We start from the raw sequence: 106,783 nt of genomic DNA, 5'->3' as shown, positions 1-106,783 counted from the left end.
ATGTCGAATGTAGGTTTGGTCATTTGAATATCCTTTTGGGTGTATATTACTCAAATGACACAGATTTATGAACACTACCATGACCACGGAAAAGATAGGACAGCCATATCTTTTTGATGTTTCGCCCAGCTNTTGGGTGTATATTACTCAAATGACACAGATTTATGAACACTACCATGACCACGGAAAAGATAGGACAGCCATATCTTTTTGATGTTTCGCCCAGCCTTGACTAGGCTTTGAAATACCCATCAAAGCTCAGTCGAGGTTGGTTATGACCACTGCCCGTCGCCAGTTGATAGATGCTGAAAGTACGCCCTTTTACCACGTGATTAACCGTTGCGTCAGAAGGGCATTTTTGTGTGGTGAAGATGCACTGTCGGGGCGCAGTTACGAGCATAGACGTGGCTGGATAGTGGATAAAATCAGGCAGTTGTCGTCAAAGAAAAAAGATAGGACAGCCATATCTTTTTGATGTTTCGCCCAGGCTTGACTAAAAACAACAAAAAACAACAAAGACACCCATTATTAGCTGTGTTAGCGCTGAGTAGCTTGGAATATCTGAAGAGTTTGCAGACACACACCTATTTTTCAGGCACAGGCGGAACTGTGACCTTCCGAGCCAGGGATGGCGAGGCAGAGCTTACAAGGACGTACTTGCAGCGAGTCACAGGATCGCCTGTGCGAAAGGTGCACCACAGGTGATGGGCTACACCGTGGCCGGAAGCTCGCCAATACTAACTTAGGAACTTTTAGCTGAAAGCTATGCTAGCCGCTGTGGCAGCGGCCGAAAGCCGCAACCCTTTGACCTTTCCCCCATGATTGAACATAAAGTGGATTCAGCGAACTTGGCCGGGGGACTGATAAACCGGGAAATAGCTCTTGCGGTGAGAGTGTTCACCAGTGCCACTTCCAAGGTCATTTCCGATGCTGAAAGTTAAGCCTTGAGCAATGCCAATGCAGGCTGTTGGTTATCAGGATAGAGTCGATAAGCCTTATGGTGCTTGATGCAACTGGCTTTCTTATCCCCCTGGCTGAATAGAAGCGCATGTTTGACAGCAAACTGGGCAATCAACTGCTCGTCGGCGCGGATGTAAAGGGTGATGGGTTTAATCAAGTTGCCATCGAGCAGATGCTGCTGATACTGCTCTGTGGAGATCACCAAGCTGTTTTGCCCCTGGCTGTCTAATTTGAGTTTACCGCTTACTTCACAGTCGAGGATGACGAGCCAGCCTTCGGCCTGGAGCTCGGTAATCAGGTTCTGGAGCGATTGCCCCACTGCGGCATTATTGATGGCTGGCAGATACTGCGCCTGGATACGTTGAAGCACCTCGGGTAACTTGGCACCGGCACCCAGGCTTCGGCCCTCTCTTATCCAGCGAGTGAGATCTTCTGCCACTAACTTTGAGAAACGTTTCTCTTTTAGTGACTGCACCATCCAGTTGCAGAGGAAATGACTTTCCGCTGCCGGGGTCTTGATGCTGCCGGCGGCATGGTTACGTTCCACCAAAGCAGCGAGGCCGGCTTGGGTTAATGCCAGCAAGGCCTGATTGTAGCTTTGTTCTGTCATTGTATTTCCGCGTATAAGAGATATGGATGGGGCGCTGAGTATACCCTATGTTGCAGTTATCAATATCAGGTAGACAAAGAAAAACCACCACAATGGTTATCAGTAAGACAGTTATCCGATCTGTCTTCGCCGCTATCTTACTGTAAATTTTTCAATCTCAAGGATATCTCTTGTCTGCCGGGCAACTGGGTTGTTTAATGAACAGGGTGAGGTAGTAGTCGGATGTTACCTCTGCCTCTATGGGCTTGGTTAAGATGAGTCTGATGGTGAGTCGATGGAATAACAGGAGAAGACAATGGCTAACGTATTGATCCTTGCCGGTGATTATGTGGAAGACTATGAAATCATGGTGCCGTTTCAGGCGCTGCAGATGGTGGGCCATAAGGTGACTGCCGTGTGCCCTGAAAAAGAGGCCGGTGATACTGTCAGGACGGCTATTCATGATTTTGAAGGCGATCAAACCTACAGTGAAAAAACTGGGCACAATTTCGTTCTCAATGGTGACTTTGAACAGATAAGTGCCGATGACTTTGATGCGCTGCTGATCCCCGGCGGCCGAGCACCCGAGTATCTGCGTCTCTATGATGAAGTGCTTGAGCTGGTTCGAGCCTTTGCCAAGGCGGATAAGCCGATTGCCGCCGTCTGTCATGGGGCGCAACTGCTGACCGCCGCTGGAGTGGTGCAGGGCAAGAAGGTGTCGGCTTATCCCGCCTGTGCCCCAGAAGTGCGCCAAGCCGGTGGTGAATATGCCGATATCGAGGTGACAGAAGCGATTACTGACGGCAAGTTGGTTACAGCGCCGGCTTGGCCTGCTCATCCTCAGTGGTTGGCGCAGTTCCACGCCTTGCTTTGAATTCGGTAAACAAAAGCGCTTATCCCTTAGGGGAGCAAGCTTTGCCGCCGAGAACGCGAGTGTTTCCAGCCGGTAGAAAGTCCAGCTAAAACCCAATTAGCCAAAAGCCGCGCAGTGCGCGGCTTTTTAATGGTTCAACATAGGAGCAAAAGCCCGTCAAGCGGGGCGGCTCACTTGAGCTTCTTTGGCTTGATGCCGCTGGAGCCGACTTTAACCTTAACTCTGCGGCCGGACATGCTCTTTTCCGCTGCGACCTGCTCCGAGGCGCTGCTGGCACCCGGTTTTTTCTTGGCGAAGCTGCGGCGCTTTTGCAGTTGCTTGAGCAGGAGATCGCGATTACTCACTTCATAGCCTGGCATCATGATGCGCTTGAGTTTTTGGCCGATCAGTTTTTCAATGTCGGCCAGGGTGCGCTCTTCTTCGCGGCTGACAAAAGAGATGGCGACACCCGTCTTGCCGGCGCGGCCGGTGCGACCGATACGGTGCACATAGTCCTCTGCCAGGAAGGGCAGATCGTAATTGACCACATACTCGAGATCCGGAATATCCAGGCCGCGGGCGGCCACTTCGGTGGATACCAATACCCGTACCTTGCCTTCCTTGAATTCTCTGAGCGCCCGGCGGCGGCTGCCCTGGGCTTTTTCACTGTGCACCACGGCACTGGCGATACCGTCGAGATTCAGCTCCTTGACCAGATGATCCGCATCTTCACGGGTGGCGGTAAACACCAGCACCTGCTGCCAGTTCTTGCGCCCGATAAGTTCAGACAGGAGTTCACGCTTGCGGCGCTGCTCTACCGGGTAGACTACCTGGCTGACGGTCACCGCTGTGGTGTTTTGGCGGTCGGCCGTGATGACCTTGGGCTTGTTCATTATCTCATCGGCCAGGCGCCTTACCGCGCCAGAGAAGGTGGCCGAGAACATCAGATTTTGCCGCTGCTTGGCGGCGCTCTGAAGTATTTTGTTGATATCGTTGATAAAGCCCATATCCAGCATACGGTCGGCTTCATCCAGCACCAGCACTTCCAGCGAGCCCAGGCTCAGGTTACCGGCCAGTAGTTGTTCCAGTAAACGCCCCGGAGTGGCTACCACTATGTCGGCGCCTTGCTTGAGCTTGTTGACCTGAGATGCTGACTTGACGCCGCCAAACAGGGTGGCCACCGACAACTGCAAGTATTTGCCGTATTGGCGGGCATTGTCGGCAACCTGGGACACCAGCTCACGGGTTGGTGCCAGGATCAGGGCCCGGATATTGCCGGGTTTGAGTTCGAGCGGGTTATCCTGCAGGCGCTGCAAAATAGGCAGCACAAAGGCGGCTGTCTTGCCTGTGCCCGTCTGGGCGCTGGCCAGTACGTCCTGACCGCGGCGAACCGCAGGGATGGCCTGTCTCTGAATCGGTGTCATGCTCTCATAACCGCACTCTTTGAGCGCGCGGAGTATTTCGGGGGCAAAACTATAAGATTCAAACTTCATCTCGATATTCCTGTATTCAACCGCTTGGCGTGTGTCTTAGCTATTTCGGGTGTCGGCGGCCCAAATGCCGGAAGCTCAGGCCTGAGTATACGCCAAGTGCCGGGATAACCCGGGCGGGCGCGGAGTATAGCAAAAAAATTCACCAAGGCCCGATCATTTCTGCTTTATTCTTGCGCTGCAAGGATAAATGACCTCAGGCACTGCTGATATCAATGTTTTGGGCAGATACAAGAATGCCGCCCGCAGGCGGCATTCTCTCACAATTTATTGGCTTAGCTGAACCAGCCGGCAAACATCTGCTTGAAGTAGTCCATCAGCTTGCTGAACCAGCTGCCTTCGTTGACTTCTTCCAATGTCACCAGTGGGAACTGGGCAATGTCTTTACCATCAAGCTGGAAGTATACCCGGCCGACGACTTCACCCTTGGCCAGCGGTGCGGTGAGCTCTTTGGTAAGTTCGAAGTTGGCTTGCAGGTTTTTAGCCTGGCCCCGGTTGATGGTCACAGGAGTGTCAGTGGTTACACCCAAGTCCACTGTGTCACGGTCGCCATACCAGATCTTCTGGGTGACAAAGCTGTCACCGGCCTTGTAAGGAGTGATGGTTTCAAAGAAACGGAAGCCATAGTTGAGCAGTTTCTTGCTCTCGGCCTTACGGGCGGCTTCACTCTTGGTGCCCATGACCACGGCAATCAGGCGCATGCCGTCTTTGGTGGCCGAGGATACCAGGTTATAGCCGGCACCCGAGGTGTGGCCTGTCTTGATACCGTCGACATCGAGGCTGTTATCCCACAAGAGGCCGTTACGGTTGTACTGCTTGATACCGTTGTAGGTAAAAGATTTTTCTTTGTAGATATCGTATTCGTCGGGAACATCACGAATGAGGGCCGCGCCCAGCAGCGCCATATCATAGGCGGTGGACTTGTGGTTGTCTGAATCCAGGCCGTGGGAGTTTTCAAAGTAGCTGTCACGCATGCCCAGCTGTTTGGCCCAGGAGTTCATCAGATCGACGAAGGCGCCTTCGGTTCCGGCAATGTGCTCGGCCATGGCGACACAGGCATCGTTACCGGATTGGATAATGATACCCCGATTCAGATCCGAAACTTTAACCGTCTTGCCGACTTCGATAAACATTTTGGATGAGTCGGGGAAGTTCTTCGACCAAGCGTTCTTGCTGATGGTCACGTCGTCATCGGCAGAGACGTTACCTGCCTTGATCTCCTGACCTATGACATAGCTGGTCATCATCTTGGTCAGGCTGGCTGGGTTAAGGCTTTCGTAGGCGTTATTTTCCGCCAGTAAGCGTCCTGAGTTGTAATCCATCAAGACATAAGCCTTGGCGGCAACGTCCGGTGCATCTGGGACGACTATCGGGGCATTGTTGGCCTGTGCGGCGGAAACCGAGGCACAGGCGAACAACAGAAAGGCTTTCGCGGGACTTTTTACAAAATTCATCATTACCTGAATACGTCTTCTGGTTGGAGTCGGAAAATATGCTGAAATTCGCAGCGAGTATAACATTAGTCGACCGGAAATTTCAGTTAAGGTTCCTTAATTAGTTAAAAATGTGGTGGAATTTTGAACGCTTATGTTTTTGGTTCAGTCACCATATAGCTGCTCGGAAAGCCGTCCTGCTTCAGCTTTTCCAGCAATTTGGCGGCAATACCTTCATGGCTGACCGGCCCGAGTTGCAGCCTGTATACCGACTTGGCATCTGTGATTCGGCTCTTGACTTGGTATTTGTTTTCAAGCTCTGAAGCCAACTCAAGCAGACGTTCGCGCGAGCCGGATGCCATCACCTGTACATAGTGCAGGTTGTTGCTGCGAAGTTCGGCCATGGTCTGGCTCTCTTCACTGTCTTCAAACAGGACTTCCAGTCTGACCTTGGCGGTGCCTGTTTTCAGCATGTCCAGCCGGTAAGCCGCGGCGTAGGACAGATCTATCACTCGGTCGGGATGGAAGGGACCACGGTCATTGACCCTGACCACTACGCTCTTGTTGTTGGCCAAATTGGTGACCCTGACATAGCTGGGCAGTGGCAATGTCTTGTGCGCCGCGGACATGGAGTACATGTCATAGGTTTCACCGTTGGAGGTCAGATGGCCGTGAAACTTGGCACCATACCAGGATGCCAGTCCCTCAACCTTGTACCCCTTGCCGGACGGCATCACTTGGTAGGATTTACCTCTGACCTGGTAATCCTTGTTGCCCTGTTTGCTGTAGGGCTCGAATCTGGGATGGGCATCTTCCACCTTGGAGACATCTGGTGCATCGGCCGGAGGCCTATCATCTTTCATGGTGTAACGGCCCGAGTTGCCGGCACAGGCGGCCAGCAGAATCGAGGCGGTCAGTGGCAGCAATAGTTTAAGTCTTGTCATGGTGGGCTTTGAGTTGTTCACTGAATTGATAAACTGCCATGGCGTACAGCGGGCTGCGATTGTAACGGGTGATTACATAGAAGTTGTTCAGCCCCAGCCAATAGTCTTTGGCATCGGCCTGTTCCAGCTCGATAAGCAGCGCTTTTTGGCTGGCATCCAGATCCCGGTTTTCCATCAGAGCCACCTCGGGGGAGAGGATATCGGCTACTTGGTAATTGAGCTTTTCTCCTTTCCAGACCTTGGCCTTGGGCGTGGCCGTTGTGCTTAGTTCCAGCGCCACCGGCTCACCGGCTTTCCAGCCGTGACGGTGAAAATAGTTGGCTACTGAACCTATGGCATCGTCGACACTGCCCAGCAGATCCCGCTTGCCGTCACCGTCAAAGTCGACGGCGTAGGCCAGATAGCTTGAAGGAATAAACTGGCCATAACCCATAGCGCCGGCGTAGGAGCCCAGGAGCGTTTCCTTATCGAGTTGCTCCTCTTTAAGCAGCGTCATCAGTTTGGCAAACTCGCCGCGAAAGAAAGTCGCCCGTGGCGGGTAGTAGAACCCCAAGGTATAGAGGGCATCGATCACCGGGTACTTGCCCATATAACCGCCGTAGAAGGTTTCAATACCGATAATGGCGACTATGATTTGCGGATCAACGTCATAGGTCTTGGCGGCGCGCGCTATGGTTTGCTCGTGTTGCTGCCAGAAATTCAGCCCGGCTTCGAGGCGCTTTTCGGTCAGAAAAATGGGGTAGTACTGATGCCAGGGTTTGGCCTCCCAAGGGCTGGAAATGGCGTCCAATACCGCCTGGTTTTTTTGGGCCGAGGCGAGGAAGCTTTCGACTTCTTCCTGGCTAAAGCCTTGGCTCTGTTGCTGTTTGATAAAATCCTGTTTGAGCTGCTCGGAAGCGGGCACCTCGGCGGTGGCACAGGCGCTGAGGTTGAGACTTAGCAGCAGGCCCAGAGGGGCGAGCAGCTTTTTGAATGTCGGCATCTAAGGCGTTCCTATCTGTCGATGAAGCGTCTATGGGTGTGAATACTCATTAGAATGCCAAAACCGGCCATCAATGTCAGCATAGAGGTGCCGCCATAACTTATCAGCGGCAGCGGGACTCCCACTACGGGCAAAATACCGGACACCATGCCGATATTCACAAACACATAAACGAAGAAGGTGAGGGTCAGCGAGCCGGCCAGCAAGCGGGCAAAGCTGGTTTGGGCTCTGGAGGCGATCACCAGGCCGCGGCCGATCACATAGAGATAAAGCGCCAACAGTAGCAGACTGCCGATGAGGCCAAACTCCTCGCCGATCACGGCGAAGATAAAGTCGGTGTGGCGCTCCGGCAAAAATTCCAGCTGCGACTGAGTACCATCGAGCCAGCCTTTGCCCCAGAGTCCGCCCGAGCCTATGGCAATTTTGGACTGAATGATGTGGTAGCCGGTACCGAGTGGATCGGCCTCGGGATCCAGCAAGGTCATCACTCGATTGCGCTGGTAGTCGTGCATCAAAAAGAACCATAGAATCGGCAGCAGCGCCAGCACGGCGGCAATAAAACCACCGACAATGGCCCAGCTCATACCGGAGAGAAACAGCACAAAGATCCCCGAGGCGGCCACCAGAATTGAGGTACCGAGATCCGGTTGTTTGGCGATAAGCAGAGTGGGGATCAGCAAAATCACCCCGGCACCGGCCAGATAACGCTTCTTCGGCGGCAAGGGAAACTTGGAGATAAACCAGGCCATGGTGATCGGGAACGCCAGTTTCATCAGCTCAGACGGCTGAAACTCCATAAAGCCCAGATTGAGCCAGCGTTGGGCGCCCTTGTTGATCTCACCGAAGAAATGCACCCCCAGCAGCAGCGCGACCCCGGCAAGATAGATGGGCAGAGCCCAGCGGCGAAATACCTCGGGGTTAATCTGGGCAAGGATCAACATTAGTCCAAGGGACAATCCCATACGGAATAGCTGCCGCTCCATCATGGCCAGGTCTTCGCCGCTGGCAGAATAGATGACGAACAGGCCAAAGCCCATCAGGCCCAGGATGCCTAGCAGCAGTGGCAGATCGATATGCATCTTCTGCCAGATATTGGGTTTACGGCTGTGGCTCATGTTTCAACTCCCAGGTATCCCGTAGCAGATATTCGTCCAGCATGGCCCGGGCAACCGGCCCGGCGTTGGCGCCACCCCAACCGGCGTTTTCCAGTACCACCGCCAGCACAATTTTTGGATCTTCGTAGGGGGCATAGGCGATGATCAGCGCGTTATCGCGCAGATGCTCGTCAATGGTGTCCGCATCATACTTCTCATCTTCGGCAACGCTGAAGACCTGGGCGGTACCTGTCTTCATCGCCGCAGTATAACTGGCATCGGTGAAGCGACTCTTCTGCGCGGTGCGGCGCATGGCTTCGTTGATGATCTCCCAGTTGTTTTTGTTTTTCAGCACTATCGGTGGCCTTTCATCCACCGGCGTCTCGATGCGGGCTGTGTTGTCCTTGATGGCCTTGAGCAGGTGCGGGGTAAAACGCTTGCCGCGGTTGGCCAAAATGGCTGTGGCATTGGCCAGCTGCAAAGGCGTGGTGGTCCAGTAACCCTGACCAATCCCGACCGAGATGGTGTCGCCTATGTACCAAGGTTGGTTGTACTTGAGGCGTTTCCAGTCCCTCGATGGCATTACCCCGGCAGACTCTTCGAAGATATCCACCCCGGTATTCTGACCGAAACCGAATTGATCCATAAAGCCGGAGATCTTGTCGATGCCCACCTTGTAGGCCATGTCGTAGTAGAAGGTATCGCAGGAGTGGACTATGGAGTCATAGACATCCACCCAGCCGTGGCCCCAGCGTTTCCAGTCGCGATATTTTCGGTCGACCCCTGGGATCTGCCAGAAGCCGGGATCCCAGATGCGGGTCTTCTCGCTAATGGTTTGATCTTCCAGCCCCAGGAGCGCCAGATGCGGCTTGACCGTGGAGGCCGGGGCATATTGCCCTTGGGTTGCGCGGTTAATCAGGGGACGCGAGCGGCTGTTGAGCAGCTCGCTGTAGGCTTTTGAACTGATCCCGTGCACAAATTGGTTCGGGTCATAGCTGGGGCTGGAGACCATGGCCAGAATACCGCCGTCTCTTGGGTCTATCGCCACGATTGAGCCGCGGCGGCCATCCAGCAGTTCGGTGGCCTTTTGCTGCAGCTGCAGATCCAGTGTCAGGTAGATATCCTGTCCGGGCTCGGGCTGGGTCACCTTGAGGGTGCGGACACTGCGCCCCAGGTTGTTGACCTCTTCCTCCAAATGCCCGGGCAGGCCGTGGAGCAGGCTCTCATAGAACTTTTCTATACCCTGTTTGCCTATGTCCTTGGTGGCTGCATAGTTTTTCCAACTGCCGGAGCGTTCCAGCGCGTCTCTGTCTCTGGAGTTGATTTTGCCGACATAGCCGAGCACATGGGTCAGCAGGCTGCTGTAGGGGTAGTGGCGTTTGAGACCGGCATCGACATAGAAACCATCGAACCTGTGTTGGTTAACACTGAACAGCGCCACCTCATCTTCCGTCAGCCTGGTCTTGAGCGGCAAGGGCTTGAAGCGGCGGTGATATTTCAGTGACTCGGTGAAGCTGTCGCGCTCATCCTGACTGAGGTCGATAACGGTTGAGAGTTCATCCAGCGTCTGCTGCATGTTCTTCACCTTCTCCGGGATCACTTCCAGGGTGTAGAAGGGCAGGTTCTCTGCCAGCAGCTTGCCGTTGCGGTCATAGATCAGGCCGCGGCTGGGTGCCAGCGGTACCACTCGGATACGGTTATCATTGGAGCGGGTTTCGTAGTCTTTGAAAGACACCACCTGCAGATAGTAAAGATTGCCGAGCAACAGGCTGAGCAAAGCGACCACGCAGACAAAGGTAAACAGCGCCCGGCGTTTGAACAGTGCCGCCTCGGCGGCGTGATCATGCATGGTTATTCGCTTTCTACGCGGCAATGGATTCTCTCCGGCTCAAACAGTTAATGCAAAGTCAGCTAAAGCAAGTGGCTCTTGGGTGCCTTATTCCCTGTGGTAGGGATGATTGTTGTTGATGCTCCAGGCCCGGTACAGACTCTCAGCCACCACGACTCTCACCAAAGGGTGGGGCAGGGTCAGGGCCGACAGACACCAGCTTTGGCTGGCGGCTTGTTTACAGGCAGGAGCCAGGCCTTCCGGGCCGCCTATCAGCAGGCTGACATCCCGGCCATCGAGCTGCCACTTTTCCATGGCAGAGGCGAGCTCCGGAGTCGTCCAGTTCCTGCCCGGCAGATCCAGAGTGACGATATGGTTGCCCTTGGGGATCGCGGCCAACATGGCTTCGCCCTCTTTTTGCAGAATACGGGCGATATCGGCATTCTTGCCCCGCTTGCCGGCGGGGATTTCAACCAGCTCCAGCGCCATGTCCCTGGGGAAGCGGCGCTGGTACTCGGCGAAACCCTTGCTGACCCAGTCCGGCATTTTGGTGCCTACGGCAACGAGTTGCAGTTTCATCAGGCGTTGGCGTCAGACCAGAGTTTTTCCAACTGGTAATGTTCGCGGGTTTGCTCCTGCATCACATGCAGAATCACATCACCCAGATCCACCAGAACCCAGTCGCTGCTGTCGCGGCCTTCTACGCCCTGAGGTTGCATACCGGCTTGTTTGGCTTCGGCAACTACATTTTCAGCAATGGCGCGAACATGGGTCTTGGATGTGCCTGAGCAGATAACCATAAAGTCGGTCACGTTGGACTTTTTGCTGACATCCAGCACGACTATGTCCCGGGCCTTGAGATCATCGACCTTGTCGACAACAAATTGTTTCAGTTCTGTGCCTTGCACGCTGAAGATCCTCTCATGTTTTTGATCAAGCGCAGTAGTATATCAGCGCTGGCGGGCAAGTCCCATAGGATTTATCGCCCATCCACCGCAGTTAACCGCCAAGATAGAGACGGTTTGTAACTATATATTCGAGCACGGCTTTGGGCATGGCGGCGCGGCAGGCATTAATGTTACCGGCGGCGATGGCGCGGCGAATGGCCGTGGAGGAGAAGGGCTGCGGCTTGACCGAGAGGCTGATGATTTTGCCGCTTTGATGTTGGCCCTTGTCTCTTGCTGCCAAGGCCTGGGTGACTGAGCAGCTTCTTTGGGCCAGTTCGGTTTGGATTTCGGCGTCCTTTGGCAGGTGCCAGTCCGGGCGCTGGCAAACCACCAGGTTACACAGGGAAAACAGCCGCTGCCATTGATGCCAGCTCGGCAGCGACAGCAAGGAATCTGTACCCATGATGAATTGAAATTCGGCGCCTGGGAAAGCCTGCTGCAGCGCTTCCAGCGTCGCGACACTGTAGGAGGGGGCATTGCGCTTGAGCTCGATATCGCAAATGTCCATATCGGGGAACTCGTCGCAGGCCAGTTTAAGCATGGCCAGGCGCTGCTCGCTGCTGGCGGTGGCCTTGGCCTTGTGCGGCGGAATATGGTTCGGCAGCAACCAGAGCTTATCCAGCTCTAGCCGGGCTTTGACTTCGGCCGCGGGTTTGAGGTGACCATAATGAACAGGGTCGAAAGTACCGCCCATCAGCCCGATACGCATCCTGTCTCCTCAGTCGAACTCAATATGGCCAAGATGGCGCGCCGCCTTGGGATCGAACAGCAAACACAGATGGGACAGGCCGGTCCAGTTTTCCTGGCCTTGCTGTTTCAGTGCCAGCTCCAGCTTGGAGGCGATAGCCAGCATGGACTCTATGGCTTCCAGGCTCAGCCGGGTGAGGGCGCCCTGATAGAGCGGCTTGCGCTTGTCCCAAATTCTATGCTTGCCGAACAGGCTATTGAGGCTCTCGCCCTGACTGCGGGCCGATTGCAGCGTCAGCAGCAAGGTCAGCTCTTTTTGCAGCGCCCAATGGATAATGGGCATGGCGGTTTCTTCGGCCTTGAGCTGGGCGAGGATATGCTGGGCCTTATCCTGTTGGTTGGCCAGCAGGGCATCGGTCAATTGAAACACGCTGAAGCGGGATTGATCTTCGAAGTAGCGGCTCAACTCTTCGCTGTCCACAGGACGGGCGCCGGCCAGCAGTTGCAGCAGTTGCATCGCCTGATCGGCCGCCAGCAGATTGCCTTCGTAGAGGGCATACAGCATGGCTCTGGCATCGTTTTTGAGATTGAGCCGATAGTATTGAATACGGCCGTCGAGCCAGCGCTGGAACTGAGCCCCTTCGGGGGTGGCGCAAGGAACATAAAGACCTTGACTGTCCAGGGCCTTGAACCATTTGCTGTTTTGCTGATCGCGGCCAAGCTTGGGGCCGTCGATGATAAGCAAGATATCCGGGTTTTGTTCAGCGATAAGGCTTTGCAGCATGGCGCCGCCATCGGCGCCCGGCTTGGCCTGTGGCAGGTTGAGCTCTATGATCCTGCGACTGGCAAACAGGCTCATGGCGTGCCATTCGTTGGCGAGATCCTGCCAGTTGAAGTTGGCTTCCTGAGTTAGTTGTAATCTTTCTTCAAAGCCTTGGCTACGGGCGGCAGCCAGGATTTGCCGCTTACTGCTGTCCAGCAGATAGGGATCGTCGCCCAGCAGCAGATAGCAGGATTTCAGCGGCGACAACTGCCGGTGTAACTGATCCGGATAGACCCGCATCAGTTCACCTCGATGGCGGCCAGAGTCTGGATGATGTTATCGGCGGCCTGAATGCGCATCTCTTTGACCAGCAACTCCATCTCGCGGCTCTTGGCCAAGGCGGTGCGGGGGTCGTCGAGATAATCGCGGCGGATTTCCACATCGAAAGGCTGTGCTTCCTTGCCCGGCAGAGACACGGCAAAACGCACATGGTAGATGAGTTCATATTCGGCGACGTTGCCTGTGGGGTAGAGCGACAAGGTTGAGCGCTCCAGAGTGTCGCTCAGCAGCACCAGCCGGGGAATGCCCTTGGCGGGTTCCTCTATGCCGACATTGTTGAGACGCAGACGTTCACGCACCAGGCGGCTCAGCTCGCTGTATTTGTCGCTGCTCTCCAGGCTCAGCTTGCTGAGCTCGGGCGGAATGGAATAACTTCCCTGGAGTTGAAAGCCGCAACCGGCACTGGTCATAACGACCAGTGCCAGCAGGGCGAACATCAACTGCTTCACGCTTAAAGATAGTTTCAGCATGGATGTCCTGTTTTTTCTCAGTTGGCGACTATGTTCAGCAGTTTGCCGGGAACATAGATCACCTTGCGGATGGTCTTGCCTTCGGTGTGCTTCATCACCTGTTCATCGGCCAGACCCAGGGCTTCGACCTCTTCCTTGGCAGCATCGGCCGCCACAGTGATCTTGGCTCTGAGCTTACCGTTGACCTGCACCACGATAAGCTTGCTGTCTTCGACCAGTGCGGATTCGTCGGTTTCAGGCCAGCTGGCTGACTCGATATCGCCTTCCATTCCCAGCTCCTGCCACAGGTTGAAGCTCAGGTGCGGGGTGATGGGGTACAAGAGACGCACAATGGCCGACAGGGCTTCGGCCATCAGGGCTCTGTCCTGCTCGGTTTCCTGTGGAGCCTTTTGCAGCGCATTCATCAGTTCCATCACAGCAGCAATGGCGGTGTTGAACATCTGACGGCGGCCGATATCGTCGGTCACCTTGGCGATGGTTTTGTGCAGTTCGCGACGCAGCGCTTTCTGCTCGCCGGTCAGTGCCGCGATATCCAGCGCTGGAGCTTCGCCCTTGGATATATGGTCGTGGGCCAGTTTCCACAGACGCTTGATAAAGCGGTGGGCACCTTCCACGCCTGACTCCTGCCATTCCAATGTCAGCTCCGGTGGTGCGGCAAACATCATGAACAGTCGCACAGTATCTGCGCCGTACTTCTCCACCATCACTTGCGGATCGATACCATTGTTTTTCGACTTGGACATCTTGCTCATGCCGGTGTAAGTCAGTTCATGGCCTTCGCTGTCCACCGCCTTGAGGATCCGACCCTTGTCGTCTTTCTCAACCACAGTCACTTCCAGTGGCGATACCCAAACGCGGGCGCCTTTCTCGTTGCTGTAGTAGAAAGCATCGGCCAGTACCATGCCTTGGGTCAACAGGCGCTTGGCAGGCTCATTGGAGTTAACCAAACCGGCATCGCGCAGCAGTTTGTGGAAGAAGCGGAAGTACAACAGGTGCATACAGGCGTGTTCGATACCGCCTATGTATTGATCTACCGGCAGCCAGTAGTCGGCCTTGGCTGGATCCAGCATCTGATCTGCCTTGGGCGAGCAGTAGCGGGCATAGTACCAGCTGGACTCCATAAAGGTGTCGAAGGTGTCGGTTTCGCGCAGGGCATTTTGGCCGTTGATTGTGGTTTTGGCCCACTCTTTGTCGGCCTTGATTGGGCTTTGGACCCCATCCATGACCACATCTTCCGGCAGAATGACCGGCAGTTGTTCTTCCGGCGTCGGCATCACAGTGCCGTCTTCAAGAGTCACCATAGGGATAGGTGCGCCCCAGTAACGCTGGCGGCTGACGCCCCAGTCGCGCAGACGGAAATTAACCTGGCGCTTGCCTTTGCCTTCGGCACTCAGCTTGTCGGCGATGGCGTTGAAGGCGGCTTCAAAGTCCAGACCATCGAACTCGGCCGAGTTGAACAGTATGCCTTTTTCAGTGTAAGCGGCTTCAGAGATATCCAGCTCGCCATCGGCAGGCTTAATCACGCCCTTGATCGCCAGGCCATACTTGGTGGCGAATTCATAGTCACGCTGGTCGTGGCCGGGAACCGACATTACGGCGCCGGTACCATAGTTCATCAGGACAAAGTTGGCGGCCCAAACCGGGACTTCTTCGCCTGTCAGCGGGTGGATCGCCTTGAGGCCGGTATCAACACCTTTTTTCTCCATAGTGGCCAGCTCGGCCTCGGAGGCGGTGCTCTGCTTGCACTCTTCAACAAAGGCTGCCAGCGCCGGGTTGTTGGCGGCGGCTTTCTCGGCCAGCGGGTGACCGGCGGCAATGGCCACATAGGTCACGCCCATCACGGTATCCGGACGTGTGGTGTAGATGTCGAAGCTATCGTCAGAACCAGCCACCTTGAAGGTCATCTCGACCCCTTCGGAGCGACCAATCCAGTTACGCTGCATGGTCTTGACCTGCTCAGGCCAACCTTCGAGGGTATCGATATCATTCAACAGCTCTTCGGCGTACTGAGTGATCTTGATGAACCACTGAGGGATCTCTTTCTGCTCCACTACAGTGTCGCAGCGCCAGCAGCAACCATCGATAACCTGCTCGTTGGCCAGCACTGTCTGGTCATTGGGGCACCAGTTGACCGAAGAGGTCTTCTTGTACACCAAGCCTTTTTCATACAGTTTGGTGAAGAACCACTGTTCCCAGCGATAGTATTCCGGGGTACAGGTGGCAATTTCACGGCTCCAGTCGTAGCCAAAACCCAGCATTTTCAGCTGGTTCTTCATGTAATCTATGTTTTCATAGGTCCAAGGCGCCGGCGCAGTGGCGTTCTTGATCGCGGCATTTTCTGCCGGTAGACCGAAGGCATCCCAGCCGATGGGCTGAAGCACATTTTTACCCTGCAGACGCTGGAAACGGGAAACTACGTCACCTATGGTGTAGTTACGCACGTGTCCCATATGCAGCCGACCTGAAGGATAGGGGAACATAGAGAGACAGTAGAACTTCTCTTTACTCGGATCTTCGGTGACTTCAAAAGTTTTCTTTTCTGCCCAGTGCGTTTGCACTTTGGCTTCGATTTCTGAGGGATTATATTGCTCTTGCATCAGGTTTTTCGGCAATGCCGCCCATTATTTTGACATGCGCGCTATACTGCGCCGTTTAGATCTGCATAGAATAAACCAGAAGTGAGTCATTAAGAAAGGTTCGTCTTAAAGGAGTATTGGCCATGAGTGAGAGAAGTACGGAGTTACTGGCGCTGTATCAGGCCTTGATTGACAGAGTCAAACAACAGTATGACCAAGATAACTCATTGACAGTGAAGAGCTTATTTAATTCTATCAAGGAAGGGAAAGAGTATTTGGCTATCAAGCAGCAGGCCGGTGAGGCCGAGCTGTCTCTGGTCGAGGAATTCCTCAAGCGGGATATCGCCAGCTATATTCAGAGCCAAACGGAAGATGACATCAGTTACAGCCCTACTATGCTGACGCTGGAAAATACCCTCTGGCACTGGTTGGGTGAAATCAGCGACCGCAGCCAGGTGGAGTGGCACGAACTGGCCCATGAATTCAAACACCATGGCTATTATCAGAGCGGCGATATCGTCAGTCAGGGTAAAATGGTCTGCAGTAACTGCGGCCATGAGATGGACTTTGAGTTTCCAGGCGTTATTCCCGACTGCCCCGAGTGTGACCACTCGGAATTTACCCGTGAAGCGCTGGCGCCCTGAGTTGCCAGCATCCAGATTCTGAATGGACGAGGCCCGGAGTTGCAAACTCGTAAATAAGGGAGCGTGTTGTGAGAGTTGGGTTTGAGTGAGAAAAGTGCCAATTAACAAGCCCGGCTTTGGCCGGGCTTGTTGTTGGGGATTGTCAGTTGATCTTGAGCAACTCCACATCAAAAATCAGTACCGAACCCGGCGGGATCGAGCCGGCAGAGCGATTGCCGTAGCCCAGACTGCTGGGAATAAAGAAGCGCATCTTGTCGCCTTCTGTCATCAACTGAACCCCTTCGGTCCAGCCCTTGATCACCTGATTGAGTGGAAAGGCGATGGGCTCACCGCGATCGACCGAGCTGTCAAACACAGTGCCGTCAATCAGGGTGCCATGGTAGTGCACTGTCACCTTATCCTTGGGACCCGGATGAACCTGGCCTTGCCCCTTGTGCAGTAACTGATACTGCAGCCCCGAGTCTGTGGTGACCACCCCCTCTTTATGCTTGTTGGCCTCAAGAAATACCTCGCCCTTGGCAACATTCTCTTTTGCCAGTTTCTGGCCATTCATAGTGGTGAAAAAGTAAAAAATAACTGCGGCGATAACCACCACAGCAAGCAACATTCTCATTTGGGGATCCTCTGTCCTGAAGGTGGCGCTATCTTAGCAGTTGGACTGCGGCATTTACAGCTTAGGGTTATAGTGTACTTTTGTCGGGCTTTATCCCACGGGCAGACTTGTGTAGGCTATTGATAAAAAAGTGAAAGCTAAGGAAGGTGCGAACAAGTCCCATGTGTGCTCTGCGTCGGCTTACGGGCTTGGATGCAAGGCGTGGTTCGCCGCAAATGGCCCTAGTCCTTTGCAAGAAGCACAACACAGCAGGCAGGCCTGTAAGCTACGCCCTTCGGGGCTTTCACAGCAACCGGCTCTCTGCGTTATCCGACTTCGACATGCCCCGGCATGCCTTCAGTCAGATGCCTTGAACGCCAATTGCTGTGCAAGCCAGAGTGCCACGAGGACTTATTCGCACCTTCCCTAAATCAGCTCTCCGCAGAATAATCATAATAAGACTCAAGGAAACCCCTATGCTCAATCGCGCCTCCCGGCCACTGGTCAAGCTGGTGGATAAGTATCTGCCCGATCCCTATATCTTTGTGCTCCTGCTTACTTTATTGGTGTTTGCTGCCGCCATGCTCGGCCAGCAAAAGACACCGGTAGAAGTGCTGGGTTATTGGGGCAGCGGTTTTTGGAACCTGCTCAGTTTCTCGATGCAGATGTTGCTGGTGTTGGTGGCCGGTTTTATGCTGGCCAGCTCGCCGCCGGTGAAGAAGTTGCTGGATGCCATAGCGTCTCTGGCCCGCAGCGCGCCGCAGGCTATCATACTGGTGACCTTGGTCTCCTTGGCGGCCAGTTGGCTTAACTGGGGGTTCGGTTTGGTGGTTGGTGCCCTGTTTGCCAAGGCGTTGGCGCGCCGGGTCAAGGTGGATTACCGTTTGCTGGTGGCTAGCGCCTATTCGGGCTTTGTGGTCTGGCATGGCGGCTTGGCGGGCTCAGTGCCCTTGACAGTGGCCACACCAGGACACTTTGCCGAGGCGCAGATAGGCATTATTCCTACCTCGGAAACTATTTTTGCCGGCTTTAATCTGCTGCTACTTGCCTTGCTGTTTATCATAATGCCGCTGGTCAATCGCTTTATGCTGCCGGATGACAAAGAGTCAGTGATAGTCGATCCTGCGCTGCTCGAGGATGCTGCGCCGACTCAGAGTGAGAACAAACGCCCGGCCGACTATCTGGAGAACAGCCGGATACTCGGGATCCTGGTGGGCCTGTGTGGTCTCGGGTATCTGGGGTATTGGTTCTTTGTTCAGGGGGGCAGTCTTAACCTCAACATAGTCAACTTCCTGTTTCTGTTCCTGGCGATAACCCTGCACCAGACGCCGCGCAGTCTGCTGGTCAGTCTCAATGAGGCGATTAAGGGCGGCGCCGGGATAGTGATCCAGTTTCCCTTCTACGCCGGCATCATGGCGGTGATGGTACAGTCCGGGTTGGCACAGAGTATCTCTTCGGGTTTTGTTGCCATTGCCAGCGCCGAGTCACTGCCATTCTGGAGCTTTATCAGCGCCGGGGTGGTGAATATCTTCGTGCCATCCGGTGGCGGCCAGTGGGCGGTACAGGCACCTATCATGTTGCCGGCCGCCGAGGCACTTGGCGCCGATGTCGCCAGGGTGGCCATGGCGGTGGCCTGGGGGGATGCCTGGACCAACTTGATCCAGCCTTTCTGGGCGCTGCCTGTGCTGGCCATTGCCGGGCTCAAGGCCCGGGATATCATGGGTTTTTGTCTGATGCAGCTGCTGATCACCGGCGTGGTGATAAGTGTTGCCCTCAGCTGGTTTTAGGCCAGCTATGCTTGCTGATCCCCTTGATATACAGGCCCTTGTGATAGGCCCAACCGAAAGCGAGGATCAGCAGCAACCCCGAAACCACAGGGGTTAGCAAAAACTGCCAGTCGGCCCCGGCCAGCATCACCAGCAAGGGGTTGGCGCCGGCCGGTGGATGTGTGGTGTTGGTCAGCATCATCAGGCCGACACCCAGGCCGGTTCCCAGCCCCAGTGTCAGCGGCGACACTCCCAAGGTGTGCAATAACAAGAGGCCCAGAGCGCAGGTGAGCAGATGGCCGAAGAAGATGTTTTTCGGCTGCGCCAGCGGGCTTTGGGGCAGGGCGTAGAGCAACACCATAGTGGCGCCGAATGATGCCATCAGCAGCAGACTCCAGCTCAGGTTCTGCGTCAGCATCTCCTGTAATCCCGCCAGTAATCCAATACAGCTTCCGGCGCCCAGTGTGGCCCAGGCGGCAGCCTGCCAACGGTTTGTCGCCGCTTGGGCTGTGTTTTTTGCAGCAGGTGTTGCGGTCAGGGGCGGTGTGTTGTCCATATCTGTTTTCCTTTGGTTGTCAGCATTTTTGCTTGGTAGAACAATCGGTCTACTTTTTATGGTAGACAGACCGTTCTACTTTTGTCAAACTCAGATTGAATCGTTAAGGAGCGTGAGATGGACAAGGTTTCCCAACTGCTTGCCGGTGCCTTTGAACTCTTTTATCGAGAGAGTGTGCATGGGGTGGGCATCAATCAAATTCTGGCCGAGGCCGGCATAGCCAAGAAGACCCTTTATCATCATTTCGAGGGTAAGGAGGCTCTGGTGCTGGCCGTGGTGCGTTATCGCGATCAGCTGTTTTTTGATTGGTTGAATCAAAGGCTGGAGGCGGCGCAAACGCCGACGGAGCTGGTTCATGAGCTGTTTAACGCCCTGGATGATTGGTTCAACAGCCGGGTTGAATCCCTGAGCCAGTTTCGCGGCTGTTTCTTTATCAATACCGCCGCCGAGTATCCCTCACCCGAGCATCCGGTAAATCGTCTCTGCCGTGAGCATAAGGCCAGGGTTCAAAATGAGCTTGAGCAGAAGTTGTCGCCTTGGCTTGGCAACGAGCGCGCTCGTGAGTTGGCCGGGCAGTTGTGTTTGATTAAAGAGGGGGCGATAGTCTCGGCCCAGCTCGTCAGTCGGCAGTATGCTGCCGAGCGCGGCCGCAAGCTGGCACTGAGCTTACTTGATTAAGCCTAGATGATTGAGCCTGCTTGATAGGTGAGCTTGCCCTTGAGTTTAGAGCCAACCGTTAAAAGGCTATCTCGGGCAGCAGTGCCAGCCATCCCAGCTTAAGAGCGGCGCCAAGCACCAACAGGTTGAGGCCGACACAGCACCAGAACAGGAGTCTGAAACTTGTTTTACTGGTCTTGTGGCGAAACTGATGGCGTGCCAGTAAAGCGCCGGGCCAACCACCGAGCAAGCCGGTCAGTTGCAGGGTCGACTCCTTGGTGCGCCAGCGGCCAGTTTCAGCGGCCTTTTTATCGCGGGTATAGAGCCAATAACAGAGAAGGCTCAGCAGCAGATACCAGACGGGCACCAAGAGCGGCAGCTTATCCAGTGCCACTAAAGCCAGTAGCAGCAGGGCAAACAGGGCGGTGAGCTTACCGATGAAAGACTTGTGACTGCTGCGCTTATTCTGCTGACGCTGTTTTTGTTTGAGTCTGCCCCTGTCCTCGGGAAAGAAGGCCTGTTTTGCCTGGCGCCGACCCTTGTCATCCTGGGTGATTTCAAAGGTCAGCACGTCGCCCACTTGTGGCCTGCGACCGCTCAGGCTCAGTGACTTAATGTGCAGAAACACCCGTTCACTGCCGTCATTGGGGCTGATAAACCCAAAGCCTTTATCGTCCTGCCAATGGCTGACTTTTCCTTTGTGCTTCATGTGTTTGACTCGTGAGTATTGATGGCATTATTGATTGGCTTCTTGCCAAAGGCCAGACGACGCCAGAGCCATTCCAGCGGCCCTTGGTTGAAGAACCTAAGATAGCAGCCGGCCAGTATCATCTGCACCAAGGCATAACCCAGGGCTATGGCCAGGTAGTCTATGCGCTCAAGTGTCAGCAGCAATTCGGGCGCCTGATGGCGAAACAGCCAGATCCCAAAACAGGACTGCAGAATATACAGGCTCAAGGGGATCCGGCCAACCGCCTGCAGGCGCATTTGCAGCCATGGCAGGCGGCGGCCGAACTTAACCAACAGATGCGCATAGATGATAGCCATGGGAATGGCGCTCAGCATGACCAGAATATCGGAAAGCATCACCAGTTTGGGGCGGGATTGCAGGCTGAGAATCGTGTCCGCCAGCGACAGCAGTAAGCTCAGTGTCAGCAATTTCCCCAATTTGCCTTGGGGTAAACCTTGGTCAAACAGCCCGCGACGATACAGGCTGATCCCCAGCAGCATCACACCGCTGATAAACCACAGCAGAGTAAATGGCAGGGAAATCAGCATCAGCAAGGTCATAAACAGGTGCATCAGCAACTGCTCGCCATAGCTGCCGGTCCAGGCGCTGTATTGTTCATTGAAGAGGGCGTTGCCGCGGATCCAGGCTTCATCACCCGGCAGAAAGATCATCAGGCCATAGGCCAGGATGCCGATGGCGATAAAGAGCAGTGCCCGCCTTTGCTGGGCTTCAATCTCCAGGTTACGATAATGCCAGGTGAGGAAGCCACAAATGCTATAGGTGAGCAGGATATCCCCCGGCCAGATAAACAGGCTGTGCAGCGCCCCAAAGAGCATCAGCCAGAGTAAGCGCGAGCGTATTAAGGGGAAGGGTTCCAATCCTCTGGCGAGGAAATTCTGTTGTTGAATATAGAGGCCGACACCGAAGAGCATGGAAAACAGGCTGAGGAAGCGTCCCTCCAGCAGAAAATTACTCAGGGTTTCGGTAATGGCATCGGTTAAATGAAACTCGGGAAAGGGCGCATAACCATATAAGGTGACGCCCATAAAACTCACATTGAGAAAGAATATCCCTAATACCGCCAGCCCTCTGACGGCATCGATATTGGGGTTGTGACTGATTTTGACCGGCTGTCCCTGCATCTTTTCCCTGCCTATTTTTGTATACCATCTATGGCTTTTATTAACAGAGCCAAGTTAGCAATCAAACCCGAATGAGGGAAGTGCTCGCTTGTTTCAAATTATGATCCCTTCTCGGCCGCGTTTTTGGCCGGCTTGGCCGAGAGCCAGAGCCTGATATTGCCCTTGACCACCAGGATATCATTGCTGTCATAGGCGAGCACCTCGACATCGAGATCCCCCGGCTGCCAGGCGTTGGCATCAACCTTGGCCACACAGCGGATATCGCTGCCGGCCTTGGCGGTGTAATCCAGCGTCATGCCCTTGGGGATCCAGCGCAGATGAGGTGGTATTGAAGCCTCGGCCATGACCCCCATCGCCATTTCCAGGCCGTTGCAGATGGCAATGACATGTACTGTACCTATGTGATTCTCCACTGCGCGGCGTTTACGCAACAGGCATTCACAGTAGTTGGGCTCCAACTGAGTAATTATCGGCTTGATACTGCCAAAGTAGGGCGCCATCCGGCTGACCAGCAAGGAGAATATCTTATTGCCAAAGGGCAGGCGCCGGCATTTGTGATACAAGTTCAGGGTCGAATTGGCGGTTTTACTCATAGTGATTCCTTGTGGGTATTCCTTTTTGATGTTTTTTGTTGGTATAGGGTAATGTTTTTGTTATTACTCTGGTCGGATGAGTGTGTATGCTGACGAGCGCTTTGGCAAGAGCCAAGAGGCAAGAGCTAAAAGGAAAGAGGCACGAGCTAAAAGGAAAGAACCAAGAGCATTGGCTGAGATGATCGAGGGGCTCGCCAATCTGAGCTGAGGCTGAACAGATAGAATAAAAACGCGTGGCAGCAACTGGTGCCTGTGCTTAAATGGCGGTTTCTTCGGGAAGGTGCGAATGGGTGAACCTTTTGCAAGTGCAAGAATCACTTCCTTGGACAATCCAACTTCAATCAGGATTGGTATAATCCGCGAGAATTATCAAAACAGTAGTAAGGAAACCTAGTGAAATTTCTGTTGACCTACCTCAAGGGGCTGGCCATGGGGGCCGCCGATGTGGTGCCCGGCGTTTCCGGGGGAACCATAGCCTTTATTACCGGCATCTATGACACCCTGCTGGAAAGTATTCGCCGTATCAATCCCAGTCTTTGGGGCATTATACGCCGTGACGGCATCAAGGCGGCGTTTGCGCATATCAATGGCGCCTTTTTGTTGAGTCTGTTGGCGGGGATCCTCAGCAGTATTCTGAGCCTGGCCAAGCTTATTTCTTACCTGCTGGCACATCATCCTATTCCTGTATGGTCATTCTTTTTCGGGCTGATCCTTATCTCTGTGGTGCATATGCTGCGCCAGGTCAAGGGCGGTTTTTCACTGCCGCGACTATTGATATTCGCGTTGGGAGTGGCCTTTGCCTGGGGCATTACCGTGCTGAGCCCGGTCGAGTTGGAGGCCAGCTACTTTAATATTTTTGTTGGCGGTGCCATTGCCATTTGCGCCATGATACTGCCAGGGATATCCGGCAGCTTTATCCTCTTGTTGTTGGGGCTTTATCCAGCCGTGCTGGCGGCGGCCAAGAATATCCAGTTGGACATTCTCGGCTGTTTTGCTGTCGGCGCCGTGATAGGTATCCTGAGTTTCAGCCATCTGCTGTCGGCGTTGCTGCGGCGCTTTCACGATGCCACCCTTATCTTCCTTACCGGGCTTATGCTGGGAACGCTGGGCAAGATCTGGCCCTGGAAACAGACGCTGAGCTGGCGCACCAATTCCCATGGTGAGCAGGTACCCCTGGTGCAGCAAAACCTGTCACCCTTTGGCTTTGAGCAACTGACACAGCAGCCGCATCAGTTGGGGTTGGCGCTCTTGTGTGCCGCCGCTGGAATTGGCCTGGTACTCCTGGTTGAGCGTCTGGGGGCCGGCAAGCAATAATTTCAGGCGTTAGTGCCCTGCAGTGAAAGATATCAATGACAGAAAACGGGAGCTCAAGGCTCCCGTTTTTTATCTCCCTTCGAATCTCTCTTAAATGCCTTTGCGTTACAGGTTTCATCCAAGATGGGTGCTACTTCGCCAGCAGACAGCTCAGGTTTTCTGAGCTCGACTCCTTTTAAGGTCTTGTATGACTTGCCCGGCAAGTCGATCCTTCTTTACTAAAAAAATATTGTACAAAAACTTGATCCTTGTACAGGTGTATGCCTTAATCTACTACAAGGTTATACAAGGATTCTCAATATGTACAAGTTTGAGCCGCAGCGAATTCAACTGGGTATCAGTGCCTGCCTGTTGGGGCAGCAGGTGCGTTTTGACGGTGGTCATAAGAATTCTGTCTATTGCCAGCAGGAACTTAGGCAACATTTCGACTTTGTGCACGTCTGTCCTGAGATGGCGATAGGTATGGGCGCGCCGCGCAAGAGCATACGTCAGGTGCGCCGCGGTGATGAGATTAGGATCCAGAGCCGTGATGCCAGCCTGGATGTAACCGAGAGCCTGCAAAGTTTCAGTGAGCAAAAAGTCGCTGAGTTGGGGTTTTTAAGCGGTTATCTGCTTTGTGCCAAATCACCTACCTGCGGCATGGAACGGGTCACTGTCTACAAGGAAGGCGGCGATCAGGGGAATCGCAGTGGCATAGGTGTGTTCGCCAAGGCCCTGATGCAACGCTGGCCACAACTGCCGGTTGAAGAAGAGGGGCGCTTGAACGATTTGGTGATCAGGGAAAACTTTTTCACCCGGGTGTACGCCTTCCACGACTGGCAGTGTCTGCTGCACTCCGGCTTGAGCCTGCATAAATTGACCCAATTTCATGCCAGATACAAATACCTCTTGTTGGCGCACAGTCCGGCTCATTATCGCCAACTTGGCCCCTTGCTGGCTGAAGGTGGTGAAGACTTGCAGGAAACTGCCCGGCGTTACTTCGAAGGCTTTATGGAGGCGCTGAAAAATAAGGCAAGTCGCCGCAATCACACCAGTGCGCTGCAACACATTCAGGGCTATTTCAAACAAAAACTGACCAAGGCACAGAAGGCTGAGCTTAGTCAGGTGATAGATGAATATCGTCAGGGGTTGCAACCTCTGTTGGTGCCGCTGACATTGATTAAACACTACTTGAGGGAGCATCCGCAGCCGTATATTGCGGCCCAGGTTTATCTCAACCCTCATCCACAGGAGTTAAAACTGCGTTATGCCTACTGATAACATTGCCAACCTTTCCATCGGCGAAGTCGCCAGACTGACCGGGGTGAATCCTGTCACCTTGCGCGCCTGGCAGCGACGGTTTGGACTGGTTATCCCGCAGCGCACCCCCAAGGGCCATAGACTCTACACTCAGGAGCAGGTGCAACAGATCCGTGAAATCCTCTCCTGGCTTGAGCAGGGCGTGGCCATCAGCAAGGTCAAGCCACTGCTCAGTGGCCAGACAGAAAAACAGCTGCAGCAAGAAAATGAAGACGACGACTGGCTGAAGTTCAGCAGCAGTCTCACCGAGGCGGCACTTTCTCTCAGCAGTGCCCGCTTTGGCCGCTTGCTGGATGAATTCAGTGCCCTCTATCCCATCGCCTTGTGTTGTCGGCGCTTGCGCCATTGGTTGCAAGTATTGGACACCCAACTCGATGAACGCCTCGACGGCGCATTTGTCCGCAGTTGGCTCGAAAGCCGTCTGGCTCACTATGTCGGCGCCCGCAGCGAGCAGTTGCTGCGCCAGAAACCCCGCTGGCAACTTCTTTATCTGCCGCTTGGCAAGCAGCCGGCCTGGAGTGAGATCTTGTTGCAACTGGAGCTTATCACCCGGGGTGTCAGCCTTTTGCCGCTCAATATAGAGGAGCCTTTGGAAGGTCAGGGGTTGCAACTCTTGGCACACAGGCTGCCGCTGCAGGGACTCTTGTTGCTGCCGCCTTCCCAGTTGCCGGGCAGCAGTGTCAAAGCCCTGTTCCAGTTGGCGAGCGCTTTGGAATATCCATTGATCTTGAGCGGGGATTATGTGGCGGCTCACGCCAATGCCTTTGAGCACTATGCCAAGGAACTGGCTGTGACTGAAAAAGGCGCCAACAAGAACCGGGAGCCCGTCAAGAATCCTGTGCTTTGCAGCAGCAATGCCGCCATATTGGCACTGCTGGGTCAGGCCGAGTCCGCCTCAAAACAACCGGAGGACAAGTAACATGTCCCAGTCCTTGCCCAATCATGTGCCTTCCAGTGAAAAGGCCTGTGTTGCCATCTGGTTTCGCAGCGATCTGCGCACTTCAGATAACCAGGCCCTGTGGCTGGCGTGCGAAGCGGCAAGGGCCCAAGGTCTGCCGCTGCGGGGTTTTTATATGGCGACTCCGGCCCAGTGGCAGCAGCACTCTGTTGGTCCCATGCAGCTGGATTTCATCGAGCGCAGCGTCAATCAACTGCAACGGGCGTTGGCATCTTTGGGGATAGCTTTTGATTTGCTGCACTGTGACGATTTCTCTTTGGTGAATGTCACTGTCGAGGAGTATTGCCAACGCCAGGGCGTTAAGCAGATTTTTGCCGGGCGCGAGGTGGAGATTAACGAGCAGCGCCGGGATCAGGCGCTGGCACAGCTCACCAGGACTATAGGGGTGGGCCTGCAGTTTACCGATGAGCACTGTCTGCTGCCGCCCGGCAGCGTCCGTACCCAAGGTGGCGAAATGTATCGGGTATTTACCCCTTTCTTTCGCCGCTGGCGTGAGCTGCTGGGAAGTGAGGCGATAATGCCGCTGCCGGTACCTGCGCCTCTGGCCCCGGCTTTACCCGAACCCGCAGAGCTGAGTTTTAAGGTCAGCAATCAAGGCAGTAAACAAGACAGCCACCACTGGCCAGTGGGTGAAGGGGCGGCCAGGCAGCGCCTCGATAGCTTTATTGCCAACCAGCTTGCCGATTACGGCCAGGAGCGGGATTTCCCGGCGCTCGATGGCACCAGTTGCCTGTCGCCCTATCTGGCGTTTGGAATTCTCAGCCCGCGGCAATGTGTGGCGGCGCTGCTCAATCGCTTCCCCGAGGCTATGGCTGAGGACAATAGTCCGGGTCGCAGCTGGCTGGCTGAGCTGGCCTGGCGCGAGTTTTACCGCCATCTGCTGCACGCCTGGCCCCAGCTGTGTATGGGGCGCAACTTCAACGTGCTCGGTGATGACATAGTCTGGCGTAACGACCCGCAAGAGTTTGCCGCCTGGTGCGAGGGCCGTACCGGTTATCCGCTGGTGGATGCCGCCATGCGTCAGCTAAACCAGACCGGCTGGATGCACAATCGGCTGAGAATGGTGACCGCCAGCTTTCTCACCAAACACCTGTTGGTGGACTGGCGCTGGGGCGAGCAGTATTTTCGGCGCGCCCTGATAGATGGTGACCTGGCAGCCAATAACGGCGGCTGGCAGTGGTCTGCCGGCACCGGCTGTGATGCCCAGCCCTATTTCAGGATCTTCAACCCCATGAGCCAGAGTGAAAAGTTCGACCCTGACGCCAGTTTTATCCGCCGTTATTTGCCTGAATTGGCGCACTGGCCGCTTAAACAGATACACCATCCGGGCACAGCCGCATCGTCTCGCTTCACCGAGCCGAGTCTGTTTGCCACTGCGGCTTATCCGCCACCTATAGTCGAGCACAGCGCGGCGCGACAAAGGGCGTTGACCGCCCTGGCCGTGCTGAAAAAGTCTGCCTGAACTCAGTTCATTAGCCGAGGGATTATCATGACCAGCCACTCAGTCGCCGCGGACATAGCGCCCGCTTCACAGCCGGCATCGCCGCAGTCTCAAGAGATTATTCAGGCATTTATTGCCTTGTATCAATCCCTGGGCCCTGAGCAATTGCCCACATTGCGCCAAAGGCTGCAGGCCGTCTACGCGCCTGAGATCTGTTTTTGCGATCCCATGCACCGACTGGAGGGGCTTGAGCAACTGGAACAGTATTTTGCCGGTTTGTATCGCAACCTGACCGAAATCGCCTTTGAGATCACTGACGTCTTGCCCGCCGGGGATCAGGCCGCCATCAGTTGGCAGATGAAGTACCGCCACCCCAAATTGAACCGGGGGCAGAGCATCAGCGTCGATGGTATCAGTCTCATCAAGTTTGGCGACAAAATCCATTATCACAGGGATTATCTGGATCTGGGGCAGATGCTCTATGAACAGTTGCCGCTGCTGGGCTCAGTGGTGCGCATGGTCAAGGGCAGGGCAAGCCGATGAAGACGGTATTGATCACGGGTGCCAGCTCAGGCATAGGTGCCGAGCTTGCCAGACAATATGCCGCCGCCGGTTGGCGGGTCTTGGCCTGTGGCCGCAATGAACAAGCTCTGGCCGCCCTCGAAGGCTGCGAGCCTTTGAGGTTCGATGTCACGGACAGAGACTCGGTGCTGAAGCTGGGCAGCAAGCTCAAATTGGAGTTGGGCCAAGCCGACTGTGTGGATCTGCTGCTGCTCAATGCCGGTACCTGTGAGTACATAGACGAGGCTATGGCCTTTGACAGCGCCCTGTTTGAGCGGGTTATCCGCACCAATCTGTTGGCTGTGGGCTATTGCCTGGAAGCCTTTATGCCTTTGCTTGAGCGTGGCAGCCAACTGGCGCTGATGAGTTCAAGTGTTGTGATGCTGCCTTTCCCGAGGGCGGAGGCCTATGGCGCCTCCAAGGCCGGGATCAGTTACCTGGCGCAGAGCTTGCGGCTCGATCTGGCCCACAAGGGAATAGATGTCAGCGAAATTCGCCCGGGCTTTGTTAAAACGCCGCTCACCGACAAAAATGACTTCGCCATGCCGATGCGGATTTCCGCCGATAAAGCCGCCAACACCATCATCCAAGCCCTGGCCGCCAGACGGCGCCTGATTGCCTTTCCCGGGCGTTTTATCTGGCTGCTGACTCTGCTGAGCTGGCTGCCCCGCAGTTGGCTGGCCGCCGCCCTTGGTAAACCCTCTGCAAAAAACGGGAGCCCAGTATGACAGTTTCAACCGGCAATAAGCCGCGCATCGCCATAGTCGGTTCGGGGATCTCCTCGCTCACTTGTGGTTATCTGTTGTCACAGCAGTATGAGGTGACGTTGTTTGAAGCCGCCGATTATCTGGGTGGGCATACGGCCACTGTGGATGTTGAGCTTGACGGCAAACCCTACGCCATAGACACAGGGTTTATTGTGTTCAACGATCGCACCTATCCCAGGTTTCAGGCCTTGATGGCCCGGGTCGGTATCAAGGCGCTGGCGACCGAGATGAGCTTCTCGGTGCAAAACCTTGTCAGCGGTCTTGAATACAACGGCCATAGCCTGGCGACCCTGTTTGCGCAAAAGCGCAACCTGCTGAGTCCGACTTTCTGGGGGTTTCTGAGGGAGATTTTGGCCTTCAACAGCCGCTGCAAAGCCTTGTATCAAAGCGGTCGTTACCCGGCGGTGACACTGGGAGAATTTCTCGAACAGCAGGGGTTCTCTGACTTCTTCTGCCAGCACTATATCCTGCCGATGGGCGCCGCTATCTGGTCGTCCAGTATTCAGGATATGCGCGCCTTCTCGCTGCCTTTCTTTATCCGTTTCTTTGAACATCATGGACTGTTGGCCGTCAGCAATCGGCCGCAGTGGTATGTGCTCGAAGGCGGCTCCCGTAGTTACATTCCGGCGCTCAGCGCGCCCTTTGCCGAGCGGGTGCATCTCAACTCGCCGGTAGCACAAATCCGCCGCCAAGCGGGGGGCGTGCAGCTCAGAGTCAAGGATAGTTGGCATGAGTTCGATCAGGTGATCCTCGGCTGCCACAGCGATCAGGCGCTGGCTATGCTCGGTGACGCCAGTGAGCAGGAGCGGGAGATACTCTCCAGGCTTAAATACCAGGATAACCAGGTGACCTTGCACACAGACACCTCGTTGCTGCCGAAGCATCGCGCCGCCTGGGCCAGTTGGAATTATCGTCTCGATGGCGATGCCAGCCGTCCCGCCTGCGTAACCTACAACATGAATATTTTGCAGCGCCTGCCAAAGTCTGCGCCGGATTTTTTGGTGACCCTGAATCAGGATGAGGCGATAGCCAAGGACAAGGTGCTCAAACGCTTTGTCTATGCTCACCCGGTATTCAATGAACAGAGCCAGGCGGCGCAGCAACGCCGCAGCGAGATCTGCGGCCAAGACCGTATCCATTTTGTCGGCGCCTACTGGTACAACGGCTTTCATGAAGACGGGGTACGCAGCGCCCTGGATGTTTGTGAAAGGTTCGGGGTAAGCCTATGAAACCTGAAACGGGTATCTACCTCGGCAGCGTCAGCCACTTTAGGCTAACGCCGGTAAGGCATAGTTTTCGCTATCCCTTTGCCCTGATGCTGCTGGACTTGGATGACTTGCCAAGGCTTTCGTCCCTGAGCGGCTTGTTTGGTGAATCCCCTTGGTCTGCGCTGCGTTTTCGGCAGCAGGATTACCTCAAGGCGACTGCAACAGCAAATGGATCCGGGCAGGCAGCTGCCTCATCGCTTAAACAGCGGGTGCTGAATAAGGTGATTGCGCTCGGCGGCGAGGCCGGCTGCGACAGTGTGCTGTTCGCCGGGCAACTGCGCCACTTTGGACTCTATTTCAGCCCGGTCAACTTTTTCTACTGCTTTCAAGGTGATGAGTATAAATACCTGTTGGCTGAGGTGAGCAATACCCCCTGGAATGAGCGTCACTGTTATCTGGTGTCGGCCGAGGCGCCGGCACTTGGCGACAAGTGCTTCCATGTATCGCCTTTTATGTCGCTGGATTATCGCTATCGCTGGCATATTCCGGCGCCGGCAGAGCGGCTCGATTTGCGGATCAGCAATCTGCCCGGCAAGGGGGGCGTGGCAGGGCCGGCCCCCGAGTCGCAAAAGGCCAGCTTCGATGCAGTATTAAGCCTCAAACGCCGCCCCTTCAATGGCCGTGAGCTCAGGCGTTATCTGTGGGGCTTTCCCTTGATGAGCCTGAAAATTCTTTGGCTCATCTATTGGCAAGCGCTGCGTTTGTGGCTTAAGCGGGTGCCCTTTGTGCCATACGAGCGCAAGCCTCAGGGCGGCACGGACTGATGTTAAGGAAGGTGCGAACAAGTCCCATGTGTACTCTGCGTCGGCTTATAGGCCTGGATGCAAGGTGTGGTTCGCAGCAAATGGCCTTAGTCCTTTGCAAGAATTCCCTAAAGGTTTGGAAATTTCCCCGAGTGTGACAGCAAACATTGGAGAATGAGATGGAAAACACAGTAGCCAAAAACAGACAGCAGTTGGCCGCCAGCGGCAAGAGTCTATGGGCCAGAGTCATGCAACAGGCCTTGAATGCCTTGGAGGGCGGTTGTCTTAAACTGCAACTGGGGAGTGAGCAGTGGACCTTCGGCCCGCTCGATGCAGACCTGGTTGCCATAATTCGTATTCACGATGAGCGCTTTTTTCGCCAGGTGATTCTGGGCGGCTCTATCGGCGCCGGTGAAGCCTATATTCAGGGGCACTGGTCCAGTCCGGATGTTACCGCAGTGGTGCGGCTGTTTGCCCGTAATCTGCCGCTGCTGGATAAGATAGAGCAGCGGTTTTCCTGGTTTTCCAACACAGTTAGCCGGGTGAAACATCTGCTGCGCCGAAACTCAAAGGCCGGTTCAAAGCGCAATATTCTGGCGCACTATGATCTGGGCAACCCCTTGTATCAGGCATTTCTCGACCCTGAGCTGCTCTATTCAAGCGCCGTCTATCCCCATGAACAGGCGCAGTTGGATGAGGCGCAGCAGTATAAGCTGCAACTGATTTGCGAGCGGCTGGATCTGCAGCCCGGGATGAGTCTTTTGGAAATAGGTACCGGTTGGGGCGCCCTGGCTATCTATGCCGCCAAACACTATGACGTCAAGGTAACCACTACCACGATTTCCGATGCCCAGTACCAATATGCCAGTGAACGGGTTGCCGCCGAAGGACTGAGTGAGCGCATTACCCTGTTGCGGCAGGATTATCGCCAGCTCAGCGGCCAGTATGACCGTTTGGTCTCGATAGAGATGATAGAGGCAGTGGGCCACGATTATCTGCCGGGATTTTTTGCCGGCCTGGATGCCCTGCTCAAGCCGAGCGGCAAGCTGTTACTGCAGGCGATCACCATTAAAGATCAGCGCTATGACAGCTACCGCAAAGGGGTGGATTTTATTCAGCGCTATATTTTCCCCGGCGGCTGCCTGCCATCTGTCACTGAGATGACGCGCCACTTGCAGCGGCAAACCTCCATGACCCTCTGGTCGTTGGATGATATTGGTCTCGACTATGCCCGCACCCTGAATGACTGGCATGCCAACTTCGATGACGCCAGGGAGCGGGTGCGTGAACTCGGTTATGGTGAAGATTTTGTGCGTATGTGGAAGTTTTACCTGAGTTACTGCGAAGGTGGTTTTCTTGAGCGCACCATAAGCACAGTGCAACTGACTGCGGTCAAGGACGGCTATCGTCCGCTGAGCTCAAGGCAAATCGCAGGTTAGGCCATGAAACTGTCATCGCCTTGGTTTTTTCTGCTGCTCAACGCCATCGTTTTCCAGTTGGGCTGGTGGTCTTTGATCCTGTTTGCCAATCAGGCGCTGGTGTTTGCTCTCTTGCTGCTTTGTGCCCAGTTGCTGCTTGTCAATCCGGGCTACCGCTCCGCCCTCATGGCCGAGAATGCCCAGGATGAGAAAAGCCAACGGGTAGAGCACAGCCAACTGGCAGCGCAAAGCGTAAAGCGTACCGGATCCAGCATGAAAGCATTCAACGCCGTACTGATACCTGCTGTCATTGGCATAGTTTTGGACGCCATGCTGCACCTTGGCGGAGTATTTGAGTTTGACAGCCCCTCGCGACTTTTACCCTTGTGGCTCTGCTGTCTTTGGGGGCATTTTGCCGCGACCTTGGGGGTGAGTCTGGCCTGGCTCAGGGACTTGCCTAAATGGCAGCAGGCACTCTTTGGTGCAGTGGGGGGCGCAGGCAGTTACCTGGCGGCATTCAGGTTGGAGGCCGTGGCTTGGCCCCTGGGGCAATCGGCTACTTTTAGCTTGTTGATAATCATCTGGTCGCTGCTGCTGCCACTGTTAAGTTATTGCAACCTTAAGCTTGAATGGGGTAAAAATCCCCCAACTACAGGATTTCTCTGACGGAGGCCGGCAATGAAACGATTCATCAAGGGTGTAAACAAGGGAGCAAAGCAAGTCGGTAAGCTGCATAAAGTAGGCTTTGCCGGGCTGATGATACTGCTTGGCCTGCCCTCTCAGGCCTGGGCCGACAATTTACAGATTCAAGCACAGGCTCAAGCGCTGAGCCAAGCGCTGAGTCAAGAGCAGACTCCTGAGCCCAAAGCTGCCCAGGTCGAGCCATCCAAGGCGGAGCTTGCCAGCTTTCGGGAAGTGGGCCGCGGTGAAATGGACTGGTGGTTTATAACCCTTTATCGGGCCAGGTTGCTGACGCCGGATGGTAGTTACCAGCCCAATAGCTTCCCGCAACAGCTGGAAATTCAGTATTACCGGGATATACCCGCTTCGCGACTCCTTGAGGCCACCAAACACCAGTGGTTGCACCTGGGATACGACAGAGAGCAGATATCTGCCTGGTTGGCGCTGCTTGAAGAGATCTGGCCGGATGTGGAGCAAGGGGATAGATTGAGCTTTGTGGCAAGCGGGCCGCAGCGAGGGCATTTTCTGTTCAACGACAAGCCGTTAGCCGCGATTGTTATAGATGAGAACGCTTCGAGCGAGCATAAGCGTTTTGCTGATGCCTTTTTGGCGATTTGGTTGTCAGAGCGCAGCAGTCGGCCGCAACTGAGAGCCCAGTTGATAGGAGAGCAGGCATGCAAATGTTAATCAGCAGGTTTATCAGTTTCACTAAGGTTTGGATGTTACTTCTGATGCTTGGACTGAGCGGTTGCGGCAGTGTCGATATTCATGACTATAGCGCCAGCGAACCTAAGTTGGATCTGCAGCAGTTCTTTAACGGGGAGTTGCAGGCTTCCGGTATGGTGCAAGATTACAGCGGCCAGGTGGTGCGCCGTTTCAATGTGCGGATGACGGGCAGTTGGCAGGGGAATCAAGGTGTGTTGCAGGAATGGTTTGAGTATGACGATGGTGAGCTTGCCGAGCGAACCTGGCAGATTACCAAGCTTGCCGATGGCCGCTACCAGGGCAGAGCCGCGGATATTCTGGGGGTGGCAGAAGGGCAAGCAGAGGGTTTTGCCCTGCGCTGGCGCTACGACATGCTGCTAAAGCTCGATAGCAACGAGTATCAGGTACATTTTGACGACTGGATGTATCAAACGGCGCCGGACACCATAATCAACCGCAGCGAGATCCGCAAATGGGGCCTGACAGTGGGGGAGGTGACTCTGGTGATCCGTAGGTTGGAAGACAAGTAACAGAGCTGGTCATTAATGGTACGCCATGACTAACGCTGAGTCTCAGCCTAAGTTAAGCTTAGCTCTGTTTTAATAACAACCGTCTCTCAACACAGGTTTCAATATTGATGAACAACAAGTCTTTGCTACTGCCTTGGGTTTCGATGGGCTTACTGGCACTGGTATCGCTCGGCGGCTGCTCGAATGGTATCGATTTCAGTTTTGAAGCGCCCGAGGAGGAGCGGGTGAATCCCAATCTCCCCGCCGAAGATCCCATGGCACAGGATAACCAGAGGATCATAGATGATGCGCGCCGGGAAGGGAAAATCGACCCTCAAGTGTTCCCCGGGCAGCGCTGATCAGCCCAGTTGTTTACTGTTGTCGCTCTGCTTACGGTCATAGTATTCGAAGGGAAACAGGTTGCGCAGACGCTGAATATTGGCATCTCCGGCGTTGGCGCTGATATGCAGCCGCACTTCACCGCTGCGCTCGGCGCGCACTGTGCAGGTGAGTTTCTCTTTCTTGACCAGGGCGCGGCATTCACGTTCAAACTTCTCCGGGATTTTGCCCTTGTGCGAGGTCATACGACCGTCCTTGAAATGCATTTCAAATATTGTCATTCCTTTCTTGTTACTGAAAACCAGTTTGTAGATAAGCACTAACGCCAGGGCGATAAAGAGTATTTTTAACATAGTGGCCATAGTGAGACTCCTTGTTTCAGCAAGAGTAAATATTGCTATCCAGATGTGATCTTATATCTTCAGTTATACCTGCAAGCAGCGGCGTTTGACAGTGCACCCAGGGTGGATTTTTGTGATAAGGCTAGAAGGACTGGCAAATTGGTAAACCTTGGTTATTATTTGTTCAGTAACACCTGTTTTACCACAAACCAAGATCAAGGATGAAGCCATGTACCTTTCCAATGCCGAGCGCTGGGCGCAAATCTGTGACAGACAAATGGAACTGATGGCAAAGCTCAGCGAGCAGTTTCCCGAGCGGCGAGAGCAACTGCAACACCTCACCCATAGCTGGCAAGACGTCAAACAGCAGGTGCGCCGGGGCGATACCCCCCACGTACCGCCACTGCGTTGAGAACTGAATCAATTTATAAAAAAGAGCCGCTCAGGGAGCGGCTCTGTTACTTTTGGTTGGTGGGAGGAAGATGGGGGGCTTGCCCGTGCAGGTCTGTCCTATGGCTTGCCTGGGCACAGCAATTTTGCTGCTTAGAAAGCGTAGCTGACACTCGCCAGCACAGTGCCGTCATTCTGAAAGGTGCCACTGCTTATCTCGGCATCCGAATCTATATCTGTGTCCAACCAGGCCAGAGACAGACCAACACCGGCAATCTCAGTCGAGACACCTATGGAGTAATCCAGATATTTACCCATATCGTCATCGGGCGCATCGCCGAAGTTGTAACCCAGGTGCAGATCCAGGCTCCAGTTTTCGGCAAACTCATAACTATAGTTCAGCTCGGCATAGTGGTAGTCCAGATCTGAGCCCGAATAGTCATTGGTGTACCAGTAGGCAGCCCTAAAATCGCTGAACTCGAGACCGAAAGAGATTTCGTTGTAGTCCTGGGAGACATTGTCGCCCGGGTACATATAGCGCAGCAGGGTAATGTCATAGGCCAGGTTGTCGTTGATTTCACCGGCGTAACCCAGGTAGACATCCAGTTCGAAATCGGCACCCACCTGATCCTCTTTGGGAGTACCATCTTCATCGAATTCCACATTACTGGCCCAGGCCCCGACGAAGAAACCCGAGTCGTGACTCCAGTCCAGACTAGCTTGCACGGCAAAGTCACCGGCAGTTTGTGACACGCCTCTAAAGCGGTAGTCATTGGTCACGGCTATCTCGCCGCTGATTTCGGCCATGGCAGAGGTTGAGGTTATGGCGCCGCCAAGCAGCAGTGCCCATAGCAGAGGGTTGGTTCTTCTTATCACTGGGTTCACAAGCATTTCTCCCTTCTTTGGTTTGCCGGCCCCGTCCGGAAATATTCCGGCGCGGCCTGGTTTATGCCAAACAACAGCAGCTATGCTGAGACCTCATGGCGGTTTTGTTTTTATCTGTTGGATTCAAACACCACATAGAGCTTGCGGCAGGGAACCGTTACCTGCCAACTGCCGCGAAACCCGGCCGGGATAACAAACCTGTCGCCGGGGCCAACTTCGAGATGATTTCCCTGTTCATCGCTGATGACACTGTTACCCTCGAGGATTTCGCAATACTCGTGCTCAGTGTAGTTAACTTTCCAAGTGCCTGTTTCGCTTTGCCAAATTCCGGTATGAAACTGCTCACAGGGGCTGGAGTAATGGTTCTCCAGTCGTTGGCGCGGCGCGCCCTGCAGACGCTTTTCCTCAGCGATGGAGTATTCACTTATCTCGGGAGTATTGCGCGCCAGTACTCTGATATTGTTGATGTGCATCAGGCTCTCCCTCTCTCCCTATTTCATAGTCGGCATGATGAAATCGGCACTCAGCTGTTTGGGCCAGCGGGCGGTAACGGCTTTGCGCCGGGTGTAGAAGCGAACTCCATCCGGGCCGTGCATATGCAGTGGGCCAAACAGCGAGCGTTTCCAACCGCCGAAACTGTGAAATGCCATAGGCACAGGGATAGGCACATTGACCCCCACCATGCCGACTTGCACCGAGTGGCAAAAGTCGCGCGCCAGCTCGCCGCTCTGGGTAAAGATGGCGGTGCCGTTGCCGAACTCATGTTGATTGATAAGAGCCAGCGCCGAGTCATAGTCGGCCACCCTGACTATGCAAAGCACAGGGCCGAAGATCTCTTCCCGGTAAATCTGCATCTCAGGGGTGACGCCATCGAACAGGGTCGCACCGAGAAAGAAACCTTCGCTGTCTGCCAAGGTATTGCGGCCATCGACCAGACAAACTGCGCCCTGCTGTATACCGCTGTCTATATAGCTGCAGACCTTGTCCAGATGCGCGCGGGAGATGAGCGGCCCCATTTCCATACCCGGCTCCAGGCCGTTACCTACCTTGAGCGCGGCTATCTTGGGTTGCAGTTTTTCTATCAGGGCATCGGCCACATCAGCAACCGCCAGTACCACGGAAATAGCCATACAGCGCTCGCCGGCAGAACCATAGGCCGCCCCCATCAGGGCGTTACTGGCCAGTTCCAGATCGGCATCCGGCATCAGCAGCATGTGGTTCTTGGCGCCGCCGAGTGCCTGTACCCGCTTGCCGTGAACCGATGCCTTACTGTAGATATACTCGGCCACAGGCGTTGAACCGACAAAGGAGATGGCCTGAACATCCTGATGGCAGAGCAGGGTATCTACCGCCAGCTTGTCGCCGTTGATAACATTGAAAACCCCATCCGGCAGCCCGGCCTGGGTCAACAGCTCGGCAATTCTGAGTACCGGCGCCGGATTCTTTTCCGATGGCTTCATCACAAAGGTATTGCCGCAGGCGATGGCAATCGGGAACATCCACATGGGAACCATCACAGGGAAATTGAACGGCGAAATGCCGGCAACCACCCCGAGCGGTTGATTGATGCTCCAGGCATCGACGCCAGTGCCAACCTGTTCAGTGTGTTCCCCCTTGAGAAGATGGGGAATGCCGCAGGCAAACTCCACCACTTCCAGTCCTCGAACCAACTCGCCCCTGGCATCCTCAAGCACTTTGCCGTGTTGCAGGCAGATAAGCTCGGCCAGCTCATCCATGTGGGCTTCTACCAGGGCTTTGAAGCGAAACAGCACCCGCGCCCGGTTAAGGGGCGATACCTTTGACCAAGCGTCAAAAGCCTGTTTGGCCGAGTCTATTGCCCGCTCTGTATCTGCCTTGGAGGCGAGGGCGACTCTGGCTTGCTCTTTGCCGTTGGCCGGGTTGAAAATCGGCAGTGAAGCCTGTGCCCGGCTGCCATCTGTTTCATGTCCATCTATATAGTGGCTGTAAATATGCATAACTATCCTGTGTGCTTCAGTCGACGGTTTGGATGGCGTCGGCCAGGGTGGAAATCAGTTGATCTATTTGGAACTCTTCCACTATCAGCGGCGGAGAGAGGGCTATGATGTCGGCGGTGGCCCGTACCAGCGCACCTTGCCAGAAACAGCGCTCGAAAATCTGATAGCCGCGTTTGCCGACACCTTGCGGGCTGGGGGCCAGTTGAATGCCACCCACCAGGCCGGTATTGCGAATATCGATGACATTGGGCAGCCCCTTGAGACTGTGCAGCGCCTGCTCAAAATAGGGCGCCAGCGCTGTAGTGCGCTCAAACAGCTTTTCGTCACGGTAGATATCCAGGGTGGCCAGTGCCGCCGCTGCCGCAACCGGATGCCCCGAATAGGTATAGCCGTGAAAGAACTCGATCATCGCCTCGGGGCCCTGCATACAGGCATCGTGAATCGCTTGCTGCACAAACACCGCGCCCATGGGGATGGCGCCATTGTTGAGCGCCTTGGCCGTGGTCATTATGTCCGGAGTCACATCCCAGTGGTTGCTGGCAAAAGCGCCGCCCACCCGGCCAAAACCTGTGATCACCTCATCGAATATCAGCAAGATGCCGTATTTTTGAGTGATCTCCCGAAGGCGCTTGAGATAGCCCTTGGGGGGCAATATTACCCCGGCCGAACCTGACATGGGCTCGACGATAACGGCGGCGATATTCTCGGCGCCATGCAGGGCAATCAGCCCCTCGAGCGCCTCGGCCTTGTCGGCGCCATGCTCGGGCAAGCCGCGGCTGAAGGCGTTGGCTTTCATATCCAGAGTGTGGGGCAGGTGATCGACGCCGCCGAGGAGCTGCGGGCTGAAACCTTTGCGGTTATTACCAATTCCGCCCACCGAAATACCGCCAAACCCCACACCGTGATAGCCCAGCTCACGGCCGATAAAACGGCTGCGGCTCGGCTCGCCATTGGCTCTGTGGTAACACAGCGCCAGCTTGAGTGCGGTGTCGACTGACTCTGAGCCCGAGTTGGTAAAGAAGATACGGTTCATGCCGGGCGGGGCGATTTCACTGAGGCGCTCGGCCAACTCGAATGCCAACGGATGGCCCATCTGAAAGCTGGGGGCATAGTCCATTTCGCGGATCTGACGGCTGACCGCCTCGCTGATCTCCGCCCGGCCATGGCCGGCATTACAGCACCAAAGACCTGCGGTGCCGTCCAGCACCTGACGGCCATCGACATCCCGGTAATACATGCCTTCGGCCGAAGCCAGTAGCCTGGGAGTCTGCTTGAATTGACGGTTGGCACTGAAAGGCATCCAGTAATGCTCGAGATTGCCCTGTGTTTTCGCCTGTTGTTTTAGCTCTGCCATAAGCATTAACCTTAGTGTTGCGGGCTTGTTAATGGTGATTGATATTTCGCTATGCTATGTCAGAAATAATGAACATGGAAGGCCTGTGTGCAATTATTTATGCCAAAAAATCTATTTTTGTAAAATATATTGAATTTATGCCGTGCTCGAGGCTAATCTGGAGCGACCCGAATAACTGGCGATGGCTGCACGAGTTGGCCGCGATAGGCCTACTGAGGTAGTGGAATGCCCGCTTGCAAGCAGATGAGAGGATTTATGAGTACACCGCAAACCCGTCAGCAATGGCAGCAGTTGGCCGCGCAATTGCAGATCTGTGGCCAGGCCTTTATCCATGGAGAGTATTGTGCAGCCGTATCCGGCGAGACCTTCGATTGCATCAGCCCTGTGGATGGCAACAAGCTTGCCGCCGTAGCCAGTTGCGATCTGGCCGATGCCGAGGCGGCGGTGGCCAGTGCCAGAGCCAGTTTTGAATCCGGAGTCTGGTCGCGAATGGCGCCGGTAGAGCGCAAAAAGGTGATGATACGCTTTGCCGATTTGCTGGAGGTGCATAGTGATGAACTGGCCTTGCTGGAAACCCTGGATATGGGCAAGCCAATCCGTTTTTCCAAGTCGGTGGATGTGACCAATGCCGCCAGGGCCTTGCGTTGGTCCGGCGAAGCGGTAGACAAGATTTACGACGAGATAGCGCCCACCGCTGACAATGAAATCGGCATGATCACCCGTGAGCCTGTCGGGGTGGTGGCCGCGATTGTGCCGTGGAACTTCCCCCTGTTGATGGCCTGCTGGAAACTGGGGCCGGCGCTGGCCAGCGGTAACTCTGTTATCCTCAAACCCTCGGAAAAATCCCCTTTGACGGCGATTCGTATGGCTGCCATTGCCTTGGAAGCCGGGATCCCGCCCGGAGTGCTCAATGTATTGCCCGGTTTTGGTCATACCGTTGGCAAGGCGCTGGCGCTGCATATGGATGTCGATACCCTGGTGTTTACCGGCTCCACCAAGATAGCCAAGCAACTGATGGTCTACGCCGGTCAGTCCAATATGAAACGTGTGTGGTTGGAGGCCGGTGGCAAGAGCCCGCACATAGTCTTTAACGATTGCCCGGATCTCAAGGCGGCGGCGCAGGCGGCAGCTTCGGCCATCGCCTTCAACCAGGGCGAAGTTTGCACCGCAGGTTCGCGCCTGCTGGTGGAATCCGGGGTCAAGGAGCAACTGATAGCGCTCATTATCGACGAGCTCAAATCCTGGCAGCCGGGGCATCCGCTGGATCCGGATACCGTCAGTGGCGCGGTGGTGGATCAGCAGCAGCTGCAGACTATTCTCGGTTATATCGAGGCGGGTAAGCAGCAAGGTGCTGTGCTGGCCTGTGGCGGCGAGCAACTCATGGCTGAAATCGGTGGCGTTTATGTGGCGCCGACTCTGTTTCGTGAAGTGAATAACCAGATGAGTATCGCCCGCGAGGAGATCTTCGGTCCTGTACTGAGTGTGATTGAATTTGAGGGAATGGAGCAGGCGATAGCCATAGGCAACGATAGCATCTATGGCCTGGCGGCCGGTGTGTGGACTTCTGATCTCAGCAAGGCCCACAGAACCGCCAAGGCGCTGAGAAGCGGTATGGTGTGGATCAATCATTATGACGGCGGCGATATGACGGCGCCCTTCGGTGGTTATAAGCAGTCGGGTAACGGCCGCGATAAGTCACTACATGCTTTTGATAAATACACAGAGATTAAGGCGACCTGGATAGCCATTTAATCGGTTTGCTGTAATAGACAATCCCCCTGCATTACGGGGGGAAAGAGGCTAAGTTCAGGGCTTGAGATGTTCACGCACAGGTTCAAACAGCGCATCAAGTAGCACTTGAGTGCGGTTATCTTCGACTCGCAGCTCCAGCCAACCGTCACTGCCGAGAATTTCAAGCTGCCTGCACACGAGTTTCGGCGGTGAGGCTTGCAGTTCCCCCTTGAGGCGAAAAATCCCCAGCGGCGTATGAATGCGGCTGATATCGAAGCGAGTATTCACGACTGCCACAACGCCTTTGCTGCACTTGTTTTCAAAATGGCTCCCTATTCAACATACACTTGTCTTCAAAACAGGCCTTTTCAAAACAGGCCTTGTTCAGAATAGATCCTTGAATCTATGGTACAGCATGCCTGCCGCCAGAATGGGCGAGCGCAGCGCCGGGCCACCCGGGAAGGTCATATGCTCTATTGAGGCAAAGATATCGAAGCGCTCAGCCTGCTGACTGATAGCTTCTGCCAGCAGACGCCCCGCCATATGGGTGGCGTTGACGCCGTGCCCGGCATAGGCCTGGGCGAAATAGATGTTGGGGCTATCCGGCAACCTGCCTATCTGCGGCATACGATTGGCGCCTATCCCTATCATGCCGCCCCACTGATAATCTATTTTCACGCCCTTGAGTGCCGGGAAGACTCTTTCCATATTGGGCCTGAGCGCGGCGCAAATGTCCTTGGGATCTCTGCCCGAGTAGTTGCACAGCCCGCCAAATAACAGGCGGTTGTCGGCCGACAGATGAAAATAGTCCAGTGCTATGCTCATATCGGCGAAGGCCATATTCTGCGGAATAATGTCAGCGCAGAGTGCTTGCGACAGGGGCTCGGTCGCCAGCAGATAACTGCCGGCCGGTAGCACCTTGCCGCCGATATGAGGTTCGAGTTTGGCACCTATATAGGCATTGCCGGCCAAAATCAGATAGCGGCAACGGACTTCACCTCTCTCAGTCCTGACCCGTATCTGCTCGCCCTTGATGATTTCGGTGGCGGCGCTGTCTTCATAGATGTTAACCCCCAGGCTTCGGGCTGCACGGGCCTCGCCGAGGGCCAGATTCAAAGGGTGCAGATGGCCGCTGCCCATGTCGCTGAGCGCGCCGAGATAACGCTCAGAGCCTATGACTTCCGGCAACTGTTCCTTGGACAACAGCTTGAGCTTATGTGGGTAGCCAAGTTGCTCAAGCTCGGTAAGCTCCTGCTCAAGCTCCTGCATATGTCTTGGTTTCAGCGCCAGATCGCAGTAGCCCCAGCGCAGATCGCAATCGATTTGATATTGCGCGATCCGTTGCCGAACGATGTCGACGGCTTCAAAACCCATCTGCTTGATAGCCAGCACACCTTCTTTACCTATACTGGGCTCAAACTGTTCAATATTATGACCAATACCGCGGATCAACTCCCCGCCATTACGCCCTGAGGCGCCCCAGCCCACTTTTTTGGCTTCCAGTATGGTGACCCCAAAGCCTCGTTCAGCCAGTTCGATGGCACTGTTGAGGCCGCTGAAACCGGCGCCTATTACGCAGACATCTGTCTCCAAGGACTCTTCCAGCCTGGGATGCTGAAACAATTCTTTGGCGGTCGCATGGTAAAAAGAGGCGGGATAGTTGTCACTGTGAATGGGGGACTGGATTGGCATCATGGCTCCGTTCTTGTTATAAGTTTGGACTCGGCTGGTTACACCTGACGGTCGTCGCACTCTTGCCTTCAAAGTGTTCGTTTTATTTAACATGCTTTTGTCATATAATACAAAACAATTTCACCGGGACCCTGGTTGCCCTTGTGCAGAAGCCGCTGCCGACCGTGTCCTGTAACCGCCTGATAAGAGATTTTTGGGGGATTTGCGATTTGGATATAGGTGCCAGCCTCAAGGCTGTTAGAAAGATGAAAGGCCTGTCCCAGCGTGAGCTGGCTAAACGCGCCGGGGTGACCAACAGCACCATCTCTATGATAGAGAAAAACAGTGTCAGCCCTTCAGTCAGTTCACTCAAGAAAGTGCTTTCGGGGATCCCCATGTCGCTGGTGGAGTTTTTCTCCATAGGTGAAAACGGCTCTACCGAGCAAAAAGTGGTGTATCGCTCCAATGAGCTTTTGGATATAGGCACTGGGCCGCTGGAGTTCAAGCTTATTGGTCGGGATTACCCCAACCGTGCCATGTCTGTGATGTCAGAGACTTATCCCCCGGGCGCCGATACGGGTGAAGAGATGCTGCGCCACGAAGGGGAAGAAGCGGCGCTGGTGATCACCGGTCGCTTTGAACTGACGGTCGGTGAAGAGGTGTTTATTCTGGAGGCCGGTGACAGTTACTATTTCAATAGCGAACAACCACACAGGTTTCGCAACCCTTTTGATGAACCCTGTCATCTGGTCAGTGCCACCACTCCTGCCAACTTTTGATCTTCCATTTCCTCAGCTGATTGCGATTTGCTGCCCGTAAATTCACTTCGGGCAGCATATTTGCCTGAAAGTGTAAATAATATCGACCGTATAACCCCGTGTGCACCGAATTGGTGCCCGCTGAACCAGTGTGATGCAAAGCCAACTTTTTGCTTTGTTCAAGCTTATTTACACCTATCTCAAACACAAGGTGTTTTTAAATATTCATTTAAAAATAGAGGCTTAAATGATTTCAGCTTGGCGCTGCGTTTAACAGGATATTAACCTCTTGCCTGTGCGAAAAAATCCGTGTAGTGTGTGAAAAAATGAACATTTGCTTTAGTGAATGTTCAAAACTGAGACCTGGATTTGAGTGTTTTGGGGTGAGATATGGCACAGGCAGCAATGGCGTTGGTGGGTGTAACCGCATGCAATGAGCAGTTGGGGCTGCATCCTTTCAATATTGTTGGCGAGAAATACCTCCTGGGCGTGGTCGAAGGTGCCGGAGCCTGGCCCCTGGTGATCCCGGCATTGGGGGCCGATACCCCGATAGCACAACTGCTCGAACGCCTGGACGGCATATTGTTTACCGGCTCCCCCTCCAATGTTGAACCTCATCATTACCAAGGCCCGGCCAGCGAGCCGGGCACCCACCATGATCCCAAGCGGGATGACACTACCTTGCCTTTAATTCGCGCCGCCATAGAGGCCGGAGTGCCGGTGCTCGGGATCTGCCGTGGCTTTCAGGAAATGAATGTGGTTTACGGCGGCAGTTTGCACCAGAAGCTCTATGAAGTGGGTGGTTTTATTGAACACAGAGAAGACAAGAGCGCGCCACTGGAAGTGCAGTATGGCTTGTCCCACGAGGTCAGCATAGAACCTGGAGGGATGCTTTTCGACGCCTGGGGCCGTAGCCATGCGATGGTTAATTCCGTCCATACTCAGGGCGTGGAGCGCCTGGGTCAGGGGTTGCGGCCTGAAGCGCATGCTCCAGATGGTCTGATTGAAGCCTTCTCTGTCACCGACGCCAAGGCATTCGCCTTGGGAGTGCAGTGGCATCCGGAATGGCAGGTCAGAAATAACCCCTTCTACAGCGCAATTTTTAAGGCCTTTGGGGAGGCTTGCAGTCTTAGGGCGCAACAGCGGAATAAATAATATGAATAAGCTTGAAGCCTTCTTAAAAGAACAAAAAATAACTGAAGTTGAATGTGTTATCTGCGATATGACAGGTATCGCCCGCGGCAAAATTGCCCCGGTAGACAAGTTTATCGATGAAAAGGGCATGCGGCTGCCCGAGAGTGTGCTGCTGCAAACCGTAACCGGCGATTATGTCGATGATGAGGCCTACTATGGTCTGCTCAACAGCGCCGATATCGACTTTGTCTGCGTGCCAGATGAAAACGCGGTCTTTATGTTGCCCTGGACCCTGGAAGCCACGGCTCAGGTGATCCACGATACCTATGACAAGATGGGCAATCCGCTGGAGCTGTCGCCGCGCAACGTATTGAAAAAAGTGCTCAAGCTCTATGAAGATAAGGGCTGGGAGCCGGTGATTGCCCCTGAGATGGAGTTTTATCTCACCAGTCGCAGTGACGATCCTGATCTGCCACTCAAGCCCCCGGTTGGTCGTTCCGGCCGCGCCGAATCCGGACGTCAGTCCTTCTCCATCGATGCCGCCAATGAGTATGACCCCCTGTTTGAGGATATGTACGACTGGTGTGAGGCGCAGGAGCTGGATATCGATACCCTGATCCACGAGGAAGGCACGGCGCAGATGGAGATCAACTTCAGCCACGGTAATCCACTGGCGCTGGCGGATCAGGTGTTTGTGTTCAAACGCACCCTGAGAGAGGCCGCCCTCAAGCACGGCGTCTGCGCCACCTTTATGGCCAAGCCTGTGACCAATGAGCCAGGCAGCGCCATGCACCTGCATCAGAGCGTTATCGACAAGGAAACCGGCAAGAATATCTTCACCCGCGAAGATGGCACCATGAGCCAGAACTTCCTCAGTTATATCGGCGGGCTGCAGCGCTTTATGCCGGAATTTCTGCCGTTGATGGCGCCCAACGTCAATTCATTCCGCCGCTTCCTGCCGGGCACCTCGGCGCCGGTCAATCTGGAGTGGGGCGAGGAGAATCGCACCTGTGGCCTGAGGATCCCCGAGTCTTCACCGCAAAATCGCCGCATTGAAAACCGTATCCCGGGGGCCGATGCCAACGCCTATCTGGCCATTGCCGCCAGCTTGTTGTGCGGCTATTTGGGAATCGTTGAAGATGTGAAACCTTCGACGCCGGTGCAGGGCCGGGCCAATGAAGACCGCTCGGGGATCTCTTTGCCGCAGACGCTGGAAGAGGCGATGGCCATGATGGAAGAGAGCCAATATTGCCGTAAATATCTGGGGGAAGACTTCACCACAGGTTTTGTTGCGGTCAAGCGCGCCGAGCTTGAGAATTTTCGCCGGGTGGTGAGTTCCTGGGAGCGGGAATTCCTGCTGCTGACTGTCTAAGGAGGGAGAGATGAAATCACAACAGACCCAAGGCTGGCAGGCCAAGGACCATGCCCACCACTTGCATCCCTTTACCGATCCCAAGGCGTTGAAACAGGCCGGCGGGCGGGTGATTACCCGCGCCGATGGCGTCTATATCTGGGATTCACAGGGCAATCAAATTCTCGATGGCATGGCCGGACTCTGGTGCGTCAACATGGGCTATGGCCTGCGTTCCGTCGCCGATGTGGCGGCGCATCAGTTGCTGGAACTGCCTTACTACAATAGCTTCTTTCAGTGCAGCCACCCGCCGGCGATTGAACTGGCCGCCGAGATAGCCGCGCTGGCACCACCTCATATGAACAAGGTGTTTTTTACCGGCTCTGGTTCAGAGGCCAATGACACCAACTTGCGCCTGGTGCGTCATTACTGGGACATCCAGGGCAAGCCGGAGAAGAAAACCATTATCTCGCGCCACAATGCCTATCACGGTTCCACAGTTGCCGGTGCCAGTCTTGGTGGCATGAGCGGTATGCATGCCCAGGGCGATCTGCCCATTCCAGGCATAGTCCACATCGCCCAACCTTACTGGTATGGCGAAGGCCAGGGACTGTCTGCCGAAGAGTTTGGCATTCGCTGTGCCCGCGAGCTTGAAAGCAAGATCCTCGAGCTGGGTGAAGACAAGGTGGCGGCCTTTATTGCCGAGCCTATTCAGGGCGCAGGCGGCGTGATAGTCCCGCCGGACAGCTATTGGCCGGAGATCAAAAAGATCCTCGCCAAGTACGACATATTGTTCATCCTCGATGAAGTGATCACCGGCTTTGGCCGCACCGGCTGTTACTTTGCCGCCGAGTATTACGATCTTGAACCGGATCTGATCACCATAGCCAAGGGGATGACTTCGGGCTACGCCCCCATGGGCGGGGTGATAGTGTCGGATAAAGTCGCCGATGCGCTGGATAAGGGCGGTGAATTTGCCCACGGCTACACTTATTCGGGCCATCCACTCAGTGCCGCGGTGGCACTGGAAAACTTACGCCTGATGAAGCAGCAAAACATAGTCGCCAAAGTGGCCGAGGAAACCGCGCCTTATCTGCAGCAGCGGCTGCGGCAAGTCTTGGCCCAGCATCCGCTGGTGGGCGAGGTGCGCGGCGTTGGCATGGTGGCCGCGCTGGAACTGGTCGCCGATAAGGCAAGTCATCAGCGCTTTGCTGCCGAGCTTGGGGTAGGTACTCAGTGCCGGGAGCATTCCATCGCCAGTGGCTTGGTGATGCGGGCGGTGGGAGACACTATGATCATCGCGCCACCCCTGGTGATAACCCAGGCTCAAATCGATGAGTTGGTAACAAAGGCGAAACAAGCGCTCGATATGACCTACGCGGATGTACAAAAGTCGAACGACTAAGATTGCCTGCCATTGGCGGTAAGGGCATGATATACCTTGCTGCCAAGGCGCCGATGCGGGTTTTAGGGAGTAGCATTGGTGACACTAATAACAATGACAATAAGTTAACAATTGAAGGCGGGTTACAACCGCTGCTACCCGTAAAAGGAGAGAGCATGAAGCTATTGACCAAAGTAACGTCTGTGGCACTGTTGGGAGGCCTTGCGGCCGCTGCCACGGCCCAGGCCGAAGAAGTCGTCCGGGTGTATAACTGGAGTGACTATATCGCCGAAGATACCCTGGCAAACTTCCAGAAGGAAACCGGGATCCGGGTGATCTATGACGTATTTGACAGCAACGAAGTGGTTGAAGCCAAACTGCTTTCCGGCCGCTCCGGTTATGACATTGTCGTGCCTTCGAACAACTTTCTTGCCAAGCAGATCAAGGCCGGGGCCTTTAAGCCTCTGGATAAAAGCAAGCTGAGCAACTATCAGAATCTGGATCCCCAGTTGATGAAACAGCTGGAGAAGGCCGATCCGGGCAATCAGTATGCCGTGCCTTACCTCTGGGGCACCAACGGCATAGGCTATAACGTCGCCAAGGTAAAAGAGCTGCTGGGAGAGGATGCACCCACAGATTCGCTCGAACTGATGTTCAACCCCAAGTATGCCCAGAAGCTGTCATCCTGCGGCATGTCCATGCTGGACTCGGCCGATGATATGGTGCCGCAGGCGCTGATCTATCTGGGATTTGATCCCAACAGTACCAAGGCGGCCGACTTTGAAAAGGCCGGTGAAGTGCTGGCCAAGATACGGCCTTATATCACCTATTTCCACTCATCGCGCTATATCTCGGATCTGGCCAATGGTGATATCTGTGTCGCCTTCGGTTTCTCCGGCGATATCCTCCAGGCGGCTACCCGCGCCGATGAGGCCGGTAACGGCAACAAGATTGCCTATACCATTCCCAAGGAAGGCGCCAACCTCTGGTTCGATATGTTGGCTATTCCTGCCGACGCCGGCAATGTCGACAATGCGCTGACCTTTATCAACTATCTGCTAAGGCCGGAAGTGATAGCCCCCATCTCCAACTATGTTTCCTACGCCAACCCCAATGTACCGGCGCAGAAACTGGTGGATGAGTCTATCCGCAACGATCCCGGCATCTATCCACCACAGGCAACTCTGGACAACCTGTATGTGGGGGAAATTCGTCCACTCAAGGCCCAGCGGGCCCTGACCCGGGTTTGGACCAAGGTTAAATCCGGCCAATAACAATAACTCAGGGGCCAGCTGCCCCTTCATTGCCTGATTGCGTAGTACAGGCAAACTTTACTCGTTCCACCAGCGGCGGCCGCTGAGCCGCCCATTTGGTATTTTGCGGAGAAGTATTATGGCAATCACCTCGGGCATTCCTGTCAAACCCAATAATAAACCCCAGGATGAAGTGCTGCTCAAAATCGAGCGGGTCAGCAAGCTCTTTGACGATGTTCGCGCCGTGGATGATGTGTCGCTGACCATCAATAAGGGCGAGATCTTTGCCTTGCTCGGCGGCTCAGGCTCAGGCAAGTCGACTCTTTTGAGAATGTTGGCCGGTTTTGAAAAGCCTACCGAAGGACGCATTTTTCTCGATGGTCAGGACATTACCCACCTGCCGCCCTATGAACGCCCCATCAATATGATGTTCCAATCCTACGCCCTGTTTCCCCATATGACGGTGGCGCAGAATATCGCCTTCGGTCTCAAGCAGGACAAGTTACCCAAGGCTGAAATCGAGCAGCGGGTGCAGGAGATGCTCAAGCTGGTGCATATGGAAAAATATGCCCGCCGCAAGCCGCATCAACTCTCCGGCGGTCAGCGCCAGCGGGTGGCGTTGGCCCGTTCTTTGGCCAAGCGGCCGAAACTCCTGTTGCTTGACGAGCCCATGGGAGCGCTGGATAAAAAACTGCGGACCCAGATGCAGCTGGAGGTGGTGGAAATTCTCGAGCGGGTAGGGGTGACCTGCGTCATGGTTACCCATGATCAGGAAGAAGCCATGACCATGGCCGAGCGGATTGCCATCATGAGCGATGGCTGGATAGCCCAGACCGGCTCGCCTATGGATATCTATGAAAGCCCCAACAGCCGGATGATTGCCGAGTTTATCGGCACAGTGAATCTGTTTGAGGGGGAGATCACCGCCGATGAGGTGGACCATGTGATCATTCAATCAGAGAGCCTGAACCAGGCGTTTTACGTGGGTTATGGGGTGTCTACCAGTGTCGAGGATAAGCATGTCTGGTTGGCGGTCAGGCCGGAAAAAACCCTGATAAGCCGCGAGCAGCCCGAAGAGCAATATAACTGGGCCAAGGGCATAGTTCACGATATCGCCTATCTCGGTGGTTTCTCCGTGTATTACATTCGCCTTGGCAATGGTCAGATAGTCCAGTGCAGCATGACCAACCGTGAACGCCGCGCCGATCACCCCACCTGGGATGATGAAGTCTATATCAGCTGGGAGGACACCAGTGGCGTGGTGTTAAGATCATGAAGAAGCTCAAGTTAGGATTCAAAGGCCGCCACCTGACCATAGGCTTTCCCTATCTGTGGTTGCTGCTGTTTTTCGCGCTGCCGTTCGCCATAGTACTGAAGATAAGCTTTTCCACCGCGGCGATTGCCATTCCGCCCTATGAACCAAGCTTTCAGTATGCCGACGAAGTGCTGCAGGTATTTATCAACCTGAGTAACTATCTGTTGCTGCTCAGCGACTCCATGTACTACTCGGCCTATCTCAACTCGCTCAAGATGGCGCTGGTTTCCACCCTAGGCTGTCTGCTGCTGGGGTATCCCATGGCCTATGCCATTGCCCGGGCGCCGGCCAGGTTGCAGACAGTGCTGCTATTGTTGGTGATGTTACCCTCCTGGACCTCATTTCTTATTCGGGTCTACGCCTGGATGGGGATTTTGAGTAACACTGGGCTTATCAATAACCTGCTGCTGGGGCTCGGGATTGTTGATGAGCCGCTGCAGATGCTCAATACCAATCTGGCGGTGTATATCGGCATCATCTATGCGTATCTGCCCTTTATGATACTGCCGCTGTACGCCACCTTGGTGAAGCTGGATGTCAGCCTGTTGGAAGCCGCGGCCGATCTCGGCTCCCGCAGTCTCAATACCTTCTGGAAAGTGACGCTGCCCCTGTCCACGAGCGGCGTCATTGCCGGTTCCATGCTGGTGTTTATTCCGGCCGTGGGGGAGTTTGTGATCCCCGAGCTGCTTGGCGGGCCGGACTCGCTGATGATAGGTAAGGTGCTGTGGCAGGAGTTCTTCAACAACCGTGACTGGCCGGTGGCTTCATCGCTGGCGATAGTGATGCTGGTGCTGCTGATTGTGCCCATCACCCTGTTCCATCGCTATCAGAGCCGCAGTCTGGAGAAAGAGATATGAAGAAGCTGAGTTTCTCGACCCTGATGTTATGGATTGGGCTGGTGTTTCTGTATGCCCCCATGTTTATTCTGATTTTCTACTCTTTCAACGCCTCCAAACTGGTAACTGTCTGGGGCGGCTTTTCCGCCAAGTGGTACGCCGAGCTGTTTGCCGATCAGCAGATACTGGATGCGGTCTGGACCAGTCTGCAAATCGCCTTTTACAGCTCTACCATGGCGGTGATCATAGGCACTATGGCGGCCTTTGTGATGACACGTTTTCGTCGCTCCTGGGCCAAGCTGACGCTGTCGAACATGATTACGGCGCCCTTGGTTATGCCCGAGGTGATCACGGGTCTGTCGCTGATGCTGCTGTTTGTGCATATGTCGGATCTGCTCGGTTGGCCGGCTGAGCGGGGCAGGATGACAGTCTGGATTGCCCATTCAACCTTCTGCGCCGCCTATGTGGCCGTGGTGGTGTCATCGCGCCTCAGAGAGTTGGATCTCTCTATTGAAGAGGCGGCGATGGATCTGGGGGCGACACCGCTGAAGACCTTCTTCCTGATAACTGTGCCCATGATAGCCCCGGCGCTGATGGCGGGCTGGCTGTTGTCGTTCAGCCTGTCGCTGGACGATCTGGTGATTGCCAGCTTCGCCTCGGGACCTGGCGCCACCACACTGCCTATGGTGGTGTTCTCCTCGGTGCGGCTCGGGGTGTCCCCCAAGATCAACGCCCTGGCGACACTGATCATTCTGGTGGTATCCCTGATCGCTTTCCTGTCCTGGTATCTGGCGCGCCGCGCCGAACGCCGCAGCAGACAAACAGAGGAATAACAATTAGGCGGTTGGCTGTGACAGCCACCGCCGCTATTTTTCTTATGTGTTTTAAATTTTGAACAAAGTGTGTTTTATAATGCGTTTTCTACTGGTTTTAGTCGATTTAACTGTGTAGGATGATGCAAGTGTTAAAAATAACAAACATAAAAGGCTGGATTAACCATGACTGCCACTGCCCACACCTCCTCTTATTATGCCGATTCGGCCAATGACACCCGTGAACGCAACAGCTTAAGCGAGGTGCTGGAAACCGATGTCTGTGTGATAGGGGCCGGTTATACCGGACTCAGCTCGGCGCTGCACCTGTTGGAGGCCGGTTTCAAGGTGGTGGTATTGGAAGCGGCCAGAGTGGGTTGGGGCGCCTCTGGCCGCAACGGTGGCCAGATAGTCAACAGCTACAGCCGCGATCTCGATGTGATAGAGAGCACTGTCGGTAAGGCGCAGGCCAAGCTCTTTGGCGAAATGGCCTTCGAGGGCGGCCGCATCATCCGCGAACGCATCGAAAAATACCAGATAGATTGTGACCTCAAAAACGGCGGAGTATTTGCCGCCATCAACCGCAAACAGATGGGGCATCTGCAGCAGCAAAAAGCCCTCTGGGAGCGATATGGCCACACAGAACAGCTGCAGCTGTTGGATGATGCCGGCATTCGCCAGGTGGTCAATACAGACCGTTATATCGGCGGCTTGCTGGACAAGAGTGGTGGCCATATCCATCCGCTGAACCTGGCGCTGGGTGAGGCGAGGGCGGTGGAATCTCTCGGTGGAAAAATTTTTGAGGATTCGGCCGTAGTACGTATCGACGAAGGGGAGTACCCTATAGTACATACCGCCAATGGCCAGGTTAAGGCCAGGTTTGTGGTGGTGGCAGGAAATGCCTATCTTGGCAAACTGCTGCCCCAACTTGCTGCCAAATCCATGCCTTGCGGTACCCAGGTAATCACGACAGAACCCTTGGGTGAAGAGTTGGCCCACAGTCTGTTGCCGCAGGACTACTGCGTCGAGGACTGTAACTATCTGCTGGATTATTTCCGCCTGTCGGCCGACAAACGCCTGATCTATGGTGGCGGTGTAGTGTACGGCGCCCGAGATCCGGAGAATATCAAAGCGATTATCCTGCCCAAGCTGATCAAGACCTTCCCCCAATTGAAAGGGGTCCGTATCGACTATACCTGGACAGGCAACTTTCTGCTGACACTCTCCCGTTTGCCTCAGGTCGGCAGGATTGGCAGCAACATCTATTACTCCCAGGGCTGCAGTGGTCATGGGGTGACTTATACCCACCTGGCGGGCAAGTTGATTGCCGAGGTGCTGACCGGACAGGCGGAGCGTTTCGATGCTTTTGCCAGCCTGCCCCATTATCCATTTCCCGGCGGACATGCCCTGCGAGTCCCCTTTTCTGCGCTCGGCGCCTGGTATTACAGCCTGAGGGACAAACTGGGTATTTGATGCCTATCCGTACAAGGGCGCTTGGCGCCCATTTAAAGGAGTCGCAATGAAACTTAATCAGAGTGAGCTGCTGCGTGAACAAGCCTATATCGATGGCCAGTGGCTGGACGCAGACTCAGGCAAGAAGGTCAATATTTTCAACCCGGCCACCGGCGAGCGTATCGGCAGTGTGCCCGAGATGGGCGCATTTGAAACCCACAGAGCCATAGATGCCGCCGAGCGGGCTCTTCCGGCCTGGCGGGCGTTGACCGCCAAAGAGCGCAGCAGCATTCTCAAACGCTGGTTCGAGCTTATCAACCAACACGCCGATGACCTGGCGCTGCTGATGACCACAGAGCAGGGTAAGCCTCTGGCAGAAGCCCGCGGTGAGGTCACCTATGCTGCTTCCTTTATCGAGTGGTTTGCCGAAGAGGGCAAGCGGGTTTACGGCGATACGATCCCAGGCCATCAACAGGACAAGCGCCTGTTGGTGATCAAGCAGCCCGTGGGCGTGACCGCGGCCATTACGCCCTGGAACTTCCCGGCGGCGATGATCACCCGTAAGGCGGGTCCTGCACTGGCGGCCGGTTGCACCATGATAGTCAAACCGGCGCCGCAGACCCCTTTTACCGCTCTGGCGCTGGCCTACCTGGCGATTGAAGCGGGCATTCCTCCCGGCGTCTTCAGCGTGATTACCGGTGATGCCAAGGCGATAGGCAATACCCTTTGCGACAGCGCCGTGGTGCGTAAGCTGTCTTTCACCGGCTCGACCGGCGTGGGCATTCATCTAATGCAGCAATGCGCCGCCACCCTGAAGAAACTGTCACTGGAGCTCGGCGGCAACGCGCCCTTTATCGTGTTTGATGATGCTGATCTGGATGCTGCGGTCGAAGGGGCGATGATCTCCAAATACCGCAATGCCGGCCAGACCTGCGTCTGCGCCAACCGCATCTATGTGCAGTCGTCCGTTTATGATGCTTTTAGCGAAAAGCTGGCCGCCAAAGTGGCCGAGCTCAAGGTGGGTGTTGGCACAGAGTCCGGCATTACCACAGGGCCGCTTATCGACAAGAATGCGGTGAAAAAGGTGCAGGCTCATCTCGAGGATGCCGTCTCCAAAGGCGCCAGAGTCAAGACAGGCGGCCGGGCGCTGGGCGGTAACTTCTTCGAGCCCACTATTTTGACCGAGGTAAATGGCAGCATGCGGGTCGCCAAAGAGGAAACCTTTGGCCCGCTGGCGCCGCTGTTCCGCTTCGACAGTGTCGATGAAGTGATCGCCATGGCCAACGATACCGAGTTTGGCTTGGCGGCCTATTTCTACGCCAGGGATATCTCCAGAGTCTGGAAAGTCGCCGAGGCGCTGGAATACGGCATGGTGGGGATCAATACCGGGCTTATCTCCAACGAAGTGGCGCCTTTTGGTGGCATCAAGGCCTCGGGGCTGGGACGGGAAGGCTCTAAATACGGCATAGAGGAATATCTGGAGATCAAGTATCTCTGCCTCTCGGTCTGATTAACCCATGTCCCGGCGATGCCGGGACAACAACAGAGGATAGCAGGATGATAAGCAATGACTCTCTGATGGTGCGGCGCCAGGCCGCAGTGGCACCGGGTGTGGGACAGATACACCCTGTGTTTGTGGAACGGGCGGAAAATGCCCGGGTATGGGACGTCGAGGGCCGCGAATATCTGGACTTTGCCGGTGGCATAGCCGTGCTCAATACCGGGCACCTGCATCCCAGAGTCAAGCAGGCGGTTGCCCGCCAGTTGGAAGATTTCTCCCATACCTGTTTTATGGTGCTGGGCTATGAGAGTTATGTGGCCGTCTGCGAGAAGCTCAACGCCCTGGTCCCCGGGGATTTCGCCAAGAAGTCGGCGCTGTTTACCAGTGGCTCGGAGGCGGTGGAAAATGCTCTTAAGGTCGCCAGGGCCTATACCAAACGCAGCGGCGTCATCGCCTTTACCTCAGGCTATCATGGCCGCACCATGGCAACGCTGGCACTCACCGGCAAAGTGGCGCCCTACAGTAAGGGCATGGGGCTGATGCAGGCCAACGTGTTTCGCGCCCAGTATCCCTGCGCGCTGCATGGGGTGAGTGACGACGATGCGATGAAGTCCATCGAGCAGATTTTCAAGAATGATGCCGAACCGGCGGATATTGCCGCCATTATTCTTGAGCCGGTGCAGGGCGAGGGCGGCTTCTATGCCGCATCCCCCGAGTTTATGGCGCGGCTGCGCAAGCTGTGTGACAAGGAAGGGATAGTGCTGATTGCCGATGAGGTGCAGACGGGCGCCGGCCGTACCGGCACCTTCTTTGCCATGGAGCAGATGGGTGTTGCCGCCGATATCACGACTTTTGCCAAGTCCATTGCCGGTGGTTTCCCGCTCTCCGGCATTACCGGCCGGGCCGAGATGATGGATGCCATAGGCCCCGGCGGTTTGGGAGGCACCTATGGCGGCAATCCGCTTGCCTGCGCTGCCGCCCTGGCGGTGATAGAAACCTTCGAGAAGGAACAGCTGCTGGCGCGGGCTAACCAGGTGGGTACTGTCATTAAAGAAGCGCTTGGCAAGCTGCAGCAGGAGTACGACTTTATTGCCGATGTTCGCGGCCTGGGCGCCATGGTGGCCATGGAGCTGGTTGAAGACGGTGTGCCCAAGCCCGAGTATTGTGCACGAGTCCTCACCTTGGCGCGGGAGCGCGGTCTTATCCTGCTTTCCTGTGGCACTTATGGCAATGTGCTGCGCCTCTTGGTGCCTTTGACCGTCAGTGACAGGGATCTACAGCAGGGGCTGGAGATTATTGCCGAGTGTTTCCGGCAACTGCGTAGTTGAGCCAGAAGGATGATAGGGAAGCCCAGCGCTTCCCTTTTTTTATGTCTGTAGTAAAAAGAGGCTTATTCATTTGAGTTGCTTGAGGCTTGGCCTGTCCAAGCTGCAATTTTGTCGCTGTTAACTTTTTTGTCTGCACGCGCATTGTGCCCGACGCTGGCGCAGTTGCGACATAGTCAAAACGATCAGATGGATAAACTCAAGATCTGACGAAAGCCCCCGGCCTTGGCTGGGGGGCTTTTTAGCGGGGCGGGAGAAGCCTTCGGATCAATGTCCCTGATGTTCATCGGACAGGGACGCAACAGTATCAACCACATTGCGGGCACCATCGAGAATTGCGCTCATTAGGTCCGCGACATCCTGCAGTTGGATTTTACCTTGGTTGGCCGCCTCGGCCACCGCCGCCATTTCCCGGGTGGCCTTGTCTGTAAGCTGACCATTTTGACTGACGACAGAGCCTATCTCCTTGGTGGACTCACTGGTGCGGGCCGCCAGTTGCCTGACTTCATCGGCGACAACGGCAAAGCCCCGACCCTGCTCACCGGCGCGGGCCGCTTCAATTGCGGCATTGAGCGCCAACAGATTGGTCTGCTCGGCAATGGCGCTGATGGTCGAGACAATTGCCTGAATATGGCGCGACTGCTCATTGAGTTGAGTTATCGCCTCTGCGGCCTGCTGCACCTGATAGGTTATGCTGTTGGAGGTAACAGTTACCCTGTCGAGACTATCTATGGCTTGCTCGACTGTGGCACCGGTATTCAGCGCCGTGCTGTGGGCTATTTCGGTCGCTTCTTTAATCGCCTGGGACTTTTCTATCCTGGCGGTGATATCACTGGCAAACTTAATCACCTTGATTACCTTACCGGCGGCATTGCGTATTGGGTTATAGCTGGCCTCTAGCCAGACGGTTTGTCCCAGCTTATTGAAGCGTTTAAACAGCCCAGACTTGAATTGGCCCTTGTTGAGCTCTTCCCAAAAATGGGGGTGTTCCCGGTAGAAGGTTTCGTCACAAAACAGCTTGTGGTGTTGTCCCTTCAGTTCGGTCCGGGTATAGCCCATGACATTGAGAAAATTGGCATTGGCTTCAATGATATTGCCCTTGGGGTCAAACTCGATAATCGCCTGGGAGTTATCCAGGGCGTTGGCCACTGCTTTTTGAGTGTCGGTTTCCATTTGGCTGTTGGTGACATCGGCGGCAATTTTCATGACGCGGGTGACTTTACCCTGCTCAAACACAGGGAAGTAGGTGGCCTGCAAATAGATGCTGCTGCCATCTGCATGGCGACGTTCAAACACCCCTGCAGCGGCTTTCCCCTGCCTGAGCTGCTCCCAAAACCTGCGGTACTGGGTTGAGGCGGCATAATCGGTTTGACACAAGCTTTTGTGAGGCATGCCTTTGAGCTTTTCCTGTTCCAGGCCAAACAACTCGGCAAACAGGCGATTGGCTTCTATCACAGTGCCTTCGGGTGTGAACACCACACAGGCAAGCGACTGCTCTATGGCTTGTACTGTTGCCAGTTGCCTGGATAGCTGCAATTGACATTGTTCCAGCGCATGTCTGGACGATTTATTGAAGAACATAAAACAGATCCCCACTTGTTAGGTTTAGTCGGCAGCTTGCTGTCGGCTCGTATTCTGAGGCGAGGATCCATTTCGCAGTCGTTATTCCTGATAGGCTGCATATTTTTACTTATTATAGCGTCGCTGAAAGGTAGCATAAGTGTGGCAGAGTGAAAGCGGTAAATGATATTAAGCTTCAACTGTCACACCTTGGAGCCTGTGCTGTGTGGCATGAAAGGTTCCGGCGCACAGACTAGCAAGTTTTTGTTAACTTAAGATTTCGACACCTTTGCCAATCACGGGAATACCCTTAATATTTGGCCTTCAGCTTTTGTCGCAAACTCTCATCTCTGGCGGCTTTGGTGACTTCAAGGGCGATATTGCGCCTGAGGCGAATTAACCAGCTGTCGATTTTGGCCTGGTCCATTTTGCAATCGCAGCGGCTGGAGATCAGGCTAAGCTGCAGTTCCTGTGCCTGTCGTGCGACTTCTACTTCGACCGTGTATCCCTTGTAGTTATTGAGCCGGGCGAGCCAGGTGCCATCAGCGGCAGTTTCCAGTTCCCAGTTATCCCGGGTAACGGCCCGCTGCAACATGGCGGGGATATCCTGCACATAACCACCTGTGGGTACTGGGTTTTGCCAGCGTTGCAATTGATATTCAGTCTCGGCGGAAGCCGGGTTCAGCCATACCAGATTCAGCAGCAGCGGCAGTAGTATTCGTTTCATGATTTTTTCAGCTCCTGGGCGATGGAGAGACGCAGATTCTTGATGTAGTTGTAATAGCCACGGCCATTCTTGTAGCAGATATCATCAATCAGCTTCTTGCAGACAAAATCCCCCAGGGCGGCGTGGTATTTAAGCTGAATATAGTTGGCGTCGTATTCAATGCGCATCACATTAGTGTCGCCACGATAGTCGAAACGGGCCAGGATATAGCCCTCACCTTCGCCCTCGTATACCCAGGCAAAGCCCTTGGTGCTGAGCATACCTTCGAGAATGGCATAACGAACCTGGGCCTCACTGGCTCCCGCTACCGGGATCTCTTGATGAACGGCTTCGATATAGCGGTTTGAGGATTTGGGCTTGGCATTTTTGTTGATGACCAGCTCGCCGGGGGCGGCTTGCAACGACAGGGAGAAACCGAGGGCGAATAACGCCCCCAGAATGGATTGGACTTGCATATCAGAATCCTTCTGAAAAAGGCTGCGAAAGTCCGAGTCTAGCGAAAAGCCAAGGCACTTGAAAGAGCACTTGAAACAGCTCTTGAAACAGCTCTTGAAAGAGAAATTAGAGCAAACCTTCCAAACGCAGACGTTGCATCTCTTTGGCAACTTGTTGCATCTGCATTGGTGTGCCCAAGGTCAAGCGATTCCAGCCTTCAAGCCCTGGGAAGGTGCGGCCTACCAGAATGCCGGCCTGCTGCATCCGCTTGCGATAGTCTTCATTATTGCCCTTGATGCGGTGGAAAATAAAACTGGCGTTGAGTGGCAGATAGTCGAGCCCCAACTGTTTGAGTGTGGCAATGATAATGGCACCGGCCTCTAAGTTGTTGCTGCGGGTCTGCGCCAGCCAGGCGCTGTCATCCAACACTGCTGCCGCCCCATAGAGGGCAAACAGGTTGGCGTTGTCAAAACTCGCCTGGGCCTGCATGGCGGCTATCATTTCCGGAGTGGCAATGGCATAACCGGCCCTCAGTCCCGCCATTCCCCATGCTTTGGAGAATGTCTTGGTCAGCACCGTGTGTTTCTGGCCATTTTGGATGAACGGCAGCGCGGATTGGAAATCGCTACCGGCATACTCGCCGTAGGCCTCATCAATAATAAACTGCAGCGCGGGACTGGCCTTGGCCAGCCACTGTGCAACCGGCGCCTTGGGCAGCAAGAGGCCGGTTGGGTTGTTGGGGTTACACAGATAGACAATGGAAGGGCCAGAGTGCGCGGCCACGGCGGCTTGCATAGCGGCGATATCGGTTTGCAGCTCGGCGGTCAGCGGCACTTCAGTTACCTTGAGCCCCCGGGCCTTGGCATAGTCGGCCACTATGTCAAAGGTAGGTTTGGGCATTACCAACTGGCAGTGAGCGCTGGCCATGGCATCTATGGCGAACTTGAGTACTTCGGAAGAGCCATTGCCGTAGATGAGCTGCTCTTGGCTGATACCGTGATAGCTTGCCAGGCGCTTGAGCAAGGCCTGACGGGCACTGTCGGGATACAGGTGCGCCTCGCCCATATGTTGCATAATGGCTTCTCTGGCGCTGCTTGGCATCCCCAGTGGGTTTTCATTGAAGTTCAGCGCCAGGGGCCCCTTGGAGACAGTAGCTTGGGCCTGCTCCTGGGAAGATAGAGAGAAATTACTGCAGCCACTGAGCCCCAGTGCGGTACCGGCTAAACCGGCCTGAATAAAATGCCTACGACTTAATTGCATGTTTATTATGATGTTCTGGATAAGAGGGCGCTCAGTCTACCCAGAGGAGGAGAGAAAATAAATGAATTTTTATTCATTATTTGAAGCTTGTTATTCTTTTGGCTTTTGATTGTCAGAGATCTTTTCTGAGCCGATCGCGAACTTCCATGAGTGCAAACCCTAACAGATTTAAGCCTTTCCATCTCCTGGGAATTTCAGATTCAGGATGATCTTGAGCGAGCCCTATCCCCCATACTTTATCTACAGGACTAGCCTCGACTAAGATACGGTTTCCAGTATTAAGCAGAAACGATTTTAGTTCAGTATGCTGAGCAAACTTAGCTAAGTTTGCATTAAGTACTATTTCAAAGCGTCTCTCATCCCAGACTTCTTGGTTGAACCCGACTACTTCCCGACCAATAGCTTTGGCTGCGCCAGGGGTGGTGGCAAGGAGGATTCTTTCACATGCAATGTCATCACCAAATAGCTTTGCCTTGTGATACATCATGTAATGCTCCGCAGTAATGAAGACGTTGCCTTCTTCTTCAAACTTTGCGTCATACCATTGACTAAAACAACTCTTGGAAATTTGTTCTCCTTTCTCCTGGTGTCCCCAGAAGAATATGTACTTGACCTTATTCCCTTGGTCTACGAAATCGACCAACTGTTCTCTTGTCCTAATTTTCAAAGTGATTCCTATGCTTGGTTGCTTTTTTACCTGCAAAAAGACTTTCTTACCCTAGTCAGTTCAGGCCTTGGCACTGAACTCAGAGATTGCTATGAATTCTATAAGTTGTGTATGAGGTCATGCTACACCAGCTTACAATTTAGCGAAATTTCTTGAATGTTCACGGTCGGTGAAGAGTTGGCTTAAAGCCATGATAGCCGCTGTGCCAGCGGCTTAAAGTCGTGGTGTAAATGCCTCCATGCACAAGGGCCAGTTCGCCATCCCTGGCTCTCGCTCGAAAGCACGTTGCTATGCAACTCTCACCAAACCACACCGGGCAAGGGGCTTTGCTTGTCCAAAGCCCCTTGCATCCCCAAGGACACCCCCGACGTAGCCGAAATCCCCGCTGGCTTATGAAGCAAATTGGCTACACTCAGGACTCGCCAAATGCATCCATGCATAACGGCCAGCTCACCATCCCTGGCTCGCGCTCGAAAGCATGTTGCTACGCAACTCTCGCCGTGTCACAGGATCGCCTGTGCGAAAAGCGCACCGCAGGTGATGGACTACATCATGGCCGGAAGCACGGCCAATACTAACTTAGGAACTTTTAGCTGAAAGCTATGATAGCCGCTGTGCCAGCGGCCTAAAGTCGTGGAGCTTCGCCCCCCACCCGACCAAGAAGGGATCAACAGCAATCCCCTCTTGGATCTCCCTTGCCGCCCCACACGGTGTCGAAAGCCCCTCGGCCTAATGGCGCAAATAACTACCGCTTCAGACGCTCAGAATCACATCCATGTGACTCTGGCCCGGCTCAACATCCTGTTTCGCGCTCGTGAGCTCGTCGCTAAGCGACACTCGCCCCTGATTCGACTGGCGCTGCTTCGGCATCCATGCCTCAGCCACGTTATTTGCGCCAACGGCTGTCGGCGACACCGAGGGGGAATTGGTGCAATTCTGTGACAATGGAGTAGCTTGAAATATTTGAGAGTTCTGCAGACATACACCTATTTTCCAGGCACAGGTGGAACTGTGACCGTCGAAAACAGGGACGTTTTCGTCGAGGCTACATGGACGTATTCACGCCGGGTCACAGGATCGCCTGTGCGAAAAGCGCACCGCAGGTGATGGGTTACACCGTGGCCGGAAGCTCGGCCAGTACTAACTTAGGCACTTTTAGCTGGGAGCTATGATAGCCGCTGTGCCAGCGGCCTAAAGTCGTGGAGCTTTGGGTTTCCAACCCAGTCAATTCTGTTGTAAAAACAAACTAAATCAGTGTTTTGTTGCCTTTGTCAAAACTTGACCTTTGGCTAATTGTTTTCACATTCAATGCTGGCTATTGTATAACTAATTCAACCGCTTAGTTTTAGAACTTCCTTAAGCTTAAGGCGAAAGCTGCAACACTTTTTCGTTTCTAGCGGAATGCAGGGACGAACAGAGTTTGGACCCGTGCGGTAGCCATGGCTTTACTCAACGTTTTTTGTAAGGCCTGGGTTGTAGGAGCATTGGTTGTGCGGCTTGAAGCGCTTATGACAAGCGCCTCAGAACTGATTTTCTATACAGTATTATTGGCGTTCTGGACAAAATGCCGGAAATTTGCAGCTAAGTTTGCGCGTTATTTCTGTAACATTTTAGAAAATAACATTAAATTCATAACGTTAAAAAATACAGCTGGTAGATAATAGGTTTGGAAACCGCGCATGCGCGTTTAGCTGTAAGGGATATTAGGACTAAATTGCATTATATCCAGCTAATACAAACAGATAGCGATGCGCGTTGACACTCCTCCGAGGACTAAAACGCGCATGCGCACTATACAGCTGTTAGCTCTCGGACGAATGGGACGGAAAGTATAGAATGATCGAGGAATTCAAGGCAGATCTTAAAAGCTTAAACAGCCTCCAAATCTACAGAAAGTACGTTCTCGGTGGAGATTGTCACCTCCTTGATAATCACCAGATGTTTGAAATTCGTGAAACTATCTGTGATAAGTTTGAAATAGATTTTACCGATGTGATTATGGTTGGGTCCGGCAAGTTAGGGTTTAGTATAAAGCCTTCAAGAAGGTTTGAAGTATTTAATGATGACTCTGATATAGATATTGCGATTGTATCAACAAAACTCTTTGAGCGCATTTGGCAAGAAGCTTATCTGTTTAAGAAGAGCGGAGCTGACTGGCCTTCATCAAACAATTTCTTCAAATATATTTCTGAAGGGTGGATACGTCCCGATAAACTTCCATCAAGTAGCTATTTTGAGTTTACAGATGAATGGTGGAAATTTTTCAATAGTTTAACCAGTAGCAACCGGTTCGGTCCTTTTAAGGTTCGCGGCGGTTTATACCATTCTCATTTCTTCTTACAAGAATACCAAACAATATGCATTGAACAGTGCATTCAGGAGGCATCTTAATGGATACTTCAGCTTCGAATCGGCGCCTTCGAGTGCTTCTGACTGGAATCGGCAACAAAACCCTTATTCCTCAGCCAGACTTCCAAAGACGGTTGGTCTGGACTAACAGGGATAAAATTGAATTTATCAAAACGGTCTTGGAGGGCTATCCTTTTCCCGAGATATATATCGCTGCTGGGAAAGTCGACCCTAAAACGGGTGAGGGCTCAGAAGTGCTTGTTGACGGCCAGCAGCGCATAACGACGTTATACCAGTATTTCAAAGGCTCACCAGATATCAAATTAGGTAGCAATTTACCCGCATATTCTGATCTTGATGAGGACAAACAGATTGCCTTTCTTGAATATAAGGTTGTTGTCAGAGATATGGGGAATATGGCCATCGAGCATATTAAAGAGGTATTCAAACGTATCAACTCGACAAGCTACGGACTGAATGCGATGGAACTGCACAATTCGCGTTTCGGTGGCGAATTCAAGCAGTTTGCTGAAGAGGTATCTAAGGCTGAAATTTTCGAACGCAAAAGGCTATTTACATCTACCGATATTAAACGGATGAATGATGTAAAATATTGTCTAGGCTTGATAATCACAATCATGACTACCTATTTCAATCGAGACAAGGAACTTGAAATTTATTTAGAAAAGTTCAACGAAGAGTTTCCAGAAAGAGACCGCTTAAATAGCGAGATCTCTACAGTTCTCGAATTCATAGATCGTCTGAACTTTGAAAGCAACTCCAGGGCGTTTAAAAAAGCCGACTTCTACACCTTGTTCGTCGAACTTCACAGAGCTATCGTAAAAAATGGTCTTTCTATAGACGTCAGCGTTTTGAGAGAACGGTTAGATAATTTCTACGAGCGGGTAGATCGCGTGGCATCTGGGGATCTTGGTGACGATAAAGAAGCACAGGAATACTACAATTCTGCGCTTCAAGCCAGTAACGACAGAAGTAGCCGTATCACTCGGAGCAAATCAATTTATCAGCTAATTCAAGGTTCATAAGCTAACAATGCAAAGCTGTGATAACAAAGACACCCATTATTAGCTGAGTGAAGACTCTAGTTGCCTGGATTACAGAAACACTGATGTTTTCACTGGGAGAAAATCATCTTTCAAACCTTTGAGTGGCGCTCGGTTATTGAAATGAACGCAAAAGTCGAATTTAAGACACGATGTCGGTCGAACAAAGTTCGATTGGAGATAAATATCTTGGAGCCTCGGGGATTCAGCTAAACAACTTCTGACAATTAGCGGCCCCTTGTCTTCGTCGTCGTTGTAGGTGAGTACAGTAGTCGGTAAGTGACTCCAGTGTACCAACCGGCCCTTTGAATAGACGGCTAAAATCAGTCGTTAACTTGAGCCAGTTGTCGATAGGGATGTTTAAACGATTCAAAATGGTTGTTGTGCTGGCAGTAATCTGGCCGCGCTTGTCGTGGCGGATAATGCGCCCGGTATCATCGACCAGTTGCAGATAATCCTTGGCTTCAAAGTACAATCCTTGTGGCATGTTCAGCCGTTCATTGCCGACAAAGGGTAACAGCTCAGGTGTGTTTTTGCCTTGCATCGCGGCCTGTATCCGCCGTTGAATACTGGTATAGTCTGAGTCTTCTGGGGTTTTGGCTATTCCCGCGCGGATAGGGTTCAAGTCAACATAAGCCATGCAGGCCAATACGGCTGCGTCATCCAATAGCGCCTGGGATTTGAAGCGGCCTTCCCAGAAGCGACCGCTGCATCCGTCTTCCCAATTGGCTTGTCTGGCAATAGGTTCATTGAGCGCCCGCATAAACCAACTGATATCCATCAAACGTTGGCGATAGACTTCAGTGGTTTGTTGCAGGGTGAGATATTCAATATCAGAAAGTGTTTCACCGCGCAGAAAACGCAGGGATAACAGGGTTCCACTGTAAAGCAGGTGCCAACGCTGTAAAACCTGCTCCAATGTCCATTCAGTGGCGGTTTTCAAGTCAACTCTGAGCACCAAGTGCAGATGATTGGACATGACTGCATAGGCACACAAGTCAATGGAAAAGACGGCCACCAGTTCCAATAGACGCGACTCAACCCAATCACGACGATGTTCATAACTCTTGCCGGAATAATCATCAACGCCACACAGAAAGGCGCGACGTACACAGCGGGAGATGCAGTGATAGAAGGGGGTGTCCTCAAGACTGACTTGAGCATATCTTGGCCTCGGCATGGCATCCTTTCCTTTTCAAAGGCTCCATTCAAGCCTAGACAAGGAGTCAACAATCTGCCAAGAATTATGGGTGTCTCCATTTTGTAATTTTGTAAGAATAGCGTTGCTTGAAATTGTTTATATTCCTACAGACATACGCCTATATTCCAGGCACAGGCGGAACTGTGACCGTCGAAAACAGGGACGTTTTCGTCGAGCGCCCAGGGATAGGTTTACAGCGTGTCACAGGATCGCCTGTGCGAAAGGCGCACCGCAGGTGATGGGTTACAACTTAGCTAGCCGCTAGGACCAAGCTCATTGGTGAGTTTGGCTTAAAGCCATGCTAGCCGCTGTGCCAGCGGCGTAAAGTCGTGGTGTTCCACACCACACCGGGCAGGGGCTTTGCTTGTCCAAAGCCCCTTGCATCCCCAAAGACACCCCGACGTAGCCGAAATCCCCACTGGCTTATGAAGCAAATTGGCTACACTCAGGACTCGCCTCCTTGCTCGACCTTCGAGCCTCGACATCCCTGTCTCGGCTACGCCAATTTGTAACAACGCCAGCGGCGGCTCCGAAGGGGGAATAGTGCAATTCTGTTAGCCCTGAGTAGCTTGAAATATTTGATAGATCTGCAGATATACGCCTAATTCCAGGCACAGGCGGAACTGTGACCGTCGAAAACAGGGACGTTTTCGTCGAGCGCCCAGGGATGGGTTTACAGCGTGTCACAGGATCGCCTGTGCGAAAGGCGCACCGCAGGTGATGGGCTACACCTGTGGTCAAAAGCCCGGCAAGTATTGACGAGGGATTTAAGGCTTAAAGCAATGCTAGCCACTGTGCCAGTGGCCTAAAGTCGTGGTGTTGCTATGCAACTCTCGCCGTGTCACAGTTCCGCTTGTGCGAAAGGGCCGTTCTCGAACATCCTGCTCTTCACGGCATTCAGGCTTCCTGCCTATCCACACCGCAGCTGATGGGCCATATCATATTATGGCAACCCAGATATCAAGCATAAAAAAACGCACCCAAAGGTGCGTTTCTTGTTAACTCTGCATGTCAGCTTAGTGCTGGAACATGGCAGAGATAGATTCTTCATTGCTGACGCGGCGGATAGCCTCGGCCAGTACCGCTGACATGGTCAGTTGGCTCACTTTGCCTGTCTTGAGCATTTCTGGGCTCAAAGGCACAGTGTCAGTGACTATGACTTCGTCAATCACTGAATTTACTATGTTGCTGGCCGCGTTGCCGGAGAATACCGGGTGGGTTGCATAAGCAAAGACGCGGTTGGCGCCGTGTTCTTTCAGGGCTTCAGCAGCCTTACACAGAGTGCCACCTGTGTCGATCATGTCATCAACTATGATGCAGTCACGGCCTTGAACGTCACCTATGATGTGCATTACCTGAGCCACGTTGGCCTGTGGGCGACGCTTGTCGATGATCGCCAGATCTGAGTCGTCGAGCAGTTTGGCTACGGCGCGGGCGCGAACAACACCACCGATATCGGGGGAAACAACAACTGGGTTGTCCAGTTTCTTGGCCAGCATATCTTCCAGCAGCACAGGGCTACCGAAGACGTTGTCTACCGGTACATCGAAGAAGCCCTGGATCTGCTCGGCGTGCAGGTCACAGGTCAGTACTCTGTCGACACCCACGCTGGAGAGGAAATCGGCAACCACTTTGGCGGTAATGGGTACACGGGCGCTGCGGACACGACGGTCCTGACGGGCATAACCAAAGTAAGGGATAACGGCTGTGATACGGCCGGCTGAAGCGCGGCGCAGGGCATCAACCATTACGATCAACTCCATCAGGTTGTCGTTGGTTGGTGCGCAGGTGGACTGAATGATAAACACATCAGCACCACGTACATTTTCGTTTATCTGGACACTGATTTCACCATCGCTGAAACGGCCTACCTCTGCGTCTCCGAGTTTACAAAAAAGACGGTCGGCTATCTTTTTGGCGAGACTGGGGGTAGCGTTCCCAGCAAAGAGCTTGATGTCGGGCACTGTAAGAACCTCAGGCGTTTGCTTTATTTTAGTGGCTGGGACAAAAAACGGCGGACCGCTTCATCCCGGAAGAAACTGTTCAGAGGCGAGCCAGTCGACTCTGAAGCGGCGATCTATTTATCCCTTTCGCAACAAAGCCTTTGAAAGATGGTGGCAGCTGTGCCAGACAATCGAGAGCTTGTTGCTGTTTTTCGAACTCCCCGAACACGCAGGCACCGGTTCCGGTCATTCTGGACGGCGCATATTCTAGCAGCCAGCCCAAGGCCTTGGCAACTTGAGGGTAATGGCGACATACCAGTGCCTGACAGTCGTTTTGCCAAGGGGCACTCAGCAGTTGCTCCAGAGAGAGCTTGGGAGTATCTCTTGGCAAATCAGGATCATGGAACACTTTTTCAGTGGAGACATGGGCCTCGGGAACCAGCACCAGATACCAAGGTTCGGCCGGTTCCACCGGCTGAAGTTTTTCGCCGACCCCTTCGGCAAAGGCCGCCAAACCCTTAATGAAAACAGGAACATCAGCGCCGAGTTTTAAACCAATTTGTTCAAGTTCAGTTTCACTCAGGCCGGTTTGCCACAGGGCGTTGAGGGCCACCAGAGTGGTGGCCGCGTCCGACGAGCCGCCCCCCAGACCGCCACCCATGGGCAGTTTCTTGTCGAGCCAGATCTCGGCCCCCAGTTCACATCCGCTGGCTTGCTGCAATGATTTTGCGGCCTTGAGAATTAAGTTATCGCTATCCGGGACAGCAGCGCCGAGATTGGAGTGTAGTTTGAGCTCGCCCTTGGCGGTGACTTTAAAGTCCAACAGGTCACCATGGTCGAGAAACTGAAACAGTGTCTGCAGTTCATGGTAGCCATCTTCCCGGCGACCATTGATATGCAAAAACAGATTAAGCTTGGCCGGGGCCGGCCAGCCAAGCGAAAGACTATTGGGTTTGGATGTTTGGTCTAGAGGACTCATGGCTGCTGGCTTTCCTTGGTGGTGAGTGTGCTCTGGGCTTCGAGTGCCTGCCACTCGGTTAACTGGATCTTGAGTTCGAGCGCGCCGCGATTGAGTTTTAGAAGGCGCGGAATATCGACACCGCTTTGTTGCTGCCAGCTGAGATACTTCACCTGCCACGGAGGGCTGACGCTGCCATCTTCCAAGCTCTGGGGGTTGCCGTCATTGTTTGTGAGCACGAGTTCAGTGTCGGCGGCGCTGAGGCCAAGCACCCAGCGGGGCAGGGCGTTAAGGGGGATGCTCCAACTGCTGAGGCCATCGAGTAAACGCTGCGGGTCTCGGTCGCGGTAGACTTCACCATCCAACTCCAGTAAGGCGCCGTCCGGGCCACTTTTCAGCAGCATCACACTGGTGCCCAACATGGTGGTGAGTCTCAGCTCTTCTGTCGTTGGGGTGTGCAGCCAATAGAGATTGGTGCTGAATTTTTCCTCGGGAGTTTTTACCGCCAGCTTGCCTTTCAGCTCCCAGGCCTTGGCTTGCTCTGCGTGCTTGACTTGAGTCGCCTGCCAGCGGGCATCGGGCAGGTTGCTACAGGCGCTGAGCAGGCCAAGGAGTAGCAGGGGCAACAGCAGACGCAGGGCCGACAGAGGTGTAAAACAGGTTTTTGTGAAGTACTTCAAAATAATCATCTGTTGTTCACTGTGTTGGCCGCCTATGATACGAGGGCTTTGGCAGAATACCAATAAGCGCCGACCCCTGTGGTGTCGCCCTTGTGGCTTTTGCCAGCGCCTGTTCAGCTTAATTGATAAATTGGTTGAGAAGTTAGACCTTTATTCGGTTTTGTTAAGCGTATTCTGTTTTTAAGGTGGCCAATTCAGTAGAATGGCCGCATCCTACAGCGACGCCAAGAGTCCAGAACGAGTTCAGATGAGCCTTGTAGCAATTGGTATAAACCATAAAACCGCCACTGTTGACCTGCGTGAGAAAGTTGCCTTTGCCCCGGACAAGATCCATGAAGCCATGCGCAGCCTGGCCAAGGAGACTCAGAGCGGGGAAGCCGTCATCGTTTCCACCTGTAACCGCACCGAGCTTTACTGCAACACAGAAAATGCCGAGCAGGTTGTGCGTTGGTTGGAAGACTATCATGGCCTGAGCCATGAAGAGGTGGCCCCTTGCCTGTACCAACACTGTGGTCAACCCGCGGTGCAACACCTGATGCGGGTTGCATCCGGGCTCGACTCTCTGGTGCTGGGCGAACCGCAGATCCTCGGTCAGGTCAAACAGGCGTTTGCCAAGGCCAAGGAATCCGGCACAGTGGCACTGACACTGGATCGTCTGTTTCAAAATACTTTTGCCGTGGCCAAGAAGGTGCGCACCGAAACGGAAATCGGCACAGCGGCGGTTTCCGTTGCCTTTGCCGCCGTCAGCATGGCCAAACACATCTTCTCTTCTCTGGCTGCGACCAAGGTGCTGCTCATTGGTGCCGGTGAAACCATAGAACTGGTTGCCCGCCACCTGAAGGAAAACGGCGTCACCAGCATGGTGGTGGCCAACCGCACCATTTCCCGCGCCGAAGCCATGTGCGAAGAGTTCAATGCCCAGGCGATTACCCTGGAGCAGATACCAGATTTTCTCCCCAAGGCCGATATCGTGATATCCTCTACCGCCAGTCCGCTGCCCATCCTGGGCAAGGGCATGGTAGAAAAAGCGCTTAAGCAGCGCCGCCATCAACCTATGTTATTGGTTGATATAGCGGTTCCCCGTGATATTGAGGCAGAAGTCGGTGATTTGGACGATGCCTTCCTCTACACGGTCGATGATCTGCAAAGCATAATCGAACAGAATATGGCCTCCCGTAGAGAGGCCGCCGAGCAAGCGGAAGTCATTGCCGAAGAGCATTCACACCAGTTTATGGAGTGGGTTCGTTCACTGGAATCGGTCGACAGCATTCGCGAATATCGTACCCAGAGCATGGCGATTAAAGATGAGCTGGTTGAACGGGCTATGAACAAGTTGGCGCAGGGAGCAGACACAGAGCAGGTGCTGCTGGAACTGGCTAACCGCCTGACCAACAGACTGATCCATGCTCCGACCCAGGCCCTGACTGCTGCCAGTCGTCAGGGGGATCTCAATGCTTTGGGTCAATTGAGAACCGCGCTCGGCTTGGATAAACACTAAGGTTAGCGAGCTAAATGAAGGAATCCGTTATCCGCAAGCTGGAAGGCTTGCTTGAGCGTAATGAAGAAGTATTGGCCCTGCTCAGTGATGCAGGTGTCATAGCGGATCAGGACAGGTTCAGAGCCCTGTCACGGGAATATGCTCAGCTTGAAGATGTGGTCAAAGGCTTTAAGGCCTACCAGCAGGCGCAGGCGGATCTGCAAACCGCACAGGAGATGCTGGCCGAGGAAGATCCTGAGCTGAAAGAGATGGCTCAGGAAGAGATCAAGGCGGCCCGCGCTCAGTTGGAGCAACTGGAAGGCGAGTTGCAAATTCTGCTGTTGCCCAAAGACCCCAATGATGCCAGCAACGCCTTTCTGGAAATCCGTGCCGGTGCCGGCGGTGATGAAGCGGCTATCTTTGCCGGCGATCTATTCCGTATGTACAGTCGTTATGCCGAGAGCCAGCGCTGGCAGGTCGAAGTTATGAGCGCCAGCGAAGGCGAGCATGGCGGTTTCAAAGAGGTGATAGCCAAAGTCAGCGGTGACGGTGTTTACGGCAAACTCAAGTTTGAGTCCGGTGGTCACAGGGTACAAAGGGTGCCGGAAACCGAATCCCAGGGGCGGGTGCATACCTCGGCCTGTACCGTGGCCGTTATGCACGAAGTGCCTGAGGCCCAGGCGGTGGAAATCAACCCGGCCGAGCTGCGTATCGACACCTTCCGCTCTTCCGGTGCCGGTGGTCAGCACGTTAACAAAACCGACTCGGCAATTCGTATCACCCACTTGCCCACAGGTTTGGTGGTGGAATGCCAGGATCAGCGCTCACAGCACAAGAACAAGGCTCAGGCCTTGAGCGTACTGGCGGCCCGTTTGCAGGCGGCCGAAGATGAAAAACGCCGCAGCGCCGAAGAATCTACCCGTCGCTCTCTGGTGGGTAGCGGTGACCGCTCAGAGCGGATCCGTACCTATAATTTCCCTCAGGGAAGGGTGAGCGACCACAGGATCAACCTGACACTGTATCGTCTCAACGAGGTGATGGAAGGAGACCTGGAGCAGCTACTTGAGCCTTTGATGCAAGAGCATCAGGCTGACATGCTGGCGGCTCTGTCCGACGAATAAAAGGACTGTCTGTGACTAAACTCAATATTGCCGAGGCCCTGCAATGGGCCTCTTCTATGCTGGCCGCATCGTCCGAGTCTGCCCATGCAGATGCCGAAGCCCTGTTGCTGCATTGCTTGGGCAAGAGCCGCAGTTTTCTCTATACCTGGCCCGAAAGAAACTTATCGGCCGAACAACACAAGCAGTTCACCCAGATGGTGCAGCGTCGCAGCCAAGGTGTGCCTGTGGCTCATATTGTCGGTGAGCGCGAGTTCTGGTCACTGCCTTTTATCGTCAACGAATCCACCCTTATCCCGCGCCCGGATACTGAAATCCTGGTGGAAACCGCGCTCAATCTGCCGCTTTCAGATGATATCGCCGTGCTGGATCTCGGCACAGGTACCGGTGCTATTGCACTGGCGCTGGCCCATGAACGGCAAGGCTGGAGAGTGACTGCCGTCGATAAGGTCGAGGCCGCGGTGGCGCTGGCCTGTGCCAACCGGGATAACCTGAAGTTGCCGCAGGTGGAGATCCTTCAGAGCGACTGGTTTTCGGCAGTTAAGGGACGCAAATTCCAACTGATTGTTTCCAACCCTCCCTATATCGAGGAGGATGATGAGCATCTTGAGATGGGCGATGTGCGCTTTGAACCTCGCAGCGCCTTGACCGCCGCCGATCAGGGCTTTGCCGACCTATTCCATATCGCAGCCCATGCCAGGGAGCACTTGCTGCCGGGCGGTTATCTGCTGCTGGAGCATGGTTATGCCCAAGCGGTGAAGCTCAGGGAAAAACTTGCCGAGCTCGGTTATCAACAGGTGGCCACAGTGCGTGATTTTGGCTCCAATGAAAGATGTACTCTGGGTTTGTGGCCCGGTTGAGTGTCTGTGCCCTGGAGTCACTCCCGGGCTTGAAAACCGTGAATATCGTCCCCACTTCCTGCCTTAATTCTGCCCTTTCGACAGCGGCTTGGCCTTGGTGCTGAGCACTGCGATAGGGTACACTGTCGCCTTTGTTCACCTACAGATAGCTATCCGATGGAAACTTTTTACAGCCTGTATCCGGCAGTTAAACACCTGCACATGACTCTAATCGCCGTCAGCGTATTGCTGTTCATTGTGCGTTTCGTGCTTAAGCTGCGTCAGTCAACCATTATGGACAAGAAACTGCTGAAGGTAGGTCCCCATGTGATCGATACTTTCCTGCTGCTGTCCGGATTGATTCTGTGCTTTATGATCAAGCAGTATCCCTTCGTCGATCCCTGGATGACAGAGAAGATAGGCGCAGTGGTCGCTTACATACTGCTGGGCGTGATGGCGCTCAAGTCTAATCGGAATCTGATCTTCCGAGTCTTCGCCTTCCTCGGTGCTCTGGGCTGGGTGGTTTATGCGGCAAAACTGGCACACTTCAAACAAGCGGTAATTCTGGGGTAATGCAACAATATTCTCTTAAGCAAGACGAACTCTCTCTGCCCGAGTCGGCATTTGAGCTTTGCCAACATCTGGGCTTTGGCCTGGCCAAACAGGCCAACTGGGCCTGGCTGGAACTGTCCGGCTCGGTGCTCAGCCATTATCTGGTGGATCAGCAGCGGCGCTTTCAGGCGCTGCTGAATTGGTTTTACAAGGATCTGGGGTTTGCCCCCAGGGAAGACTATTTTTCCCGGCAGGCGGCCGATCTGGGCCAGTGTATTCTCAGCCGCCAAGGGAACAGCACCACATTGGCAACTGTGCTTATGTTGCTGGGCAGACAGCTGGACTTGAAATTCGATCCTGTACTGCTGCCGGGCACCACAGTGCTGGCCTGCCATGTGGCCGGTGAACTCATCTATCTCGACCCGCTTCGGGGGGAGCGCCTCAGCAAAGAGCGCTTGCATGCCCTGGTTCGCGGTGAGCTTGGGAACAGTGCGCCGCTAAAAGCGTCTTACCTCAAGCCGGTTGGCACCCAGAGGCTGATGACCCGCATGCTGCATGAACTCAAGGCCGGCGCCATAGTTGCCCATGAGTTTGAAGTCGCGATGGAGTGCTGTAATTTGCTACTTGAATGGCATGCCGACGATCTCAGCCTGCATCGGGAGCGCGCCTTTATTGCCCAGCAACTGGGGGCGATTCATGTCGCCAGCGCCGACCTGCAGTATTTTGTCGACAACAGCCCGCACGACCCTGTGGTCGAGTTGGTAAAGATGCAACTTAGAGAACTGGGAGACGACCCTCAGACCTTTCATTGAACCTGCCCGCGAGGGCAGTGATAAAAATATAAATATTAAAATAAAACAATAAATTGCAATCGCAAGGGAGATAGGACCTATGAGCAGTACCTCACAGGCGGCCACTGAGATGACCGCGCTGGTGACCAATGACGCCACCGCGCTCGGCATTCTGGCCGCCATTCTCGGCTTCGTTTTTTATACCAACAGCAGCAGCCATCCTTTCTGGCAGAAGTTTTACCGCTTCATTCCGGCTTTGCTGTTGTGTTACTTCCTGCCATCCTTGCTCAATACCTTTGGGATTGTCGATGGCAGCAGCTCCAAACTTTACTATGTGGCGTCCCGTTATCTGTTGCCGGCCTGTTTGGTATTGCTGATCCTCAGCGTCGATATCAAAGCTATTCTGGGATTGGGGCCCAAGGCGGTAGTGATGTTTTTGACCGGCACTATGGGCATTGTCATCGGGGGCCCGATTGCCCTGCTTATCATGTCGGCAATCGACCCGACATTGACCGCTGGTCACGGCCCGGACGCGGTCTGGCGCGGCATGACCACACTCGCCGGCAGCTGGATTGGCGGCGGTGCCAACCAGGCGGCGATGAAAGAGATTTATGAAGTGGGCGGCAATATCTTCTCCGTGATGGTCACTGTCGATGTGATAGTCGCCAACATCTGGATGGCCGTGTTGCTGTTTATGGCGTCCAGGGCCAAGGAGATAGATGCCAAGACAGGTGCAGATACCAGCGCCATTGAAAGCCTCAAGGCCAAGGTGGAACAGTATCATGCCGAAAACGCCCGCATTCCCAGCCTGCGCGACATCATGCTGATAGTGGCTGTGGGCTTTGGTATTACCGGCCTGGCCCATGTCGGCGCCGATCTGCTGGCTCCCTGGTTTGCGACTAACTATCCCTGGACCGAGCAATACAGTCTGACCTCCGGATTCTTCTGGCTGGTGGTGATAGTGACCACCATAGGTTTGCTGCTGTCATTCAGCCCGGCCCGTCATTTGGAAGCGGCCGGCGCCTCCAAGATAGCCTCGGCTTACCTCTATATACTGGTGGCTACAATCGGTTTGCATATGGATGTATCCCAAATTATGGATACGCCGATTTACTTCCTGGTGGGTATTATCTGGATGTTGGTGCATTCGGGATTGATGCTGCTGGTGGCCAAGCTTATCCGTGCGCCGCTGTTTTATATGGCGGTGGGCAGCCAGGCCAACGTTGGCGGCGCGGCGTCTGCGCCCGTAGTGGCTGCGGCCTTCCACCCGGCACTGGCACCCGTAGGTGTACTGCTGGCGGTATTCGGCTATGCTTTAGGCACTTATATGGCCTGGCTCTGTGGCCAGTTGCTGCAGGCCGTGGCCGGCTGATTTAAGTTAACGCCGCATGAGCGGCATTCAAGAGAGAAGTTGCGATGAGTAATAAAACCATACATCTGGGGGCTATCGAGATAGCCAATGACAAGCCCTTTGTGCTGTTCGGTGGCATGAATGTACTCGAGTCGCGGGACTTGGCGATGACCATTGCCGAAACCTACGCGGAAGTCACTCAGAAACTGGGGATCCCTTATGTGTTCAAGGCCTCCTTCGACAAGGCCAACCGCTCATCCGTCAACTCCTATCGTGGCCCCGGCATGGAAGAAGGTTTGAAAATCTTCCAGGAGATCAAGGACACCTTCAAGCTGCCATTGATTACCGATGTGCATGAGCCTTACCAGTGTGCGCCTGTGGCCGAAGTGGTGGACATCATCCAGTTGCCGGCCTTTCTGGCGCGTCAGACAGATCTGGTGGTGGCCATGGCCAAGACAGGGGCTATCATCAATGTGAAAAAGCCTCAGTTCCTGGCGCCCCATGAGATGCGACACATCATCAAGAAATTCAACGAAGCGGGCAATGATGAGATCATTCTCTGCGAGCGTGGCAGCTGCTTTGGTTATAACAACCTGGTAGTGGACATGTTGGGCATGGATGAGATGAAGCAATCAGGCTACCCGGTGATCTTCGATGCCACCCATGCGCTGCAGCGCCCTGGCGGCCGTGAAGATTCTGCCGGTGGTCGTCGTGCCCAGGCAACCGAACTGGCCCGCAGCGGCATGGCGCTGGGACTGGCCGGGCTGTTTATTGAGGCACACCCGGACCCGGACAACGCCAAATGTGATGGCCCTTGTGCCTTGCCATTGCAGCAACTGGAAGGGTACCTGAGCCAGATGAAGGCCGTTGATGAGCTGGTGAAGTCTTTCCCGGCGCTGGATACCAGTCGCTGAGCCAAGCGCTTGGTTAACCTTACCTAAGCTGCTGAAAGCTGCACCTTTGGTTGAATAGCGAATCACTTAACTAGCATGTTAGCCTTAAACGCCCGCGATTGCGGGCGTTTTTCATTGCAGTCATGGCTTGCGGTTCATCGGCAAGCATTCTCGGGCGCAAAGGTTTGTCCTTCAAGAAGCTGTTGCTGCTCGCCTGGCTTCTTATCAAAGATAAAGAGACCCTTAAAAAACTCTGGCACAGGCCCGGGTTGACCCTGGCCATCAGTATCAGTAGCTGTCTGGGCTCAATAGGTTGGTTCAGCGCCATGTCGCTCACGGCCGTGCCTTATGTGAAAACGCTCGGGCAGGTGGAAGTCTTCTTTATGATGCTGATCTCCAGCCTTTGGCTCAAGCAGCGGGTCAAGGTCAAGGATATGGGCGGCCTGGTATTGATTGCCCTGGCCGCGGTATTGGTGCTTTGGGGATGATTTAGCCGTGTGGCTCCAATGCCTTTATCTGGGCTACCAGTTCGCTGTTGATTGGCAGTGTGAGCCCATATTGCTCGGCGCGCTGCTGCAGGTAACCGTTGATATAGTCAATTTCCGTCTTGCGGCCGTGCTTGAGATCCTGATACATGGAGGAGTAGTTGGCGGCGGTTAGCCGTATCACTTCCTTGACTCTGGCGTGCAGCGCATCGAACGTCAGCGCTATGCCTTCCTGCTTGGCTACCTGTAACAGCTCATCGAGAATGGCGCAGATTGTTCCCTCAAACTCGGGGGCGGCCAGGGCGCCGTTGTTGACTCTGTGAATGGCGGTCAGCGGATTGATAACGGCATTGACCGCCAGCTTTTGCCACAGGGCTTCGAGAATGGCATCACTCCACTGACTGCCGGGAATAGCATTGAGCAGAGCGGTTTTCATCACCTCTGGCATGGGGGCGCCGATTAAGTCACCTATCTGGGTCAGGCCACTGCCGGTTTGGCGAATATGATTGCTGCTTAGTCTCAGCGCCGCCTGACTTGTCGTGCCCAGGCTCAGTGGCCGCTCATTCAGCTTGGCGGCCAGACTTTGATGAGGACCAAGTCCATTGTGCAGCAGCAGGATGCGACAATTCGGGTGAAGTCTTGGCAGCACAGGCTCCAGCGCCGCTTCAACCTGATAGGCTTTGACTGTGACCAGCAAGAGATCGAGCTGCTTGAGCTTGCTCGAGTCCTGCGCCAGGCACAGAAACGATGTTTGCAGACTCTGGTCGCCAAGCTCCAGGGTATAGACGTGTTCTTCGCCCTGCTGCGCCAATGGCAGGGTGTTGGCTGTTGGCAACACTCTGGGTAATAACCAAGGTTCAAGACCGGCTGCAGCCAGTTGCTGCGCCAGCAGTTGCCCTATGGCCCCAACGCCGAGGATCCCTATCTGCATCCCGTTACTCCTTCAGCATGGCGGCGCCAAAATACTTGCGATAGCCCCAGAGAGATACGTAGAAGAGTACGACTCCGGTCATATCGGCGACAAAGTCGGCCATATCGGCACTGCGGTAAGGCAGGCGGGATTGCACCATCTCTATCAGAATGCCGTAGCCGGCCAGGGTGGCAAACATTAAGTACCAGCGGGGGCGAAATGCCAGATAGGTCAGCCAGGCGAGGGCAAAGAAACTGCCGATATGGCCCACTTTATCCAGGTTAGGAATGCTCTGAGGGTAGTTAGGCTTGGAAAAAACCAGGTAGCTGATCACCGCCAGGGCAATCAACAAAGCAATTTTAAACAGCAGCTGTCGGTTAATCACAAATCACGCAGGGTTGGAAAGCTTGGCGAACATCATAGTCAAAATAAAGCCTGGCTGTCATCAGCAGACTTGGATTTATTCAGCTCGGCTTCAACTTAGGGTAGACTGGCGCTATTGGTTTGACTGATAAGTAAAAGGCGATGAAATGCCCTCATTCGATATAGTGTCAGAAGTAGATGCCGTTGAGCTGCGTAACGCAGTGGATAACAGCAAACGTGAATTGGATACCCGCTTCGATTTCCGTGGGGTGGAATTTGCGGTGGAGTATAAAGACTTTGTAGTGACCCTGTCGGCAGAGTCGGACTTTCAGTGCAATCAGATGGTGGATATTTTAAGAACCCAACTGAGCCGTCGTAATGTGGATCCCAAGGCGATGGAAGTGGATGAAAAGGCGATTCATAGCGGCAAGATGTTCTCTTTGAAGGTTAAGTTCAAACAAGGCATAGAGGCTGATGTGGCCAAGAAGCTGGTAAAACAGATCAAAGACAGCAAGATAAAGGTGCAGGCGCAAATCCAGGGCGACTCGGTACGGGTCACAGGCAAGAAGCGTGATGACTTGCAGGCTGTGATGGCGCTGGCCCGTAATGCCGAGCTGGGCCAGCCTTTCCAGTTCAATAATTTCCGCGACTAGTCGTTAATCTGCGACTTGAGCGTATCCTGAGCAGTATCAGCCCGCCTCGGCGGGCTGTTTTTTTGCACCAGCCAAATCAGCAGCAGCACGGGCAAGCCTATGATGCTGGCGCTGACAAAGAAATTTACATAGCCAAAGGCGTTGACCCAGGCGCCGGAGAAGCCGGCAATAAACTTGGGAAACAGTAACATCACCGAAGACAGCAGCGCATACTGAGTGGCACTGTAGCCACTGCTGGTGAGGCTGGAAAGGTAGGCGATAAAAGCCGCTGTGGCGATACCGCCGCTGAAGTTGTCCACCGAAATTGCCAGGGTCAGCAGTGGCACGTTGTAGCCCACCATGGCCTGCAGGGCGAACAACAGATTGGTGGTGGCCACCAGGAAGGCGCCGACATAGAGGATTTTTATGGTGCCGAAGCGTGCCAACAACACCCCGCCGAATGCCGAGCCCACCAGGGTCATGATCAGACCATAGACCTTGCTCAAGGTGGCTATCTCCTCCTTGCTGAAGCCCATATCCACATAGAAAACATTGGCCATGATCCCCATGACAATATCCGAGATCCGGTAGCAGGAGATCAGCATAAGGATCAGAATCGCGCTCTTGCCGTAGCGGCGAAAGAAATCGATAAAGGGCAGGGCCACGGCACTGTATAGCCAGGAGATAAAGGCGGCCATCCTATCTGTGCCGGCTTGGGTCAGCTGCTTGGCTTCCCGCTCTTGAATCGCCCTGTCTTTACTTTTGACGCCGAAAATCAGCAACCAGAGCAGCAGAATGAGCCCCATAGTGACCAGAGTGACTGTATCTGTATTCAAGGCCTGACTAGGAAAGTAGGATTGCAGTACCTGGGTGAAAGGCTCTGCCAGGCTAAAACAGAAATAAAGCCCAAGCAGCAGGAGCAGTAACTTGCCATGACGCAGGATAAATAGGTTGGCCGGCGCGGCCCAGACAGAGAGTCTGGGTGCCAGATTGGCTCTGAGTCTGTCTCTGAGAATGGCTTCCTCTTCCCCTATCGAACTGATATCCACCGCCGGCTCTTTGGCAAAAAGTGTTGCCAGTATGCCTATGCCCATCAAACCTGCCATCACCAGATAGGCGGTTTGCCAGCTTTGGAGATCATAGCTTTCCGGCTCGGGAGAAACCCAGGCGGCGATAGTCAGTGAGCCTGCCGTGGCTATGATCATCGCGCTGCGATAGCCTACCTGATAGGCGGCGGCCAGTGCCGCCTGCATTTTTTCCGGCGCCGACTCGATACGAAAGGCATCGACCACTATGTCCTGGGTGGCGGAGGAAAAGGCCACCATCAGCGCAAACAGTGCCAGATGGGTGAGATCTTCCATGGGGTCGCTGCCGGCCATCCCCAAAATGGCGGCTATCAGTAATAACTGGGAGAACAACATCCAGCCGCGGCGACGGCCAAAGAGTTGGCTGAACAAAGGCAGGGGCATGCGATCGACCAGGGGGGACCAGGCCCACTTGAAGGCATAGATCAAGGCTACCCAACTGAAATAGCCGATGGCGGCCCTGTCTACCCCGGCTTCCCTGAGCCAGAAAGACAGGGTGGAGAATACCAGCATCAGCGGCAGGCCGGCGGAAAAACCGAGCAGCAATAAGATGAGTACCCGCTTATGGAAGTAGATACTCAGGGCGTCTCGGGTGCTGGCAAAAAAAGATTGAGGCATGGCACGGCTTGGTGAGAGTCAAAGGCCTTAGAGTAAAAGCCTGCGCCTGCGACTTCAAGGCGTGCTTGGGTGTTTGCCCAATAAAAAATCCCCGGCTTTGCCGGGGATTGGTTGCCCATGTCATTAAAGTGTCACTCGGGCGGGGTAGATTAACGTCTGTCTCAGGGTCTGACGCCGATACAGCCTTCGGGTATGGGGCCACCACAGAACAGGTATTCACAGCAGTCGTCCAGTTGCTGGCGCAAAAACTGGTTACCGTGCAATACCCAATCGGGCCATTTATCGAAGGCGTACAACAAGTGCCAAAATACGCGTTCGACATCCGTTTGCGCTTCCCCCTGCAAGTTCAGCTGATGCCATTCTTCCAGGGTATCCCACAGATACAATCTGACTTCATTAAATTCCAGCTTGTCGCTCAAGAATGCTTTGCCGTAATGAGCCAGTTGGGGCGCTTTCACATCGATGAACTCTTCCGGGGTCATCAGATCGCCTCCTTATGTTTGCCAGGTTCAGTATAGACAGCTTTTTGATACTGAGCCGTGCCTGGGGTTAATTTCTGGGCAGAAGTGTGGCTTTCTTCAACAAAACTTGGGTGACCGGCACGTCGGGCCAACCCAAGGTGCTGTTGGTGCCTGTCTCTACCAGCGCCATATTCTGCAGAACTTCAAGCCCTTGGCTGACTTCACCGAATACGGCATAGCCCCAGCGCCTGGAGGATGGGTCGAGCTTTTTGTTGTCGGCCACATTGAAGTAAAACTGGCGGGTGGCCGAATGGGGGGCATTCTCTCTGGCCATAGCTATAGTGCCTAGGCTGTTGGACAGGCCGTTGCCCGACTCATTGACTATCGGCTTGTCTGACGGCAGTTCTTCATACTTGGGACTGAGGCCGCCGCCCTGAACCACGAAATCGGCAATAATGCGGTGAAACAATGTGTTGTTGTAGTCGCCGCGCACCACATAGGTGAGAAAGTTGTCCACAGTAATGGGCGCCCGGGTGCGGTCGAGCTCGACCACGATTTTGCCCATGCTGGTATCAAATTCCACTTGAGGGTAGAGATTGTCTTTTTGTATATCCAATGCCAGCGCCAGCTGACTGGTCAGCATCAATACGGCTGCGAGTATCCATCGGCTCATGACCAGATTCCTTATCATAGTGTTGCAGACGGGCAGGCCTGTGAGTCACCGACCGGCCCAATAAATTACTGCTGCAAAAAGCTGTGCAGCTCGGGGTCGTTGAGTATTTCGCCGGTCAACTGGGTGATCAGTTTGTTCATGTCCAGTTCCAGTGAGGCGAAGTCGGCACCGAAAGGCCCCTTGAGCAGCCCCTTGGCCTTATAGCGCTTGGTCAGGGTATGGCTGCTGTTTTTCGCCAGCAGATTGATGCTGACATTGGTTTTGGCTTCGAAGCCGAAGCTGGATTCATCCACATCAGTGAGCAGTTCAATCAGCTGCAGCTGCACTTCTTTCCCACTGGCGGGATCAATTCGGTATCCGGCCTTGGCAAAACCTTGACGAAACAGTTGATCCAGTTGGGCCCTGGGTGGCTCGGCCGGGCTGACCAGACGTGCGGCTTTGCCGTCTTCATTGAATCGCACAATAAAATTGGCGGTGCGGGTATCCAGGGTTTGCAGCGCCAGAGCAGGCTCCAGCGAGGTCTGTGGCGTGACCGCAGGCAGTTCAGGGCTCAGGGCAATAAAGTTGGGGGTATGACTGGCGCAGCCAAAGAGCAGCGCCGACCCCAGCATCAAGGTAGCAAGCCGTTTCATAAAAATCCGAAGCTGTAAAAAAGGTGGCATCAGGATAACCAGATTTGAGTTTGGCTTCCAGCATCTGCTTATGGCAGATAACCGACTTTGGTTCAGCCAGAGGGAGATTTTTGCGGGTTCTTTGCGCGTAGGCCGCCAAGGGGCAAACTCAAGTATCAATCCCGTGAAACAGCTAGTATAGATTATCAAGGGGTGTCTTTGTCAGTTAGCGTTTCTGAATGACATCGTAAACCAGATCGTATTCTGCAAGTGGTTTTTCATTTTTGTAACATTCAAGGGTTCAATCTCCGACGGCGACAGGGTAGAGTCAAGTTATTGCTCTAAAAACAGCTGTTGGGAATATGTTGGAATTGAAATCCGGGCCTTTGCCGACGACTCAATCAGGGGTTGCTACCCAGGCGGCGCCTGACTCTTTGATAGATGTTCACGGCCGGCCTCTGTTTGGGCATTTCGACGGCCCGCCGAAAAGCCTGGGATTGGCAGACTTTCAGCTGTTCAATGAGATGGACCGCAGGGTTTCACGCCTGAAACAGCGCTGCAGTTATAAGCAGTTTGAGTTTATTGGCCTTAATAGCCCCAGATGGATGCTGGGCGTTGCCTTGGCGGATATCGCCTATCTTGGCAGTGGTTTCTGTTATCTGTTTGATTTGCAAAGTCGTCGCATGTATCAGCAGAATCTGCTGCGGCCGCCCGCTGGTTTTAACCTGAGCCGTTCGCCATGGCAGGGGGAGAGCCGTATGGGCGGCATTCACTTTCGGCGTGAGCAGGGACAATGGCAACTGAGCCTGGATCTTAAACTACAGGGAATGCCACTTGAGGGGGAACTGACCTTGGTTCCCGAACCGCTCAGCTTGCCGATGGCGCTTTGCAGTCCAACCGGTTACAGCGGTTGGACCTATACCCAAAAACACAATGCCCTCAAGGTCTACGGCCAGTTGTCCTTCAATCATGAACCCCAGCCGCTGCTGCATGCCAGAGCAGGTTATGACTTTTCCGCAGGCTTTATGCGCCGGGAAACCAGTTGGCGCTGGGCCTCTATCAATGCAGATATTGATGGCAAGGGGTTGGGGCTAAACCTGGCGGCCGGAGTCAACGAGACCGGCTCTTGTGAAAACGTGCTCTGGGTTGATGGTGCCAGGCATTTGCTGTCGCCGGTGCATTTTGAGTTTGACCGCAGGGCAGCATCCGGCGGCCAATGGCGAGTTTGGTCTGAGCGCGGCGAGCTGGAGTTGGCATTTTCGCCCTTGGGGTGCCGCAGCGAAAGGCTCAATCTGGGGCTGCTTAAAAGCAATTTTCGCCAGTATACCGGGCTGTTTTCCGGTTGGGTCAAAGACTCCCTGGGCCAGCGCCATGAGCTGGTGCAGCAGAGCGGCCTGACAGAAGATCACTTTGCCAAATGGTGAGTTGGAATAAAAGGAATAAAAATGGATTTCAATTTACTTATTTCACATCCTGAATGGCTGCTGCTGGTATTGGCGCCGCTGTTCTTCATCTGTATGGCATTGGAATGGTTTTTCGGTGACCGCCTCAGACGTTTACCCGAGAATGCCCGCTATCGACCGGCGGAGGTTTTCTGTAACTTTGTGCTGGCAGGCATGCACCAGGGCGCCGATATTCTCACAGGGTTACTGCTGGCCAAACTGTATTTGTGGTTATTCGGCTGGCGTTTGTTCGACATTGAGATGAATGGCTGGACCTTTCTACTGCTGATGCTGGGACAGGACTTTTGCTATTACTGGTTCCACCGGGCCAGCCACAGGTGCCGCTGGATGTGGGCCGCCCATGTAGTGCACCACAGCTCGGAAAACATGAATTTTTCCACCGCCTTTCGTCAGAGCCTGATGTACCCATTGGCGGGCATGTGGCTGTTTTGGTTGCCCTTGGTGATCATAGGCTTCGACCCCAACTGGGTGGTATTTGTGGTGCTGCTTAATCTGGGACTGCAATTTTTTGTCCATACCCAGGCCATCAAACGTCTTGGGCCCTTGGAGTGGATATTCAACACTCCGTCCCACCACAGGGTGCACCACGGCCGTAATCCTCAGTACATAGATAAGAACTACGCCGGGGTGTTGATCATTTGGGATAGATTATTCGGCAGCTTCGAGCCGGAGCGGGAAACCGTGCGCTATGGTATTACCAAGCCGGTGAACAGCTTTAATCCTGTGACAGTCACTTTTGCCGAATGGCGCGATATGTTGGCGGAAGTGAGCCGCCCCGGGCTTAGTTTCAGGCAACGTTGGCGTTTGCTGTTTGCACCGCCGGCCAGTCAGGAGTTGCCCAGCTCTGGCCTCGGAGGATATGCTGATGGCCCTGACAGTTCCAAGGAAGCTAAGGAGTACTGATGAAGCTTTTTGTGTTTGACCATTGTCCCTATTGCGTCAAGGCTATGATGCTGGTGGGGCTTAAGGCGTTGCCGGTGGAGCGGGTCTATCTGCAAAACCATGATGTGGAGTCCAGAATAGCTATGGTCGGCGCCAATATGGTACCCATTTTACAAAAAGCCGATGGCAGCTTCATGGCCGAGAGCCTGGATATCGTCAGTTATCTGGATAATCTGGATGGTAAGCCGGTCATTACCCTTGCCAGCCAGGCCGATGCTGTCAGCCAATGGCAGGAGGCATCCGGTTATTTCAGCAATCGCTTGCTCTATCCCCGCAATGTGTTGCTCGGCCTGCCTGAATTTGGCTGCCAAGAGGCGATTGCCTGGTTTACCCAAAACAAGAGCGCCATGATAGAGATGTCTTTCGAAAAAGCGCTTGCGCAAACGGCCGATTTTCTTGAGGGCCTGGCTAAGTGTTGGCCACGGCTCGACTGGCTGCTATTGCCGTCGGAGAGGGGCAATAAGTTGAGTATTGATGATATCAACCTGTTCCCCGGCCTGAGAAACCTGACCATGGTCAAGGGGCTGGTATTCCCGGCCAGAGTGCGTGCCTATATCGAAGAGGTGGCAGCGCTGACTCAAATCGACTTGTACGACGACAGAGCCGTCTGAGCGGCTTTATCTGAGTCATACAACTACACCCAAAAAGACAGGCCAGTACTGGACCTGTCTTTTTCATTCGTTTTCACTTTAGGGCAAGTGCTACTTTTAACCCGGCTTTTTCAACGCTCTCTTTGTTGATGCACTGCACGTTGTCTGTGCTCCTGAGCACGGTTGGGCTGGCGTCGCTCAGCCTGATGGCGCTGTGGCTGAGCTCGCTGCGGATGCTGCACCTTCGATTGGCTCTGAGGCTGATAGCGTCTCTGTGGCTGCTGTTGTTTATCTGCCTGTTGCCGGCGCTTTTCAGCTTGTCTATAAGTAGTGTTAGTGTGCTGGTTTGATGCCTGTTGCAACTGTCTGTCTCTGGCCTGATGTTTAGCCCGCATCGTTTTGTCGGCGGCGTTGGCACTGCTATTGGCACTCCTATATGACGGCTGCTGTGACAGCTGGCGAACTTTTTGTGGCTCGCCCCTATGCATCTTCTCCCTCTTGTCAGCGGCGCGCCATTCACGGCTATTGTGTTCCCTGCGCTGCTTTAGCTCATGCTGCAACTGCTTTTGTTGCTTGTTTCTGTCCTGATGCAGCCTCTGGCTATGGTTGAAGCTGCGGGCCTGGGATTCATAACGCTTGTGCGGCTTGTTGTATACCGCCTTGTTGTAGCGTTGTTGCAGCCCAGGGTGGCGATAATGGGCGCCACGTCTGTGGTGCGGGTTATGGCTCCAGCGCTGGGCTCCCTGACTATAGGCCAGTCTTGGCCGGTAGTGATTATAGTGTTTGTGGCGATAATCGACCCAGATCACTCTGTCATGCCAATGAAAGGCGCTGAAGAAGAAGTTAAATGAAATGCTGACCCCGGCACTGCGCCAGTAAAACGGACTGGAGTGGTAGCGCACATATCCGGGGAAAGGGTCCCAATAGATAGGTGGGTAGCTGCTCCAGTGCCAATGGCCATAGACACGGCGACTGTCGTAGTAAGGGGCATAGATAATCTCGGTGCGGGTCGGTGCTATCACTATCTGACGTTCGTCGCGTCTGGCGTTAAGGTTACCCAGGTCATTTAATGAGTCGGCATCCCAGGCGGCTTGTCTCAGGGTTTGAATCCCATCCATCACCCGCCCTTCATCGGCGATAAAGGCTTCGCCCAAGCGGGCTGTCCAGTCCAAATCTGTGCTCATCTTGTTCAACACTTCCGGAAAGGCGATAAGCGCCATCACACTGGGATCCCAATCCTGGTTCTCGGCTTCGGCCATCAGGCGTTCATTGCCCCAATGGCTGCGCTGTTTGCGCCAGCGCTGTGCCTGCACCAGTTCCAGTGGATAGGTTGAGGCGATTAACATATGGGTCAACAGGGTGTCCGGATAGAGAGCGATAGGGGAGAGCAGCTGCATCAGCTCGGGCTCCCGGATATCACTGCCGGATTCGGCGGCCTGCAGCGCCGTAGTTGGCAGGCCAAACAGACACAGGATAAGCACACTGTGCTGCAGCCAGATTTTCAGCTTGTTCATGGTTGCCTCCTTTAGGCCGGTATGGTTACCAGCCTGGCAAGTGATCTAACTGAGGTCTTGCGACGCAATTCCCCATCAGTGGCTTCAGGATAAGTCGCCTTTGATGAACATAAGCTGAAGGTTTTGGGATGGCTAAATATTATCCAGCGAATGGACAAAAGATTTTGTCTTTTCTGGTTCAGCCCCTGGTTGTGAGTGGTTTTATCAAAACAGTTATTTAGATAGCCATTGGGAAGCTCCAACTGGACAAACTGTGTAGTGGATCACAGTTTATGGGGGCGCAAGCCTCCACCCTGTTATAGCTATTTATCTTTAGTCGCCATTGAGTGCGACTATCGCCAACAAGCAAAAGGAGTGTATATGGCAACCAAGAAAGTCAAGGCACCCACTATAGATATAGGCATCAATGATGCAGATCGTAAAAAAATTGTCGCGGGGCTTTCCGCGCTGCTGGCCGACAGTTATACCCTGTATCTGATGACCCATAATTTCCATTGGAACGTCAAAGGCCCACAGTTCAACAGCCTGCATCAGATGTTTATGGATCAATACACAGAGCAGTGGAATGCGCTGGATGAAATTGCCGAGCGGATCCGCGCCCTGGGGTATCCGGCGCCCGGGACTTATAAAGAGTTTGTTCGCCTGGCATCCATCAAGGAAGTGGAAGGTGTGCCCTCTGCCAATGAGATGATATTACATCTGGTTGAAGCCCAGGAGGCCACGGCCCGCACCGCCAGAGATCTGTTCCCCGTTATCGACAAGGCCAATGACCAGCCGAGCGCCGATCTGCTGACCCGCAGGCTGGAAGTCCATGAAAAGACTGCCTGGATGTTGCGTAGCTTGCTGGAGGAATAGCCTAAACGCTAGGCGCTACGCATCAAAAAGCCGCCCCGGAGTGCTCCGGTGCGGCTTTTTTTTAATTGCCTTTATTGAAGTGGCATTTGTGTTGGCAAGGTTCGCTTACCCCAATCACATAGTTTGCCCATGTTGATGGAGAGCCACTCACTTGTCGCCTGGCTGCCACGCCAAGTCGTTTGGCGCTATCTATTCAAGGCTTAAGTGTCTTAATCAAGGTATCAGGCCTTTTCGGGAATACGTTCCAGTACCGCCAACAGCAGCTGCCAGTATTGGCCCACTGTGGTGATATTCACCATTTCATCCGGGCTGTGGGGGAAGCGTATGGTGGGGCCGATAGACACCATATCCATGGCCGGATAGGGCTCCTTGAACAGGCCACATTCCAAACCGGCATGGATCACCATGATCACCGGCTCTTTATGGTAGATGTCCTGATAGGTGTCGCGCACAATCGCCATTACAGGAGACTGGCTGTCTGGCTTCCAGCCTGGGTAGGCGCCGGAAAGATCAATCTCGGCACCGGCCAGGTTGGCCAGGGCGATCAGCATGCCTTCAACCTGGCTGCGACCAGAGTCAATTAAGGAGCGGATCAGGCACAGGAGTTTGACATCCTGTTCGCTGGTATTGATCACCCCGAGGTTGAGTGAGGTCTCGGTCACGCCTTCAATCTCGTCACTCATCCGCATGACACCATTGGGGCAGGCATGCAGCAGATCGATAAGAGTGTTCTGACTCTGCTCGCTCATCACCTTGGCAGGCAGCGGCACTTCGGTGAGAGTCAGGCAAGCGGCCGGATCGGCAACCGCCAGCTCTTCTCTAAGCAGCGCCTGGAAAGCCGCGGCGGCTTCGCTCAACGCTGTGGCTTGTTCGGCCGGTACCAGAATAGTGGCACTGGCTTCACGGGGAATGGCGTTACGCAGCGAGCCGCCGTTGAATTCGGCTAGTTCCAGCTGCAGGCTTTCGCTGTGTTCAAACAGAAAACGGGCCAGCTGCTTATTGGCATTACCTCGTCCCAGGTGAATGTTCACCCCCGAGTGGCCACCCTTGAGCCCGGAGAGCGTCAGGTTGAATGCCTGGAAACCCTCGCCTGTGGCTTCCCAGACCATTGGCAGGGCGATCTCGGCATCCACGCCACCGGCGCAGCCCATGTAGATTTCGCCTTCCTGCTCTGAATCTGTGTTGATCAGGATTTCACCGCGAAGCATACCGGCTTCCAGGCCAAAGGCTCCTGTCATACCCGCTTCTTCATCTATGGTCAGCAGCACTTCCAGCGGCCCGTGGGGAATATCGTCACTGCCGAGAATGGCCAGCGCCGATGCCATGCCTATGCCGTTATCGGCACCCAGAGTCGTGCCCTGGGCCTTGACCCAGTCGCCATCAATCCAGGGCTGGATCGGATCTTTGACGAAGTCATGCTCTTTATCGGCATTTTTCTGCGGCACCATATCTATATGGGCCTGGATCACCACGGGTTTGCGGTTTTCCATCCCGGGAGTGGCATCTTTGCGAATAATCAGGTTACCGACTTTATCTTCGATAACTTCAAGCTGACGGTCTTTGGCCCAGCTCTGAATATACTGGCTGAGCGCGGCTTCATGCTTGGATGGGTGAGGAATGGCACAGATTTGTTCAAACCACTGCCATAGCGGCTGAGGTTGCAATTGGCTGAGACTGGACACAGCAAACTCCTGATCTTTTCGTCTGGTTGGCGGGCTTGGAACGGGCCAAGCGCGAGTTGTCACCAGTCTATCACACAGCGGCCTAAGGGCGCAGAACCCAGTTGGGACAATTGTTTATTTGTGGCAGCGAAACTTGCCAGCCAGATAATGGTAATCCGGCGCCGGAAAGGGAATAATGCTGGGCGCCAATAAAAAATAATTAGGATGGGTCATGGTTGAATTTATTGATGTTACTGACCAGGATGCAATTTTCAGTGAGGCAGGCTGGGATGCATTGCTGGTGGTCAGCGCCGATGTGACGGCGTGTCCAATCGAAGAGGTGGCGATACTGGCCTCCCACGGAGCTCAAGTCGACAAACGGGTGGGCAAGAGCCCGACCCTGTTGTTTGCTCCCGGGCTTGCCGGTGGCCGCTTGATTATCGCCCCGGTCGCGCCGCTTGGCGATTATGACGATGTGCGCGCCTTTGCCAATGCTGCCAGGGCAGGTATCGCCATCGCCCGAGACGCAGGAGCTAAAAGGCCGCTGCTGTGGGTCGATAAGCCTGTATCCTTGGGCGATGAATACGCCAAGGCCGATCTGGTTGCGGCGTTGGCAATGGCGCAGGAGCTATGGCAACCATTGGAAGCCCGGGAAGCGGGCACCGCCCTTGACAGCATAGAAGCCATAGAAGCCATAGGGGTGCTGAACGGCGCCGATGCCGACATGCTCAATGCCATTGAAGCCGGCCGCAACCTTGCCAGAGATCTTTGCGGCACTGAGCCCGAGCGCATGGGCGCCCCTGCCTTTGCTGATTACTGCCTCAACACCTTTAAAGATTCAGGGCTGTCGCTGCAGGTCGTGGAAGACAGAGACATTCTGGAGCGGGACTATCCCTTGCTGAGTGCCGTGGCGCGAGCCTCTTTTGCCGTGGCCAGACATCAGCCCAGAGTCGTTAAATTGGAGTACCGCGGCGAAGGTGACATCCAGCACAGTTATTTCTTTGCCGGTAAGGGCGTGGTGTATGACACAGGCGGCGCCGATCTGAAAGTGGCCGGCGCCATGGCCGGTATGAGCCGTGACAAGGGCGGCGCGGCTGCCGTGGCCGGTTTGATGAAGACCTTGTCATTACTCAAGCCCAAAGGCATTCGCGTGGTGGCTGAACTGGGGCTGGTACGCAACAGTATAGGCAGCGAAGCCTTTGTTACGGACGAAATCATCACAGCCCATTCGGGTGTCAGGGTCAGGATCGGCAATACCGATGCCGAAGGGCGCTTGGTGCTGGCCGACTTGCTGTCCCATCTGCGTTTAAAGGCGCAGGGCAGTGCGGCGCCCGAGCTGTTCTCTGTGGCAACCCTGACCGGCCATGTGGTGCGAGCCTATGGATCTTACAGCGCGATAGTAGCCAACGCCGTTGCCGAGCAACAGGCATTGCCCAAGCGGTTGCAAGCCAGCGCCGAGCGTTACGGTGAGGGGCTGGAGCTGTCCCGTTTGCGTAAGGAAGATTTTGCCAAGGTGCGTGATGTTTCCGGTGCCTCAGAGCTACTTTCTTCCAATAATGCGCCCTCATCGGTTACCGCCAGAGGGCACCAGTATCCGGCGGCCTTCCTGCTAAAGGCTTCCGGATTGGCACAACACGGGGTAAAAGACGCTCAGCCTATGGCCTATAGTCATCTGGATATTGCCGGCAGTGCCACAGAAGGTGATCCCCTCTATGGCAAACCTACGGCGGCGCCGCTGCTTGGGTTGTTTGCCTATATGACTGAGTAAGCCCTCAACGCCTCCCGGTCGATGTCGTCGGCCGGGTTATCCCTGTACTCTGTCCGTTGGCTTTTGTTCATTTGGCGACCGCTATATTGGCATTACCTAGCCCCGATATTTGCTAGGCGCTATCTTGTCTAAGTTTTCCACTGCAAGCGGTTGGGTCAGAGCTGATTTGAAGCTGTTTGAATCGTCATCCACTACGAACCCTGAAAACAACAGAAAACTTTCAGACGGATTTTTAGCCAATCCTGTAACCGGGTGATCTAATTCACTTTAACTGGTCTTACCTCTTTGAGATCACGCTTTTACCTCCGTTGGGAGACTAACATTTGGGCGCTGACTGACAGTCAATTACAGCGTTAGATTTTACTTAATCTGGATGAGGTTGGTTTGGTTTGTTTTGCTATTATTTCTTTAAAATCAAGTGGTAATATTTTTTCTTCATTGTGTTTCGAAGTGTATCATTAAGTGCCATGGGTAAATCTTGTGTAACGTTTATGTAATTGGCTTACATTTTTAGGCGCGTTTTAAATTTTTAGCCTTGATACTTGTAATAAAATTACAAATGGCTATAATAGCTCTCGTTGGTTAGGCAAGCGCCTTCCACCTCTAGTCAATCCAGGATGGATAACTATCTCCAGGGAAATGAGTGACAAGTTGTCTCCACGGATATGAGAACCTCTAGTTCCAGGGAACCGAGCCAAGCTTCACTAGAGTATTTATTTCACAACTTTGTTAGGAGTATCGGCTATGTCTTACACAGGCAAAAACAACCTAGTTTATTGGAGCAACACCTGGTTTGATTGTCAGGTTTTGCGCGGCGGCATGTTCGCCATGAGTTTTAAGGGCTGACTACCCCTTTAAGTAGTTCCATCATCCATCAACCTTTGTTCACCACTTTGTGGTGTATTTAGACTCAAGTTGCAATAGAGGTTTTGCTTCTGTTGCCAGGTGTTACCCGCTAGCGCGGTAGACTCTTTCCCTTTTGGGTGCTTGATACATGTCTTGGCCTGCTCTTTGAGCAGGCTTTTTTTTGTTCGCAGCAAAATGTGAATAAATTGTGAGCTGGTGGGCAATTAATGGATACCACAGGCCGACTAAGTACTCTGGTGCTGGTCTGATCAGCGCAAACTCCCTATAATCTGCCGCCGATGACCTCGTTAAAGAAGTGTCACAAACCTCCCTACACTCAAATTCAAGGAACCTGGTTCCATGTTGGAAAAACTGTTCAAGTTAAAACAAAACAAAACCTCTCTGAAGCAGGAAGCTGTGGCGGGTCTAACCACCTTTCTGACCATGGCTTACATCATCTTCGTTAACCCCTCAATGCTGGCTGATGCCGGTATGGATCAGGGCGCAGTCTTTGTGGCGACCTGTATCGCGGCGGCGATAGGTTGTCTGGTCATGGGGCTTTTGGCCAACTATCCCATCGCCCTGGCGCCGGGAATGGGTCTCAACGCCTTTTTTACCTATACAGTTGTGGGTGAAATGGGTTACAGCTGGGAAACCGCGCTTGGCGCCGTATTCCTCTCCGGGATCTGCTTTATGATCCTCTCCCTGGTACGAATTCGGGAATGGGTGGTCAACTCTATTCCTATGTCGCTGCGCCTCGGTATTGCCGCAGGTATCGGCTTGTTTTTGGCGCTCATTGGCCTCAAGAGTGCCGGTATTGTGGTTGCCAATCCGGCGACTCTGGTAAGTATGGGGGATATCACCGCATTTCCGGCACTGATGTCGGTATTGGGGTTCTTCTTGATCATCGCTTTTGTTCAGCGTGGATATAAGGCGGCGGTGATCCTCAGCATTCTGGCCATCACTCTGCTAGGGCTGGCCTTTGGTGATGTGCAATATAGTGGCCTGGTATCCATGCCGCCCTCCATTGCGCCTACCTTTATGAAGATGGATCTCTCCGGCATGCTGGAGATCAGCATGATTTCCGTAGTGTTCGCCTTTTTATTTGTGGATTTGTTCGATACCTCTGGCACCTTGGTGGCCGTGGCGCAGCGTGGTGGTTTCCTGGATGATAAGGGCCGCCTGCCAAGACTCAATCGCGCCCTGACCGCCGACAGCGCTGCCACTATTGCCGGGGCCATGCTGGGTACTTCGACCACCACAAGTTATGTCGAGAGTACCTCAGGCGTCAGCGCCGGTGGCCGTACCGGCTTGACCGCCGTCGTGGTCGGGCTGCTGTTTTTGGCTTCACTCTTTATCTCGCCGCTGGCCGGTATGGTGCCGGCTTATGCAACCGCGGGCACCCTCTTTTATGTGGCGATTCTGATGATGTCTGGCCTGGTGCATGTGGAGTGGGAAGATTTGACCGAAGCCGCCCCTGTGGTGGTGGTCTGCCTGCTGATGCCATTGACCTTCTCAATAGCCACGGGGATCGCCTTTGGCTTTATCGCCTTTGCGGCGATTAAACTTCTCTGCGGCCGTTTTCGCGATCTCAATGCCGGGGTGGTGGCACTGGCGCTGCTGTTTATTCTCAAGTTTGCCTACGGCGGTTAAGGCTAAAGCGCGAGCATCTGCTTTATAAACTGCATTTATTAAGGGTCATACTTTGTATGGCCCTTTTTGTATGAGATATCGCAATAAATAACGATTTTGTCCGCTTGAATGCCGACTGCCGCTAGGAATCCGGCGACGGATTGGGTATAAGATTTATCCCCGACTTTTTTAAGTAAATACAAGTGATGAACTTGAGTGACACACGCTACCGCCGGGTAGTGGTAAAACTGGGTACCAGTGTGCTTACCTCCGGCAGCAAGCGCCTGGACAAGGCCCATATGGTCGAGCTGGCCAGGCAGATGGCGACCTTAATGCGCGCCGGTATCGAAGTGGTTTTGTGTACTTCCGGCGCCATTGCCGCCGGGCGCGAGCACCTGATGTATCCGGAGTTGCCGGATACTATGGCCAACAAACAGTTGCTCGCGGCCGTGGGCCAGAGCCAGTTGATCCTGGCCTGGGCTCAGTTGTTCAGTATTTATGGTCTGCACGTGGGGCAGTTGCTGCTGACCCGGGCGGATCTGCACGATCGCGAGCGCTATCTCAACGCCAGAGATACCCTGAATGCGCTGCTGAAACAGAATATTATCCCCATCATCAATGAAAACGACGCCGTTGCCACCAATGAGATCAAGGTAGGGGACAACGACAACCTGTCTGCCCGCGCAGCGCTTTTGTGCGATGCCGACTTGCTGATCCTGCTGACAGACCAAAAAGGCTTGTTCGATGCCGATCCGCGCCATAATCCCAATGCTCATCTGATCAGCGAAGTGGTCAATATCGATGACAGCCTGCGGCAACTGGCCGGCGGCTCGGTTTCCGGTTTGGGTACCGGCGGCATGGCTACCAAGCTGGAGGCGGCCGACATAGCTCGCCGCGCCGGTATCGAGGTGGTTATCGCCTCGGGCCATCATCCGGACGCCATAGAAAAAATCGTTGCCGGCGAGTCAGTGGGGACTCACTTCTGCGCCATCGAAACCCCGCTGGAGAGCCGCAAACAGTGGATCCTTGCCGGACCCAAGGCCAAGGGGAAACTGACTTTGGATGAAGGCGCGGTGCGGGCGGTAACCGAAAAGGGCCGCAGTCTGCTGTCCAAGGGGATTATTGCTGTCGAGGGCGAGTTTGAACGTGGCGCCACGGTGCAACTATTGGATCCCAAGGGCCGTAAACTGGCGCGGGGGATCTGTCGCTACAGCGCCGTGGCCCTCAAACGTATCGCGGGCCAGCATTCAGATAACATTGAATCCTTGCTCGGCTATGACTATGGTGATGCAATAGTGCACCGCAACGACATGGTGGTTTTATGACAGCTGAATATCTGCAACAACTGGGGCAAAAGGCCAAGGAAGCCAGCTTTGCCCTGGCCAATCTTTCCGGCACCGCCAAGCAGCAATTGCTGCACAATATCGTTACCGCTCTCAAGGCCGATGAAGCGGCTATTCTCGCGGCCAATGAGCTGGATGTCGCCGCGGCCAAAGAGGCCGGTCTCAACGCGGCCATGATAGACAGGCTGCTGCTGGATAAGTCGCGCTTGGCCGGAGTGATAGCCGATATCGACAATGTGATTGCCCTTGCCGACCCCATTGGCCGCGAGTATGACAGCCGGGTGTTGGATAACGGCTTGCGCCTGTGTCGCCGCGCCGTGCCACTGGGGGTGATAGGCGTTATCTATGAGGCCAGGCCCAATGTGACTGTGGATATCGCCGTGCTGGCCCTTAAAACCGGTAATGCGGTGATCCTCCGTGGCGGCAAGGAAACCCTGAAATCCAACCTGGCGCTGGCCAAGGCGATTCGCCAGGGCGTTAAAGCCAGTGGCTTGCCGGAAGATGCGGTGCAGCTTATAGATAACCCGGATCGTACCCTGGTTACCGGCCTGCTCAAGCTGGATCAATATGTGGATATGATAGTGCCCCGCGGCGGCGACAAGCTGCAGCGGCTCTGCGCCGAGCAGGCAACTATCCCGGTTATTCTCGGCGGTATCGGCATCTGCCATCTCTATCTGGATAAGGCGGCCGATCTGGAGAAGGGCATTCCTGTCATCCTCAATGCCAAGGTGCAGCGGCCAACCGTATGTAACGCTCTCGATACTCTGTTGGTGCACAAGCAGATAGCCAAGGAGGCATTGCCCAAGGTGGCCAAGGCCTTAGTCGATGTCGGAGTTAAGCTGGTAGGCTGCCCTGAGACTGTAGCGATTCTTGGGGCTGAGCAAGTGGCCGCCGCCAGTGAGGATAGCTTTGCTACCGAGTGGTTATCCCTCAATCTGGGGATCCGGGTGGTCGATGATATCCAGCAGGCCATAGGCCATATTCGCCGTTATTCCAGCGGTCACTCTGAGGCTATCCTCACGGATGATATCATCGCCGCTACCGAGTTTATGAACCAGGTGAATTCGGCGGCGGTTTATCTCAATGCCAGCACCCGTTTCACCGATGGCGGCCAGTTTGGCCTGGGCGCCGAGGTGGCTGTCAGTACTCAGAAACTGCATGCCAGAGGCCCCATGGGGCTGGAAGCACTGACCACCTACAAGTGGTTGGGTGTCGGTGATTACACCGCCAGAAGTTAGTGTTTACTTCTTGTAAAAGGTATTCAGAGCCACATATAACAAAGCCCCGCAGTTGTTATATATAGTAACTTAAAGGGTGTATATTGTGTATTAAGGCAGAGAAATCTGCCTTTTTATTGCACAATCAACATTATAGGTATATAGTCAATAGTGTGTACGACATGTATAGGGAAAGCATAATTTGTCATCAGTAAAAGTCAGAGCGACGATTGTAGAGGACAATACGGGCATCAAAAGCCAACTGCCTATCTTGCTAACTGAGCAAGGAGAGTTAGGTACGGTCACGGACTACCTACTCAAGTTAGAGGCGGACGGGGTGAGTAACTCCGTCATGAATGGATTTCTTCAAGCGGTGTCCTTGTTGCTGGATTATATGGAAGCAAATAGAGGATTGTTTGACGATCCGAAGTTGCTCTTTCAGACCTTTTCTAAGCGGTTGTATACAGGAACGATTGGTGAAGATGGACTTGACCCCTCTGGTTTATATTGGGTGCCAAGCTCAACCAGTAACGTGAATAAGCATATTCATCGATTGACGGCATTCACCGATTGGTTGGCAAATAAGCAAGGCACTGTGTTAATGAATCCCTTGCGTGATGCCACCCCGCATGAGCAGCGATTGAACTACGCTGCATGGTATCGAAAAAACCAAAATGACTTCCTTGGTCATATTGAAGATAAGACCGTCAATAAAACCATCCGTAAGGCGCGAACTATTAAGGGGCGCACACCACTCACCAAAACCGAAGATGATGCTATCGCCTTTCCTGAAAGGCATTGGGAAGATTTTTATAAGAACGGTATTGGTGGCGCAAGCGATCCACGAGTAGCACTCAGGGACAAATTAATACTCCTACTCATGCACGGTGGCGGACTACGCGAAAGCGAGGCTTTAACCCTTTGGGTGACAGATGTATTTGAAGATCCCAATAACCCATATAGTGCAATCGTTCGAATTTACAATGAAGTCGATGGCAAAGCGCCAAATGACCCTGAAGTTCGTTCTAAAAATCAAAATAGAGAGACGTACTTAAAAGAAAAGTATGCGCGTATCCCTCGACAGCGCATGAAAGGCACCGCGCATCTCGGTTGGAAAAACCGTGTGGTTGACCATAAAGATAACTACATACAGGTTCAGTGGTTCCCAACCGACTACGGCAAAGTGTTTATGTCACTTTGGAAAAACTATCAAAAGTACCGCGCCAGCATCGACTGTCACCACCCTTATGCGTTTATTTCTTTTCATCACAGCGCGTTAGGCAACCCTTACACCATCAATGCTTTTCATGATAACTATGCAAATGGCTTGAAGCGCATTGGTTTAGAACCGAGCAAGGCAGAGGGCTTAGATCCGCATGGGCATCGACACAACTACGGTAGACGATTAGAACGCTCAGGGTTAAACCCGTTGGTGATTCGACGTTGTATGCATCACAAGTCCTTAGAATCACAAGTCCCCTACACAGGCAAAGGTCAGCAGGAAGTTTCTGACGAACTGACCCGAGCGACACTGCAACTGGCAAACCCTGAATCCAAAGTCAAAGCGCTCGACTGGAAAGCGCTGGTTGAGCACGGCTTTGACGACATCGACCCACAGGGTTATTTCACTGGCAAACATCCAAAATTGAGAGGTAAGTAATGGCGAAAAAAAGAAGATATGACGGACGTTCATCGGATTTAACCTTCTCATGGATGTTGACCACACTTGGTGCTGAGTGGGAGCAGTGGCAGGCATTGGCAGCAGAGTGGATGGCGACACAAACATCTGGCGTTGCTCACAAGCAGAAGGCGTTAAGCCGCTTCTTTGAGTCTTATATTGCTGAATGTGCACCCTATGCTATTGATAACATGTCTTTGTTTTTTAAGGGCTATAAAGGACATCAATGCTCCAGTGAAGAGTTGGAGAAACTAGCAAAAGGTCGACTTACAGATGCGGCTGAAATTTCATCGAGCGTGAATATTCCTTGTGACTTCATCGACTTTGTTATTGAGAAGGTGTTCTCTGAGAAAGATGACCATGGAAAGCTAATCCCACTAGTTCAAAACCCTCTCAGCAAAATCAAAAAACAAGCTAGTGCGACTGAAACCGTTCGCAATCCCTTGCCATATAGCTACATTCAGGACTTGCGTCAAATCCTTTGCCCGTTACCAGATAAAACTGAGCTGACCGTCATTGAGAAAAATCTTAAGGATGATGAATCCTTGCTTCCAGCTTATCACTACCGCCATTTCAAGCACTGGACTTGGGCGCAGCAGCAGACAGGGCAAGGACAAACTCAAGGTGGTGACTGGTTTGAAGTCGAACCTGAGCTGATTAATAAGTCCGACCCTGACTGTGTGTGGCGCAGCAAAGAAGTGACTCGCAAAGGTAATAAAATCACCGTTCATCAACTCTGGTCGCCCGTCAAAGCGATGGTGATTTTCATGAAGCTCCACCTACCACTGCGTACCTATCAGGTGCGTATGCTAGACAGCGGTGAGGCTGATACATGGCGCTATGAGCAAGGTCAATGGGCGCTCAACACCAAACATGACTTTGCCCTTGGCAGCGAGAAGCGCCCGTTCGGGAAAGGCATCTTCCGCCGCATTCACGACACAATGACAGGGCTGTATTCAACAGGTCTATACATCAACACCAACAAGACTGCCGACCAGAACAAAGACGAACTGGAGCGTGGTTACATCATCCCGTGGCAAAACGAGGAAGTGCTTTACTGGCTGGAAAAACTGCGTAACTGGCAAGAAAAATACAATCCGATAGCAAAGCCCACCGACTGCACAACCCTGCTACCAAAGCACACTCGTAAGAAAAAATCTGAAAAGCAACTAGAAAGCATGGGGGAAATTGCATTTCTGTTTCGCGATGCATCAGCAAAAGGTGAGGACAAGCACAAGCCAATTTCGTACACAGCGACAGATGCTTTCTGGTATCAACTCCTACTTACATTTGAAAACCAACTCGCAGAACGTGGTAATACCCTAGATAACGGCGAACGGTTAAAACTGGTTGTGGACTACCCAGAGGGTACGCCAAAACGGGATAAGGTTGCCACACTCTTTCCCCTGCACAGTTTACGTGTCTCGCTCATCACCGCTTATACGATGGACACGCAATTGCCACTGCCTGTGATTTCTAAACTATTGGCGGGTCATACGCGCCTGTTGATGACCATCTACTACAACAAAATCACCCCGTCCGTGATGGCAGAGAAGATGGATGAAGCACATGGTGAGTTGGATGCGAAATCCAAACAATCGGTGCGTAACTTCCTTAAAGATGCCTCGATGGAGCAAATCCAATGCAAGATGGTGTATCACAGTGATGATAGCATTCAGGCGGCACTGGTTAATCGCAATCCGATTGGCTGGGAAGAACGCTCCTGTGGGTTGTGCTTGGTCGGAGGTAACACCGTCAAATCAGATGAAGTGAGTACCCTTGGTGGTTGTTGGAACGGTGGTGGGTTGCTTAATGATGCAAAATTTGCTGCCAGCCGTATCTACGGCAGCGTACCCCACGGCGCTGAAAACTGTATCCGCTGCCGCTGGTTTATTACCGAGGCTCGATATCTTCCTGCGCTTAATGCCCACTTCAATCAACTGAGTTACAAGGCGCATCAAGCGGCTAATCTCTCTGTGGAAATTGAGGGTGAACTGGAAGCCCTCAAAGATGAACAGTTCTTTTGTGAAGAGCAAGGTAAGCCGTTCATCAAGCATGATGAACTGCAAGCACTACAGCGCCGCTATGAAAAACAGCAAGTCGAAGCCGATGAATACGCCAAAGATTGGATAGCGTGCTTTGAGCTTATCAACAAAATCATTTGCGTCGAAGAAGCCAGACATGAGGATGATACCAAAGATAAACTGATTGCGGTTGGCTCTGAGCAAGATGTCAGCCATGCCTTGAAATTTATCGAAACCGACTCAGAGTTACTGCACCTATCGCTGCTTTGTGATGACGCGGAGTTCTACCCTGATTTGCAGGACGAACTGCGTAAAACCCCTGCAATTCAAAAGCGTTCAATGCAACTAAGCCGTGTGCTGATGAAAAAAGGCTTTGAGCCGATTTTCATGGAAATGGACGACAAACAACAGCTTATCGCCGCCAATGCCATGCTGCGCCAGATGGCAAAAATCGCCGACCCTGACGACAAACTTGAAGGCTACCGCAAGGTGGCGAGCTACATCGAAGCGGGTGAATACCTGATCGATAACAAGCTGTTCTCTGAGGGTATTCATGCTCTGACTGATAAAGCCATTAACCTAGATGGCATAGCACTGCCGAACTTATTGGAGGACTAATGGAATTGGATATTGATGTCATTCTGGCTGACTTAAAAGAAGGCAAAGTGCCTCGCACTCAGCAAAACCTCGATAAGCTCAACGACACACTGAAAGCCTATGCGGAATCAGGTCAGCGCGACTTCTCCATTACCCAAATTGGTCGAGTGTCTGCTGAAAATGGCGGATTGGCGTATGAGGCTTTGCGTGCTACCCGTAACAAGCACTACCGAACGCTCATCGAAGCATGGGCGGCAAAGTACAATACCAGTACCAAAAAACCGTTATCCAACACCTCAAGGTCTAAATCCATCCCTGCGGATAATAAACTGTTAGAGCGTATCCCAGACCCTGCGGTTCGCGCCTTGTTTGGTCAAATCATTGCCGAGCGTAACCGTTACCGCAAAGAGGTTAATCTGCTCAAGCAACACGCCAATATCACCATCGACAAACGCCCTGTGCGGCAGTTTGACACCACCACAGAACCAAACGTGGAAGTGCTGCCATCCCTATCAGGCGTACTCATTGAATCGGAGAAAAGAGCCTTAGCGTATGCCGTATCCAATGAATGTATGGAAAAGAACGGCTGGCAAACCACTCAGGCGGGACAGGTGAAAGACACTGAACTCAATGTCGAGATATTCCCGCGAGGCTTTATCACAGGGCTTCGCAAACTATTGGGTGAGGTTGATGACTAATGGCAAGTGGGCAGCAGAAAGCGCAGCAAAACCTTGAAGCATTTGAGGTCTGGAAGGCCACACAGACTGACCATGACTTCAAACAAATCGTGTTTAGAGGTCAGCTTAATCGTATTGAAGTGGCAAAGGGGATTGGTTGTGGAAAATCGGCGTTAAACCAAAATCCAGCCCTCAAAAAAGCACTTAAAGCCCTAGAGGGTGAGTTACGTGAGAGAGGTGTTCTGCCACCTCTTACGGACGCTGCCAAGAAGAATGCGGATAAGCCCAAGCTCTACGACAACACAGCAAATCGAATGCTTCTCGATTCAAAGCGGGTGTCTTCATTAGAGGCTGAAAACATCGAGTTGAAAGCCAAGGTCAAGGAGCTTGAAAAGCGACTTGAGCGCTTTGGTGAGCTATCTGAAACCTTATCCGAAATGGGGTTGATGCCACGATGAATACCGCTTTGCATGAAGACCAAATGCGTGTCACCAGTATCCCTTATCACTCGACCAAGATGGTGATATTCAGCGGTGTACCGCTGGCGAAAGACTCTTACAAAACCAATAGTGGGAAGTATTACGTCACCATCAAAGCCGACCCCGATAGCATCCCTGTACTTCCAACGCTGGGTCAGCATTGGTCAGTCAAAGGTGCTCGCCAGATAGAAAATATGGAGATGGGTGATTATGTAATGCAGCAGCACACTTATGAATCACCCAAGCATATTGAATGCACTTTACCCGAAACAGGTGAGCAACTGATACGCTTTATCGCCAGAGAAAGTGACTTCAAGGGTATTGGCGAAAGCAAAGCTAGAGCGCTCTGGCAGCTCTTGGGTAAAGACTTCCATGCCACACTGAGAAATGACACCCCAGAGTCCAGAAAGCGTCTGACATCGATTTTGAGTGACGATTCAGTGGAAACGCTCTTTAAGGGGTACGCCAAATATAAAAATCTGGCTCATTGCAACTGGATGAGCGAGTACAACATCCCTGCCAGTGTGCAGCAACGGCTGCTCAAGCATCACGGTGAAGCCTCCATCGATGTTATCAAGGATAATCCTTATGCTTTGATGGGCTTTGGTCTTTCGTTCAGTGCCATTGAAGACATTATCAAGTTAACGGATTTTAAGAGCGATGTTGCGAAGGATGACCCAAGAAGGCTCAGCGCTGCTCTGGAAATGGCGATTCGCAAGGAGATTGAAAAAGGTCACACCTATACCACTCATGCCAATGTGCGCCCTTATCTAAACAAGCTACTAAAAGACAAAGCACTGGTCACTCAGGCGTTCCAATCAGGCCATGATAAAGCTCAGTACATTTTAAACCCCGACACAGGAGCCTACCATCCAACGGCCCAACTTCTGATGGAAAGTGTCGTTGTCAAGCGCTTAAAAACACTGATTAAGCGAAATGACTTGTTTGATGAAAGCGCCAATGCTGCGTATTGCTCTGCGGTTGCGGAGCTTCCCTACGAATTAACTCCTAAACAAATCGAAGCCGTCACAACGTGTCTGGATAATTCGGTAAGCTGTATTACGGGCGGTGCAGGAACAGGCAAGACAACGGTACTCAGAACGGCTCTCAGGGCATATCATCAACTTGGATTTGAAATACACGCCGTGGCGCTCAGTGGTCGCGCTGCAATGAGACTTCATGAGTCCATCGGTTTTGTTACCTCAACCATTGCCAAATTGCTGCGTCAAGACCCTATCGAACCCAGTGTCGATAAACCCAATCACCTACTGGTGATTGATGAGGCAAGCATGATTGACTTGCCAACCATGTATCGTCTTGTGAATCACATTCACCCCTCTGTGCGATTGATATTCACTGGCGACCCCGACCAACTTCCACCCATCGGCTGCGGCAAGGTGCTGGCAGACATCGTTGAAGCAAAAGCGGTGGCTAATACGGTGCTAGACATCGTTAAGAGACAGGAAGGTTCAACGGGTATCCCCGAATACTCAAAGCTTATTAATCAAGGTGTGATACCTGAACAACTGAGCACAGGTGCAATACACTTTCACGAAACCAGTAAAACAGACATTGCCAAAGTCTGTTGTGAGCTTTACCAGCAGTGTCCTGAAAACAGTCGCGTCATGGCTCCAACCAGGGCACTCGTATCAGAAATCAATAAACTCACCCAACAAGCCGTTAACCCAGATAGCACTAGCCTTGAGTTCGAAATTAATGGTGATAAGTTCTTTTTGCCCCTTCGCATGAATGATGCGGTGTTATTTACGCAGAATCATTACGACAAAGGCATTCAGAACGGCTCACTTGGTATGCTAACCAACGCCAAACCTTCTGGTGATAGTTACGGTGAAGTGACGCTAGATACAGGTGAAAAGGTCGAGATAACACAATCCGTTCTCGACTGCATGGAGTTGGGTTACGCAATCACCCTACATAAAGCTCAAGGGTCACAGTTTCCACGCATCATCATCGCTCTACAAAACGGAAGAATAGTAGATAGAGCATGGCTCTATACGGCAATCACGAGAGCTGAAAGTGAAATCCATATCGTTGGTAGTCGCGATGATATGAAGCGCATCACCGAGGCACCTAGTCACTCTCATAAGCGGAATAGCTATCTGAAAGAACTACTGGGGTGGATAATTTAGACATTTTGGTGTCAACGGTAATTACTTCATGCTTTATTACTTGCTAATTCTTGCGCCGCCACATCTCTTACCTATATGATATTAAAAAATATTTTATTGATTGCTGGTTCTATTTATCAGGAGATGTTATGGACTTTTTAACCTCTACAGTTCTATCGGGTGTTCTATACGATGGATTCAAGAATGGTGTCGCAATAACGACAGAATATTTGAAGGAAAAGCTACAAGGATGGCTTATTGATGATGAGGTGTTGAATAAGTTAACCAAGAAAGTAAACGTTCTTGATTTACAAGACTATGGTGAACACGTAATTGAGCGTAAGTTGAGCGAGTCAGGGGAATTACAAGAGATTTTAAAACTAATTAAACCTGATCAAAATACCAATATTGGTTCAGTGACTCAGAATCATAGTGGTTCAGGTGACAACGTTGTAGGAAACAAAACTGTTTACTATAAATAGGTAGGTTGTGTGATGGTGAATCAAGAGCATAGTGGCTTAGGCGATAATGTGGCGGGTAACAAATACGAAAGCATAATTCGTAGCGTTCAAGCTAGAGACCTTATGGGTGTGACAGAGAGCATCATGCGTGATGTTTGTTATAGAGATTTAGATAAGGCTCATGAAAAGCTGAATGTTCTCTTCGGAATAAGTGCCCTAGAAGCCGATGTCCAATTGTTACTGAAAGCTTTGAGAGTAAAGGTTGAACTCGCCAATGCTCTGGAATCACCATCAAAAAATGAGCTCGTAATGCTACTGGGCCGAGGGACTCTCCCCGATGGCGTTCGAGAAGTTGTTACTTCGATTTTAATTGATTTGGAGTCTAGAACTTCTGAAAGCTTAGCTAGAGACAGATACTCTGATTTGCCAGTTAGTGGAGCATACACAAAAGAAGTTTTCTACGAACGTTTAGCATCCAAGGAAGAGCTCAATGATAGTTACCGAACTGCAAAAATTTATGATTTGTCCGAGCAGGAACTGACAGGTTTAGTTCGTGGTGCTGTCAGGGTTGAAGATTTCGTATGGGCCTTTGAATTGGTTCAACGTTTACATGAGTATTTTCCATCAAGTAACTCAGCAACACTTTTGCTTTATACAGAAGCTTGTCTACTCGCGACCCAAAACCAGCAAAAATACTACGTATCTCTGAGTAAACGTGAGAAAAATGATGTAGATAGACTTGTAAATCAACTATTAATTAGTATCGCTGATTCAGACGATAATAGGCACATTGCCACCCTAATAAACTTACTTAGCCTAACTCATTTTTCTGACAATCGGTTGTTTGAGCAGGGTAAGTTGCACCTTGATAAGATTCGGAAAATGAGCCCAGTGTGTGCAGAATACATAGAGCAGCTTTCTGATGGTGGAAGTGGCGCAGAAACTAAATTTGAATTAGTTTCTGACTCATTAGATTTAGAACAATTCGCACGCTTAGATTTTGCCCTTCAAAACGATCATATTAAGGTTAATACGGTAAACAAATGGGTGGATCGTGGGGGAGCAGTTCATACAGGAGATGACTATGTTAACTCTTTCTTTGATTTGTACTTGAGAGCCTCAGTTTGCTCAAGTGCTAATAAGAAAGCAGTGCAGCTTTTGGACGAGAGGGCGCAGCGCTTTTTTGAGTTAGACGCAGAGAGATTTCTTCGAGTTAACCCGCATGCAATGTTGCGGCTATGCGAAAAATTTATTGAGCTGGGGTTGCCTCTAAACGCAGTTAAGTATTTGGCTCCTTTTCTATCTGACGAAGCTTGGGTGTCCCCTGTTTTCCAGTGTTATCTTGATGCTCTATTTGAAAGTGAGAAATTTGACTTGTTCCTATCCAAAATTAGGCACTTGGAACCTAGTGATAAAACCGCATCAATTCATTTGAGAGAAGCTCAAGTATATGAGCGACTGAACCAGTATGATTTATCAATAGAATCAACTAGATCTGCAATTAAAATCTCACCGAATTACCCTTATTTATGGCATCTATTGTTACATGTGTCCAGAGCAAAAGGACTCAATAAACAAGAGCTAAGTGACATTGTCTTCGAGATACCTGAGGTCATTTTCTCAAGTTACGATGAATCTAAAGTGCCGTTGGTTAATGAAATTGCGACCCATGTAGACATTAATCTTGCAGACAGAGTTCTGGTTGACTGGTTTGCCCAAAGCCCAGATAAAGTAGCAACAGCTCTAACGCAAATTCATCTCAATTCCTTACGCAATCGTCCAGAGGTAACTAGCAACCCATACATACCACTACATTGTTGTGATGGTGTTACATATAGCGATGGGTTTGAAACGTTTACGAGACTTCTTGTGCGTGATGTTGATTGCACTCATCCATTATTGCTCGATATTGAATCACCGTTAGGGCAAACACTTAATGAGATGCAAGAAGGAACCACCTCAGGTGTTTATACAATGCTTGAGCGCTTGCCTTCTTATGTTGCTGCTTATAGGCATGCCGCAGATATACGTCATAAAGGAAACGACGGCACAGATGCTTTTAGGATGTTCACTATTCCTTCTAACGAAGGAGAAATGATTCCTTACGTTGAAAATATTTTGAGGCGATATTCTTCCGAAGAAAAAAGAAGGGATGAGGTTTTACAGAACCTTAACGTATCTTTGATGATGAGAGGTCATTTTACCGACAAGGGAAATCCTGTTCGCGGAGCTATAATGCACCTTTCATCAAGTGAGTCCACTCAGTACATGAAACTGTTTAATGGCGGTGAAGAGCAGTTTGATAAAGTTATTGTTGATGTATACACAGCGGTCTATCTAGCTCTCATGGGACTTGCAACGAGCATTGTTAATCTCAATCTTAAAATAGTTTTATGCCAGCAAACGAAAAGGGCTCTAGAGTCTTGGATTGAGGACATTCTAAGAGATGATTACATGTCTATGGGGGTCTCTGAGAAAGGGATGTATAGAATTACATCTGAAGATATTCAAAGAGACTGCTTGGATTTGATTCAAGGGCTTAAAACACTACTTGAATGTGCTCAGGTAGAGGCTTTAAAACCTGCTGATACACCAGATCTTTTGGTGAAAATGAGAGATATGGTAGATGACACAGTTTATTCTACCTTCCAACTTTCAGTTGCTAATGATATCCCGTTACTTTGTATCGATCATTTAATGATTGAGCTGGCACATCGTTCAGGATGTCCTGCTGCTAATATGAACTCTTTTGTTGAAAGAGCTCTTAAGTCGTTGTCATTTAAGGAAAGAAAGAAAAGTATCCAATACAATTTGTTCTCTGGTACTCCAGCTTCAATCCTGTATCAGGATATTATGGAACTCAGTTGCTCATCAGAACCTTCAGATACCTACTTGGTGTTTAAGTTTATGGAGAAATATGGTGAGGCTATTGATGGAACTGGCACACCATTGAAGTTCTTAACCGATATTGTAAGGAACGTAACAGCTGTAGCGTATATTGATCGCACGATTTTAAGGGTAGTGTTCATAAATCTGTGTCATTTGAGTAATATACACCCAAAAGGATATTCAAATGACCAAACCTACATTCGACATG

97 protein-coding genes and 2 pseudogenes are annotated in these 106,783 nt (G+C 53.2%); 57 read left to right on the top strand and 42 right to left on the bottom strand.

The genetic code is table 11. The annotated features are described in order from the left end of the window. Window positions 1–274 precede the first annotated feature (274 nt). Window positions 275–442: pseudogene (locus CX650_RS12220) on the top strand (alpha-amylase family glycosyl hydrolase); the annotation flags it as partial. Between the two features lie 495 nt (window positions 443–937). Here CX650_RS12220 and CX650_RS12215 read toward each other — a convergent pair. Continuing rightward, entirely contained in the window at window positions 938–1,570 is a 633-nt protein-coding gene (locus tag CX650_RS12215) for a DUF2913 family protein (RefSeq protein ID WP_101095965.1), read from the bottom strand. A 295-nt stretch (window positions 1,571–1,865) separates the two neighbouring features. On the opposite strand from CX650_RS12215, the gene CX650_RS12210 reads away from it, so the two are divergent. Further along, entirely contained in the window at window positions 1,866–2,423 is a 558-nt protein-coding gene (locus CX650_RS12210; protein ID WP_101095964.1) for a DJ-1/PfpI family protein, read from the top strand. A gap of 170 nt (window positions 2,424–2,593) precedes the next feature. Here CX650_RS12210 and CX650_RS12205 read toward each other — a convergent pair whose 3' ends face one another. From CX650_RS12205 to leuS, 12 genes are all read right to left on the bottom strand, one after another. Further along, a complete protein-coding gene (locus tag CX650_RS12205; RefSeq protein ID WP_039034330.1) occupies window positions 2,594–3,895 on the bottom strand; it encodes a DEAD/DEAH box helicase in 1,302 nt (433 codons plus the stop codon). 272 nt (window positions 3,896–4,167) lie between these two features. Next, entirely contained in the window at window positions 4,168–5,349 is a 1,182-nt protein-coding gene (locus CX650_RS12200; protein ID WP_101095963.1) for a serine hydrolase, read from the bottom strand. A 128-nt stretch (window positions 5,350–5,477) separates the two neighbouring features. Continuing rightward, window positions 5,478–6,269 (bottom strand): septal ring lytic transglycosylase RlpA family protein, encoded by a 792-nt coding sequence (locus CX650_RS12195; RefSeq protein WP_039034328.1) that lies wholly within the window; start codon window positions 6,267–6,269, stop codon window positions 5,478–5,480. Continuing rightward, the gene (mltB, locus tag CX650_RS12190) at window positions 6,256–7,251 is read right to left on the bottom strand and encodes a lytic murein transglycosylase B (protein WP_101095962.1); all 996 of its coding nucleotides are present in this window, start codon (window positions 7,249–7,251) and stop codon (window positions 6,256–6,258) included. Before mltB ends, CX650_RS12195 begins: the two co-directional genes overlap by 14 nt. An 11-nt stretch (window positions 7,252–7,262) precedes the next feature. Then, window positions 7,263–8,366 carry a rod shape-determining protein RodA gene (gene rodA / locus CX650_RS12185; protein ID WP_039034326.1) on the bottom strand — a complete coding sequence of 368 codons (1,104 nt, stop codon included), beginning with the start codon at window positions 8,364–8,366 and terminating at the stop codon, window positions 7,263–7,265. Continuing rightward, window positions 8,350–10,194, bottom strand: coding sequence for a penicillin-binding protein 2 (gene mrdA / locus CX650_RS12180; RefSeq protein WP_373297524.1), 1,845 nt, complete (start codon window positions 10,192–10,194; stop codon window positions 8,350–8,352). Before mrdA ends, rodA begins: the two co-directional genes overlap by 17 nt. Window positions 10,195–10,281: 87 nt before the next feature. Beyond that, complete coding sequence (gene rlmH / locus CX650_RS12175) at window positions 10,282–10,752, bottom strand: 23S rRNA (pseudouridine(1915)-N(3))-methyltransferase RlmH (RefSeq protein ID WP_039034324.1); 471 nt, start codon at window positions 10,750–10,752, stop codon at window positions 10,282–10,284. Beyond that, complete coding sequence (rsfS, locus tag CX650_RS12170) at window positions 10,752–11,081, bottom strand: ribosome silencing factor (protein WP_025011675.1); 330 nt, start codon at window positions 11,079–11,081, stop codon at window positions 10,752–10,754. The genes rlmH and rsfS overlap by 1 nt, the downstream gene beginning before the upstream one ends. A gap of 91 nt (window positions 11,082–11,172) precedes the next feature. After that, window positions 11,173–11,829 (bottom strand): nicotinate-nucleotide adenylyltransferase, encoded by a 657-nt coding sequence (gene nadD, locus CX650_RS12165; RefSeq protein WP_101095960.1) that lies wholly within the window; start codon window positions 11,827–11,829, stop codon window positions 11,173–11,175. A gap of 9 nt (window positions 11,830–11,838) precedes the next feature. Beyond that, the gene (holA, locus tag CX650_RS12160; RefSeq protein ID WP_039034321.1) at window positions 11,839–12,870 is read right to left on the bottom strand and encodes a DNA polymerase III subunit delta; all 1,032 of its coding nucleotides are present in this window, start codon (window positions 12,868–12,870) and stop codon (window positions 11,839–11,841) included. Next, the gene (locus CX650_RS12155; RefSeq protein WP_025011678.1) at window positions 12,870–13,379 is read right to left on the bottom strand and encodes an LPS-assembly lipoprotein LptE; all 510 of its coding nucleotides are present in this window, start codon (window positions 13,377–13,379) and stop codon (window positions 12,870–12,872) included. Before CX650_RS12155 ends, holA begins: the two co-directional genes overlap by 1 nt. 17 nt (window positions 13,380–13,396) lie before the next feature. Next, window positions 13,397–15,976 (bottom strand): leucine--tRNA ligase, encoded by a 2,580-nt coding sequence (leuS, locus tag CX650_RS12150; RefSeq protein WP_101055795.1) that lies wholly within the window; start codon window positions 15,974–15,976, stop codon window positions 13,397–13,399. 122 nt (window positions 15,977–16,098) lie between these two features. Between leuS and CX650_RS12145 the strand changes: the two genes are divergently transcribed. Beyond that, a complete protein-coding gene (locus CX650_RS12145) occupies window positions 16,099–16,599 on the top strand; it encodes a zinc ribbon-containing protein (protein WP_071477041.1) in 501 nt (166 codons plus the stop codon). Between the two features lie 142 nt (window positions 16,600–16,741). Here the strand turns inward: CX650_RS12145 and CX650_RS12140 are convergent, their stop codons facing one another. Further along, window positions 16,742–17,212 (bottom strand): BamJ family beta-barrel-assembly machinery protein, encoded by a 471-nt coding sequence (locus CX650_RS12140; protein WP_039034318.1) that lies wholly within the window; start codon window positions 17,210–17,212, stop codon window positions 16,742–16,744. Window positions 17,213–17,667: 455 nt separating this feature from the next. On the opposite strand from CX650_RS12140, the gene CX650_RS12135 reads away from it, so the two are divergent. Then, a complete protein-coding gene (locus CX650_RS12135; RefSeq protein ID WP_028781171.1) occupies window positions 17,668–18,978 on the top strand; it encodes a short-chain fatty acid transporter in 1,311 nt (436 codons plus the stop codon). Here CX650_RS12135 and CX650_RS12130 read toward each other — a convergent pair. Beyond that, window positions 18,965–19,513: an HPP family protein gene (locus tag CX650_RS12130; protein WP_167388642.1), complete on the bottom strand. Its 549-nt coding sequence runs from the start codon at window positions 19,511–19,513 to the stop codon at window positions 18,965–18,967. The two genes, CX650_RS12135 and CX650_RS12130, sit on opposite strands and share 14 nt — an antisense overlap. A gap of 117 nt (window positions 19,514–19,630) precedes the next feature. Between CX650_RS12130 and CX650_RS12125 the strand changes: the two genes are divergently transcribed. Beyond that, window positions 19,631–20,191: a TetR/AcrR family transcriptional regulator gene (locus CX650_RS12125; RefSeq protein ID WP_039034316.1), complete on the top strand. Its 561-nt coding sequence runs from the start codon at window positions 19,631–19,633 to the stop codon at window positions 20,189–20,191. A gap of 58 nt (window positions 20,192–20,249) precedes the next feature. Here the strand turns inward: CX650_RS12125 and CX650_RS12120 are convergent, their stop codons facing one another. From CX650_RS12120 to CX650_RS12110, 3 genes are all read right to left on the bottom strand, one after another. Next, window positions 20,250–20,879: a cold shock and DUF1294 domain-containing protein gene (locus CX650_RS12120; RefSeq protein WP_101095959.1), complete on the bottom strand. Its 630-nt coding sequence runs from the start codon at window positions 20,877–20,879 to the stop codon at window positions 20,250–20,252. Then, complete coding sequence (locus CX650_RS12115; protein ID WP_101095958.1) at window positions 20,876–22,042, bottom strand: DUF418 domain-containing protein; 1,167 nt, start codon at window positions 22,040–22,042, stop codon at window positions 20,876–20,878. Before CX650_RS12115 ends, CX650_RS12120 begins: the two co-directional genes overlap by 4 nt. Window positions 22,043–22,140: 98 nt before the next feature. Next, window positions 22,141–22,635 (bottom strand): hotdog fold domain-containing protein, encoded by a 495-nt coding sequence (locus CX650_RS12110; RefSeq protein WP_101095957.1) that lies wholly within the window; start codon window positions 22,633–22,635, stop codon window positions 22,141–22,143. Between the two features lie 393 nt (window positions 22,636–23,028). Here CX650_RS12110 and CX650_RS12105 point away from each other — a divergent pair, with 393 nt between their 5' ends. The 13 genes from CX650_RS12105 to CX650_RS12045 all read left to right on the top strand — a co-directional run bounded on the left by CX650_RS12105 (window position 23,029) and on the right by CX650_RS12045 (window position 34,658). After that, window positions 23,029–23,949 (top strand): polyprenyl-phosphate transporter, encoded by a 921-nt coding sequence (locus CX650_RS12105; protein ID WP_039034313.1) that lies wholly within the window; start codon window positions 23,029–23,031, stop codon window positions 23,947–23,949. Window positions 23,950–24,249: 300 nt separating this feature from the next. After that, the gene (locus CX650_RS12100) at window positions 24,250–25,206 is read left to right on the top strand and encodes a YbgA family protein (protein ID WP_100144146.1); all 957 of its coding nucleotides are present in this window, start codon (window positions 24,250–24,252) and stop codon (window positions 25,204–25,206) included. Beyond that, window positions 25,196–26,167, top strand: coding sequence for a MerR family transcriptional regulator (locus CX650_RS12095; RefSeq protein WP_071477036.1), 972 nt, complete (start codon window positions 25,196–25,198; stop codon window positions 26,165–26,167). Before CX650_RS12100 ends, CX650_RS12095 begins: the two co-directional genes overlap by 11 nt. Before the next feature lies 1 nt (window position 26,168). Next, a complete protein-coding gene (gene phrB, locus CX650_RS12090) occupies window positions 26,169–27,668 on the top strand; it encodes a deoxyribodipyrimidine photo-lyase (RefSeq protein WP_101095956.1) in 1,500 nt (499 codons plus the stop codon). A gap of 27 nt (window positions 27,669–27,695) precedes the next feature. Then, window positions 27,696–28,190 (top strand): nuclear transport factor 2 family protein, encoded by a 495-nt coding sequence (locus tag CX650_RS12085; protein ID WP_101095955.1) that lies wholly within the window; start codon window positions 27,696–27,698, stop codon window positions 28,188–28,190. Beyond that, a complete protein-coding gene (locus tag CX650_RS12080) occupies window positions 28,187–28,936 on the top strand; it encodes an SDR family NAD(P)-dependent oxidoreductase (protein WP_039034311.1) in 750 nt (249 codons plus the stop codon). Before CX650_RS12085 ends, CX650_RS12080 begins: the two co-directional genes overlap by 4 nt. Continuing rightward, window positions 28,933–30,204: an NAD(P)/FAD-dependent oxidoreductase gene (locus CX650_RS12075; protein ID WP_101095954.1), complete on the top strand. Its 1,272-nt coding sequence runs from the start codon at window positions 28,933–28,935 to the stop codon at window positions 30,202–30,204. The genes CX650_RS12080 and CX650_RS12075 overlap by 4 nt, the downstream gene beginning before the upstream one ends. Next, window positions 30,201–31,007, top strand: a complete 807-nt coding sequence (locus CX650_RS12070; RefSeq protein WP_101095953.1) for a DUF1365 domain-containing protein — start codon at window positions 30,201–30,203, stop codon at window positions 31,005–31,007. Before CX650_RS12075 ends, CX650_RS12070 begins: the two co-directional genes overlap by 4 nt. 158 nt (window positions 31,008–31,165) lie before the next feature. Then, window positions 31,166–32,425: an SAM-dependent methyltransferase gene (locus CX650_RS12065; RefSeq protein WP_101095952.1), complete on the top strand. Its 1,260-nt coding sequence runs from the start codon at window positions 31,166–31,168 to the stop codon at window positions 32,423–32,425. A 3-nt stretch (window positions 32,426–32,428) separates the two neighbouring features. Next, window positions 32,429–33,070: a DUF2878 domain-containing protein gene (locus CX650_RS12060; RefSeq protein WP_101095951.1), complete on the top strand. Its 642-nt coding sequence runs from the start codon at window positions 32,429–32,431 to the stop codon at window positions 33,068–33,070. A 12-nt stretch (window positions 33,071–33,082) separates the two neighbouring features. Next, a complete protein-coding gene (locus CX650_RS12055) occupies window positions 33,083–33,772 on the top strand; it encodes a chalcone isomerase family protein (RefSeq protein ID WP_101095950.1) in 690 nt (229 codons plus the stop codon). Further along, the gene (locus tag CX650_RS12050; RefSeq protein ID WP_226684482.1) at window positions 33,766–34,320 is read left to right on the top strand and encodes a DUF3833 domain-containing protein; all 555 of its coding nucleotides are present in this window, start codon (window positions 33,766–33,768) and stop codon (window positions 34,318–34,320) included. Before CX650_RS12055 ends, CX650_RS12050 begins: the two co-directional genes overlap by 7 nt. 107 nt (window positions 34,321–34,427) lie before the next feature. Then, complete coding sequence (locus CX650_RS12045; protein ID WP_101056851.1) at window positions 34,428–34,658, top strand: hypothetical protein; 231 nt, start codon at window positions 34,428–34,430, stop codon at window positions 34,656–34,658. Here the strand turns inward: CX650_RS12045 and CX650_RS12040 are convergent, their stop codons facing one another. Next, complete coding sequence (locus tag CX650_RS12040; RefSeq protein ID WP_039034306.1) at window positions 34,659–35,000, bottom strand: DUF3634 family protein; 342 nt, start codon at window positions 34,998–35,000, stop codon at window positions 34,659–34,661. It lies immediately after the preceding gene. Between the two features lie 208 nt (window positions 35,001–35,208). Between CX650_RS12040 and CX650_RS12035 the strand changes: the two genes are divergently transcribed. Next, a complete protein-coding gene (locus CX650_RS12035) occupies window positions 35,209–35,391 on the top strand; it encodes a hypothetical protein (RefSeq protein ID WP_101095949.1) in 183 nt (60 codons plus the stop codon). Window positions 35,392–35,522: 131 nt separating this feature from the next. On the opposite strand, the gene CX650_RS12030 is transcribed toward CX650_RS12035, so the two are convergent. The 4 genes from CX650_RS12030 to aptA all read right to left on the bottom strand — a co-directional run bounded on the left by CX650_RS12030 (window position 35,523) and on the right by aptA (window position 39,584). Further along, a complete protein-coding gene (locus tag CX650_RS12030) occupies window positions 35,523–36,245 on the bottom strand; it encodes a TorF family putative porin (RefSeq protein ID WP_373289279.1) in 723 nt (240 codons plus the stop codon). Between the two features lie 119 nt (window positions 36,246–36,364). Continuing rightward, the gene (locus CX650_RS12025; RefSeq protein ID WP_071477029.1) at window positions 36,365–36,727 is read right to left on the bottom strand and encodes a cupin domain-containing protein; all 363 of its coding nucleotides are present in this window, start codon (window positions 36,725–36,727) and stop codon (window positions 36,365–36,367) included. An 18-nt stretch (window positions 36,728–36,745) separates the two neighbouring features. Continuing rightward, window positions 36,746–38,230, bottom strand: coding sequence for a CoA-acylating methylmalonate-semialdehyde dehydrogenase (locus CX650_RS12020; RefSeq protein WP_101095948.1), 1,485 nt, complete (start codon window positions 38,228–38,230; stop codon window positions 36,746–36,748). A gap of 16 nt (window positions 38,231–38,246) precedes the next feature. Further along, entirely contained in the window at window positions 38,247–39,584 is a 1,338-nt protein-coding gene (gene aptA, locus CX650_RS12015) for an omega-aminotransferase AptA (RefSeq protein WP_101095947.1), read from the bottom strand. Between the two features lie 255 nt (window positions 39,585–39,839). Here aptA and CX650_RS12010 point away from each other — a divergent pair, with 255 nt between their 5' ends. After that, on the top strand, window positions 39,840–41,336 hold the full coding sequence (locus CX650_RS12010; RefSeq protein ID WP_101095946.1) for an aldehyde dehydrogenase: 1,497 nt from the start codon (window positions 39,840–39,842) through the stop codon (window positions 41,334–41,336). A gap of 54 nt (window positions 41,337–41,390) precedes the next feature. Here the strand turns inward: CX650_RS12010 and CX650_RS12005 are convergent, their stop codons facing one another. After that, window positions 41,391–41,612: a hypothetical protein gene (locus CX650_RS12005; protein WP_157823023.1), complete on the bottom strand. Its 222-nt coding sequence runs from the start codon at window positions 41,610–41,612 to the stop codon at window positions 41,391–41,393. 87 nt (window positions 41,613–41,699) lie between these two features. After that, on the bottom strand, window positions 41,700–43,007 hold the full coding sequence (locus CX650_RS12000; RefSeq protein ID WP_101095967.1) for an NAD(P)/FAD-dependent oxidoreductase: 1,308 nt from the start codon (window positions 43,005–43,007) through the stop codon (window positions 41,700–41,702). 209 nt (window positions 43,008–43,216) lie between these two features. On the opposite strand from CX650_RS12000, the gene CX650_RS11995 reads away from it, so the two are divergent. From CX650_RS11995 to gabT, 11 genes are all read left to right on the top strand, one after another. Beyond that, the gene (locus CX650_RS11995) at window positions 43,217–43,765 is read left to right on the top strand and encodes a cupin domain-containing protein (protein ID WP_039034340.1); all 549 of its coding nucleotides are present in this window, start codon (window positions 43,217–43,219) and stop codon (window positions 43,763–43,765) included. A gap of 369 nt (window positions 43,766–44,134) precedes the next feature. Further along, window positions 44,135–44,899: a gamma-glutamyl-gamma-aminobutyrate hydrolase family protein gene (locus tag CX650_RS11990; RefSeq protein ID WP_071477026.1), complete on the top strand. Its 765-nt coding sequence runs from the start codon at window positions 44,135–44,137 to the stop codon at window positions 44,897–44,899. A 1-nt stretch (window position 44,900) separates the two neighbouring features. Continuing rightward, the gene (locus CX650_RS11985; protein WP_028780689.1) at window positions 44,901–46,250 is read left to right on the top strand and encodes a glutamine synthetase family protein; all 1,350 of its coding nucleotides are present in this window, start codon (window positions 44,901–44,903) and stop codon (window positions 46,248–46,250) included. A 10-nt stretch (window positions 46,251–46,260) separates the two neighbouring features. Continuing rightward, window positions 46,261–47,634 (top strand): aspartate aminotransferase family protein, encoded by a 1,374-nt coding sequence (locus tag CX650_RS11980; RefSeq protein ID WP_101095944.1) that lies wholly within the window; start codon window positions 46,261–46,263, stop codon window positions 47,632–47,634. A gap of 155 nt (window positions 47,635–47,789) precedes the next feature. Continuing rightward, the gene (locus tag CX650_RS11975; RefSeq protein WP_101095943.1) at window positions 47,790–48,887 is read left to right on the top strand and encodes a polyamine ABC transporter substrate-binding protein; all 1,098 of its coding nucleotides are present in this window, start codon (window positions 47,790–47,792) and stop codon (window positions 48,885–48,887) included. Between the two features lie 118 nt (window positions 48,888–49,005). Beyond that, window positions 49,006–50,142, top strand: a complete 1,137-nt coding sequence (gene potA, locus CX650_RS11970) for a polyamine ABC transporter ATP-binding protein (protein WP_101095942.1) — start codon at window positions 49,006–49,008, stop codon at window positions 50,140–50,142. Continuing rightward, entirely contained in the window at window positions 50,139–51,038 is a 900-nt protein-coding gene (locus CX650_RS11965) for an ABC transporter permease subunit (protein ID WP_101095941.1), read from the top strand. Before potA ends, CX650_RS11965 begins: the two co-directional genes overlap by 4 nt. Further along, complete coding sequence (locus CX650_RS11960) at window positions 51,035–51,850, top strand: ABC transporter permease subunit (RefSeq protein WP_025009896.1); 816 nt, start codon at window positions 51,035–51,037, stop codon at window positions 51,848–51,850. The genes CX650_RS11965 and CX650_RS11960 overlap by 4 nt, the downstream gene beginning before the upstream one ends. Before the next feature lie 165 nt (window positions 51,851–52,015). Further along, window positions 52,016–53,302 (top strand): NAD(P)/FAD-dependent oxidoreductase, encoded by a 1,287-nt coding sequence (locus tag CX650_RS11955; protein WP_101095940.1) that lies wholly within the window; start codon window positions 52,016–52,018, stop codon window positions 53,300–53,302. A gap of 46 nt (window positions 53,303–53,348) precedes the next feature. Beyond that, a complete protein-coding gene (gene gabD / locus CX650_RS11950; protein WP_101058981.1) occupies window positions 53,349–54,791 on the top strand; it encodes an NADP-dependent succinate-semialdehyde dehydrogenase in 1,443 nt (480 codons plus the stop codon). 47 nt (window positions 54,792–54,838) lie between these two features. Then, a complete protein-coding gene (gene gabT / locus CX650_RS11945) occupies window positions 54,839–56,110 on the top strand; it encodes a 4-aminobutyrate--2-oxoglutarate transaminase (RefSeq protein WP_025887874.1) in 1,272 nt (423 codons plus the stop codon). 264 nt (window positions 56,111–56,374) lie between these two features. On the opposite strand, the gene CX650_RS20555 is transcribed toward gabT, so the two are convergent. From CX650_RS20555 to CX650_RS11920, 5 genes are all read right to left on the bottom strand, one after another. Further along, entirely contained in the window at window positions 56,375–57,688 is a 1,314-nt protein-coding gene (locus tag CX650_RS20555) for a methyl-accepting chemotaxis protein (protein WP_101095939.1), read from the bottom strand. 289 nt (window positions 57,689–57,977) lie between these two features. Then, entirely contained in the window at window positions 57,978–58,394 is a 417-nt protein-coding gene (locus CX650_RS11935) for a hypothetical protein (protein ID WP_101095938.1), read from the bottom strand. Next, window positions 58,391–58,849 carry a hypothetical protein gene (locus tag CX650_RS11930; protein ID WP_101095937.1) on the bottom strand — a complete coding sequence of 153 codons (459 nt, stop codon included), beginning with the start codon at window positions 58,847–58,849 and terminating at the stop codon, window positions 58,391–58,393. Before CX650_RS11930 ends, CX650_RS11935 begins: the two co-directional genes overlap by 4 nt. A 106-nt stretch (window positions 58,850–58,955) precedes the next feature. Continuing rightward, a complete protein-coding gene (locus CX650_RS11925; protein WP_101095936.1) occupies window positions 58,956–60,089 on the bottom strand; it encodes a pyridoxal phosphate-dependent aminotransferase in 1,134 nt (377 codons plus the stop codon). Between the two features lie 112 nt (window positions 60,090–60,201). Next, window positions 60,202–60,756 (bottom strand): NADAR family protein, encoded by a 555-nt coding sequence (locus CX650_RS11920; protein ID WP_189484307.1) that lies wholly within the window; start codon window positions 60,754–60,756, stop codon window positions 60,202–60,204. Window positions 60,757–62,592: 1,836 nt separating this feature from the next. Between CX650_RS11920 and CX650_RS11915 the strand changes: the two genes are divergently transcribed. Together CX650_RS11915 and CX650_RS11910 are read left to right on the top strand one after the other, a co-directional pair. Beyond that, complete coding sequence (locus tag CX650_RS11915) at window positions 62,593–63,147, top strand: hypothetical protein (protein WP_101095935.1); 555 nt, start codon at window positions 62,593–62,595, stop codon at window positions 63,145–63,147. Next, window positions 63,147–64,151, top strand: a complete 1,005-nt coding sequence (locus CX650_RS11910; protein WP_101095934.1) for a DUF262 domain-containing protein — start codon at window positions 63,147–63,149, stop codon at window positions 64,149–64,151. Before CX650_RS11915 ends, CX650_RS11910 begins: the two co-directional genes overlap by 1 nt. Window positions 64,152–64,374: 223 nt before the next feature. Here CX650_RS11910 and CX650_RS11905 read toward each other — a convergent pair whose 3' ends face one another. The 4 genes from CX650_RS11905 to lolB all read right to left on the bottom strand — a co-directional run bounded on the left by CX650_RS11905 (window position 64,375) and on the right by lolB (window position 68,960). Beyond that, window positions 64,375–65,349 carry a transposase gene (locus tag CX650_RS11905; protein ID WP_101095933.1) on the bottom strand — a complete coding sequence of 325 codons (975 nt, stop codon included), beginning with the start codon at window positions 65,347–65,349 and terminating at the stop codon, window positions 64,375–64,377. A gap of 1,037 nt (window positions 65,350–66,386) precedes the next feature. After that, window positions 66,387–67,334, bottom strand: a complete 948-nt coding sequence (locus tag CX650_RS11900; protein ID WP_028779717.1) for a ribose-phosphate pyrophosphokinase — start codon at window positions 67,332–67,334, stop codon at window positions 66,387–66,389. Between the two features lie 79 nt (window positions 67,335–67,413). Beyond that, the gene (ispE, locus tag CX650_RS11895; RefSeq protein ID WP_101060083.1) at window positions 67,414–68,292 is read right to left on the bottom strand and encodes a 4-(cytidine 5'-diphospho)-2-C-methyl-D-erythritol kinase; all 879 of its coding nucleotides are present in this window, start codon (window positions 68,290–68,292) and stop codon (window positions 67,414–67,416) included. Next, the gene (gene lolB / locus CX650_RS11890) at window positions 68,289–68,960 is read right to left on the bottom strand and encodes a lipoprotein insertase outer membrane protein LolB (protein ID WP_101060087.1); all 672 of its coding nucleotides are present in this window, start codon (window positions 68,958–68,960) and stop codon (window positions 68,289–68,291) included. The genes ispE and lolB overlap by 4 nt, the downstream gene beginning before the upstream one ends. 238 nt (window positions 68,961–69,198) lie before the next feature. Here lolB and hemA point away from each other — a divergent pair, with 238 nt between their 5' ends. The 8 genes and pseudogenes from hemA to CX650_RS11850 form a co-directional block, all read left to right on the top strand. After that, window positions 69,199–70,449, top strand: a complete 1,251-nt coding sequence (gene hemA, locus CX650_RS11885) for a glutamyl-tRNA reductase (RefSeq protein WP_028779720.1) — start codon at window positions 69,199–69,201, stop codon at window positions 70,447–70,449. Between the two features lie 14 nt (window positions 70,450–70,463). Beyond that, window positions 70,464–71,549, top strand: a complete 1,086-nt coding sequence (gene prfA / locus CX650_RS11880; RefSeq protein WP_039034287.1) for a peptide chain release factor 1 — start codon at window positions 70,464–70,466, stop codon at window positions 71,547–71,549. 11 nt (window positions 71,550–71,560) lie between these two features. After that, window positions 71,561–72,406: a peptide chain release factor N(5)-glutamine methyltransferase gene (gene prmC, locus CX650_RS11875; protein ID WP_101095932.1), complete on the top strand. Its 846-nt coding sequence runs from the start codon at window positions 71,561–71,563 to the stop codon at window positions 72,404–72,406. 156 nt (window positions 72,407–72,562) lie between these two features. Further along, window positions 72,563–72,958 carry a SirB2 family protein gene (locus tag CX650_RS11870; protein WP_101095931.1) on the top strand — a complete coding sequence of 132 codons (396 nt, stop codon included), beginning with the start codon at window positions 72,563–72,565 and terminating at the stop codon, window positions 72,956–72,958. Beyond that, on the top strand, window positions 72,958–73,749 hold the full coding sequence (locus CX650_RS11865) for a transglutaminase family protein (protein ID WP_101095930.1): 792 nt from the start codon (window positions 72,958–72,960) through the stop codon (window positions 73,747–73,749). The genes CX650_RS11870 and CX650_RS11865 overlap by 1 nt, the downstream gene beginning before the upstream one ends. A gap of 79 nt (window positions 73,750–73,828) precedes the next feature. Further along, complete coding sequence (locus CX650_RS11860) at window positions 73,829–75,100, top strand: DUF819 family protein (protein WP_373297528.1); 1,272 nt, start codon at window positions 73,829–73,831, stop codon at window positions 75,098–75,100. A gap of 44 nt (window positions 75,101–75,144) precedes the next feature. Then, window positions 75,145–75,993, top strand: coding sequence for a 3-deoxy-8-phosphooctulonate synthase (gene kdsA / locus CX650_RS11855; RefSeq protein ID WP_039034283.1), 849 nt, complete (start codon window positions 75,145–75,147; stop codon window positions 75,991–75,993). 185 nt (window positions 75,994–76,178) lie between these two features. Beyond that, window positions 76,179–76,460 (top strand): annotated as a pseudogene (locus CX650_RS11850) (EamA family transporter); the annotation flags it as partial. Window position 76,461: 1 nt separating this feature from the next. Here the strand turns inward: CX650_RS11850 and CX650_RS11845 are convergent. Together CX650_RS11845 and CX650_RS11840 are read right to left on the bottom strand one after the other, a co-directional pair. Then, a complete protein-coding gene (locus CX650_RS11845; RefSeq protein ID WP_101095928.1) occupies window positions 76,462–77,388 on the bottom strand; it encodes a ketopantoate reductase family protein in 927 nt (308 codons plus the stop codon). A gap of 4 nt (window positions 77,389–77,392) precedes the next feature. Then, entirely contained in the window at window positions 77,393–77,752 is a 360-nt protein-coding gene (locus CX650_RS11840; RefSeq protein WP_039034281.1) for a VanZ family protein, read from the bottom strand. Between the two features lie 145 nt (window positions 77,753–77,897). On the opposite strand from CX650_RS11840, the gene CX650_RS11835 reads away from it, so the two are divergent. Further along, window positions 77,898–78,383, top strand: coding sequence for a YajQ family cyclic di-GMP-binding protein (locus tag CX650_RS11835; RefSeq protein WP_028779730.1), 486 nt, complete (start codon window positions 77,898–77,900; stop codon window positions 78,381–78,383). Here CX650_RS11835 and CX650_RS11830 read toward each other — a convergent pair. From CX650_RS11830 to CX650_RS11815, 4 genes are all read right to left on the bottom strand, one after another. Further along, complete coding sequence (locus tag CX650_RS11830) at window positions 78,380–80,065, bottom strand: MFS transporter (protein WP_039034279.1); 1,686 nt, start codon at window positions 80,063–80,065, stop codon at window positions 78,380–78,382. The genes CX650_RS11835 and CX650_RS11830 overlap by 4 nt on opposite strands. Window positions 80,066–80,226: 161 nt before the next feature. Then, complete coding sequence (locus CX650_RS11825) at window positions 80,227–80,547, bottom strand: hypothetical protein (protein ID WP_101095927.1); 321 nt, start codon at window positions 80,545–80,547, stop codon at window positions 80,227–80,229. A gap of 67 nt (window positions 80,548–80,614) precedes the next feature. Beyond that, window positions 80,615–81,199: a peptidylprolyl isomerase gene (locus CX650_RS11820; protein WP_028779732.1), complete on the bottom strand. Its 585-nt coding sequence runs from the start codon at window positions 81,197–81,199 to the stop codon at window positions 80,615–80,617. 65 nt (window positions 81,200–81,264) lie between these two features. Next, complete coding sequence (locus CX650_RS11815; protein ID WP_039034334.1) at window positions 81,265–81,831, bottom strand: YajG family lipoprotein; 567 nt, start codon at window positions 81,829–81,831, stop codon at window positions 81,265–81,267. Window positions 81,832–82,172: 341 nt separating this feature from the next. Here CX650_RS11815 and CX650_RS11810 point away from each other — a divergent pair, with 341 nt between their 5' ends. Genes CX650_RS11810 through grxB form a run of 3 tightly spaced genes read left to right on the top strand, consistent with a single transcriptional unit; the run spans window position 82,173 to window position 84,826 of the window. Beyond that, entirely contained in the window at window positions 82,173–83,234 is a 1,062-nt protein-coding gene (locus tag CX650_RS11810; protein ID WP_101095926.1) for a DUF2804 domain-containing protein, read from the top strand. A gap of 21 nt (window positions 83,235–83,255) precedes the next feature. Next, the gene (locus CX650_RS11805) at window positions 83,256–84,176 is read left to right on the top strand and encodes a sterol desaturase family protein (RefSeq protein ID WP_052248094.1); all 921 of its coding nucleotides are present in this window, start codon (window positions 83,256–83,258) and stop codon (window positions 84,174–84,176) included. Next, entirely contained in the window at window positions 84,176–84,826 is a 651-nt protein-coding gene (gene grxB / locus CX650_RS11800) for a glutaredoxin 2 (protein ID WP_101095925.1), read from the top strand. The genes CX650_RS11805 and grxB overlap by 1 nt, the downstream gene beginning before the upstream one ends. 110 nt (window positions 84,827–84,936) lie before the next feature. Here grxB and CX650_RS11795 read toward each other — a convergent pair whose 3' ends face one another. Next, window positions 84,937–86,319: a DUF3300 domain-containing protein gene (locus CX650_RS11795; RefSeq protein WP_101095924.1), complete on the bottom strand. Its 1,383-nt coding sequence runs from the start codon at window positions 86,317–86,319 to the stop codon at window positions 84,937–84,939. A gap of 360 nt (window positions 86,320–86,679) precedes the next feature. Here CX650_RS11795 and CX650_RS11790 point away from each other — a divergent pair, with 360 nt between their 5' ends. Further along, a complete protein-coding gene (locus tag CX650_RS11790) occupies window positions 86,680–87,174 on the top strand; it encodes a Dps family protein (RefSeq protein WP_039034276.1) in 495 nt (164 codons plus the stop codon). Window positions 87,175–87,395: 221 nt separating this feature from the next. On the opposite strand, the gene CX650_RS11785 is transcribed toward CX650_RS11790, so the two are convergent. After that, window positions 87,396–88,856 (bottom strand): aminoacyl-histidine dipeptidase, encoded by a 1,461-nt coding sequence (locus CX650_RS11785; RefSeq protein ID WP_101095923.1) that lies wholly within the window; start codon window positions 88,854–88,856, stop codon window positions 87,396–87,398. 211 nt (window positions 88,857–89,067) lie between these two features. Here CX650_RS11785 and CX650_RS11780 point away from each other — a divergent pair, with 211 nt between their 5' ends. The 11 genes from CX650_RS11780 to CX650_RS11730 all read left to right on the top strand — a co-directional run. Next, a complete protein-coding gene (locus CX650_RS11780) occupies window positions 89,068–90,603 on the top strand; it encodes a M17 family metallopeptidase (protein WP_101095922.1) in 1,536 nt (511 codons plus the stop codon). Window positions 90,604–91,809: 1,206 nt separating this feature from the next. Then, window positions 91,810–93,102 (top strand): NCS2 family permease, encoded by a 1,293-nt coding sequence (locus CX650_RS11775; RefSeq protein WP_039034273.1) that lies wholly within the window; start codon window positions 91,810–91,812, stop codon window positions 93,100–93,102. A gap of 185 nt (window positions 93,103–93,287) precedes the next feature. After that, window positions 93,288–94,406: a glutamate 5-kinase gene (proB, locus tag CX650_RS11770; protein ID WP_039034272.1), complete on the top strand. Its 1,119-nt coding sequence runs from the start codon at window positions 93,288–93,290 to the stop codon at window positions 94,404–94,406. Continuing rightward, a complete protein-coding gene (locus CX650_RS11765; RefSeq protein WP_101095921.1) occupies window positions 94,403–95,662 on the top strand; it encodes a glutamate-5-semialdehyde dehydrogenase in 1,260 nt (419 codons plus the stop codon). The genes proB and CX650_RS11765 overlap by 4 nt, the downstream gene beginning before the upstream one ends. Before the next feature lie 181 nt (window positions 95,663–95,843). Continuing rightward, a complete protein-coding gene (gmtY, locus tag CX650_RS11760) occupies window positions 95,844–97,301 on the top strand; it encodes a gamma-mobile-trio recombinase GmtY (RefSeq protein WP_101095920.1) in 1,458 nt (485 codons plus the stop codon). Then, complete coding sequence (gene gmtZ / locus CX650_RS11755) at window positions 97,301–99,961, top strand: gamma-mobile-trio integrase GmtZ (RefSeq protein WP_101095919.1); 2,661 nt, start codon at window positions 97,301–97,303, stop codon at window positions 99,959–99,961. Before gmtY ends, gmtZ begins: the two co-directional genes overlap by 1 nt. Beyond that, window positions 99,961–100,638: a gamma-mobile-trio protein GmtX gene (gene gmtX, locus CX650_RS11750; protein WP_101095918.1), complete on the top strand. Its 678-nt coding sequence runs from the start codon at window positions 99,961–99,963 to the stop codon at window positions 100,636–100,638. The genes gmtZ and gmtX overlap by 1 nt, the downstream gene beginning before the upstream one ends. Beyond that, complete coding sequence (locus CX650_RS11745) at window positions 100,638–101,075, top strand: VPA1267 family protein (protein ID WP_101095917.1); 438 nt, start codon at window positions 100,638–100,640, stop codon at window positions 101,073–101,075. Before gmtX ends, CX650_RS11745 begins: the two co-directional genes overlap by 1 nt. A 23-nt stretch (window positions 101,076–101,098) precedes the next feature. Next, on the top strand, window positions 101,099–103,246 hold the full coding sequence (locus CX650_RS11740) for an AAA family ATPase (RefSeq protein WP_229800054.1): 2,148 nt from the start codon (window positions 101,099–101,101) through the stop codon (window positions 103,244–103,246). A gap of 128 nt (window positions 103,247–103,374) precedes the next feature. After that, on the top strand, window positions 103,375–103,707 hold the full coding sequence (gene gapS6a / locus CX650_RS11735) for a GapS6a family protein (RefSeq protein ID WP_101095915.1): 333 nt from the start codon (window positions 103,375–103,377) through the stop codon (window positions 103,705–103,707). A gap of 12 nt (window positions 103,708–103,719) precedes the next feature. Next, window positions 103,720–106,783 (top strand): tetratricopeptide repeat protein (locus CX650_RS11730; RefSeq protein WP_338090226.1); only part of this gene is annotated, 3,064 nt, incomplete at its 3' end.

It is taken from the genome of Shewanella indica (genome assembly GCF_002836975.1).
GTDB classification, from domain to species: Bacteria; Pseudomonadota; Gammaproteobacteria; order Enterobacterales; family Shewanellaceae; genus Shewanella; species Shewanella indica.
This window is presented reverse-complemented; position numbering and strand designations above follow the sequence as displayed.

Excerpts from the sequence above, each read along its gene's own strand:
- leuS (WP_101055795.1), bottom strand. The coding sequence starts at position 15,976 with ATGCAAGAGCAATATAATCCCTCAGAAATCGAAGCCAAAGTGCAAACG.
- CX650_RS11980 (WP_101095944.1), top strand. The coding sequence starts at position 46,261 with ATGAAATCACAACAGACCCAAGGCTGGCAGGCCAAGGACCATGCCCAC.
- CX650_RS12155 (WP_025011678.1), bottom strand. The coding sequence starts at position 13,379 with ATGCTGAAACTATCTTTAAGCGTGAAGCAGTTGATGTTCGCCCTGCTG.
- CX650_RS12100 (WP_100144146.1), top strand. The coding sequence starts at position 24,250 with ATGTACAAGTTTGAGCCGCAGCGAATTCAACTGGGTATCAGTGCCTGC.
- CX650_RS12215 (WP_101095965.1), bottom strand. The coding sequence starts at position 1,570 with ATGACAGAACAAAGCTACAATCAGGCCTTGCTGGCATTAACCCAAGCC.
- mrdA (WP_373297524.1), bottom strand. The coding sequence starts at position 10,194 with ATGCATGATCACGCCGCCGAGGCGGCACTGTTCAAACGCCGGGCGCTG.
- CX650_RS12050 (WP_226684482.1), top strand. The coding sequence starts at position 33,766 with ATGTTAATCAGCAGGTTTATCAGTTTCACTAAGGTTTGGATGTTACTT.
- CX650_RS12140 (WP_039034318.1), bottom strand. The coding sequence starts at position 17,212 with ATGAGAATGTTGCTTGCTGTGGTGGTTATCGCCGCAGTTATTTTTTAC.
- CX650_RS12010 (WP_101095946.1), top strand. The coding sequence starts at position 39,840 with ATGAGTACACCGCAAACCCGTCAGCAATGGCAGCAGTTGGCCGCGCAA.
- CX650_RS11935 (WP_101095938.1), bottom strand. The coding sequence starts at position 58,394 with ATGAAACGAATACTACTGCCGCTGCTGCTGAATCTGGTATGGCTGAAC.
- prfA (WP_039034287.1), top strand. The coding sequence starts at position 70,464 with ATGAAGGAATCCGTTATCCGCAAGCTGGAAGGCTTGCTTGAGCGTAAT.
- CX650_RS11925 (WP_101095936.1), bottom strand. The coding sequence starts at position 60,089 with ATGCAATTAAGTCGTAGGCATTTTATTCAGGCCGGTTTAGCCGGTACC.
- hemA (WP_028779720.1), top strand. The coding sequence starts at position 69,199 with ATGAGCCTTGTAGCAATTGGTATAAACCATAAAACCGCCACTGTTGAC.
- gabT (WP_025887874.1), top strand. The coding sequence starts at position 54,839 with ATGATAAGCAATGACTCTCTGATGGTGCGGCGCCAGGCCGCAGTGGCA.
- CX650_RS12020 (WP_101095948.1), bottom strand. The coding sequence starts at position 38,230 with ATGCATATTTACAGCCACTATATAGATGGACATGAAACAGATGGCAGC.
- CX650_RS12055 (WP_101095950.1), top strand. The coding sequence starts at position 33,083 with ATGAAACGATTCATCAAGGGTGTAAACAAGGGAGCAAAGCAAGTCGGT.
- CX650_RS11965 (WP_101095941.1), top strand. The coding sequence starts at position 50,139 with ATGAAGAAGCTCAAGTTAGGATTCAAAGGCCGCCACCTGACCATAGGC.
- CX650_RS11975 (WP_101095943.1), top strand. The coding sequence starts at position 47,790 with ATGAAGCTATTGACCAAAGTAACGTCTGTGGCACTGTTGGGAGGCCTT.
- rodA (WP_039034326.1), bottom strand. The coding sequence starts at position 8,366 with ATGAGCCACAGCCGTAAACCCAATATCTGGCAGAAGATGCATATCGAT.
- CX650_RS12110 (WP_101095957.1), bottom strand. The coding sequence starts at position 22,635 with ATGAGTAAAACCGCCAATTCGACCCTGAACTTGTATCACAAATGCCGG.
- CX650_RS11810 (WP_101095926.1), top strand. The coding sequence starts at position 82,173 with ATGTTGGAATTGAAATCCGGGCCTTTGCCGACGACTCAATCAGGGGTT.
- CX650_RS11815 (WP_039034334.1), bottom strand. The coding sequence starts at position 81,831 with ATGAAACGGCTTGCTACCTTGATGCTGGGGTCGGCGCTGCTCTTTGGC.
- CX650_RS12135 (WP_028781171.1), top strand. The coding sequence starts at position 17,668 with ATGCTCAATCGCGCCTCCCGGCCACTGGTCAAGCTGGTGGATAAGTAT.
- aptA (WP_101095947.1), bottom strand. The coding sequence starts at position 39,584 with ATGGCAGAGCTAAAACAACAGGCGAAAACACAGGGCAATCTCGAGCAT.
- rlmH (WP_039034324.1), bottom strand. The coding sequence starts at position 10,752 with ATGAAACTGCAACTCGTTGCCGTAGGCACCAAAATGCCGGACTGGGTC.
- gapS6a (WP_101095915.1), top strand. The coding sequence starts at position 103,375 with ATGGACTTTTTAACCTCTACAGTTCTATCGGGTGTTCTATACGATGGA.
- CX650_RS11870 (WP_101095931.1), top strand. The coding sequence starts at position 72,563 with ATGGAAACTTTTTACAGCCTGTATCCGGCAGTTAAACACCTGCACATG.
- phrB (WP_101095956.1), top strand. The coding sequence starts at position 26,169 with ATGTCCCAGTCCTTGCCCAATCATGTGCCTTCCAGTGAAAAGGCCTGT.
- lolB (WP_101060087.1), bottom strand. The coding sequence starts at position 68,960 with ATGATTATTTTGAAGTACTTCACAAAAACCTGTTTTACACCTCTGTCG.
- CX650_RS12210 (WP_101095964.1), top strand. The coding sequence starts at position 1,866 with ATGGCTAACGTATTGATCCTTGCCGGTGATTATGTGGAAGACTATGAA.
- CX650_RS12035 (WP_101095949.1), top strand. The coding sequence starts at position 35,209 with ATGTACCTTTCCAATGCCGAGCGCTGGGCGCAAATCTGTGACAGACAA.
- CX650_RS11745 (WP_101095917.1), top strand. The coding sequence starts at position 100,638 with ATGGCAAGTGGGCAGCAGAAAGCGCAGCAAAACCTTGAAGCATTTGAG.
- CX650_RS12025 (WP_071477029.1), bottom strand. The coding sequence starts at position 36,727 with ATGCACATCAACAATATCAGAGTACTGGCGCGCAATACTCCCGAGATA.
- CX650_RS11780 (WP_101095922.1), top strand. The coding sequence starts at position 89,068 with ATGGTTGAATTTATTGATGTTACTGACCAGGATGCAATTTTCAGTGAG.
- CX650_RS12145 (WP_071477041.1), top strand. The coding sequence starts at position 16,099 with ATGAGTGAGAGAAGTACGGAGTTACTGGCGCTGTATCAGGCCTTGATT.
- CX650_RS11765 (WP_101095921.1), top strand. The coding sequence starts at position 94,403 with ATGACAGCTGAATATCTGCAACAACTGGGGCAAAAGGCCAAGGAAGCC.
- grxB (WP_101095925.1), top strand. The coding sequence starts at position 84,176 with ATGAAGCTTTTTGTGTTTGACCATTGTCCCTATTGCGTCAAGGCTATG.
- proB (WP_039034272.1), top strand. The coding sequence starts at position 93,288 with ATGAACTTGAGTGACACACGCTACCGCCGGGTAGTGGTAAAACTGGGT.
- CX650_RS12040 (WP_039034306.1), bottom strand. The coding sequence starts at position 35,000 with ATGGCCACTATGTTAAAAATACTCTTTATCGCCCTGGCGTTAGTGCTT.
- gmtX (WP_101095918.1), top strand. The coding sequence starts at position 99,961 with ATGGAATTGGATATTGATGTCATTCTGGCTGACTTAAAAGAAGGCAAA.
- potA (WP_101095942.1), top strand. The coding sequence starts at position 49,006 with ATGGCAATCACCTCGGGCATTCCTGTCAAACCCAATAATAAACCCCAG.
- CX650_RS11915 (WP_101095935.1), top strand. The coding sequence starts at position 62,593 with ATGATCGAGGAATTCAAGGCAGATCTTAAAAGCTTAAACAGCCTCCAA.
- CX650_RS11795 (WP_101095924.1), bottom strand. The coding sequence starts at position 86,319 with ATGAACAAGCTGAAAATCTGGCTGCAGCACAGTGTGCTTATCCTGTGT.
- CX650_RS12085 (WP_101095955.1), top strand. The coding sequence starts at position 27,696 with ATGACCAGCCACTCAGTCGCCGCGGACATAGCGCCCGCTTCACAGCCG.
- CX650_RS12125 (WP_039034316.1), top strand. The coding sequence starts at position 19,631 with ATGGACAAGGTTTCCCAACTGCTTGCCGGTGCCTTTGAACTCTTTTAT.
- CX650_RS11955 (WP_101095940.1), top strand. The coding sequence starts at position 52,016 with ATGACTGCCACTGCCCACACCTCCTCTTATTATGCCGATTCGGCCAAT.
- CX650_RS12070 (WP_101095953.1), top strand. The coding sequence starts at position 30,201 with ATGAAACCTGAAACGGGTATCTACCTCGGCAGCGTCAGCCACTTTAGG.
- CX650_RS11845 (WP_101095928.1), bottom strand. The coding sequence starts at position 77,388 with ATGCAGATAGGGATCCTCGGCGTTGGGGCCATAGGGCAACTGCTGGCG.
- CX650_RS11790 (WP_039034276.1), top strand. The coding sequence starts at position 86,680 with ATGGCAACCAAGAAAGTCAAGGCACCCACTATAGATATAGGCATCAAT.
- CX650_RS12115 (WP_101095958.1), bottom strand. The coding sequence starts at position 22,042 with ATGCAGGGACAGCCGGTCAAAATCAGTCACAACCCCAATATCGATGCC.
- kdsA (WP_039034283.1), top strand. The coding sequence starts at position 75,145 with ATGAGTAATAAAACCATACATCTGGGGGCTATCGAGATAGCCAATGAC.
- CX650_RS11805 (WP_052248094.1), top strand. The coding sequence starts at position 83,256 with ATGGATTTCAATTTACTTATTTCACATCCTGAATGGCTGCTGCTGGTA.
- CX650_RS12120 (WP_101095959.1), bottom strand. The coding sequence starts at position 20,879 with ATGAAGCACAAAGGAAAAGTCAGCCATTGGCAGGACGATAAAGGCTTT.
- CX650_RS11985 (WP_028780689.1), top strand. The coding sequence starts at position 44,901 with ATGAATAAGCTTGAAGCCTTCTTAAAAGAACAAAAAATAACTGAAGTT.
- CX650_RS12080 (WP_039034311.1), top strand. The coding sequence starts at position 28,187 with ATGAAGACGGTATTGATCACGGGTGCCAGCTCAGGCATAGGTGCCGAG.
- CX650_RS11835 (WP_028779730.1), top strand. The coding sequence starts at position 77,898 with ATGCCCTCATTCGATATAGTGTCAGAAGTAGATGCCGTTGAGCTGCGT.
- CX650_RS11860 (WP_373297528.1), top strand. The coding sequence starts at position 73,829 with ATGAGCAGTACCTCACAGGCGGCCACTGAGATGACCGCGCTGGTGACC.
- holA (WP_039034321.1), bottom strand. The coding sequence starts at position 12,870 with ATGCGGGTCTATCCGGATCAGTTACACCGGCAGTTGTCGCCGCTGAAA.
- CX650_RS11905 (WP_101095933.1), bottom strand. The coding sequence starts at position 65,349 with ATGCCGAGGCCAAGATATGCTCAAGTCAGTCTTGAGGACACCCCCTTC.
- CX650_RS12065 (WP_101095952.1), top strand. The coding sequence starts at position 31,166 with ATGGAAAACACAGTAGCCAAAAACAGACAGCAGTTGGCCGCCAGCGGC.
- CX650_RS11960 (WP_025009896.1), top strand. The coding sequence starts at position 51,035 with ATGAAGAAGCTGAGTTTCTCGACCCTGATGTTATGGATTGGGCTGGTG.
- CX650_RS11865 (WP_101095930.1), top strand. The coding sequence starts at position 72,958 with ATGCAACAATATTCTCTTAAGCAAGACGAACTCTCTCTGCCCGAGTCG.
- CX650_RS12075 (WP_101095954.1), top strand. The coding sequence starts at position 28,933 with ATGACAGTTTCAACCGGCAATAAGCCGCGCATCGCCATAGTCGGTTCG.
- ispE (WP_101060083.1), bottom strand. The coding sequence starts at position 68,292 with ATGAGTCCTCTAGACCAAACATCCAAACCCAATAGTCTTTCGCTTGGC.
- nadD (WP_101095960.1), bottom strand. The coding sequence starts at position 11,829 with ATGCGTATCGGGCTGATGGGCGGTACTTTCGACCCTGTTCATTATGGT.
- CX650_RS12195 (WP_039034328.1), bottom strand. The coding sequence starts at position 6,269 with ATGACAAGACTTAAACTATTGCTGCCACTGACCGCCTCGATTCTGCTG.
- CX650_RS12000 (WP_101095967.1), bottom strand. The coding sequence starts at position 43,007 with ATGCCAATCCAGTCCCCCATTCACAGTGACAACTATCCCGCCTCTTTT.
- CX650_RS11820 (WP_028779732.1), bottom strand. The coding sequence starts at position 81,199 with ATGAGCCGATGGATACTCGCAGCCGTATTGATGCTGACCAGTCAGCTG.
- CX650_RS11740 (WP_229800054.1), top strand. The coding sequence starts at position 101,099 with ATGCGTGTCACCAGTATCCCTTATCACTCGACCAAGATGGTGATATTC.
- gmtZ (WP_101095919.1), top strand. The coding sequence starts at position 97,301 with ATGGCGAAAAAAAGAAGATATGACGGACGTTCATCGGATTTAACCTTC.
- CX650_RS12060 (WP_101095951.1), top strand. The coding sequence starts at position 32,429 with ATGAAACTGTCATCGCCTTGGTTTTTTCTGCTGCTCAACGCCATCGTT.
- CX650_RS11930 (WP_101095937.1), bottom strand. The coding sequence starts at position 58,849 with ATGCAAGTCCAATCCATTCTGGGGGCGTTATTCGCCCTCGGTTTCTCC.
- CX650_RS12200 (WP_101095963.1), bottom strand. The coding sequence starts at position 5,349 with ATGATGAATTTTGTAAAAAGTCCCGCGAAAGCCTTTCTGTTGTTCGCC.
- CX650_RS12205 (WP_039034330.1), bottom strand. The coding sequence starts at position 3,895 with ATGAAGTTTGAATCTTATAGTTTTGCCCCCGAAATACTCCGCGCGCTC.
- CX650_RS20555 (WP_101095939.1), bottom strand. The coding sequence starts at position 57,688 with ATGTTCTTCAATAAATCGTCCAGACATGCGCTGGAACAATGTCAATTG.
- CX650_RS12045 (WP_101056851.1), top strand. The coding sequence starts at position 34,428 with ATGAACAACAAGTCTTTGCTACTGCCTTGGGTTTCGATGGGCTTACTG.
- CX650_RS11830 (WP_039034279.1), bottom strand. The coding sequence starts at position 80,065 with ATGCCTCAATCTTTTTTTGCCAGCACCCGAGACGCCCTGAGTATCTAC.
- CX650_RS11910 (WP_101095934.1), top strand. The coding sequence starts at position 63,147 with ATGGATACTTCAGCTTCGAATCGGCGCCTTCGAGTGCTTCTGACTGGA.
- CX650_RS11825 (WP_101095927.1), bottom strand. The coding sequence starts at position 80,547 with ATGACCCCGGAAGAGTTCATCGATGTGAAAGCGCCCCAACTGGCTCAT.
- mltB (WP_101095962.1), bottom strand. The coding sequence starts at position 7,251 with ATGCCGACATTCAAAAAGCTGCTCGCCCCTCTGGGCCTGCTGCTAAGT.
- gabD (WP_101058981.1), top strand. The coding sequence starts at position 53,349 with ATGAAACTTAATCAGAGTGAGCTGCTGCGTGAACAAGCCTATATCGAT.
- CX650_RS11990 (WP_071477026.1), top strand. The coding sequence starts at position 44,135 with ATGGCACAGGCAGCAATGGCGTTGGTGGGTGTAACCGCATGCAATGAG.
- CX650_RS11775 (WP_039034273.1), top strand. The coding sequence starts at position 91,810 with ATGTTGGAAAAACTGTTCAAGTTAAAACAAAACAAAACCTCTCTGAAG.
- CX650_RS12130 (WP_167388642.1), bottom strand. The coding sequence starts at position 19,513 with ATGGACAACACACCGCCCCTGACCGCAACACCTGCTGCAAAAAACACA.
- CX650_RS12095 (WP_071477036.1), top strand. The coding sequence starts at position 25,196 with ATGCCTACTGATAACATTGCCAACCTTTCCATCGGCGAAGTCGCCAGA.